The sequence below is a fragment of the Cupriavidus numazuensis genome (assembly GCF_905397435.1).
In the GTDB taxonomy this organism is placed as follows: Bacteria; Pseudomonadota; Gammaproteobacteria; order Burkholderiales; family Burkholderiaceae; genus Cupriavidus; species Cupriavidus numazuensis.
The window spans coordinates 1-113,374 of the sequence record NZ_CAJPVI010000016.1; the positions used below are offsets into that span (position 1 = coordinate 1).

106 protein-coding genes, 1 tRNA gene and 1 other RNA gene (1 of these 108 cut by a window edge) are annotated in these 113,374 nt (G+C 65.8%); 55 read left to right on the forward strand and 53 right to left on the reverse strand.

The features are described 5' to 3' along the window. Window positions 1-285 precede the first annotated feature (285 nt). The 8 genes from KHO41_RS14240 to KHO41_RS14275 all read right to left on the reverse strand — a co-directional run bounded on the left by KHO41_RS14240 (window position 286) and on the right by KHO41_RS14275 (window position 8,657). Window positions 286-891 carry a nucleotidyltransferase family protein gene (locus KHO41_RS14240; protein ID WP_211953932.1) on the reverse strand — a complete coding sequence of 202 codons (606 nt, stop codon included), beginning with the start codon at window positions 889-891 and terminating at the stop codon, window positions 286-288. Window positions 892-905: 14 nt separating this feature from the next. Continuing rightward, window positions 906-1,928, reverse strand: a complete 1,023-nt coding sequence (locus KHO41_RS14245; RefSeq protein ID WP_211953933.1) for an XdhC family protein — start codon at window positions 1,926-1,928, stop codon at window positions 906-908. Continuing rightward, on the reverse strand, window positions 1,901-2,449 hold the full coding sequence (locus KHO41_RS14250) for a CoxG family protein (RefSeq protein ID WP_211953934.1): 549 nt from the start codon (window positions 2,447-2,449) through the stop codon (window positions 1,901-1,903). Before KHO41_RS14250 ends, KHO41_RS14245 begins: the two co-directional genes overlap by 28 nt. A 21-nt stretch (window positions 2,450-2,470) precedes the next feature. Continuing rightward, window positions 2,471-3,700 (reverse strand): vWA domain-containing protein, encoded by a 1,230-nt coding sequence (locus KHO41_RS14255; protein ID WP_211953935.1) that lies wholly within the window; start codon window positions 3,698-3,700, stop codon window positions 2,471-2,473. Between the two features lie 3 nt (window positions 3,701-3,703). Continuing rightward, entirely contained in the window at window positions 3,704-4,600 is an 897-nt protein-coding gene (locus KHO41_RS14260) for an AAA family ATPase (RefSeq protein ID WP_211953936.1), read from the reverse strand. A 343-nt stretch (window positions 4,601-4,943) separates the two neighbouring features. After that, window positions 4,944-5,738, reverse strand: coding sequence for an FAD binding domain-containing protein (locus tag KHO41_RS14265; RefSeq protein WP_211953937.1), 795 nt, complete (start codon window positions 5,736-5,738; stop codon window positions 4,944-4,946). A 30-nt stretch (window positions 5,739-5,768) separates the two neighbouring features. Next, a complete protein-coding gene (locus tag KHO41_RS14270) occupies window positions 5,769-8,144 on the reverse strand; it encodes a xanthine dehydrogenase family protein molybdopterin-binding subunit (protein WP_211953938.1) in 2,376 nt (791 codons plus the stop codon). A 12-nt stretch (window positions 8,145-8,156) separates the two neighbouring features. Further along, on the reverse strand, window positions 8,157-8,657 hold the full coding sequence (locus KHO41_RS14275; protein WP_211953939.1) for a (2Fe-2S)-binding protein: 501 nt from the start codon (window positions 8,655-8,657) through the stop codon (window positions 8,157-8,159). A gap of 318 nt (window positions 8,658-8,975) precedes the next feature. Between KHO41_RS14275 and KHO41_RS14280 the strand changes: the two genes are divergently transcribed. The 10 genes from KHO41_RS14280 to KHO41_RS14325 all read left to right on the forward strand — a co-directional run bounded on the left by KHO41_RS14280 (window position 8,976) and on the right by KHO41_RS14325 (window position 21,779). Beyond that, window positions 8,976-9,554: a YqaA family protein gene (locus KHO41_RS14280; protein WP_211954055.1), complete on the forward strand. Its 579-nt coding sequence runs from the start codon at window positions 8,976-8,978 to the stop codon at window positions 9,552-9,554. 159 nt (window positions 9,555-9,713) lie between these two features. Beyond that, complete coding sequence (locus KHO41_RS14285) at window positions 9,714-13,688, forward strand: DUF3683 domain-containing protein (protein ID WP_211953940.1); 3,975 nt, start codon at window positions 9,714-9,716, stop codon at window positions 13,686-13,688. Window positions 13,689-13,741: 53 nt separating this feature from the next. Further along, entirely contained in the window at window positions 13,742-14,119 is a 378-nt protein-coding gene (locus tag KHO41_RS14290) for an HIT family protein (protein ID WP_376989583.1), read from the forward strand. Between the two features lie 152 nt (window positions 14,120-14,271). Next, on the forward strand, window positions 14,272-16,137 hold the full coding sequence (locus KHO41_RS14295) for an ABC transporter ATP-binding protein/permease (RefSeq protein WP_211953942.1): 1,866 nt from the start codon (window positions 14,272-14,274) through the stop codon (window positions 16,135-16,137). 52 nt (window positions 16,138-16,189) lie between these two features. Further along, the gene (locus KHO41_RS14300) at window positions 16,190-16,606 is read left to right on the forward strand and encodes a gamma-butyrobetaine hydroxylase-like domain-containing protein (RefSeq protein ID WP_211953943.1); all 417 of its coding nucleotides are present in this window, start codon (window positions 16,190-16,192) and stop codon (window positions 16,604-16,606) included. 30 nt (window positions 16,607-16,636) lie between these two features. After that, window positions 16,637-17,368 (forward strand): bifunctional demethylmenaquinone methyltransferase/2-methoxy-6-polyprenyl-1,4-benzoquinol methylase UbiE, encoded by a 732-nt coding sequence (gene ubiE / locus KHO41_RS14305; RefSeq protein WP_211953944.1) that lies wholly within the window; start codon window positions 16,637-16,639, stop codon window positions 17,366-17,368. Between the two features lie 72 nt (window positions 17,369-17,440). Then, entirely contained in the window at window positions 17,441-18,430 is a 990-nt protein-coding gene (locus KHO41_RS14310; protein ID WP_211953945.1) for a Tim44 domain-containing protein, read from the forward strand. 372 nt (window positions 18,431-18,802) lie between these two features. Then, window positions 18,803-19,471, forward strand: a complete 669-nt coding sequence (locus KHO41_RS14315) for a ubiquinone biosynthesis accessory factor UbiJ (RefSeq protein WP_211953946.1) — start codon at window positions 18,803-18,805, stop codon at window positions 19,469-19,471. A gap of 74 nt (window positions 19,472-19,545) precedes the next feature. Further along, window positions 19,546-21,123, forward strand: a complete 1,578-nt coding sequence (gene ubiB / locus KHO41_RS14320; protein WP_211953947.1) for a ubiquinone biosynthesis regulatory protein kinase UbiB — start codon at window positions 19,546-19,548, stop codon at window positions 21,121-21,123. Between the two features lie 32 nt (window positions 21,124-21,155). Further along, complete coding sequence (locus KHO41_RS14325; RefSeq protein ID WP_211953948.1) at window positions 21,156-21,779, forward strand: methyltransferase domain-containing protein; 624 nt, start codon at window positions 21,156-21,158, stop codon at window positions 21,777-21,779. Window positions 21,780-21,787: 8 nt separating this feature from the next. Here KHO41_RS14325 and KHO41_RS14330 read toward each other — a convergent pair whose 3' ends face one another. Next, window positions 21,788-22,405, reverse strand: coding sequence for a hypothetical protein (locus tag KHO41_RS14330; RefSeq protein WP_244873845.1), 618 nt, complete (start codon window positions 22,403-22,405; stop codon window positions 21,788-21,790). 455 nt (window positions 22,406-22,860) lie between these two features. Here KHO41_RS14330 and KHO41_RS14335 point away from each other — a divergent pair, with 455 nt between their 5' ends. From KHO41_RS14335 to KHO41_RS14365, 7 genes are all read left to right on the forward strand, one after another. Then, complete coding sequence (locus tag KHO41_RS14335) at window positions 22,861-24,297, forward strand: sodium:solute symporter family protein (protein ID WP_211953949.1); 1,437 nt, start codon at window positions 22,861-22,863, stop codon at window positions 24,295-24,297. A gap of 195 nt (window positions 24,298-24,492) precedes the next feature. Next, window positions 24,493-24,828 carry an FmdB family zinc ribbon protein gene (locus KHO41_RS14340; RefSeq protein WP_211953950.1) on the forward strand — a complete coding sequence of 112 codons (336 nt, stop codon included), beginning with the start codon at window positions 24,493-24,495 and terminating at the stop codon, window positions 24,826-24,828. A 13-nt stretch (window positions 24,829-24,841) separates the two neighbouring features. Next, the gene (locus KHO41_RS14345) at window positions 24,842-25,579 is read left to right on the forward strand and encodes a DUF502 domain-containing protein (protein ID WP_211953951.1); all 738 of its coding nucleotides are present in this window, start codon (window positions 24,842-24,844) and stop codon (window positions 25,577-25,579) included. Window positions 25,580-25,625: 46 nt separating this feature from the next. Next, complete coding sequence (gene aspS, locus KHO41_RS14350; protein ID WP_211953952.1) at window positions 25,626-27,434, forward strand: aspartate--tRNA ligase; 1,809 nt, start codon at window positions 25,626-25,628, stop codon at window positions 27,432-27,434. Between the two features lie 205 nt (window positions 27,435-27,639). After that, a complete protein-coding gene (locus tag KHO41_RS14355; protein WP_211953953.1) occupies window positions 27,640-28,533 on the forward strand; it encodes a hypothetical protein in 894 nt (297 codons plus the stop codon). Window positions 28,534-28,604: 71 nt separating this feature from the next. Further along, entirely contained in the window at window positions 28,605-29,075 is a 471-nt protein-coding gene (gene nudB, locus KHO41_RS14360; protein ID WP_211953954.1) for a dihydroneopterin triphosphate diphosphatase, read from the forward strand. Then, complete coding sequence (locus KHO41_RS14365; protein ID WP_211953955.1) at window positions 29,072-29,860, forward strand: endonuclease/exonuclease/phosphatase family protein; 789 nt, start codon at window positions 29,072-29,074, stop codon at window positions 29,858-29,860. The genes nudB and KHO41_RS14365 overlap by 4 nt, the downstream gene beginning before the upstream one ends. Here the strand turns inward: KHO41_RS14365 and mobB are convergent. Next, window positions 29,857-30,378, reverse strand: a complete 522-nt coding sequence (gene mobB / locus KHO41_RS14370; protein ID WP_211954057.1) for a molybdopterin-guanine dinucleotide biosynthesis protein B — start codon at window positions 30,376-30,378, stop codon at window positions 29,857-29,859. The two genes, KHO41_RS14365 and mobB, sit on opposite strands and share 4 nt — an antisense overlap. Before the next feature lie 97 nt (window positions 30,379-30,475). On the opposite strand from mobB, the gene clsB reads away from it, so the two are divergent. The 7 genes from clsB to KHO41_RS14405 all read left to right on the forward strand — a co-directional run bounded on the left by clsB (window position 30,476) and on the right by KHO41_RS14405 (window position 40,321). Beyond that, the gene (gene clsB / locus KHO41_RS14375) at window positions 30,476-31,804 is read left to right on the forward strand and encodes a cardiolipin synthase ClsB (RefSeq protein WP_376989578.1); all 1,329 of its coding nucleotides are present in this window, start codon (window positions 30,476-30,478) and stop codon (window positions 31,802-31,804) included. Window positions 31,805-32,138: 334 nt separating this feature from the next. Then, a complete protein-coding gene (locus KHO41_RS14380) occupies window positions 32,139-32,729 on the forward strand; it encodes a TetR/AcrR family transcriptional regulator (RefSeq protein WP_211954059.1) in 591 nt (196 codons plus the stop codon). An 87-nt stretch (window positions 32,730-32,816) separates the two neighbouring features. Beyond that, the gene (locus KHO41_RS14385) at window positions 32,817-34,604 is read left to right on the forward strand and encodes an acyl-CoA dehydrogenase C-terminal domain-containing protein (RefSeq protein ID WP_211953956.1); all 1,788 of its coding nucleotides are present in this window, start codon (window positions 32,817-32,819) and stop codon (window positions 34,602-34,604) included. A gap of 136 nt (window positions 34,605-34,740) precedes the next feature. Beyond that, window positions 34,741-37,164, forward strand: a complete 2,424-nt coding sequence (locus KHO41_RS14390) for a 3-hydroxyacyl-CoA dehydrogenase/enoyl-CoA hydratase family protein (RefSeq protein WP_211953957.1) — start codon at window positions 34,741-34,743, stop codon at window positions 37,162-37,164. Window positions 37,165-37,181: 17 nt separating this feature from the next. Continuing rightward, the gene (locus tag KHO41_RS14395; protein ID WP_211954060.1) at window positions 37,182-38,381 is read left to right on the forward strand and encodes an acetyl-CoA C-acyltransferase; all 1,200 of its coding nucleotides are present in this window, start codon (window positions 37,182-37,184) and stop codon (window positions 38,379-38,381) included. Window positions 38,382-38,538: 157 nt separating this feature from the next. Beyond that, complete coding sequence (locus KHO41_RS14400) at window positions 38,539-39,495, forward strand: DegV family protein (protein WP_211953958.1); 957 nt, start codon at window positions 38,539-38,541, stop codon at window positions 39,493-39,495. 49 nt (window positions 39,496-39,544) lie between these two features. After that, a complete protein-coding gene (locus KHO41_RS14405) occupies window positions 39,545-40,321 on the forward strand; it encodes an enoyl-CoA hydratase (protein WP_211953959.1) in 777 nt (258 codons plus the stop codon). Window positions 40,322-40,521: 200 nt separating this feature from the next. Here the strand turns inward: KHO41_RS14405 and KHO41_RS14410 are convergent, their stop codons facing one another. Continuing rightward, window positions 40,522-40,923 (reverse strand): acyl-CoA thioesterase, encoded by a 402-nt coding sequence (locus KHO41_RS14410; RefSeq protein ID WP_211953960.1) that lies wholly within the window; start codon window positions 40,921-40,923, stop codon window positions 40,522-40,524. 119 nt (window positions 40,924-41,042) lie between these two features. Here KHO41_RS14410 and KHO41_RS14415 point away from each other — a divergent pair, with 119 nt between their 5' ends. Next, window positions 41,043-42,932, forward strand: coding sequence for an ABCB family ABC transporter ATP-binding protein/permease (locus KHO41_RS14415; RefSeq protein WP_211953961.1), 1,890 nt, complete (start codon window positions 41,043-41,045; stop codon window positions 42,930-42,932). 6 nt (window positions 42,933-42,938) lie between these two features. On the opposite strand, the gene KHO41_RS14420 is transcribed toward KHO41_RS14415, so the two are convergent. Both KHO41_RS14420 and KHO41_RS14425 read right to left on the reverse strand, forming a co-directional pair. Beyond that, window positions 42,939-43,397, reverse strand: coding sequence for an Lrp/AsnC family transcriptional regulator (locus KHO41_RS14420; protein WP_211953962.1), 459 nt, complete (start codon window positions 43,395-43,397; stop codon window positions 42,939-42,941). 60 nt (window positions 43,398-43,457) lie between these two features. Next, on the reverse strand, window positions 43,458-44,018 hold the full coding sequence (locus KHO41_RS14425; protein ID WP_211953963.1) for a cysteine dioxygenase family protein: 561 nt from the start codon (window positions 44,016-44,018) through the stop codon (window positions 43,458-43,460). Between the two features lie 209 nt (window positions 44,019-44,227). Here KHO41_RS14425 and KHO41_RS14430 point away from each other — a divergent pair, with 209 nt between their 5' ends. The 6 genes from KHO41_RS14430 (at window position 44,228) to KHO41_RS14455 (ending at window position 50,134) form a co-directional block, all read left to right on the forward strand. Further along, complete coding sequence (locus KHO41_RS14430; RefSeq protein WP_211953964.1) at window positions 44,228-45,175, forward strand: LysR family transcriptional regulator; 948 nt, start codon at window positions 44,228-44,230, stop codon at window positions 45,173-45,175. 286 nt (window positions 45,176-45,461) lie between these two features. Continuing rightward, complete coding sequence (locus tag KHO41_RS14435) at window positions 45,462-46,769, forward strand: Glu/Leu/Phe/Val family dehydrogenase (protein WP_211953965.1); 1,308 nt, start codon at window positions 45,462-45,464, stop codon at window positions 46,767-46,769. 249 nt (window positions 46,770-47,018) lie between these two features. Beyond that, window positions 47,019-47,918 (forward strand): glutamate/aspartate ABC transporter substrate-binding protein, encoded by a 900-nt coding sequence (locus KHO41_RS14440; RefSeq protein WP_211953966.1) that lies wholly within the window; start codon window positions 47,019-47,021, stop codon window positions 47,916-47,918. A gap of 63 nt (window positions 47,919-47,981) precedes the next feature. Next, window positions 47,982-48,710: an amino acid ABC transporter permease gene (locus KHO41_RS14445; protein ID WP_211953967.1), complete on the forward strand. Its 729-nt coding sequence runs from the start codon at window positions 47,982-47,984 to the stop codon at window positions 48,708-48,710. A 9-nt stretch (window positions 48,711-48,719) separates the two neighbouring features. Further along, a complete protein-coding gene (gene gltK / locus KHO41_RS14450) occupies window positions 48,720-49,403 on the forward strand; it encodes a glutamate/aspartate ABC transporter permease GltK (protein ID WP_211953968.1) in 684 nt (227 codons plus the stop codon). Then, on the forward strand, window positions 49,400-50,134 hold the full coding sequence (locus KHO41_RS14455; RefSeq protein WP_211953969.1) for an amino acid ABC transporter ATP-binding protein: 735 nt from the start codon (window positions 49,400-49,402) through the stop codon (window positions 50,132-50,134). Before gltK ends, KHO41_RS14455 begins: the two co-directional genes overlap by 4 nt. 899 nt (window positions 50,135-51,033) lie before the next feature. Here the strand turns inward: KHO41_RS14455 and KHO41_RS14460 are convergent. Continuing rightward, window positions 51,034-51,864 carry a class II glutamine amidotransferase gene (locus KHO41_RS14460; protein WP_011296651.1) on the reverse strand — a complete coding sequence of 277 codons (831 nt, stop codon included), beginning with the start codon at window positions 51,862-51,864 and terminating at the stop codon, window positions 51,034-51,036. A gap of 132 nt (window positions 51,865-51,996) precedes the next feature. On the opposite strand from KHO41_RS14460, the gene KHO41_RS14465 reads away from it, so the two are divergent. The 5 genes from KHO41_RS14465 (at window position 51,997) to rnpB (ending at window position 56,692) form a co-directional block, all read left to right on the forward strand. Next, window positions 51,997-53,070: a tartrate dehydrogenase gene (locus KHO41_RS14465; protein ID WP_211953970.1), complete on the forward strand. Its 1,074-nt coding sequence runs from the start codon at window positions 51,997-51,999 to the stop codon at window positions 53,068-53,070. Then, a complete protein-coding gene (locus tag KHO41_RS14470; RefSeq protein WP_211953971.1) occupies window positions 53,067-54,380 on the forward strand; it encodes a glycerate kinase type-2 family protein in 1,314 nt (437 codons plus the stop codon). The genes KHO41_RS14465 and KHO41_RS14470 overlap by 4 nt, the downstream gene beginning before the upstream one ends. Before the next feature lie 44 nt (window positions 54,381-54,424). After that, entirely contained in the window at window positions 54,425-55,459 is a 1,035-nt protein-coding gene (gene pyrC, locus KHO41_RS14475) for a dihydroorotase (protein WP_211953972.1), read from the forward strand. Window positions 55,460-55,470: 11 nt separating this feature from the next. After that, entirely contained in the window at window positions 55,471-56,313 is an 843-nt protein-coding gene (locus KHO41_RS14480) for a DUF3025 domain-containing protein (protein ID WP_376989577.1), read from the forward strand. 36 nt (window positions 56,314-56,349) lie between these two features. Continuing rightward, window positions 56,350-56,692, forward strand: an RNA gene (gene rnpB, locus KHO41_RS14485) — RNase P RNA component class A. Window positions 56,693-56,743: 51 nt separating this feature from the next. On the opposite strand, the gene KHO41_RS14490 is transcribed toward rnpB, so the two are convergent. Then, window positions 56,744-57,166, reverse strand: coding sequence for an OsmC family protein (locus tag KHO41_RS14490; RefSeq protein WP_211953973.1), 423 nt, complete (start codon window positions 57,164-57,166; stop codon window positions 56,744-56,746). 736 nt (window positions 57,167-57,902) lie between these two features. Here KHO41_RS14490 and rplM point away from each other — a divergent pair. The 4 genes from rplM (at window position 57,903) to erpA (ending at window position 59,915) form a co-directional block, all read left to right on the forward strand. Then, window positions 57,903-58,331 (forward strand): 50S ribosomal protein L13, encoded by a 429-nt coding sequence (gene rplM / locus KHO41_RS14495; protein ID WP_010813907.1) that lies wholly within the window; start codon window positions 57,903-57,905, stop codon window positions 58,329-58,331. Window positions 58,332-58,343: 12 nt separating this feature from the next. Next, complete coding sequence (gene rpsI, locus KHO41_RS14500; RefSeq protein WP_011296659.1) at window positions 58,344-58,736, forward strand: 30S ribosomal protein S9; 393 nt, start codon at window positions 58,344-58,346, stop codon at window positions 58,734-58,736. A 237-nt stretch (window positions 58,737-58,973) separates the two neighbouring features. After that, on the forward strand, window positions 58,974-59,435 hold the full coding sequence (locus KHO41_RS14505) for a bactofilin family protein (RefSeq protein WP_211953974.1): 462 nt from the start codon (window positions 58,974-58,976) through the stop codon (window positions 59,433-59,435). 111 nt (window positions 59,436-59,546) lie between these two features. Continuing rightward, the gene (gene erpA, locus KHO41_RS14510; RefSeq protein ID WP_010813904.1) at window positions 59,547-59,915 is read left to right on the forward strand and encodes an iron-sulfur cluster insertion protein ErpA; all 369 of its coding nucleotides are present in this window, start codon (window positions 59,547-59,549) and stop codon (window positions 59,913-59,915) included. A gap of 46 nt (window positions 59,916-59,961) precedes the next feature. Here erpA and KHO41_RS14515 read toward each other — a convergent pair whose 3' ends face one another. Then, window positions 59,962-60,762, reverse strand: a complete 801-nt coding sequence (locus KHO41_RS14515) for a phytanoyl-CoA dioxygenase family protein (RefSeq protein ID WP_211953975.1) — start codon at window positions 60,760-60,762, stop codon at window positions 59,962-59,964. A gap of 90 nt (window positions 60,763-60,852) precedes the next feature. Between KHO41_RS14515 and KHO41_RS14520 the strand changes: the two genes are divergently transcribed. Then, entirely contained in the window at window positions 60,853-61,758 is a 906-nt protein-coding gene (locus KHO41_RS14520) for a LysR family transcriptional regulator (protein WP_211953976.1), read from the forward strand. Between the two features lie 21 nt (window positions 61,759-61,779). On the opposite strand, the gene KHO41_RS14525 is transcribed toward KHO41_RS14520, so the two are convergent. Next, window positions 61,780-62,907 (reverse strand): anhydro-N-acetylmuramic acid kinase, encoded by a 1,128-nt coding sequence (locus tag KHO41_RS14525; RefSeq protein WP_211953977.1) that lies wholly within the window; start codon window positions 62,905-62,907, stop codon window positions 61,780-61,782. Window positions 62,908-62,930: 23 nt separating this feature from the next. After that, on the reverse strand, window positions 62,931-64,325 hold the full coding sequence (locus KHO41_RS14530; RefSeq protein ID WP_211953978.1) for a M23 family metallopeptidase: 1,395 nt from the start codon (window positions 64,323-64,325) through the stop codon (window positions 62,931-62,933). Window positions 64,326-64,555: 230 nt separating this feature from the next. Here KHO41_RS14530 and tyrS point away from each other — a divergent pair, with 230 nt between their 5' ends. From tyrS to KHO41_RS14550, 4 genes are all read left to right on the forward strand, one after another. After that, window positions 64,556-65,797, forward strand: a complete 1,242-nt coding sequence (gene tyrS / locus KHO41_RS14535; RefSeq protein ID WP_011296665.1) for a tyrosine--tRNA ligase — start codon at window positions 64,556-64,558, stop codon at window positions 65,795-65,797. A gap of 8 nt (window positions 65,798-65,805) precedes the next feature. After that, window positions 65,806-66,276: a D-aminoacyl-tRNA deacylase gene (gene dtd / locus KHO41_RS14540; protein WP_211953979.1), complete on the forward strand. Its 471-nt coding sequence runs from the start codon at window positions 65,806-65,808 to the stop codon at window positions 66,274-66,276. A 74-nt stretch (window positions 66,277-66,350) separates the two neighbouring features. Then, complete coding sequence (locus KHO41_RS14545) at window positions 66,351-66,998, forward strand: YbhB/YbcL family Raf kinase inhibitor-like protein (protein ID WP_211953980.1); 648 nt, start codon at window positions 66,351-66,353, stop codon at window positions 66,996-66,998. A 59-nt stretch (window positions 66,999-67,057) separates the two neighbouring features. Further along, on the forward strand, window positions 67,058-67,732 hold the full coding sequence (locus KHO41_RS14550; protein ID WP_041679469.1) for a histidine phosphatase family protein: 675 nt from the start codon (window positions 67,058-67,060) through the stop codon (window positions 67,730-67,732). Between the two features lie 28 nt (window positions 67,733-67,760). On the opposite strand, the gene KHO41_RS14555 is transcribed toward KHO41_RS14550, so the two are convergent. The 17 genes from KHO41_RS14555 to KHO41_RS14635 all read right to left on the reverse strand — a co-directional run bounded on the left by KHO41_RS14555 (window position 67,761) and on the right by KHO41_RS14635 (window position 83,227). After that, the gene (locus tag KHO41_RS14555; RefSeq protein WP_211953981.1) at window positions 67,761-68,489 is read right to left on the reverse strand and encodes a queuosine precursor transporter; all 729 of its coding nucleotides are present in this window, start codon (window positions 68,487-68,489) and stop codon (window positions 67,761-67,763) included. A gap of 164 nt (window positions 68,490-68,653) precedes the next feature. Beyond that, complete coding sequence (locus KHO41_RS14560; protein WP_211953982.1) at window positions 68,654-69,238, reverse strand: BPSL1445 family SYLF domain-containing lipoprotein; 585 nt, start codon at window positions 69,236-69,238, stop codon at window positions 68,654-68,656. A 44-nt stretch (window positions 69,239-69,282) separates the two neighbouring features. Then, the gene (locus KHO41_RS14565) at window positions 69,283-69,876 is read right to left on the reverse strand and encodes a hypothetical protein (RefSeq protein WP_211953983.1); all 594 of its coding nucleotides are present in this window, start codon (window positions 69,874-69,876) and stop codon (window positions 69,283-69,285) included. Between the two features lie 203 nt (window positions 69,877-70,079). Beyond that, a complete protein-coding gene (ruvB, locus tag KHO41_RS14570) occupies window positions 70,080-71,138 on the reverse strand; it encodes a Holliday junction branch migration DNA helicase RuvB (RefSeq protein ID WP_211953984.1) in 1,059 nt (352 codons plus the stop codon). Between the two features lie 34 nt (window positions 71,139-71,172). Further along, complete coding sequence (gene ruvA, locus KHO41_RS14575; protein ID WP_211953985.1) at window positions 71,173-71,754, reverse strand: Holliday junction branch migration protein RuvA; 582 nt, start codon at window positions 71,752-71,754, stop codon at window positions 71,173-71,175. A gap of 73 nt (window positions 71,755-71,827) precedes the next feature. Further along, entirely contained in the window at window positions 71,828-72,979 is a 1,152-nt protein-coding gene (locus KHO41_RS14580) for a glycerophosphodiester phosphodiesterase (RefSeq protein WP_211953986.1), read from the reverse strand. Between the two features lie 96 nt (window positions 72,980-73,075). Then, window positions 73,076-73,621: a crossover junction endodeoxyribonuclease RuvC gene (ruvC, locus tag KHO41_RS14585; protein WP_211954062.1), complete on the reverse strand. Its 546-nt coding sequence runs from the start codon at window positions 73,619-73,621 to the stop codon at window positions 73,076-73,078. A gap of 386 nt (window positions 73,622-74,007) precedes the next feature. After that, window positions 74,008-75,579 carry a bifunctional phosphoribosylaminoimidazolecarboxamide formyltransferase/IMP cyclohydrolase gene (gene purH, locus KHO41_RS14590; protein WP_211953987.1) on the reverse strand — a complete coding sequence of 524 codons (1,572 nt, stop codon included), beginning with the start codon at window positions 75,577-75,579 and terminating at the stop codon, window positions 74,008-74,010. Window positions 75,580-75,601: 22 nt separating this feature from the next. Further along, window positions 75,602-75,835 carry a Fis family transcriptional regulator gene (locus KHO41_RS14595; RefSeq protein WP_211953988.1) on the reverse strand — a complete coding sequence of 78 codons (234 nt, stop codon included), beginning with the start codon at window positions 75,833-75,835 and terminating at the stop codon, window positions 75,602-75,604. Then, complete coding sequence (dusB, locus tag KHO41_RS14600; RefSeq protein ID WP_211953989.1) at window positions 75,832-76,896, reverse strand: tRNA dihydrouridine synthase DusB; 1,065 nt, start codon at window positions 76,894-76,896, stop codon at window positions 75,832-75,834. The genes KHO41_RS14595 and dusB overlap by 4 nt, the downstream gene beginning before the upstream one ends. 284 nt (window positions 76,897-77,180) lie before the next feature. After that, entirely contained in the window at window positions 77,181-78,419 is a 1,239-nt protein-coding gene (locus tag KHO41_RS14605; protein ID WP_211953990.1) for a UbiH/UbiF/VisC/COQ6 family ubiquinone biosynthesis hydroxylase, read from the reverse strand. Continuing rightward, the gene (locus KHO41_RS14610; RefSeq protein WP_211953991.1) at window positions 78,400-78,879 is read right to left on the reverse strand and encodes a hypothetical protein; all 480 of its coding nucleotides are present in this window, start codon (window positions 78,877-78,879) and stop codon (window positions 78,400-78,402) included. The genes KHO41_RS14605 and KHO41_RS14610 overlap by 20 nt, the downstream gene beginning before the upstream one ends. Further along, window positions 78,876-80,270 carry an aminopeptidase P N-terminal domain-containing protein gene (locus KHO41_RS14615; RefSeq protein ID WP_211953992.1) on the reverse strand — a complete coding sequence of 465 codons (1,395 nt, stop codon included), beginning with the start codon at window positions 80,268-80,270 and terminating at the stop codon, window positions 78,876-78,878. The genes KHO41_RS14610 and KHO41_RS14615 overlap by 4 nt, the downstream gene beginning before the upstream one ends. Window positions 80,271-80,350: 80 nt before the next feature. After that, window positions 80,351-81,088, reverse strand: coding sequence for an N-acetylmuramate alpha-1-phosphate uridylyltransferase MurU (gene murU, locus KHO41_RS14620; RefSeq protein WP_211953993.1), 738 nt, complete (start codon window positions 81,086-81,088; stop codon window positions 80,351-80,353). Next, the gene (locus KHO41_RS14625; RefSeq protein WP_211953994.1) at window positions 81,085-81,408 is read right to left on the reverse strand and encodes an AzlD domain-containing protein; all 324 of its coding nucleotides are present in this window, start codon (window positions 81,406-81,408) and stop codon (window positions 81,085-81,087) included. The genes murU and KHO41_RS14625 overlap by 4 nt, the downstream gene beginning before the upstream one ends. Continuing rightward, window positions 81,405-82,112 (reverse strand): AzlC family ABC transporter permease, encoded by a 708-nt coding sequence (locus KHO41_RS14630; RefSeq protein WP_244873848.1) that lies wholly within the window; start codon window positions 82,110-82,112, stop codon window positions 81,405-81,407. Before KHO41_RS14630 ends, KHO41_RS14625 begins: the two co-directional genes overlap by 4 nt. A gap of 80 nt (window positions 82,113-82,192) precedes the next feature. After that, window positions 82,193-83,227 (reverse strand): aminoglycoside phosphotransferase family protein, encoded by a 1,035-nt coding sequence (locus KHO41_RS14635; protein WP_211953996.1) that lies wholly within the window; start codon window positions 83,225-83,227, stop codon window positions 82,193-82,195. A 160-nt stretch (window positions 83,228-83,387) separates the two neighbouring features. Here KHO41_RS14635 and KHO41_RS14640 point away from each other — a divergent pair, with 160 nt between their 5' ends. From KHO41_RS14640 to trpS, 5 genes are read left to right on the forward strand one after another with little or no spacing between them, the layout of a single operon-like run. Next, on the forward strand, window positions 83,388-85,820 hold the full coding sequence (locus KHO41_RS14640; protein WP_211953997.1) for an LPS-assembly protein LptD: 2,433 nt from the start codon (window positions 83,388-83,390) through the stop codon (window positions 85,818-85,820). A gap of 9 nt (window positions 85,821-85,829) precedes the next feature. Then, window positions 85,830-87,329, forward strand: a complete 1,500-nt coding sequence (locus tag KHO41_RS14645) for a peptidylprolyl isomerase (RefSeq protein WP_211953998.1) — start codon at window positions 85,830-85,832, stop codon at window positions 87,327-87,329. A 32-nt stretch (window positions 87,330-87,361) separates the two neighbouring features. Next, the gene (gene pdxA / locus KHO41_RS14650; RefSeq protein ID WP_211953999.1) at window positions 87,362-88,405 is read left to right on the forward strand and encodes a 4-hydroxythreonine-4-phosphate dehydrogenase PdxA; all 1,044 of its coding nucleotides are present in this window, start codon (window positions 87,362-87,364) and stop codon (window positions 88,403-88,405) included. Between the two features lie 14 nt (window positions 88,406-88,419). Then, window positions 88,420-89,256 (forward strand): 16S rRNA (adenine(1518)-N(6)/adenine(1519)-N(6))-dimethyltransferase RsmA, encoded by an 837-nt coding sequence (rsmA, locus tag KHO41_RS14655; RefSeq protein WP_211954000.1) that lies wholly within the window; start codon window positions 88,420-88,422, stop codon window positions 89,254-89,256. Between the two features lie 43 nt (window positions 89,257-89,299). Further along, window positions 89,300-90,331, forward strand: coding sequence for a tryptophan--tRNA ligase (trpS, locus tag KHO41_RS14660; protein ID WP_211954001.1), 1,032 nt, complete (start codon window positions 89,300-89,302; stop codon window positions 90,329-90,331). Window positions 90,332-90,566: 235 nt separating this feature from the next. Here the strand turns inward: trpS and KHO41_RS14665 are convergent, their stop codons facing one another. From KHO41_RS14665 to KHO41_RS14735, 15 genes are all read right to left on the reverse strand, one after another. Continuing rightward, a complete protein-coding gene (locus tag KHO41_RS14665; RefSeq protein WP_211954002.1) occupies window positions 90,567-91,472 on the reverse strand; it encodes a DMT family transporter in 906 nt (301 codons plus the stop codon). A gap of 11 nt (window positions 91,473-91,483) precedes the next feature. Then, complete coding sequence (gene gloA / locus KHO41_RS14670; protein ID WP_211954003.1) at window positions 91,484-91,891, reverse strand: lactoylglutathione lyase; 408 nt, start codon at window positions 91,889-91,891, stop codon at window positions 91,484-91,486. A gap of 111 nt (window positions 91,892-92,002) precedes the next feature. Next, on the reverse strand, window positions 92,003-92,863 hold the full coding sequence (locus KHO41_RS14675) for a M48 family metallopeptidase (RefSeq protein ID WP_211954004.1): 861 nt from the start codon (window positions 92,861-92,863) through the stop codon (window positions 92,003-92,005). Continuing rightward, window positions 92,860-93,609, reverse strand: coding sequence for a lysophospholipid acyltransferase family protein (locus KHO41_RS14680; protein WP_211954005.1), 750 nt, complete (start codon window positions 93,607-93,609; stop codon window positions 92,860-92,862). Before KHO41_RS14680 ends, KHO41_RS14675 begins: the two co-directional genes overlap by 4 nt. A 40-nt stretch (window positions 93,610-93,649) precedes the next feature. Beyond that, on the reverse strand, window positions 93,650-94,228 hold the full coding sequence (gene gmhB / locus KHO41_RS14685) for a D-glycero-beta-D-manno-heptose 1,7-bisphosphate 7-phosphatase (protein WP_211954006.1): 579 nt from the start codon (window positions 94,226-94,228) through the stop codon (window positions 93,650-93,652). Window positions 94,229-94,273: 45 nt separating this feature from the next. Next, complete coding sequence (gene glyS, locus KHO41_RS14690) at window positions 94,274-96,406, reverse strand: glycine--tRNA ligase subunit beta (RefSeq protein WP_211954007.1); 2,133 nt, start codon at window positions 96,404-96,406, stop codon at window positions 94,274-94,276. A gap of 35 nt (window positions 96,407-96,441) precedes the next feature. Continuing rightward, window positions 96,442-97,071, reverse strand: a complete 630-nt coding sequence (locus KHO41_RS14695) for a hypothetical protein (RefSeq protein ID WP_211954008.1) — start codon at window positions 97,069-97,071, stop codon at window positions 96,442-96,444. Then, window positions 97,068-98,006: a glycine--tRNA ligase subunit alpha gene (glyQ, locus tag KHO41_RS14700; RefSeq protein ID WP_211954009.1), complete on the reverse strand. Its 939-nt coding sequence runs from the start codon at window positions 98,004-98,006 to the stop codon at window positions 97,068-97,070. The genes KHO41_RS14695 and glyQ overlap by 4 nt, the downstream gene beginning before the upstream one ends. Window positions 98,007-98,582: 576 nt before the next feature. After that, a complete protein-coding gene (lnt, locus tag KHO41_RS14705) occupies window positions 98,583-100,157 on the reverse strand; it encodes an apolipoprotein N-acyltransferase (protein ID WP_211954010.1) in 1,575 nt (524 codons plus the stop codon). Next, window positions 100,154-101,035, reverse strand: a complete 882-nt coding sequence (locus KHO41_RS14710) for an HlyC/CorC family transporter (RefSeq protein ID WP_211954011.1) — start codon at window positions 101,033-101,035, stop codon at window positions 100,154-100,156. Before KHO41_RS14710 ends, lnt begins: the two co-directional genes overlap by 4 nt. A 129-nt stretch (window positions 101,036-101,164) precedes the next feature. Continuing rightward, window positions 101,165-101,920, reverse strand: a complete 756-nt coding sequence (ybeY, locus tag KHO41_RS14715; RefSeq protein ID WP_211954012.1) for an rRNA maturation RNase YbeY — start codon at window positions 101,918-101,920, stop codon at window positions 101,165-101,167. Continuing rightward, window positions 101,921-102,919: a PhoH family protein gene (locus KHO41_RS14720; protein WP_211954063.1), complete on the reverse strand. Its 999-nt coding sequence runs from the start codon at window positions 102,917-102,919 to the stop codon at window positions 101,921-101,923. A 23-nt stretch (window positions 102,920-102,942) separates the two neighbouring features. Further along, a complete protein-coding gene (miaB, locus tag KHO41_RS14725; RefSeq protein ID WP_211954013.1) occupies window positions 102,943-104,295 on the reverse strand; it encodes a tRNA (N6-isopentenyl adenosine(37)-C2)-methylthiotransferase MiaB in 1,353 nt (450 codons plus the stop codon). Window positions 104,296-104,379: 84 nt separating this feature from the next. Beyond that, window positions 104,380-104,766 carry a hypothetical protein gene (locus tag KHO41_RS14730; protein ID WP_211954014.1) on the reverse strand — a complete coding sequence of 129 codons (387 nt, stop codon included), beginning with the start codon at window positions 104,764-104,766 and terminating at the stop codon, window positions 104,380-104,382. A 115-nt stretch (window positions 104,767-104,881) separates the two neighbouring features. Next, on the reverse strand, window positions 104,882-106,573 hold the full coding sequence (locus tag KHO41_RS14735) for a ClcB-like voltage-gated chloride channel protein (RefSeq protein WP_211954015.1): 1,692 nt from the start codon (window positions 106,571-106,573) through the stop codon (window positions 104,882-104,884). Between the two features lie 297 nt (window positions 106,574-106,870). On the opposite strand from KHO41_RS14735, the gene KHO41_RS14740 reads away from it, so the two are divergent. Both KHO41_RS14740 and KHO41_RS14745 read left to right on the forward strand, forming a co-directional pair. Further along, window positions 106,871-108,397, forward strand: coding sequence for a DEAD/DEAH box helicase (locus tag KHO41_RS14740; RefSeq protein WP_211954016.1), 1,527 nt, complete (start codon window positions 106,871-106,873; stop codon window positions 108,395-108,397). A gap of 19 nt (window positions 108,398-108,416) precedes the next feature. Beyond that, a complete protein-coding gene (locus KHO41_RS14745) occupies window positions 108,417-109,457 on the forward strand; it encodes a serine/threonine protein kinase (protein ID WP_211954017.1) in 1,041 nt (346 codons plus the stop codon). Between the two features lie 46 nt (window positions 109,458-109,503). On the opposite strand, the gene KHO41_RS14750 is transcribed toward KHO41_RS14745, so the two are convergent. Continuing rightward, a complete protein-coding gene (locus KHO41_RS14750; RefSeq protein WP_211954018.1) occupies window positions 109,504-109,941 on the reverse strand; it encodes a universal stress protein in 438 nt (145 codons plus the stop codon). 357 nt (window positions 109,942-110,298) lie between these two features. On the opposite strand from KHO41_RS14750, the gene KHO41_RS14755 reads away from it, so the two are divergent. The 3 genes from KHO41_RS14755 to KHO41_RS14765 all read left to right on the forward strand — a co-directional run bounded on the left by KHO41_RS14755 (window position 110,299) and on the right by KHO41_RS14765 (window position 112,637). Next, window positions 110,299-111,360 carry a CaiB/BaiF CoA transferase family protein gene (locus tag KHO41_RS14755; RefSeq protein ID WP_211954019.1) on the forward strand — a complete coding sequence of 354 codons (1,062 nt, stop codon included), beginning with the start codon at window positions 110,299-110,301 and terminating at the stop codon, window positions 111,358-111,360. Between the two features lie 77 nt (window positions 111,361-111,437). Then, window positions 111,438-111,848: a carboxymuconolactone decarboxylase family protein gene (locus tag KHO41_RS14760; RefSeq protein ID WP_211954020.1), complete on the forward strand. Its 411-nt coding sequence runs from the start codon at window positions 111,438-111,440 to the stop codon at window positions 111,846-111,848. A gap of 150 nt (window positions 111,849-111,998) precedes the next feature. Next, window positions 111,999-112,637 carry a response regulator transcription factor gene (locus tag KHO41_RS14765; protein WP_211954021.1) on the forward strand — a complete coding sequence of 213 codons (639 nt, stop codon included), beginning with the start codon at window positions 111,999-112,001 and terminating at the stop codon, window positions 112,635-112,637. Between the two features lie 97 nt (window positions 112,638-112,734). On the opposite strand, the gene KHO41_RS14770 is transcribed toward KHO41_RS14765, so the two are convergent. Then, window positions 112,735-112,811 (reverse strand) — tRNA-Met (locus KHO41_RS14770). Window positions 112,812-112,961: 150 nt separating this feature from the next. Further along, window positions 112,962-113,374 carry the end of an MFS transporter gene (locus tag KHO41_RS14775; RefSeq protein WP_211954022.1) on the reverse strand. It continues 1,285 nt past the right edge of the window, so only the last 413 of its 1,698 coding nucleotides appear in the window; the start codon falls outside the window, past its right edge; its stop codon occupies window positions 112,962-112,964.

The window sequence follows — 113,374 nt, forward strand, 5'->3', positions numbered from 1 at the left end:
AGATCTACAACTGAATTGCCGGTGCCTTCTGCTTAGTGGGCCGGGGCGCGTTCATTCCATCTTTTTGTCGCTCGGACAAAAAGTGACTCGCCGGCTACGCCGGCGAAACCGTGGCGCCAGCCAAGAACGACACATCAACCCCAACCACCGAACCCCCGCCGGCTACGCCGGCGAAACAGCGGCGCATGCCAAGCACGACAACTCAATCCCACGAGAAGCCCTGCCGGCTACGCCGGCGAAACAGCCGCGCACGCCAAGTACGAAAACCCAACCAACCCAAAAAACCTACTTAATATCCCCCGGCAAATCCACATCCCGAAACGCCCCCTCATCCTCCGTCAGAATCCGCGTCACAGGTTGCGTCTTCAAAAGCGCCCGCGCCCCCTCATCCCCATCAAGCTTCAGCAACTCTTCCCGCCAGGCCGCGCCAAAACCAACCGGATGTCCGCGCTGCCCATCGCGCCACGGCGCAGCAATCGTATCGGGAGCGGTGATGGTCAACGCCACAGCCCGAACCAACTCCAACGGCAGCCAAGGCATGTCGGCCAGCGCCACTACCCAGCCATGCGCATCGGGCGTGGCCGCGACCGCCGCGCGCAGCGCAGCGCCCATGCCGGCCTCGGCCTCGGCAGCCTCGATCACACGACAGCCCCCACGCCGCAGTTCTTCCGCCAACGCAGGATTGCCGGGCCGGATCACGGCAATCGATTCGGGCAGCGCAGCCGCCAGCGTGCGCGCGCTGCGCCATGCGATGGTGCGGCCATCAGGCAGCTTTTCCAGCAGCTTGTTGCGCTGGCCATTGGCGTCGAAGCGCCGGCCGAATCCGGCCGCCAGGAGAATCCCCGTCGGCAGGTCGGTCTTGATCAGCGGAGCATTGCGGGCAGCATTCATGGCGAAACTCACACTCAGGTGTCGCAGCTGCTGCCGGTTCCCGCGGCCAGTTCCCGTGCCGCCTTGGCGCCTTCCACCTGCAGGATGTCGGGCAGCGAGACGTGGTTCTTGGCGGCCACGACTTCGGCGAGGATGGAGATGGCGATCTCGGGCGGCGTGCGGCTGCCGATGAAGATGCCGACCGGACCGTGCAGTCGCGCGAGCTGTACATCGTTCAGGTCGAATTCCTTGAGACGTTCGCGCCGGGCCTGGTTGTTGCGGCGCGAGCCCAGCGCGCCGACGTAGAACGCGCGCGTGCGCAGCGCTTCCATCAGGGCCAGGTCGTCGAGCTTGGGGTCGTGCGTGAGCGCAATCACCGCGCAGCGCTCGTCGAGCTTCATGTCCGTCACGGTGTCGTCGGGCATGGTGCGGACCATCGTCACGCCGGGGATGTCCCAGGTTTCCGTGTATTCCTCGCGCGGATCGCACACGGTGACCTGGAAGCCCAGGCCCACGGCAATCTGGCACAGGTATTTCGACAACTGCCCGGCGCCGATCACCAGCATGCGGTAGCGCGGGCCATGGACGGTCAGCAGCGAATTGCCGTCAAAGACGAGGCCGTCGGTAGCCTCGGCCGGGCCCAGTGTGGCCTTGCCGGTGGCCATGTCGAGCGTGCGTGTCACCAGCCGGCCGTTTTCGACCGCGTCGAGCAATTCCGCGATACCGCTCGCCGGCTTGAGCGGCTCGGTCACCAGTTCGATGGTGCCGCCGCACGGCAGGCCGAAGCGGTGGGCTTCTTCGGCGCTGATGCCGTACTTGACCGATTCGGGATGGTCCGCGGTGATGCCAAGCCGGCGCACGCGGTCGATGAGATCGTCTTCGATGCAGCCGCCGGAGACCGAGCCGACGACAAGCCCGTCGTCGCGCACGGCCAGCATGGCGCCTTCGGGGCGGGGCGACGAGCCCCAGGTTCTGACTACCGTGACCAGAAGCACGCGGTGGCCTTCCTGCTGCCACCGTACGCTGCTTCTCAGGACTTCGAGATCCACGCTGTCCATGATCGCTTCCGCTTGGGTTCCTCTGTTTGTTGCGTATCGCCGCCTTCGGGGGCGGCGTCTTGTTGTTGTGCGGCTTCATCCGGTGCAGACAGCGCCTCGGTGAAACGCGTGAAGAAGGCGTCCGCCATCTTGCGCGCCGCGGCGTCTACCAGCCGCGAGCCGATCTGGGCGATCTTGCCGCCCACCTGCGCATTGACCACGTACGTGAGAACCGTTTCGTCGCCGTCAGGTTCCAGGTTCACGCGTGCGGACCCCTTGCCGAAGCCCGCAGCGCCGCCCTGTCCGTCGAACTGGATCGTGTAGCTGTCGGGCGCCTGGATGTCCTGCAGCGCCATGCGGCCCTTGAACCGGGCCTTGACCGGACCGACCGCCGCGGTCAATGCGAGCTGGTAGGCATTTTCGCCGTCAGGCTCGATGCTCTCACATCCGGGAATGCACTGCTTGAGCAGCGCCGTGTCGTTGAGGGCCTCCCATGCCACTTGCTGGGGCACCGGCAGGCGCTGGCTCTGGTTCATTTCCATGGGGCGGGTTCCTTGTTTATTTCATAGGTGAAACGAAGCCACTGGCGCCGGGCTCGTGCGAGGCTCGGACAGCAAGCCCTGCAACGCGAGCAGGCTGTCGAGATTGTGGGCCGGGCGCAGGGCGTCCACATGCGGCAGGATAGCCTGTACGCCGCGCGCCTGCGGTGCGAAACCAGGGTAGCGCAGCAGCGGATTGAGCCAGATGATGCGGTGCGCAAAGCGCCGCAGCCGCGCCATCTCGTTGCCGAGCAAATCGATGTGTTCGTGATCGAGCCCGTCGGTGACGAGCAGCACCGTGGCGCGTCCCGATAGCGTGCGGCGCGCCCACTGGCGGTTGAAGGTGGCCAGCGCCTCGCCGATGCGCGTGCCGCCGGCCCAGTCGCGCACCTGGCCGGTGATGACGGCCACGGCCTCGTCGGGATCGCGTTCGCGCAAGGCGCGCGTGATGTTGGTCAGCCGCGTGCCGAACAGGAACACCGACAGCCGTTCGCGTGACAGCGTCAGCGCATGGCAGAAGTACAGCACCGCGCGCGAGTACTGGCTCATCGAGCCGGAGATGTCGAGCAGCAGGACGACCGGCGGCTTGCGTTCGGCGTGGCGGCGGTATTTCCAGCGCAGCCATTCGCCATGCTGGCGTACTGCCAGGCGCGCACTGGCGCGCAGGTCGGCGTGAGCTCCGCTGCTGGCCGGACGCAGCCGACGTGTGCGTTCCATCGCAAGGTGCGCGCGGCGCTTGCGTATCAGGTGCTGAAGCGCGCGCCATTCCTGCGCGGTCAGCGTTTCGAAATCGCGTTGGGCCAGGCGCTCCTGATCGGAGAAGGTCAGCGGTACCGCCATGCGTTCCGCTTCGGTCTGTTGCGGACGCGCGGGTAGTTCGGGCTGGCGTGCGGCGAGTGCATCGGCAAGCCGGTTGCTGCGGCGCGGCGGCGGCGCGCCAGCATCGACGCGCGGCAGCAGCATCGCGCGCAGCTTGCCTTCCCAGTCGGGGTCACGCCAGAACAGGTCGAATGCGGCATCGAACAGCGGGCGCTGGTCCGGGCCTGTGAGCACCAGTGAGGCCAGCGCGGCGCGCACGTCGTCGCGCTGGCCGATGTCCACGTATTGCAGCGCTTCCAGGGCGTCGATCGAATGCGCAGGGGACAGCGCGAAGCCGCCGTCGTGCAGCAGGCGCATGAAATGCGTGACGTTGCGGGCCAGCACCGGCAGGGCGGGGCCGGGCTTGCTGGTGCGAGCTGGGTGCAGCGTGGCCATCGGTCAGGTCGCGGCTGATGTGCCTGCGAGCAGTTCGGCGACGGTGGGGCCGTCGGCGCGGGCCAGGTCGTCCTGGTACTTGAGCAGTACGCCGAGCGTGTCACGCACGGACTGCGGGTCGAGTTCGGTGACGCCGAGCGCGGACAGCGCGCGGCACCAGTCGATGGCCTCGGCGATGCCAGGGGCCTTGAACAGGTCGATGCCGCGCAGGCGGTGGATGAAATCGACAGCCTGCGCTTGCAGTTTCGCGGCGGCTTCGGGGGCTCTTGCGGCGACGATCTGGAGTTCGCGGTCGCGTTGCGGGTAGCCCATCCATTGGTACAGGCAGCGGCGCTTCAGGGCGTCATGGACTTCGCGTGTGCGGTTGGAGGTGACGACGATCAGTGGTGGCCGCTCGGCGCGGATCACGCCGATTTCTGGGATCGACACCTGGTATTCGGAGAGGACTTCCAGCAGGAAGGCTTCGAAGGGTTCGTCGGCGCGGTCGATTTCGTCGATCAGCAGGACGCGGGGGGAGTTCGGTGCTGCGGGGTCCGGGAGCAGGGCTTCGAGCAGCGGACGCTTGAGCAGGTAGTCGTCGTGGTAGAGCGATTGCGCTTCGGGGCGCTCGCCGCGGGCTTCGGCTACGCGGAGGGCCATGATTTGGCGGGGGTAGTCCCATTCATATAGGGCGCTGGCGGCGTCCAGGCCTTCGTAGCACTGCAGGCGTAGCAGCCGGGTGCCCATTACCTCGGCCATGGCTTGCGCCAGGGCTGTCTTGCCTACGCCGGGTTCGCCTTCGAGGAATAGCGGGCGCTGCATGCGCAGGGCCAGGTACAGGACGGTCGCGGTTTCGCGGTCGGCGAAGTATTGGTGGGATTGGAGGAGGGAGAGGGTGTGGTCGATGGAGGTGGGTTGCATGGCGCGTTTCGTTGCTGCGTGCGTTGTTGCTTGGCTTTGGCGCCGGGGCTATAGCCTCCTTCGGAGGCTACTTCTTCTTTGTCTCGCCAAAGAAGAAGCAAGAAAGGCGACCCCGTGATCGGCGACACCCCCTCGCGCTCAGCCAGCTCCGCGGCGCTCGCGCAAAACTCGCGGCCTGAACGGCCGCTCAGACACTGCGCGAGCTGTCCGGGGCGCAGCCCCGGACGACCGCGGAGCCGGCCGAGCGCGAGGCGCCGATCAAGGGGAAGGAACGGCCAAACCATCGCTGTTTCGATGGCGTTGGCTGCGGCTTCTCCTTTCGCGGCGCTCCGCTTCCTCTCGTCTAGCCTGCTGCCTCCACGGCTCTCGCTGCCAGCACCGGAATCAAGTGAGCGCGGTACTCGGGGGATGCGTGCAGGTCGGCGTTGAGTTTTGATGGATCGACCTTGACCGCTTTGGCTGCCGCTGGCGTGAAGCTTGCCGCTAGTGCTTGTTCCAGCGGCTGGCAGCGGAACACGCTGTCGGCTGCGCCGGTGACGGCGACTCGCACATTGCCGCCGGTGCGCGCGACCATCACGCCGACCAGTGCGAAGCGCGAAGCCGGGTTGCGGAACTTGATGTAGGCCGCTTTCTCGGGGATCGGGAAGCGCACGGCGGTGATCAACTCGTCTGGCTCTAGCGCGGTTTCATACAGGCCCTTGAAGAAATCATCGGCGGCGATGGTGCGGCGGTCGGTGACTACCGTTGCGTTCAGCCCCAGTACGGCGGCCGGGTAGCACGCGGCGGGGTCGTCGTTGGCGAGCGAGCCGCCAATGGTGCCCATCGCGCGGACCTGGCGGTCGCCGATGCCTTCGGCCAATGCGGCCAGCGCGGGGATGCGCTGGCGTACGTCGGCGTTGGCGGCAACGTCGGCGTGGCGTGCGGCGGCGCCGATCACGACTTCGTTGCCTTCGACGCGAATGTCGGCCATGCCGGGAATGCGCGCCACGTCGATGAGCGTGGATGGCGAGGCGAGGCGCAGCTTCATCGCGGCCAGCAGGCTCTGGCCGCCGGCCAGGAACTTGGCGTCGGGGTCGGCCTTGAGTTTTGCGACGGCCGCCTTGGCATCCGCTGCACGTTCAAACTGGAATGCGTACATGTCGGTTTCCTTTGTGGTTCGTCGGCGGACTCAGGGCTTGGCGGCCTGCATGGCCTGCCACACGCGATGCGGCGTGGCGGGCATCTGCAGGTCCTTCACACCGAGTGGCGACAGCGCATCGACCAGCGCGTTGATGAAGGCCGGCGGCGAGCCGATGGCGCCCGCTTCGCCGCAACCCTTCACGCCGAGCGGGTTGTGCGTGCATGGCGTGCCCTTGGCGGTTTCGACGGTGAAGTCGGGCAGGTCGCCCGCGCGCGCCATCGCGTAGTCCATGTACGAGCCGGTCAGCAACTGGCCGCTGTCGCTGTCGTAGATGCACTGTTCCAGCATGGCCTGGCCGAGGCCCTGGCCAATGCCGCCGTGCACCTGGCCTTCGACGATCATCGGGTTGATGATGTTGCCGAAGTCGTCGACTGCAGTGAACTTCACCACCTGCGACTCGCCGGTCTCCGGATCGACTTCGACCTCGCACACGTAGGCGCCCGATGGGTACGTGAAATTAGTCGGGTCGTAGAACGCGTTTTCGTTCAGGCCCGGCTCCAGCTTGTCGAGCGGATAGTTGTGCGGCACGTACGCGGTCAGCGCGACTTCGCCGAAGGTCTTGGTGCGGTCGGTGCCGGCCACGCGGAATACGCCGTTGCTGAACTCGATGTCGGCATCCGATGCTTCCAGCAGGTGCGCGGCGATCTTCTTGGCTTTGGCTTCGATCTTGTCGAGTGCCTTCATGATCGCCGAGCCACCCACCGCGAGCGAGCGCGAGCCGTAGGTGCCCATGCCGAACGGCACGCGGCCGGTGTCGCCATGGACGATCTCGACCGATTCCAGCGCGATGCCGAGCCGGTCCGCCACGATCTGGGCGAAGGTGGTTTCGTGGCCTTGCCCGTGGCTGTGCGAACCCGTGAATACCGTCACGGTGCCGGTCGGGTGCACGCGGATCTCGCCGACTTCGAACAGGCCTGCGCGCGCGCCCAGTGCGCCGGCGATGTTCGACGGCGCGAGCCCGCACGCTTCGATGTAGCAGGAGTAGCCGAGGCCACGCAGCTTGCCGCGCTGCTTCGCCTCGTCGCGGCGAGCCGGGAAGCCCTTTACGTCGGCGAGCTCCTGCGCGCGGGCCAGGCAGGGCTCGTAGTCGCCGGTGTCATAGGTCAGGCCGACCGGCGTGGCGTACGGGAACTGGCGGATAAAGTTCTTGCGGCGCAGTTCGGCCGGGTCCGTCTTCAGTTCGTGCGCGGCGGTTTCCACGAGACGTTCGACCACGTATGTCGCTTCCGGGCGGCCCGCACCGCGGTAGGCGTCCACCGGCGCGGTGTTGGTGAACACGGCCTTCACTTCGGCGTAGATGGCCGGCGTGGCGTACTGGCCGGCCAGCAGCGTCGCGTACAGGATGGTCGGCACGCTGCTCGCGAATGTCGACAGGTACGCGCCCATGTTGGCCGTGGTGTGCACGCGCATGGCCAGGAACTTGCCATCGCTGTCGAGCGCGAGTTCGGCCTTGGTCACGTGGTCGCGGCCATGGGCATCGGTCAGGAATGATTCCGAACGCTCCGCGGTCCACTTGATCGGCCGGCCGACTTTCTTCGACGCCCAGGTCAGTGCCACATCCTCCGGGTACAGGAAGATCTTGGAGCCGAAGCCCCCGCCGACATCGGGCGCGATGATGCGCAGCCGCGATTCCGGCAGGCCCAGCACGAAGGCGCCCATCAGCAGGCGCTCGACGTGCGGGTTCTGGTTGGCGACGTACACCGTGTAGCTGTCGTCCTGGCGCGTGTAGCTCGCGTTGACCGCGCGCGGTTCGATCGCGTTGGGGATCAGCCGGTTGTTGACGATTTCCAGCGTGGTCACGTGCGCGGCTTTGGCGAAGGCGGCGTCGGTCGCGGCCTTGTCGCCGTGGCCCCACGTGTAGCAGGTGTTGGCGGGCACGTCGTCATGCACGAGTGTCGTGGCGGCTGCGGCATCGGCGGCGTTGACGACGGCGGGCAGCTCTTCGTATTCGACGTCGATCTTCTCGGCGGCGTCCTTCGCCTGCATCAGCGTCTCGGCTACCACCAGCGCCACCTGGTCGCCGACATGGCGCACCTTGCCCTGCGCGATGACGGGGTGGGGCGGCTCCTTCATCGGCGTGCCGTCGATGCTGTGGATCAGCCAGCCGCACGGCAGGCCGCCGACCTTGTCGGCGGCCATGTCGTCGCCGGTCAGCACGGCGATCACGCCGGGCGAGTCCAGCGCCGCGCTCTTGTCGATCGACTTGATGCGCGCATGCGCGTGCGGCGAGCGCACGAAGTAGCCGTAGCTTTGCTGCGGCAGCACGATGTCATCGGTGTATTGGCCGTTGCCGGTCAGGAAGCGGAAGTCTTCCTTGCGCTTGACCGCCGTGCCAACGAATTTCTGCGATTCGGGTGCGTTCATGGCTGGCCTCCCTTACTCGGCGCTCGCGGCGGTGCCCGCGTGCATGGCGGCCTGGCCCTGCTGCACGGCCTTGACAATGTTGTGATACCCCGTGCAGCGGCACAGGTTGCCTTCGAGCTGCTGGCGGATCGTGGTGGCGTCCGCATCCGGTCGGGCGTTCACGAGCGCGGTGGCTGCCATGACCATGCCGGGCGTGCAGAAGCCGCATTGCAGGCCGTGGCATTCGCGGAAGGCTTCCTGCATCGGGTGCAGGCCGTCGCCGACTTCGTGGCCGGCCAGACCTTCGATGGTCGTGACGCTGGCACCATCGGCCTGCACGGCGAGGATATTGCAGGACTTGATCGCGCGTCCGTCCAGGTGGATCGTGCAGGCGCCGCACTGCGCGGTATCGCAGCCGACATGCGTGCCGGTCAGCCGAAGCTGTTCGCGCAGGAACTGGACGAGTAGGGTGTTGGGTTCTACCTGCGCGTCAACGGCCTTGCCATTGACCGTCAGGCGGATCGGAATCGGCATGCTTGTCTCCATGAGGGGTGGACGCGCATGACCAATTCCCAGGAACCCGAAAGAACAGCGCGGGACTGGCCACGACGCGGTACTGCCGTTTGCTACGGCTATTTCGTGATATTGGTGCTGCCGGTGCTGCCCACGGCTTTGGCCGTGCGGGAGTAAAACTCCCGGCGGCCGGCGAACGTTTGGCCGCGACGGGCTCTAACAGTTAATCACAAATCGCCGGGCGGTGCCATGCGGGTTCCCGTGCCCCCGAGCGCCAGGAGGGTGGCGGCTAGAATGCTGAGGCCGCCCATGGCACTACCGATACCCCGGCACCACGACATGGAAGCCTTCTTCGACTGGCTGTTCGAGACCGTCGCCCTCCCCAAGGTGGGCCTGCCCGCGATCTTCGTCGTGAGCCTGGTGTCGGCCACGCTGCTGCCGCTGGGCTCGGAGCCGGCCGTCTTCGGCTATATCAAGCTCAACCCGGACATGTTCTGGCCCGCCGTGCTGGTCGCCACGCTGGGCAACACCGCGGGCGGGGCCATCGACTGGTGGCTCGGCTACGCCGCCAAGCTCGCGCTGGTGCGTTACCGCAAGCGGCGCCAGATGCGCGAGCACGAGCGGGAGCACCTTGAGCATCGCCGTCATGTGCGCAAGCCCACCAAGCCAAAGCTCGACGCACGCTACTTCCACTGGATGAAGCGGCTCGGCCCGCCCACGCTTCTGCTGTCATGGTTGCCTGCTATTGGTGATCCATTGTGCACATTGGCAGGGTGGCTACGATTGTCGTTCTGGCCGAGCCTGGTCTACATGGCGATCGGCAAATTCCTGCGATATCTGGCCATGACTGCCAGTCTGCTGTGGATTCCGGACAGTTTTTGGCACAACATTGCCCAGATATTGCGGTCGTGGTTCTGAATCCTTGCGTGTCGAGTGATGCACAAAGCGCCGCTAAACCCTTGTTCCGGCACGGGTTGTGCCATGTTGCGGCGCGGCGAAACCGTGCCATGCAGTACAATCGCCCTTTAATGAACGATCGGCGCACCCCTTCAGTGCGCAGCAGGAAGCGGTCCCCCCATGAACGCCCCACTCGTGCTCGACGCCAAGCTCGCCGCGCAGGACGCCCCTCCGCGCCTGCGTGAAATCCCCTATAACTACACGTCCTTCTCGGACCGCGAGATTGTCATCCGCCTGCTCGGCGAAGAGGCCTGGCGCATCCTGGACGAACTGCGCAGCGAACGCCGGACCGGCCGTTCGGCACGCATGCTGTACGAGGTGCTCGGCGATATCTGGGTCGTGCGCCGCAACCCGTACCTGCAGGACGACCTGCTCGAGAACCCCAAGCGCCGCCAGATGCTGGTGAGCGCGCTGCACCATCGCCTGGGCGAGATCGAGAAGCGCCGCGCGGCCGACCGTGCCGAGCACGCCGAGCCGGCCGCCGAAGACCGCTCGCACCGCGTGGAGCAGCTGGTCGTGTTCGCCAAGCAGGCGGTCGAGGACTTCAAGAACGAATTCGCCGCCGCCTACGACCTGCGCAAGCGCGCGCAGCGCGTGCTGGGCCGCGTCACGCAGAAGGACAACATCAAGTTCGACGGGCTGTCGCGTGTGTCGCACGTGACCGACGCGACCGACTGGCGCGTCGAGTATCCGTTCGTCGTGCTGACGCCCGATACCGAGGAAGAGATCGCCGGCCTGGTCAAGGGCTGCTTCGAACTCGGCCTGACCATCATCCCGCGTGGAGGCGGCACCGGCTACACCGGCGGCGCTGTGCCACTGACGCCGATGAGCGCGGTCATCAACACCGAGAAGCTCGAACAGCTCGGCCCGGTCGAGGAAACCGACCTGCCGGGCGTGTCGCGCAAGGTCGCGACGATCTTCTCGGGTGCCGGCGTGGTGACGCGCCGCGTCGCCGACGCCGCCGACAAGGCCGGCCTGGTGTTTGCGGTGGACCCGACGTCGATCGACGCTTCGTGCATCGGCGGCAACGTAGCCATGAACGCGGGCGGCAAGAAGGCCGTGCTGTGGGGCACGGCGCTGGACAACCTCGCCTGGTGGCGCATGGTCGATCCGGAAGGCAACTGGCTGGAAGTCACGCGCCTGGACCACAACCTCGGCAAGATCCACGACGTGGCGGTCGCCACGTTCGAACTGAAGTGGTCGGACGGCAATCGCGCGCCGGGCGAAAAGGTGCTGCGCTCCGAGACGCTCGCGATCCAGGGCCGCGTGTTCCGCAAGGAAGGCCTGGGCAAGGACGTCACCGACAAGTTCCTGGCGGGCCTGCCGGGCGTGCAGAAGGAAGGCTGCGACGGCATCATCACGAGCGCGCGCTGGATCCTGCACCGCATGCCGAAGCACATCCGCACCGTGTGCCTGGAGTTCTTCGGCCAGGCCCGCGATGCGATTCCGAGCATCGTCGAGATCAAGGACTACCTCGACGGCGAGTCGAAGAAGCCGGGCGGCGCCATCCTGGCCGGCCTGGAGCACCTGGACGAGCGCTACCTGCGCGCGGTTGGCTATGCCACCAAGAGCAAGCGCAACGCGTTCCCGAAGATGGTGCTGATCGGCGATATCGTCGGCGATGATGAAGACGCCGTGGCGCGCGCCACTTCGGAAGTGATCCGCATGGCCAACGGCAAGAGCGGCGAGGGTTTTATCGCCGTGAGCCCGGAGGCCCGCAAGAAATTCTGGCTCGACCGTTCGCGTACCGCGGCCATCGCGAAGCACACCAACGCCTTCAAGATCAATGAAGACGTGGTGATCCCGCTGCCGCGCATGGGCGAGTACACCGACGGCATCGAGCGCATCAATATCGAGCTGTCGATCAAGAACAAGCTCGCGCTGGTCGATGCGCTGGAGGCCTTTTTCGCGCGCGGCAACCTGCCGCTGGGCCGCAGCGACGACGCCAACGAGATCCCGAGCGCCGAACTGCTCGAAGACCGCGTCCAGCATGCGCTCACGCTGCTGCGCGAGATCCGCTCGCGCTGGCGCTATCTGCAGGATCATCTCGACACGCCGCTGGCCACCGCCAAGGCTGCGCTGATCGGCCACGGCCTGGGCCTGCTCGGCCAGGCGTTCGACGCGCGCCTGCAGCAACAGCCGGACGCCAATGTGTTCCATCTGCTGCAGGACCGCACGATCCGCGTGTCCTGGAAGGGCGAAGTGCGCGCCGAGCTGCGCAAGATCTTCAATGGCGGCGAGTTCAAGCCGATCCTCGACGAAGCGCAGGCGATCCACAAGCAGGTGCTGCGCGGCCGTGTCTTCGTGGCGCTGCACATGCACGCCGGCGACGGCAACGTGCACACCAACATTCCGGTCAACTCGGACAACTACGACATGCTGCAGGACGCCCACCGCGCGGTGGCCCGCATCATGGACCTGGCACGTTCGCTCGACGGCGTGATTTCGGGCGAGCACGGCATCGGCATCACCAAGCTCGAATTCCTGACCGAAGAAGAGATCGGCGACTTCCGCACCTACAAGCAGAAGGTCGATCCGCAAGGCCGCTTCAACAAGGGCAAGCTGCTGCCGGGCGCCGACCTGCGCAACGCGTACACGCCGTCGTTCGGCCTGATGGGGCATGAGTCCCTGATCATGCAGCAGAGCGATATCGGCGCGATTGCCGACAGCGTCAAGGACTGCCTGCGCTGCGGCAAGTGCAAGCCGGTGTGCGCCACGCACGTGCCGCGCGCGAACCTGCTGTACAGCCCGCGCAACAAGATCCTGGCGACCTCGCTGCTGGTCGAGGCCTTCCTGTACGAAGAGCAGACGCGCCGCGGCGTGTCGATCAAGCACTGGGACGAGTTCTCGGATGTGGCCGACCACTGCACGGTGTGCCACAAGTGCGCGACGCCGTGCCCGGTGAAGATCGACTTCGGCGACGTGTCGATGAATATGCGCAACCTGCTGCGCAAGATGGGGCAGAAGAAATTCAACCCCGGCACGGCAGCGTCGATGTTCTTCCTGAACGCCACCAACCCCGAGACCATCAACCTGACCCGCAAGGTCATGATCGACTGGGGCTACAAGGCGCAGCGCCTCGGCAACGACGTGCTGAAGAAGTTCGCGAAGAAGCAGACCGCGCATCCGCCCGCCACGGTGGGCAAGCCGCCCGTGCGCGAGCAGGTGATCCACTTCATCAACAAGAAGATGCCGGGCAATCTGCCCAAGAAGACGGCACGCGCGCTGCTCGACATCGAGGACAACGAGATCGTGCCGATCATCCGCGATCCGAAGTTGACCACGCCGGAAACGGAAGCGGTGTTCTACTTCCCGGGCTGCGGCTCGGAGCGGCTGTTCTCGCAGGTGGGGCTGGCCACGCAGGCGATGCTGTGGCACGTCGGCGTGCAGACCGTGCTGCCGCCGGGCTACCTGTGCTGCGGCTATCCGCAGCGCGGCAGCGGCCAGTATGACAAGGCCGAGAAGATCGTGACCGACAACCGCGTGCTGTTCCACCGCGTGGCCAATACGCTGAACTACCTCGACATCAAGACGGTGGTGGTCAGCTGCGGCACATGCTACGACCAGCTCGCCGGGTATGAATTCGAGAAGATCTTCCCCGGCTGCCGCATCATCGACATCCACGAATATCTGCTCGAGAAGGGCGTGAAGCTGGAAGGCATCACCGGTACGCGCTACATGTACCACGATCCGTGCCACACGCCGATCAAGACCATGGATCCGACCAAGCTTGTCAACGAGCTCGTGGGCGGCAATGGTGCGGCCGGCAAGATCGAGAAGAACGACCGCTGCTGCGGCGAATCGGGCACGCTGGCCGTGACCCGTCCGGATGTCTCGACGCAGATCCGCTTCCGCAAGGAAGAGGAGATGACCAAGGGCGCGGACAAGCTGCGCGCCGATGGCTTCACCGGCGACGTCAAGATCCTGACGAGCTGCCCGTCGTGCCTGCAGGGCTTGTCGCGCTACAACGAAGATGCGTCGGTGCAGGCCGATTACATCGTCGTGGAGATGGCGAAGCACCTGCTGGGCGAGAACTGGATGCCCGAGTATGTAGCCAAGGCCAACGCCGGCGGCATCGAGCGGGTGCTGGTGTGACGCGCGTGCAGGGCTGCCCCCTGTGCGAAGCCGACGGCGGCGAACTCGTCTGGATGGGTGACCGCGCGCGCGTGATCCTGGTCGAGCACGACCGCTTCCCCGGCTTCTGCCGCATCGTCTGGAACGACCATGCGGCGGAACTGACCGATCTCGACGAGGCCGACCAGGCCTGGCTGATGCGGCTGGTCGCGCGGGTGGAGCGCCTGGTGCGCGAAGTCATGACGCCGGACAAGGTCAACCTGGCCGCGTTCGGCAATATGGTGCCGCACCTGCACTGGCACATCATCCCGCGCTATCGCTGGGACACGCATTTCCCCGAAGCCATCTGGGCCGCGCCGCAGCGCGCCGCGGACCCGGCACGCGTGGCGGAGCTGGCGAGCCGGCTGCCGGCGCTGCGCACGGCACTTTCCGCACTGGCGGCCAACAGCTAAGCTACGCGGCGTCAACTGCCTTCCGGCGGTGCGGTGGAACCGCGCCGCGCGGGACGCGTCTGAATCCTGTTGTCGTCGCAAGGGCCATCGCGGCCGTTGCTGTTTCCAGAAGAACAAGCCCGCCGTAGCGCCGCGGGCGTACCGCAGCCGCTATGTCCACCACACCGACTTCCGTCACCGTACCGGGCCCGGCCGTTCCCGCCAAGGCCCTCAAGATCCAGAGCCGGCTGCGCATGGCCGCGACCTGGGCGCTGATCAAGCCCTACTGGAAGTCCGAAGACCGCAAGGCGGGGCTGGGCCTGCTGACCCTGGTGGTCGCGCTCAACCTGGGCATCGTCTACATCAACGTGCTGCTCAACGAGTGGAACCGCGTGTTCTACAACGCGCTGGAGCAGCGCGACTACGCTTCGTTCAAGGTGTTGCTGCTGCGCTTCTCGTGGATCGCGGCGTTCTTCATCGTGGCCGCGATCTCGCGGCAGTACTACACGATGATGCTGCAGATGCGCTGGCGCACCTGGATGACGGGCCAGTTCATGGGCCACTGGATGGGGCACCAGGCGTACTACCGCATCGAGCAGACGCACACCACCGACAACCCCGACCAGCGGATTGCCGATGATTTGCGCCAGTTCACCGACGGCGCGCTGTCGTTGTCGCTGGGGCTGCTCAATTCCGTGGTGACGCTGCTGTCCTTCGTCGGCATCCTGTGGACGGTGTCGGGCCCGATCAGCATTGCGCTGGGCGGCAACGAGTTCGTGATCCCCGGCTATATGGTGTGGTTTGCCGCCGGCTATGCGGTGATCGGCTCGCTGATCGCGCACCTCGTTGGGCGGCCGCTGATCGGCTTGAACTTCCAGCAGGAACAGTACGAGGCCGATTTCCGTTTCACGCTGGTGCGCCTGCGCGAGAACAGCGAGCCCGTGGCGCTGTACCGCGGCGAGCCGACCGAGCAGGCCGGGCTGCGCGCGCGCTTCGACCGCATCCGTGCGAACTGGAACCAGCTCATGCGCTACACGCGGCGGCTGACGTTCGTGAGTTCGGGCTACGCGCAGTTCGCGATCATCTTCCCGATCCTGGTCGCGGCGCCGCGCTACTTCGCCGGCAAGATGACGCTGGGCGGTCTGATGCAGACCAGTTCGGCATTCGGGCAGGTGCAGGGCGCGCTGTCGTGGTTCGTCGACAGCTACGCAACGCTGGTCGGCTGGAAGGCCGCGGCCAACCGTCTGATCGATTTCCAGGAAGCGATCCGCGTGGCGGAGCGGCAGGACGTCACGCACACCGGCACGCGCGACATCGAGGTCGAGCATACCGGGAAGCCGCAGGCGGGCATCGACCTCGACGGTCTGGGACTCGCCCTGCCAGTGCGGGCGCAACGCGGCGCGAACGTCGGCCAGCGTCCGCTGGTGGCGCCGTTCTCGCTCGCTATCGCGCCGGGCGAGCGCTGGCTCGTGAGCGGGCCGTCCGGTTGCGGCAAGAGCGTGCTGTTCCGGGCGCTGGCCGGGATCTGGCCGTACGGCACCGGCACCGTCACCATGCCGGCCGGCGCCAGCATGCTGTTCCTGCCGCAACGCAGCTACCTGCCGATCGGTACGCTGGCCGACGCGCTCGCCTATCCGGACGCGGGCACGGCCCATGATGGCGAGGCGCTGCAGGCTGTACTGCGCCAGGCACGGCTGCCGCAACTCGTCGACCAGCTCGATGTGTTCGACAACTGGTCGCTGCGGCTGTCGCCGGGCGAGCAGCAACGGCTGGCGTTTGCCCGTGCGCTGCTGCAGAAGCCCCAGTACCTGTTCCTCGACGAAGCCACCAGCGCGCTCGACGAAGAAACCGAGGGCGCCATGTACCGCCTGATGGTGGAGGCGCTGCCCGACGCGGCGATCATCAGCATTGCCCACCGCAGCACTGTGGCGGCCTTCCACGGCCGCCGGCTGCGCTATGTCCTCGAAGACGGTGCCGGCACGCCAGATGGGCAAGGTGGGGTGCCTGCGGTAAGCTATCGGGTCGTATGCGAGGCGTGACCGCGGACCGCGGCACGCCAACCCACCAGGCGCCCAAGCCGGCGTACCCAATATGGCAGGCCTCGAAAAAGATACTCCCCATCCCACCGCGCTGACCGTGCACACGCAGTCGCGCGTGCTCGAAATCGGCTTCGACAACGGGCGCAGCTTCCGGCTGCCGTTCGAGTTGCTGCGCGTGTATTCGCCGTCGGCCGAAGTGCAGGGCCACGGCCCCGGCCAGGAAGTGCTGCAGACCGGCAAGCGCGAAGTCGGCATTGCCGCCGTGGAGCCCGTGGGCAACTACGCGATCCAGATCAGCTTCTCGGACGGCCACGATACCGGCATCTATTCGTGGGAGCTGCTGTACCGCCTTGGCGACCAGCAGGATGCGCTCTGGGCTGACTACCTGAAGCGCCTGGAAGCTGCCGGCGCCGACCGCGACACGCCCATGGCGGCGGCGGGCGGTCATGGCTGCGGCCATCACCACTGATCTGTACCCTCTGTACCTGGAGTCCGAGATATGAGCGAAACCCACTTCGGGTTCGAGAAGGTCGACGAATCGGATAAGGCCGGCAAGGTTGCCGGCGTGTTCCATTCGGTCGCCAGCAAGTATGACGTGATGAACGACCTGATGTCGGGCGGCATGCACCGGCTGTGGAAAATGTTCACCATCGCCCAGGCCAACGTGCGGCCCGGCCACAAGGTGCTGGACATCGCCGGCGGCACGGGCGACCTGGCCAAGGCGTTCGCGAAGCAGGCCGGCCCGACCGGGCAGGTCTGGCTGACCGACATCAACGAGTCGATGCTGCGCGTGGGCCGCGACCGCCTGCTCGACAAGGGCATCGTTACGCCGGTGGCCCTGTGCGACGCCGAGCACATTCCGTTCCCGGACAACTACTTCGATCTGGTCACGGTGGCGTTCGGGCTGCGCAACATGACCCACAAGGACGCCGCGCTGGCCGAGATGCGCCGCGTGGTGAAGCCGGGCGGCAAGGTCATGGTGCTGGAGTTCTCCAAGGTGTGGAAGCCGCTGGAAAAGGCCTACGATGTGTATTCCTTCCAGGTGCTACCGTGGCTGGGGCAAAAGGTGGCGGGGGATGCCGCGAGCTATCGTTATCTGGCAGAATCGATCAGAATGCATCCGGATCAGACTTCACTTGTACGCTTGATGGAACAAGTTGGGCTGGAGAAGGTCGAATACTTCAATCTGACGGCCGGAGTAGTGGCGCTCCACGTCGGGCGCAAATATTAAATCGCCATTCCTGGCTTGAATTCTGGCGGCTCAGCCTGAATTTAAGCGGAAACTGACAGGGGATCACTGAATATGTCATCACTTCGCGGAAAATTCCTGGTGGGGTCGCTAATTGCCGCGATCGCGTTGGGCGTGGCGCTGGACGCCAATGCCAAGCGCATGGGCAGTTCGCGCAGCATCGGGAAGCAATCGTCCAATGTGACGCAGCAGCGCCAGCAGGCGCCTGCACAGCAGACGCCGTCGCAGCAGCCGGCTCAGCAACCTGCGCAGCAGGCCGCACCGGCTACCGCCGGCGCAGCAGGCGCGGCGGCCGCCGCAGCGACGCCCAAGCGCAATTGGGCCGGCATCCTGGGCGGCATTGCCGCTGGCGTGGGTATTGCTGCGCTGCTGTCGCACTTTGGCCTGGCCGGCGCAGCGGCCAGCTTCCTGTCCAACCTGATCCTGATCGCGCTGGTCGCGTTCGTGGCAATCTGGCTGATCCGCAAGTTCCGTGGCGGCAGCCAGCGCACCCAGCAGCCGGCTTACGCCGGTGCCGGCAATGCGGGCGGCATGGGTGGCCTCGGCAAGAGCGCCGAGCCGATGCTGCGCGAACAGACGCCTTCGCCGGCGCCGGCCAGCAATCCGGTGATGCCGGCCGCCGGCGCGGCCGCGGTCGCTGCCGATGCGGTGGCCCAGCAGCCCTGGGGCGTGCCTGCCGACTTCGACACCGAAGCATTCCTGCGCAACGCCAAGGTGCACTTCGTGCGCCTGCAGGCGGCCTGGGACGCCGGCAATCTTGACGATATCCGCGAGTTCACCACGCCGGAAATGTTCGCCGAGATCAAGATGGACCTGGCCGAGCGCGGTGCGGAAGTCAACAAGACCGACGTGGTCACGCTTGAAGGGCAGATGCTCGGCATCGAGTCCTCGCCGACCCAGCACCTGGCCAGCGTGCGCTTCTCGGGCATGATCCGCGAGCGCGCCGGCGAAGCGGCGCAGCCGTTTGCCGAGGTCTGGAACCTGGCCAAGCCGGTTTCCGGCACGGGTGGCTGGCTGCTGGCGGGTATCCAGCAAGAATCCTGAGTGTCGTCTGTGCCCCATGGCGGTGACGCTGCCGGGGAGTAGCTTAGAATGGAGGCCCGCGCGAAGGCGCGGGCCTCAGATTGCTGACAAAGCTGGTGTACCAGATTGTTCGCTCCCCTCTCCCGCTTGCGGGAGAGGGGTTGGGGGAGAGGGCAGGCGCGTGGCAAGCACCGTGACGCCTCACTTCGTGGCAACTCCTGCCCTCTCCCCCGCCCCTCTCCCATAAATGGGAGAGGGGAGACAACATTCGCAGCTTTTGACTTTGTCAGCAGCCTCGGGCCCGCGCGAAAGCGCGGGCCTTTTCCGTTTGGAGGCGGCGCGTGGCCCTGTGCGACGCCTGCCTGTCCAGCCGTGCGCCGCACGCCCATTGCCATGAACCCTCTGCCTTCCGCCCTGGCCGCTCCCGCCGTTGCCGCGCTGAACCACCTGCTCGAACAGGAGCCCTGGGCCCGCAGCCAACTCGTGCCGTTTGCCGGCCGCGTGATCCGCTTCGACGCCGCCGCGTTCGCGCTGTCGCTGCGGGTGACCGAAGACGGCACGACGGAGCTGGCACCGGCCGCCGAGGCACCGGCGGTGTCGCTGCTGGTGCCGTTGCAGCAATGGCCGCTCGTGGCCGCCGATGTGGCGGACGGCGGCCAGCCTGCGGCGATGCGCCATGTGCGCCTGGAGGGCGATGCCGAGCTGGCCAACACTGTGTCCATGCTCGCGCGTAACCTGCGCTGGGACGCGGCCGAGGACCTGTCGCGCGCGTTCCGCGGCATCCTCGGCGGGCCGGTCAGCGACAGCCTGGCCCAGCGCATGGTCGATGGCGCGCGCCAGGTCCATGAGCAGGCCACGCGTGTGGGCCGCACGCTTGTGGAGAACGTGACCGAATACCTGCTGGACGAAAATCCGACGCTGGTGCGCCACGTGGCATTGGAGGATTTCAGTTCGGACGTGGGCCGCGTGCGTGATGACCTGGCCCGCCTCGAGAAACGCCTGGAGCGGCTCGAACGCACCCGTTCCGCCGGGCCGGTGGCCTTGCCGTCCGCCCATCGCTGATTGCGCCGCCGCATGACACCCTCTTTCGCAGCTGCCCGCGCCGCGCAGCACCACCGTTCCCTGAATACCGCCGCATGACCCGCCTTCTGCGCCTCGGCAAGATCCTTTTCGTCATCCTGTACTACGGGCTCGATGAGCTCGTGCTGTCCGGCTTCCAGAACCGCAAGATCCGCTTGCTGGTCCGCGTCATGACCATCGGCCGCAAGCTCGACATGCCACGCGGCGAGCGGCTGCGGCTCGCGCTGACCAAGCTCGGGCCGATCTTCGTCAAGTTCGGCCAGGTGCTGTCGACCCGGCGCGACCTGATGCCGCCGGACATTGCCGACGAGCTGGCCATGCTGCAAGACCAGGTGCCGCCATTCGACTCGGCAGTCGCCGTGAAGATCGTCGAACGTTCGCTTGGCCGGCGGCTCGAGGATCTGTTCGAAACCTTCGAGCACCAGCCGGTGGCGAGCGCGTCGATCGCGCAGGTGCACTTTGCCACGCTGAAGGGCGGGCCCAACCACGGCCGCGAAGTCGCAGTGAAGGTGCTGCGCCCCGGCATGCTGCCGGTGATCGACAGCGACCTGGCGCTGATGCGCGACCTGGCGACCTGGCTCGAGCGCTTCTGGGCCGATGGCAAGCGCCTCAAGCCGCGCGAGGTCGTGGCCGAGTTCGACAAATACCTGCACGACGAGCTCGATTTGATGATCGAGGCGGCCAACGCCAGCCAGCTCCGCCGCAATTTCGCCGATACCAACCTGCTGCTCGTGCCCGAGGTGTTCTGGGACTGGTGCAGCAGCACGGTGTTCGTGATGGAGCGCATGCATGGCATCCCGATCTCGCGCACCGAATCGCTGAAGGCGGCCGGCGTCGACATGCACCAGCTGGCGGAAGAGGGCGTCGAGATCTTCTTCACGCAGGTGTTCCGCGACGGCTTCTTCCACGCCGACATGCACCCAGGCAACATCCTGGTGTCGGTCCAGCCGGAGACCTTCGGCCGCTATATCGCGCTGGATTTCGGCATCGTCGGCGCGCTGTCGGAGTTCGACAAGAATTACCTCGCGCAGAATTTCATCGCCTTTTTCCGGCGCGACTACCACCGCGTGGCCTTGCTGCACGTGGAATCAGGCTGGGTGCCGCCCGACACGCGCGTGGAGGAACTCGAGAGCGCGGTGCGAGCCTGCTGCGAGCCGTACTTCGATAAACCGCTCAAGGAAATCTCGCTGGGCATGGTGCTGATGCGCCTGTTCCAGACCTCGCGCCGCTTCAATGTCGAGATTCAGCCGCAGCTGGTGCTGCTGCAGAAGACGCTGCTCAATATCGAAGGCCTGGGCCGCCAGCTCGACCCGGACCTGGACCTGTGGAAAACCGCGAAGCCGTTCCTCGAGCGCTGGATGCACGAGCAGGTCGGCTGGAAGGGCGCGTGGGAACGGATCAAGGTCGAGGCGCCGCTGTGGGCCAAGATGCTGCCCGATTTCCCGCGTCTCGCGCACCAGTTCCTGGAGCGCCGTGCGCTCAATACCAACGGCGAGCAGGAACGGCTGCTCGCGCAACTGGTCACGGAACAGCGGCGTACCAACCGGCTGGTCGGCACGGCGCTGCTGCTGGTGGGCGGTTTCATTGCCGGCATCGTGCTCACGCACGTGATCGGCTGGATCGGCTACTGGTAAGCGGTAGTCAGCGTTCTCGAAGGAGGCAAGACATGTCCGCCGACAAGGCCCCGGCGCCGCCCTCATTCAACACCCGCGATGCGGCGGATCCGGCATTCTGGGACGAGCGCTTCGAGCAGAACTTCACGCCATGGGACATGCAAGGCGTGCCGGAGGAGTTCCAGCAGTTCATCTCGGGCCGGTCGCCATGCCCGACGCTGGTGCCGGGCTGCGGCAACGGATGGGAGGCGGGCTGGCTGTTCGAGCGCGGCTGGCCGGTCATTGCCATCGACTTCTCGCCGCAGGCGGTCGCATCGGCCCGGCGCGCATTGGGCCCGGCCGGCGCCATCGTGCGCGAGGCGGATTTCTTTGCCTTCACACCCGAGCCGGCCTGCGAACTGATCTACGAGCGCGCCTTCCTGTGCGCGCTGCCGCCGCCCCTGCGCGAATCCTATGCGGAGCGTGTGGCGGCGCTGCTGCCACCGGGCGGCCTGCTGGCCGGCTATTTCTTCCTGGGCGACAAACGCGGCGGGCCCCCGTTCGCCATGCCGGCGTCTGAACTGGATGCCCTGCTGGGACCCGCCTTCGAGCGGATCGAGGACCGTCCTTCCGCCGCGCCGCTGCCCGTCTTCGAGGGGCAGGAGCGCTGGCAGGTATGGCGCCGCCGGGCGGACTGAGCGGGGCTTCAGCCGCGGCGGTGACCGTTGTGCTTCTCGCGGTAGACATTCCCGCTTGCCCGGTCTTCCGCGCCCATGATGCGGCCCTGTTCGCCGGCGCCGACATGTCCGTTGCGTCCGGCCCGGGCCTCGCGGTTGTCCACGTGAGCCTGGCCACGCGCCAGGCCAGCGGCTTCGCGATTGGTCAGTGAACCGTTCTGCACGCCGTTGCGGATGCGCTCCTGCTGGTTGATATTGCGCTGGACATCGGCCTGCATGCGCTGTGAAGAAGCGCTGGCCGGGTTCCCGACCTGGCCGTTATGTGTGTCGCGGGAGATATCCTGGCTCACGCGGTTCTCGGCACGCTGGATCGACGCCTGCTCGCGCGGCGAGACGGATCCGTTCTTCATGGCATTGGATTCCATGCGATCGATCTTCGCTTCGCGTTTTTCCAGGCCCGAAGCTTCGCGGGTGGTCAGGGTGCCGGATTTCAGGCCGCTCTCGATGCGCTGCTGCTGGTTGACGTCGCGCTGGACGTCGTTGGTGACAGCCGCCGTCTGCGCCATGGCAGCAGTGGACGCGGCGGCGGCAAGGCCGGCGCCGATCAGCAGGGCGGTGCGCAGGACACGGGTGCGAGCTTGGAACATCGGTTTCTCCTCATTGGCTGGTTGTCCGGGCCAATCCTGATGTGGCAGGACTGGCCCTGCCTGCATCAATGCCCCGGCTACGTGCGGCGATGACGGGCTCTGTGTAATCCGTGTAACGGCATCTTTCGGGCCGCTAACCGGGGTCTGGCGGTTTTCGTTTGCGCCGGAACAACAGCCGCCGGCCCGGGCAGTGCCCGTCGCGCTGCACGGCCTGGTGAATTGGCACGAGTCGGGAATTTTTTTCGCCCGCCAATGTCTGCGTCGCTATAATCCGCGTTTTGATTCGGCTACGACCGCAGGCCAAGTGCGTCATCCCTCTCTGGGACCGGCGCCACAATGCCCCTCAAGCGGCCCCGACCGATGAATTGGACTCCGGGCAGGCAGGTGCCAGACATAGCGGCCAGCCCGGCATTCGGTTTTTCGCCACAAGGGCAATTTCTGCATAGGGCAGCGGCATGCTGATCTGGTTCGTCATCATCTACTGGGTAATCTCGGTCGGCATCGGCCTGTGGGCGGCGCTGCGCGTGCGCAACACCACCGATTTCGCCGTCGCCGGGCGCAGCCTGCCGTTCTACGTCGTTACGGCCACCGTCTTTGCCACCTGGTTCGGTTCCGAAACCGTGCTGGGCATTCCCGCGGTATTCCTCAAAGAAGGCCTGTCGGGGGTCGTTTCGGACCCGTTCGGCTCGTCGCTGTGCCTGATCCTGGTGGGCCTGTTCTTCGCGCGGCCGCTGTACCGGATGAACCTGCTCACCATCGGCGACTACTACCACAACCGCTACGGGCGGCTGGCCGAGGTGCTGACCACGCTGTGCATCGTGGTGTCCTACCTGGGCTGGGTGGCGGCGCAGATCAAGGCGCTCGGGCTGGTGTTCTATACGGTTTCCGACGGCGCGCTGTCGCAGGATGCCGGCATGATGATCGGTGCGGCCAGCGTGCTGGTGTATACGTTGTTCGGCGGCATGTGGTCGGTCGCGGTGACGGACTTTATCCAGATGATCATCATCGTGGTCGGTATGCTCTATATCGGCTACGAGGTCAGCGGCCAGGCCGGCGGCGTGGCGGCGGTGGTATCGCACGCGGCGGCGGCCGGCAAGTTCGAGTTCCTGCCGTCGCTGGATCTCGTACAGATCATCGGGTTTGCCGCGGCGCTGTTCACGATGATGCTCGGCTCGATCCCGCAGCAGGACGTATTCCAGCGCGTCACGTCTTCGCGTACCGAGCAGATCGCAGGGCGCGCGTCGGTGCTCGGCGGCGTGCTGTACTTCTTCTTCGCCTTCATCCCGATGTTCCTGGCCTATTCGGCAACGCTGATCGATCCGGGCATGGTGGAAAAGTACATCAACGCGGATTCCCAGCTCATCCTGCCGCAGCTGATCCTGCAACACGCACCGATGTTCGCGCAGGTGATGTTCTTCGGCGCGTTGCTGTCGGCCATCAAGAGCTGCGCGTCGGCGACGCTGCTGGCGCCGTCCGTGACCTTTGCCGAGAACATCCTGCGGCCGTATTTCCGCCATCTCGACGACAAGCAGTTCCTGCGCGTGATGCAGACGGTGGTGCTGGTCTTCACCGCCACCGTGACACTGTTCGCGCTGAACTCGCATCTTTCGATCTTCCATATGGTCGAAAATGCCTACAAGGTCACGCTGGTGTCGTCGTTCGTGCCGCTTGCCTTCGGCATGTTCTGGAAGCCGGCGACGCGGCAGGGCGGTTTGGCCGCCATCCTGCTGGGCCTGGCCTCGTGGCTGACCTGCGAGATCGCGTTTGCCGACGCCACCGTGCCGCCGCAGATGGTCGGGCTGATGTTCTCGCTCAGCGGCATGGTGGTCGGTTCGCTGCTGCCGCAGTGGATTGCGGATCACGCGCCGGTCAAGGAAGTGCATATCGCCTGACCGCCTTCCGGGCGGGACGATGCCCCGACTGCCCGATCCTGGCCCCTGGCGGCCAGGTGTGCCGCTTTGTGCCCGCATTTCCTCCCGTCAGGCATTCCCGTAAGGGTTTATAATTCAAGGCTTTGCATCGTCGTGCGCGGTCGCGCGGACGGTGCCCGCACCGTTCCGATCCAAGTTTTTCGCGAAATAAATACCATGCCGATCTATGCCTACCGTTGCGACGCCTGCGGCCACGGGCGCGATGTGCTGCAGAAGATGAGCGATGCCCCGCTCACCGATTGCCCGTCGTGCGGCACCGCCGGAACCTTCAAGAAGCAGCTCACCGCAGCTGGCTTCCAGCTCAAGGGTTCGGGCTGGTACGTGACCGATTTCCGCGGCGGCAGTGGCGGCGCCAGCGCCCCGGCAACGTCGGGCGCGGCCGCTGACACGGCAGCCGCTCCTGCGGCAGCCTCGACCGAATCGTCGGCCAGCACTACGGCTTCCGCGGCGCCCGCCGCCGGCGGCTGCGGCAGCGCCTGCGCCTGCCACTGATCGCAGGCTGGCCGTGGTCGCAAAGAAAACCTCCGCGCTGAAGACCTGGTTCCTGACCGGTCTGCTGGTGCTCGTGCCGCTGGGCATCACGCTATGGGTGCTCAGCCTGATCATCGGCACCATGGACCAGAGCCTGGCGTTGCTGCCCGAGGCCTGGCGTCCGGACCAGCTGCTGTTCGGCAAGCGCGTGACGGGCCTCGGCGCGATCCTGACGCTGCTGTGCATCCTGCTGGTCGGGCTGCTCGCGCACAACTTCATCGGCCAGCGCCTGGTGCGCTGGTGGGAAGCGCTGCTGGGCCACATCCCGGTCGTGGGCCCGATCTACACGAGCGTCAAGCAAGTCTCCGACACGCTGCTGTCGTCGTCGGGCAATGCGTTCCGCAAGGCGCTGCTGGTGCAGTACCCGCGTGAGGGCTCGTGGACCATCGCGTTCCTGACCGGCCGCCCGGGCGGCGACGTGCAGAACCACCTGCAGGGCGAATACGTCAGCGTGTACGTGCCGACCACGCCCAATCCGACCTCGGGCTTCTTCCTGATGATGCCCAAGGCCGACACCATCGAACTCGACATGACCGTCGATGCCGCGCTCAAGTACATCGTTTCGATGGGCGTCGTGGCACCGGCGGACCTGCCCCGCAAAAACGGCGGCCCGAGCCGCCCGGCGGATCCCGTCAACCCTGCCAGGACAACCGGCGCCAGCGCCGGCCGCGAGGCAGAGGTCGAGACGGCCGATCCTTCGCATACCAATTGATCACGGGCCGCCCGGCGGGCGGTCACGTATTACCGGGAAATATCCTATGTCCTCCATGCGTACTCACTACTGCGGTCTGGTGACCGAACAACTCTCGGGCCAGGAAGTGGCCCTGACCGGCTGGGTCCAGCGCCGCCGCGACCATGGCGGCGTGATCTTCATCGACCTGCGCGACCGTGAAGGCCTCGTGCAGGTGGTGTGCGATCCGGACCGCCCGGAGATGTTCAAGGCTGCCGAAGAGATCCGCAACGAGTACTGCATCCGCATTACCGGCAAGGTGCGTCCGCGCCCGGCCGGCACGGAGAACGCAGGCCTGACCTCGGGCAAGATCGAAGTGCTGTGCCATGAACTGACGGTGCTGAACCCGTCGGTCACGCCTCCGTTCCAGCTCGACGATGACAACCTGTCGGAAACCACGCGCCTCACGCACCGCGTGCTGGATCTGCGCCGCCCGCAGATGCAGTACAACCTGCGCCTGCGCTACAAGGTCGCGATGGAAGTGCGCAAGTTCCTGGATGCTCAGGGCTTCATCGACATCGAAACCCCGATGCTCGGCAAGAGCACGCCGGAAGGTGCCCGCGACTACCTGGTGCCGTCGCGCGTGAACCCGGGCCACTTCTTCGCGCTGCCGCAATCGCCGCAGATCTTCAAGCAGATGCTGATGGTGTCGGGCTTCGACCGCTACTACCAGATCACCAAGTGCTTCCGCGACGAAGACCTGCGCGCTGACCGCCAGCCCGAATTCACGCAGATCGACTGCGAAACCTCGTTCCTGACCGAGCAGGAAATCCGTGACCTGTTCGAAGACATGATGCGCACGGTGTTCAAGAACGCCATCGATGTCGACCTGGACGCCAAGTTCCCGGTGATGGAGTTCCGCGAAGCCATGGCCCGCTTTGGCTCGGACAAGCCGGACCTGCGCGTGAAGCTGGAATTCACCGAACTGACCGACGTGATGAAGGACGTCGACTTCAAGGTGTTCTCGGGTCCTGCCAACAGCGACAACGGTCGCGTGGTCGGCCTGCGCGTGCCGGGCGGCGGCGCGATCTCGCGCGGCGAGATCGATGCCTACACCCAGTTCGTCGGCATCTACGGCGCCAAGGGCCTGGCCTGGGTCAAGGTCAACGAAGTGGCCAAGGGTCGTGACGGCCTGCAGTCGCCGATCGTCAAGAACCTGCACGACGCCGCGATTACCGAGATCCTGAAGCGCACCGGCGCCCAGGACGGCGACATCATCTTCTTCGGCGCCGACAAGGCCAAGGTGGTCAACGACGCTATCGGCGCGCTGCGCCTGAAGATCGGCCACTCGGAATTCGGCAAGGCCAGCGGCCTGTTCGAAGACGTGTGGAAGCCGCTGTGGGTGGTCGACTTCCCGATGTTCGAATACGACGAGGAAGACGCCCGCTGGGTGGCCATGCACCACCCGTTCACGAGTCCGAAGGACGAGCACATGCAGTACCTGGAAACCGATCCGGGCAAGTGCATCGCCAAGGCCTACGACATGGTGCTGAACGGCTGGGAAATGGGCGGTGGTTCGGTCCGTATCTACCGCTCGGATATCCAGAGCAAGGTGTTCCGCGCGCTGAAGATCAACGACGAAGAAGCGCGTGCCAAGTTCGGTTACCTGCTCGACGCGCTGCAATACGGCGCGCCGCCGCACGGTGGCCTGGCCTTCGGCCTGGACCGCATCGTCACCATGATGGCCGGTGCCGATTCGATCCGCGACGTGATCGCTTTCCCGAAGACCCAGCGTGCCCAGGATCTGCTGACGCAGGCGCCCAGCGCGGTCGACGAGAAGCAACTGCGCGAGCTGCATATCCGCCTGCGCGCTGCCGAGCCGAAGACCACGGTCTGAGCCTGACGGCCCTGGCCGAGGAAAAAACCGCGCCGCGTGCGCGGTTTTTTCGTTTACGGACGCAAGTGATCCGGGGTTGGCCTGCGCGCCGACGTTTCCATTTGTTACTGGCCGGAACATGGCCGTGGCTGGCAATGTCTCTTTCTAATTGAGCGTTGTCCGAGCCCCCGCGATGAAGGTGGCCGGCGCGCGGGAGGAAAACGCCGTGAACCTGGACACCGACCTGATCCGCCAGTTTTTGCTGGTCCATGCCGAAACGATCCTGACCTGGCTGGTAGCCGGGCTGGTGATGATGCTGCTGGCGCGCTTCGAACTGCGCCGTGCGGTGCGCAAGTCCGCGCAGGCCATGTCGGAGTCGGTGGCTACGACGGTAGCGGCCTGTGTGCCAGACGTGGCCCACGCTGCCGCGCAGGCGACCAGTGGTGTGCCGCCAGCTGAGCCTGTCGCCTCGCAGCGCGCCGAAGCCTTGCGGCGCGTGGCGTTGGACACCGTAGCGGCGGTGATGGCGCGTGGGCGCTGGCTCGATGAACTCGGTAACCTGCGGCTGCCCGACGATGCCCTGCTGACCGGCCAGCGCGCCGCCGGCGCCGATCCGCTGCTGGTGGTGGCGCCGCAGCCTGTGGTGCAGGCCTACCTGTTCGCACAGCGTACCTTCGAAGACGAGGCCGCGCGCGTCCAGGACAGCCGGCGCGACGCCCAGCGCCGGCAGGACGCCCTCCAGGCACTGGAAGCCGAAGCCGCCCACGTCGAGCAGGAAACGGCCAGCATCGTGCTGCGCTTCGAACAGGCGAACGCCCCGTCGGCGCAGCGTGTCGAGGCAGGCGACTACCAGCGTTTCCTGATCCAGAAGTACAACGCGCTGGGCCAGCGCGAGAAGGAAATCGCCCAGCAGCGTGGCCTGCTGCGCGAGCAGGCACAGGCCAGCGCCGAAGACCTGGCCTTCCAGGCGCGCGAAGCCGCGCAGCGCTACCGGGAATCGCTGGCGCCGCTGATGCAGCAGCTGCGCGAGGCCTGGGGACACGGCGACGCTCCGGATGTCTTCGACACGTGGCTGCGCGTCGACCCGATGGACACCGAGGCACATCGAAACGCCGCCTGAAGCGGCGGCTATTCGCGTGGCAAGCGGGCGCGGCTGCGCTATCCTTGGGGATGTCCATCGGACTCCGTTCCATGCCTTACAAAATTCCTGAATCCGTGCTGGTCGTGATCTACACGCCAGATCTCCAAGTGCTGTTGCTGGAACGCGCCGACCGGCCGGGCTTCTGGCAATCCGTGACCGGCAGCCTCGATACCGTCGACGAACCCATCGCGCTCACCGCTGCGCGCGAGGTGTTCGAGGAAACCGGCATCATCGCCGGCGAGCACCAGCTTGCCGACTGGCAGCACACCATCGAGTACGAAATCTATCCGCAGTGGCGCCACCGCTATGAGGCTGGCGTCACGCGCAATACCGAACACTGGTTCGGGCTGTGCGTATCGGGACCGCTGCCTGTGACGCTGGCACCGCGCGAGCATCTGCAGTCGAAATGGCTGCCATGGGAAGCCGCGGCGCAGCAGTGCTTCTCGAGCAGCAACGCCGAGGCGGTGCGCCAGCTCGCGTGGCGCGTCGCGGGCCGGCCGGCCGTTTGCGGAGCCGAATGATGAAGCTGCGCGTGGTCACCTACAACATCCATAAAGGCGTGACCGGCATCGCGCGCCGCCCGCGCATCCAGAACGTGCGCGCGGGGCTGCACGCCATGGATGCGGATATCGTGTTCCTGCAGGAAGTGCAGGACCGCAACGACCGCCTGGTCGCCGCGGCGCTGTTCGACCCGGACCACACGCAGCTGAACTACCTGGCCACGGACTCCTATCCGCATTCGGTGTATGGACGCAATGCCGTCTACGAGCACGGCCATCACGGCAATGCGATCCTGTCGCGCCATCCGATCCTGATGTCGGAGAACCTCGATATCTCCGACCATCGCTTCGAGCAGCGCGGGCTGCTGCATGCGGTGGCCGACGTGAACGGCGTGGAAGCGCATTTGATCTGCGTGCACTTCGGCCTGTTCGCGCGCAGCCGCGCCAGGCAGGCGGAAGCGCTGGTCGAGCGCGTGCGCAACGTGGTGCCGTCTTCCGCACCGCTGGTGATTGCCGGCGATTTCAACGACTGGAACCACCGGCTCGACTCGCAGATCTGCAACACGCTCGGCGCGGTGGAGGCCTCGCACGCACGCGGCGCGCGGCTGCATACGTTCCCGAGCCATATGCCGTGGTGGCAGCTGGACCGCATCTATGTGCGAGGCTTCGAGATCCAACGCGCGCACGCACTGACCGGGCGTGACTGGGCGCAACGCTCGGACCATGTGCCGCTGGTGGCGGAACTGGCGCGGGCGGCGGCTCATCATGACGATGGCGACAGCCCCGCGCCCGGCAAGGCTGCCTAGGCCGTCTCTGAAGCTTCCAGGTGGGCCTGGATGAAGGCGAAGATGGCGTCCGGATCGGCGAGATCCAGCACGGGCAGCGAGGTGAGCTGCGCGACGGCCTCCGGCGCATCGGTGGCGACGGCGACTACGCCGGGCACCTCGTCCCACAGCGGTGCGCGGCCCAACGACGGGCGGAACACTTCCAGCTTGGGGAAATCGCTGCGCTTGTAGCCCTCGACGAGCACGAGGTCGGTATCCGCAGGCAGCACGGCCAGCGCTTCGTCCAACTCGGGCGAGGGCACATCCTCGGGGTAGTGGCGCATCAGCGTCATATGGCGCGCGCCGACCAGCACCACGTTGCGGCAGCCGCCCTCGCGCATGCGCCAGGAGTCCTTGCCCGGCGTATCGGGATCGAAGCCGTGGTGCGTATGCTTGATGCCATTGACGCGCATGCCGGTGGCGACAAAACGCGGGATCAGCGCGTCCAGGAGCGTGGTCTTGCCGCTGCCGGACGAGCCGGTGATGCCGAATACCTTCACAGTGCTATCCCTCAGTCCTTGGTGCATGAGTGCATCGACGATAGCAGAGATGCACCGCACCATGTGCAGATGGCGCCGTGTGTCCCATAATCGCGTCATGTCACGGATATCCGACACCGACAAATCGAATGCTGCGCGGGCTAGTGGCGTAGCGCATGTTGCGGCGCGGGATGACAGCGGCGGCACCGGCACGCGCGGGGGGCGGCGACGCCTGCTGCGCTGGACCGGACGGCATGGCAAGCCGGTGGGCGGCAATCAGGTGCGCCTGCTGTGCGGAGGGCGCGATTTTTTTCCGGCGCTGATCGAGGCGATCGACGCGGCGGTCCTCCAGATCATCATCGAAACCTACATCTACGCCGACGACGACGTCGGGCGGGCGGTGAGCGATGCGCTGATCCGTGCGGCGGCGCGCGGCGTATCCGTGCGGCTGACCGTGGACGGTTTCGGTGCTGGCGACATGTCCGCCGAACTCATGCAGCGCCTGCGCGACGGGGGCGTGCAGCTGCGCATTTACCGCGTGCTGCGCGGTTTCCGGCTGGCGCGCCGGCACCTGCGCCGCCTGCACCGCAAGCTTGCCGTGATCGATCGGCGTGTCGCGTTCGTGGGCGGCATCAACATCATCGACGACTACAATCACGGGCCGTTCGAGCAGGAGGGGCTCGGGGCACGCTATGACTTCGCCGTGGAAGTGCGCGGTCCGCTGGTCGACCGCATCGCGCTGACGGCGGAGCGCCTCTGGTGGCGGCTGTCGCTGCGCGCCGAACTGCATGATGTCGGCCTGGCGGGCGCGGCAGCGGGATACCCGCTCGTGACCGACCTGCCGCCGCGGCGCGATATGGAAGGCGGTATGCGCGCGGCGCTTCTGCTGCGCGACAACTTGCGCAACCGCCGCACCATCGAGCGCGAATACCTGCGCGCGCTGGGCGCGGCGCGCGACGATGTCATCCTCGCCAACGCTTATTTCCTGCCGGGCCACAAGATGCGGCGCGCGTTGCTCGCCTGCCGCAAGCGCGGCGTGCGGGTGCGATTGCTGCTGCAGGGGCGCGTCGAATACCGGCTGCAGCATTTCGCCACGCACGCGCTTTATGCGAGCCTGCTCGATGCCGGTATCGAGATTTACGAGTACGCACAAAGCTTCCTGCACGCCAAGGTCGGTGTGGTGGACGAGGCGTGGGCCACGGTCGGGTCAAGCAATATGGACCCATTCAGCCTGCTGCTCGCACGCGAGGCCAACGTCTGCGTCTATGATGCAGCCTTCGCCGCCGTGCTGCGCACGCAGCTCGAGCGCGCCATTGCCGAGCGCAGTGTGCGCGTCATGCCGGAGGCGCATGCCCGGCGCTCGGCGCTGCACCGTGTGGCGAACTGGGCCGCGTACATGGTGTTGCGTCTTGGCGTCGTAATTGCGGGCGTGACGGGACGCTACTGAAACGGCACGCCGATATTGCCCCGCAGCATGACAGGGGCTGTGTGGCTGATGGCAGCAGGCTGCATGTGGATGTTGCAACGCAGCCGGTTTAGAAACGTGGGTCTAATTAAAAGCTTGATGGCAACGGGTCGCGCCAGAATAATCTGAACGACCGTTCTTTTTTGGCTTAGACTGCGTGCATACGCGGCGATTTCCGGCATTTTGCTGCCGCCGCGGGCAATTAAGCAACGTCAGGGTCATATGTGGCGCCCAGTGAAGGCGTCACAAGAACGGAGAATTAAATATGCGACACCAGTCAGCCCGTCTCGAATCCGCCACCGCTTCCCCCGCGCCGATGCGCAAGGGGGAAATGACGCGCGTGGCGATTCTGGATGCCGCACTGGAGCTGTCGTCCCGCGACGGGCTCGAGGGTTTGACCATCGGCCTGTTGGCGGAGCGCATGCAGATGAGCAAGAGCGGTGTCTTCGCGCATTTCGGTTCGCGCGAAGACCTGCAGGTGGAAGTTGTGCGGGAGTATCACCGGCGGTTCGAGCAGGAGGTGTTCTACCCCTCGCTGCACGAGCCGCGCGGGCTGCCCCGGCTGTGGTCGATGGTGCGCCGGTGGATGGAGAAACGCATCCAGGAAGTGACGACGGGATGCATCTACATCAGCGGTGCGGTCGAGTACGACGACCGTGCGGAAAGCCTGGTGCGTGACGAGCTGGTCAAGAGCGTCACCATCTGGCGTACCGCGCTGACGCGTGCCATCAGCCAGGCCAAGGAAGAGGGGCACCTGCGTGCGGATTGCGATCCGCGCCTGATGCTGTTCGAGATGTACAGCCTTGAACTAGGCTTGCATCATGACGCCCGTTTCCTGCGCCTGCCGGACAGCGCCGAACTTGCCATGGTCGCGCTCAACAAACTGATTCAGTCTTACCGTACCTGAAGCTGCTGCGTACGGACCGTGGCACCCGCTCTCTGCGGGCATTGCGCGGGCGGCGTGGCGGCATCGTGAAACTCCAAGGAGCTTTTGATGGGCCAGTACACCGCACCGTTGCGCGACATGCAGTTCGTCCTTCACGAACTGCTCGGCGCTGAAGCCGAACTCAAGGCGATGCCGCCGCACGCGGACATCGACGCGGACACCATCAACCAGGTCATCGAAGAAGCGGGCAAGTTCTGCGCGGACGTGGTGTTCCCGCTCAACCAGGTGGGCGACCGCGAGGGCTGCACCTACGTCGGCGACGGCGTGGTGAAGGCGCCGACGGGCTTCAAGGAGGCCTACCAGCAGTATGTGGAAGCAGGCTGGCCCGCACTGGCCTGCGACCCGGCCTTCGGCGGCCAGGGCCTGCCGATCGTGATCAACAACGTCGTGTACGAGATGCTGAACTCGGCCAGCCAGGCGTGGACCATGTACCCGGGCCTGTCGCACGGCGCCTACGAGGCTCTGCACGCGCACGGCACGCCGGAACTGCAGCAGGCTTACCTGCCCAAGCTGGTGTCGGGCGTGTGGACCGGCACCATGTGCCTGACTGAGCCGCACTGCGGCACCGACCTCGGCATCCTGCGCACCAAGGCCGAACCGCAGGCCGATGGCTCGTACCTGCTGACCGGTACCAAGATATTCATCTCGGCCGGCGAGCACGACATGGCCGAGAACATCATCCACTTGGTGCTGGCGCGCCTGCCGGATGCGCCGCAGGGCACCAAGGGCATCTCGCTGTTCGTCGTGCCGAAGTTCATCCCGGACGCCAGCGGCAACCCGGGCGAGCGCAACGGCATCCAGTGCGGCTCGATCGAGCACAAGATGGGCATCCACGGCAACGCCACCTGCGTGATGAACCTGGACGGCGCGCGCGGCTGGCTCGTGGGCGAGGCCAACAAGGGCCTGAACGCGATGTTCGTGATGATGAACGCCGCGCGCCTTGGCGTCGGTGCGCAAGGCCTGGGCCTGACCGAGATCGCGTACCAGAACTCCGTGGCCTACGCCAAGGACCGCCTGCAGATGCGCGCGCTGACCGGCCCGAAGGCGCCGGACAAGCCGGCCGACCCGATCATCGTGCATCCGGACGTGCGCCGCATGCTGCTGACGCAGAAGGCCTACGCCGAAGGCGGCCGCGCGTTCAGCTACTGGACCGCGCTGCAGATCGACCGCGAGCTGTCGCATCCGGACGAAGCCGTGCGCAAGCAGGCGGGCGACCTGGTCGCGCTGCTGACACCGGTCATCAAGGCGTTCCTGACCGACAACGCTTTCACCAGCACCAACGAAGGCATGCAGGTGTTCGGCGGCCACGGCTACATCTCCGAATGGGGCATGGAGCAATACGTGCGCGACGCCCGCATCAACATGATCTACGAAGGCACCAACACGATCCAGGCGCTGGACCTGCTGGGCCGCAAGATCCTTGGCGACATGGGCGCCAAGATGAAGGCCTTCGGCAAGATCGTGCAGGCATTCGTCGAGGAAGAGGGCACCAACGAAGCGATGCAGGAGTTCGTCAACCCGCTGGCGGACCTTGGCGACAAGGTGCAGAAGCTGACCATGGAAATCGGCATGAAGGCCATGGGCAATGCCGACGAAGTCGGCGCCGCCGCCGTGCCGTACCTGCGCGTGGTGGGCCACCTGGTGTTCTCGTACTTCTGGGCCCGCATGGCCAAGATCGCGCTGGAGAAGGAAGCCAGCGGCGACAAGTTCTACACGACCAAGCTGGCGACGGCACGCTTCTACTTTGCCAAGCTGCTGCCGGAAACCGCCGCCGAGATCCGCAAGGCGCGCGCCGGTTCGGCCACGCTGATGGCGCTGGACGCAGACCTGTTCTGATTTGCCGGGAGCGTTTCCGCTCCCGCTGGTTTGCTCCCCTCTCCCATAAATGGGAGAGGGGAGCAGGCCGCCGGCAAAGGAAGCGTTCCCACGCACACATACCTTCACTTCAACGCTCACTGACCTAGGAGCGCTCATGTCCAATTTCATCGTCAAGAAAGTCGCCGTGCTCGGCGCCGGCGTCATGGGGGCGCAGATCGCCGCCCATCTCGTCAATGCGCGCGTGCCCGTGGTGCTGTTCGACCTGCCGGCCAAGGAAGGCCCCAAGAGCGGCATTGCGCTGCGTGCGATCGAAAACCTCAAGAAGCTGTCGCCCGCGCCGCTGGGCATCAAGGACGAGGCCGGCCTGATCCAGGCCGCCAACTACGAAGACGATATCGCGCTGCTCAAGGAATGCGACGTGGTGATCGAAGCGATCGCCGAGCGTATGGACTGGAAGCACGACCTGTACAAGAAGGTCGCGCCGCACCTGGGCGCGAACACCATCTTCGCGACCAATACGTCGGGTTTGTCGATCACCGAGTTGTCGGATGGCTTCGACGCCGAACTGAAGTCGCGCTTCTGTGGCGTGCATTTCTTCAATCCGCCGCGGTACATGCACCTGGTCGAATTGATCCCGACCGCGACCACGCAGCCGGAAATCCTCGACAAGCTCGAAGCGTTCCTGACCACCACGCTCGGCAAGGGCGTCGTGCGCGCGAAGGACACGCCGAACTTTATCGCCAACCGTGTCGGCATCTTCTCGATCCTGGCCGTGTTCGCCGAGGCCGAGAAGTTTGGCATCCCGTTCGATGTAGTCGACGACCTGACTGGTTCGAAGCTCGGCCGCGCGAAGTCGGCCACGTTCCGCACGGCCGACGTCGTGGGCCTGGACACCATGGCACACGTGATCAAGACCATGCAGGACAACCTGCATGAAGACCCGTTCGCGCCGGTGTACAAGACCCCGGCCGTGTTGAAGGGCCTTGTCGATGCAGGCGCGCTGGGCCAGAAGACCGGCGCGGGCTTCTACAAGAAGGAAGGCAAGGCCATCAAGGTGCTCGACGCCAAGACCGGCCAGTATGTCGAGTCGGGCAAGAAGGCCGACGAGATCGTCGCGCGCATGCTCAAGAAGGCGCCGGCGGAACGCATCAAGCTGCTGCGCGAATCGACCAATCCGCAGGCGCAGTTCCTGTGGGCGATCTTCCGCGACGTGTTCCACTACATCGCCGTGTACCTCGAGCAGATCGCCGGTTCGGCGGCCGATGTCGACCTGGCGATCCGCTGGGGCTTCGGCTGGAACTCGGGTCCGTTCGAAGACTGGCAGGCTGCCGGCTGGAAGCAGGTCGCCGAGTGGGTGAAGGAAGATATCGACGCCGGCAAGGCACTGTCCAAGGCGGCGCTGCCCGCGTGGGTGTTCGAAGGCCCGGTGGCCGAGAACCAGGGCGTGCATGCCGCGCAGGGTTCGTGGTCGCCCGCGACGCAGCAGTTCGTCGCGCGCAGCACGCTGCCGGTGTACCAGCGCCAGGTTTTCCGCGCCGCGCTGCAGGGCACGGCCGAGGTCGATCCGCGCAAGGCCGGCCGCACCGTCGAAGAGAACGAGGCCGTGCGCATCTGGGTGGCAGAGGGCCAGGACGATGTGCTGGTGGTCTCGTTCAAGAGCAAGATGAACACCATCGGGCCGGACGTGATCGACGGCCTGACGCGTGCGATCGACCTTGCCGAAGCCGAATACAAGGGCCTGGTCGTGTGGCAGCCGACGTCGCTGCAACTCGGCGCGCCGGGCGGTCCGTTCTCGGCGGGTGCCAACCTGGAAGCCGCAATGCCGGCGTTCATGATGGGCGGCGCCAAGGGCATCGAACCGTTCGTCAAGAAGTTCCAGGACGGCATGATGCGCGTGAAGTATTCCGCGGTGCCCGTGGTGTCGGCTGCATCCGGCATCGCGCTGGGCGGCGGCTGTGAACTGATGCTGCACTCGGCGGCACGCGTGGCGGCACTGGAAACTTACGTCGGCCTCGTTGAAGTCGGCGTGGGTTTGGTGCCGGCCGGCGGTGGCCTGAAGGAAGCCGCGCTGGCGGCAGCGCGCGCGGCGCAGGCAGCAGGCAGCACCAACTACCTGCAGTTCCTGACCAACCGCTTCCAAAGCGCTGCCATGGCAAAGGTGTCGGCTTCCGCGCTGGAAGCGCGCCAGATGGGCTACCTGCAAGCGTCCGATCGGATCGTCTTCAACGTGCACGAACTGCTCCACGTGGCGCAGAACGAAGTGCGCGCGCTGGCCGATGCCGGTTATCGCGCGCCGCTGCCGGCACTGGTGCCGGTGGCCGGCCGCTCGGGCATCGCGACCATCAAGGCATCGCTGGTCAATATGCGCGACGGCGGCTTTATCTCCGCGCATGACTTCCTGATCGCTGCGCGCATTGCCGAAGTGGTGTGCGGCGGCGACGTCGAGGCCGGTTCGCTGGTGAGCGAGGAATGGCTGCTCGCGCTCGAGCGCAAGGCCTTCGTCGACCTGCTCGGCACCAGCAAGACGCAGGAACGCATCATGGGCATGCTGCAGACCGGCAAGCCCGTCCGCAACTAAGGCAGCGAGGAACCGACATCATGAAACAACTGCAAGACGCCTATATCGTTGCCGCGACCCGCACGCCGATCGGCAAGGCGCCGAAGGGCGCGTTCAAGAACACGCGTCCCGACGACCTGCTCGCGACAATCCTGAAGGCCGCCGTGGCGCAGGTGCCGAACCTCGATCCGAAGCTGATCGAAGACGCCATCGTCGGCTGCGCGATTCCTGAAGCGCAGCAGGGCCTGAATGTGGCCCGCATCGGCGCGCTGCTGTCGGGTCTGCCGAACACGGTCGGGGGCATCACCGTCAACCGTTTCTGCGCCTCCGGCTTGAGCGCCGTGGCCATGGCCGCCGACCGCATCCGCGTGGGCGAGTCCGACGTGATGATCGCCGCCGGCGTGGAATCGATGAGCATGGTGCCGATGATGGGCAACTCGCCGTCGATGTCGCCTGACATCTTCACGCGCGATGAGAACGTCGGCATTGCCTACGGCATGGGCCTGACCGCCGAGAAAGTCGCGCAGCACTGGAAGGTCAGCCGCGAAGACCAGGATGCGTTCTCGCTGGCCTCGCACCAGAAGGCCATCGCTGCCCAGCAGGCCGGCGAGTTCAAGGACGAGATCACGCCGATCGAGATCGTCGAGAAGTTCCCGAACCTGGCCAGCGGCGAGGTGAGCGTCAAGACGCGCACGATCTCGCTGGACGAAGGTCCGCGCCCGGAGACCTCGCTCGAAGGCCTTGGCAAGCTGCGCCCGGTGTTCGCGAACAAGGGCAGCGTGACCGCCGGCAACAGTTCGCAGACGTCCGACGGCGCCGGCGCGCTGATCCTGGTGTCCGAGAAGATCCTGAAGCAGTTCAACCTCGTGCCGCTCGCGCGCTTCGTGTCGTTTGCGGTGCGCGGTGTGCCGCCGGAGATCATGGGTATCGGCCCGAAGGAAGCGATTCCTGCGGCGCTGAAGGCAGCAGGGCTGACACAGGACCAGATCGACTGGATCGAACTGAACGAAGCGTTTGCCGCGCAATCGCTGGCCGTGATGCGTGACCTCGAACTCGACCCGTCCAAGGTCAACCGCATGGGCGGCGCCATTGCGCTCGGCCACCCGCTCGGCGCGACGGGCGCGATCCGTTCGGCCACCGTGGTGCATGCGCTGCGTCGCCACAACCTGAAGTACGGCATGGTGACCATGTGCGTCGGTACGGGCATGGGCGCAGCCGGCATCTTCGAGCGCGTCTGAAGAAACGCGCCAGCGGAGCGGCGCCATGATGCGCCGCTCCGATCCTTCTGTCAGGTGAAGAAAAGCAGTGCCAACGTTGGCGCGCAACGGGGCCAACCCGAGGCGCACCCCGAGAATGCTGCCGCGCAACGATGCGGCTCACCAGCAGGGAGGCACCATGCAGGAGACAACCATCCTGGCCGACGCGGCATGCGATATGCCGCGCGCGGTCATGACGGAACTTGGCGTACGCACGATTCCATTCCGCGTCCGCGCGGGGGACCAGTTCATCGCCGACACGCGCGATGAGGCATCGCTGCCGTTGCTGTACGAGCAGTACCTTGTCGGCAAGCAGGACCACTATGCGGAATCGATCCCGCTGGTCGAGCGGGAGCTGGAAGACCACTTGCTGCGGCACGTGGTAGCCACGTGCGACCGCGCCATGCTGTTCACCATCGCAAGCACGCGCAGCAAGCTCTATTCCCATGCAACGGGTGCCGTGATCGGCACCGCCGCACGCAGCGTCCGCCTGCGCAAGGAAGCGGGGCGCACCGGCCTGTTCGATCTCGTCGTCGTCGACACCGGTGCTATCGGCCCCGGCCAGGCGCTGATCGTGCGCGAGGCCGCGCGTATGGCAGCGGCGGGCGCCAGTGCGCGCGATGTGGTCGAAGCCGTCGAAACACGCCTGCGCGATGCCGCACACATGTACCTCGTTCCCGACGAACTGCTCTACATGTACACGCGCGCCAAGCTCAAGGGCGAGGACAGCATCACGTGGAGCCGCTACATGATGGGCAGCGCGTTCAATATCCGGCCGATTATCCACATGCATCGCGGCCGCACCGAGGCTGTGGCCAAGGTCCGTGGTTCGGACGAAGGGCGCCGCCGCGTACTGGCGCATGCCGAGCAATGCGTGCGCAACGGCAGCATGCTGACGCCCGCGATCTCGGTGTGCTTCGCCGGTCCGCTCGACGCGGTGCGCGCCATGCCGGCCTTCCAGTCGCTCGAGCGGACTGCGCGCGCATGTGGCGTCGAGCTGATGCTGGCGCCGATGAGCCTGACCGTCGCGCTCAACGTTGGCGCCCGCGCGTTCGGCCTGAGCTATCTTTCCGAGGAACCGCTGCCGCTCGCCTAGCGACGGCAACGCAGTCTTTGCAGCAACGCATCATCACGAGAGGCATTCCATGAGCATCAGCACCAGTATTGAGCAGGGCATCCTGACGATCGAATTCGATCGTGCCGAGAAGAAGAACGCCATTACAGCGGCGATGTACCAGACCATGGCAGACGCGCTGCGCGCGGCCGAATCGGACAGCGCGGTCCGCGTGATCCTTCTCCGCGGCAAGGACGAGATATTCACCGCGGGCAACGACCTCGAAGACTTCATGCAGCGTCCGCCGACCAGCGGTGAAGGCAAGGAACAGCCGCCGGTGTTCCAGTTCCTGTACCAGATCAGCCATGCGAGCAAGCCGATCGTCGCGGCGGTCAGCGGCGCGGCCGTGGGCGTGGGCACCACGATGCTGCTGCACTGCGATTTCGTCTATGCCTCGGAAACGGCGAAGCTGTCGCTGCCGTTCACGCAGCTCGGCCTGTGCCCGGAGGCTGCATCGAGCCTGCTGCTGCCGCGCCTGGTCGGCTACCAGCGTGCTGCTGAAAAACTGATGCTTGGCGAGCCCTTCGGCGCGAAGGAAGCATACGAAATCGGTCTCGTCACGCGCGTGCTGCCGGTGGCGGAGCTGCATACGTTTGCGCTGCAGCAAGCGCGCAAGCTGGCCGCGCTGCCGGCCTCGTCGCTGCGCGAAACCAAGCGGCTGATGAAGGGCAATGACGCGGAAGCCGTGGAGAAGAAGATGGCCGAGGAGGGCGCGGTGTTCCGACGCATGCTGGTCGCGCCGGAAGCGAAGGAAGCGTTTTCGGCGTTCTTCGAGAAGCGGAAGCCGGATTTTACGAAGTTCGCGTAAGCGGCTGGAGCTATCTTCATTACCGCTTGTCTGCTCCCCTCTCCCGCTTGCGGGAGAGGGGTTGGGGGAGAGGGCGGGCGCATGGCAAGCACCATAGCGCTTCACTGCGTTGAAGCTCCTGCCCTCTCCCCCGCCCCTCTCCCATAAATGGGAGAGGGGAGACCACAACCCTCGGTAAGTTGCCCCTGCCGATCTTCACATCAAGCCGGCAACACCCTCGGCTGCCGGCTCTCATCCGTCGCCACATACGTCAGCGTGGCTTCCGTCACCTTGACGATTTCGTTGGCGTGCCGCATGCGCTGCGCATAGACCTCGACCGACACCGTAATCGAGGTGCGGCCGGTCTTTTCGATGTCGGCATAGAAGCTCACCAGATCGCCGACGAACACCGGGTTCTTGAACAGGAAGGAATTGACCGCCACGGTGGCCACGCGGCCCTGGGCGCGTTCCACCGCGGGAATCGATCCGGCGATATCCACCTGCGACATGATCCAGCCGCCGAACACATCGCCATGCACGTTGGCATCGGCGGGCATCGGGACGACACGCAGCGCAGGGCTCTTGCCAGCGGGCAGGGCGGGGACGGTATGGGGCGAATTCATTGCGGGAAACCGGAAAGGAAAGGGAGGAGGGCAGCGTTGCCCGGCGGCCGAGGCCGGGAGGCTTCCTGCCGGACGGCGCGATCTCTGCGACAATCGGCCATTGGCTTGAATTCTATCGTATGCGCCGCTATTCCACGACCGCGGAACCGCCCCCCGCAAAGCCCGCCACCCTGTTCCCCGGCCAACGCGCGCCGCGCAGTGACTGGCAGACCGTCCGCAACCTGCTGCCCTATGTCTGGCACTACAAGTGGCGCGTAATGCTTGCGCTGGCCTGCCTGGTGTCGGCCAAGGTCGCCAACCTCGGCGTGCCGGTGCTGATGAAGCGGCTGATCGACAGCATGAACATTACCGCCGGCGACCCGCGCGCGCTGCTGGTGGTGCCCGTGGGGCTGATCGTCGCCTATGGCGTGTTGCGGCTGTCGGCGACGCTGTTCACCGAGTTGCGGGAAATCCTCTTTTCCAAGGTCACGCAGAGCGCGGTGCGGGAGATCGCGCTGCAGGTGTTCCGGCATCTGCATGCGTTGTCGCTGCGCTTTCACCTGGACCGGCAGACCGGCGGCATGAGCCGCGACATCGAGCGCGGCACGCGCGGCATCCAGTCGCTGATTTCGTATTCGCTGTACAGCATCCTGCCGACGCTCGTGGAAATGGCACTAGTGCTCGGCTTCTTCATGCTGCACTACGACATCTGGTTTGCGGCCATCACCGGTTGCGCACTGGTGGGCTATATCGTGTTCACCATCGTCGTGACCGAATGGCGTACGCATTTCCGCCGCCGCATGAACGAACTCGATTCGCGCGCCAACCAGAAGGCCATCGATTCGCTGCTCAACTTCGAGACGGTCAAGTACTTCGGCAACGAGGAATACGAGGCGCGGCGCTATGACGAGAACCTGCTGAAGTACCGCTCCGCGGCGATCCGCTCGCAGAATTCGTTGTCCTTCCTCAACTTCGGGCAGCAGACCATCATCGCGGTCGGGCTGATCCTGATCCTGTGGCGCGCTACCGTGGGCGTGGTCGCGGGCAAGCTGACGCTGGGCGACCTGGTGCTGGTCAACACGCTGATGATCCAGCTCTATATCCCGCTGAACTTCCTTGGCGTGATCTACCGCGAGATCAAGCAGGCGACCACCGACATGGACCGCATGTTCGTGCTGCTCGGCACGCACCAGGAAGTCGCCGATAATGCCGGCGCGCAGCCGCTGGCAGTGCAGGGCGCGCAAGTGCGCTTCCGCCATGTGCGCTTCGGTTACGAGTCGAACCGTGTGATCCTCGACGATGTCGATTTCACCATTGCGGCGGGCACGACCACGGCCGTGGTCGGCCACAGCGGCTCGGGCAAGTCGACGCTCGCTCGACTGCTGTTCCGCTTCTACGACGTCAGCGACGGCGCCATCCAGATCGACGGGCAGGACATCCGCAGCATCACGCAGGAGAGCCTGCGCCGATCCATAGGCATCGTGCCGCAGGACACGGTGCTGTTCAACGACAGCATCTTCTACAACATCGCGTATGGCCGGCCCGATGCGACGCACGATGAAGTCATCGCGGCGGCGCGCGCGGCGCAGATCGATAGCTTTATCAGCGAGTTGCCGCAAGGCTATGACACGCCCGTGGGCGAGCGGGGCCTCAAGCTTTCGGGCGGCGAGAAGCAGCGCGTGGCGATTGCGCGAACGCTGCTGAAGAATCCGCCGATCCTGGTGTTCGACGAAGCAACCTCCGCGCTCGACTCAAGAACCGAGCAGGCGATCCAGGCCGAGTTGATGCGGCTCGCGCAGAACCGCACCACGCTGCTGATTGCGCACCGGCTGTCCACCGTGGTCCATGCCGACCAGATCCTGGTGATGGACCGCGGGAGCATCGTGGAACGCGGCACCCACGCCGAGCTGATGCGCGCGGGCGGGCGCTATGCGGAAATGTGGGAAATCCAGGCGCGCAGCGCGGCGCAACGCGGGACGGTGGCGGACGAGCTGGCCATCGACGTCGGCGACGCGACGCAGGACGCCTGAGCGCCGCTACGCGTAGTCGAGCGGCAGCGCCGTCGTGTACTTGATCTGCTCCATCGCAAAGCTCGAACTGACGTCGGCCAGTTCCGCACCCTGGATCAGCTTCTTGTACACGCGGTCGTACGCGGCGATATCGGGCACGACCACGCGCAGCAGGTAGTCGGTATCCCCCGCCATGCGGTAGAACTCGGTTACTTCTGGAATCGACGCAACCAGCGCGTGGAACTGCTTCAGCCACTTGACGTTGTGCTGCGCCGTGCGGACCGAGACAAACACCGTCACGCCCGCGTTCAGCTTGTCGGCGTCGAGCAGCGCCACGCGCTTTCGGATCAGCCCGGCTTCTTCGAGCTTCTGGATGCGGCGCCAGCACGGCGTCGAAGTCAGTCCGATGCGTTCGCCGATCTCGGCCACCGGCACGGTGGCGTCTTCCTGCAGGATGGCAAGGATCTGTTTGTCGTAGCGGTCCATGGATGTCTGCGTCCTTTCACGGGGATGCGGCAGCGTTCGCGCCGTCCCCATGCCGGCGCGTCAGGCGTCGTCGGTATCAACCAGCAGGTTGACGCCGGTGGAGATGTGGTCCCGGTCGACGCCGTACAGGTGCAGCGATACGGCGATGGCGTCGCTGGCATTGCCCAGCGAATGAATATGCTGCAGCCCGGCCGGCACGCTGAAGGTTGCGCCTGCCTGGCGTTCGACATTGCCGGTCAGCGTCGCGAGTCGGCTGGCCGGATCCCATTGATAGTGGCGCTCGCTCAGCGTGCCGCGCAGCACGCGGTAGGCGCACCACGTGCGGTGCCCGTGCACGGGGCTTGCCTGCCCGGGCCGCCAGACCAATAGCATCGCGGAGAAGCGCGCAAGCGGATCGGCATAGACCAGATGGCGTGTGTAGGTGTCCGGACTGCCGAGCAGCGCGCCCGGCGGCAGGCAGGCCAGCAGGGTGTCGGCGTCGGGCAGACAGCTGTCGATATTGCCGGCTACCAGGCGCGCGCTGTGCGCGAAGGTGGCCTCCATGCTTTGCGCGAGCTGGCCCAGCGGGCTGGCGTGGATGGTGGTCATGCCGCCAGAAGCGGTGGCGGGGCGGGATTGCATGGCTGGCTCCGTGACGTTCTTGGTATGAGGCAATCATAGGTTCGGATCCGGAGCAAAGGCATGCATTCTGTCGTCCTGAATGGCAGGATTGTGACATCACATGCTACGTATATGCACGTGTGTAGAATAGGATTCTACATCCAGCGCATCTCCCGGAACCGCGTGCGCGCCAGTGACGACAGCGTCCGAGCCGGTGGATAATCCGCGTCATGGAAATCAAATGGCTTGAAGACTTCGTCAGCCTGGCCGAGACGCACAGCTTCTCGCGCTCGGCCGAACTGCGGCATGTCACGCAGCCGGCGTTCTCGCGCCGGATCCAGTCGCTTGAGGCGTGGGTCGGCACGGAGCTGATCGACCGCTCCAGCTACCCGACCAGCCTGACCGCCGCCGGCAAGGTGTTCTACGAGCAGGCACTGGCCATGCTGGCGCAGGTCAGCGAGACGCGCGCGCTGATGCGCGGGCAGCGCTCGTCCAACGCGCAGGTGCTGGAATTCGCGGTCCCGCACACGCTGTCGCTGACGTTCTTTCCGGAATGGCTCAAGACGCTCGAGCGCAAGGTCGGCACGCTGCCGTGCCGGTTGCGCGCGCTTAACGTGCATGACGCGGTGCTGCTGCTGGTCGAGGGCGGCTGCGACCTGGTCATGGTGTACCACCATGCACGCCAGGCGATCCAGCTCGATCCCGCGCGCTACGACATGCTCGTGCTGGGCATCGAGCGGCTGTCGCCGTACAGCGTGCCCGACAGCACAGGCAAGCCGCTGTACCGGCTTCCCGGTACGGACAAGAAGCCGGTGCCGTTCCTGAGCTACACGCCCAATGCCTTCCTCGGCCGCATGGTGGACATGCTGCTCGCCGATACTTCGGAAGAGCTCAAGCTGGACAAATGCTACGAGACCGATATGGCCGAGGCGCTCAAGGTCATGGCGCTCTCGGGGCATGGCATGGCCTTTCTGCCCGAGAGCGCGGTGCGCGACGACGTGGCGCAGGGCCGGCTGGTGCGGGCCGAGTCGGCGCGCGGGCTGCCGCTGTCGATCGACATGGAGATCCGCCTGTACCGCGAGCGGCCCGGCGATAACGGCAACGACCGGCGGGCGACGGCGGCACGCAGGAAGCGGCAGTTGGTGGATCGGGTGTGGTCGACGTTGGTGTCAGATTAACGAAGGTTTGCTCCCCTCTCCTGCTTGCGGGAGAGGGGCCGGGGGAGAGGGCAGGCGCGTGACAAGCACCGTCGCGCATGGCTTCGTGGAGACGCCGGCCCTCTCCCCAACCCTCTCCCGCAAGCGGGAGAGGGAGCATGCCCGGGGTCTGCAAGAGGCTTTCCTAAGTTGACCAGTCATCTCAAACGTTATGCACCTTTTGCATGACCGGATGAGCAAACGGCATTGGATTCCGGATATGCCCCACCCCTAAGCTTGCGGGCATTCTCCACCCCGGAACCCACTGATGTCCTCCGCAGCACCGACCCATACTGCTGGCCAAAAGCACGCACTGCCGTCCTACCTCAACGCCGACAACCTCGGCCCCTGGGGCATCTACCTGCAACAAGTCGACCGTGTCACGCCTTACCTGGGCTCGCTGGCACGCTGGGTTGAAACCCTCAAGCGTCCCAAGCGCGCGATGATCGTCGACGTACCCATCGAGTTGGACAACGGCACCATCGCCCACTACGAGGGCTACCGCGTGCAGCACAACCTGTCGCGCGGCCCGGGCAAGGGCGGCGTGCGCTTCCACCAGGACGTGACGTTGTCGGAAGTCATGGCGCTGTCGGCGTGGATGTCGGTGAAGAACGCCGCAGTGAACGTGCCCTACGGCGGCGCCAAGGGCGGTATCCGCGTGGATCCGCGCACGCTGTCGCACGCCGAGCTGGAACGCCTGACGCGCCGCTACACCAGCGAAATCAACATCATCATCGGACCGAGCAAGGACATCCCGGCGCCGGACGTCAACACCAATGCCCAGGTGATGGCGTGGATGATGGACACGTACTCGATGAACTCCGGCAGCACCGCGACCGGTGTCGTGACCGGGAAGCCGATCTCGCTGGGTGGCTCGCTGGGCCGCCATGAGGCGACCGGCCGCGGCGTGTTCGTGGTCGGTTCCGAGGCCGCGCGCAATATCGGCCTGGAGATCAAGGGCGCCCGCGTGGCGGTGCAGGGCTTCGGCAACGTTGGCGCCGTGGCCGCGAAGCTGTTCCAGGAGGCCGGCGCCAAGGTGGTGGCCGTGCAGGATCACCGCACCACGCTGTACAACCCGGCTGGCCTGGACGTGCCGGCGATGATGGAATACGCGTCGCACAGCGGTACCGTCGACGGCTTCCAGGCGGAAACCATCTCGTCGGAGCAGTTCTGGCAGGTGGACTGCGACATCCTGATCCCGGCGGCGCTGGAAGGCCAGATTACGGCGAAGAACGCGCCCCAGATCAAGGCACGCCTGGTCATTGAAGGTGCAAACGGCCCGACGACGCCCGAAGCCGATGACATCCTGCGCGAGCGCAATATCCTCGTGGCACCGGACGTGATCGCCAACGCCGGCGGCGTAACGGTGTCGTATTTCGAGTGGGTGCAGGATTTCTCCAGCTTCTTCTGGACCGAGCAAGAAATCAACGAACGCCTGGTACGGATCATGCAAGAGGCGTTCCGCGCCATCTGGCAGGTCGCGCAGGACAACAAGGTAACGCTGCGCACCGCCGCGTTTATCGTGGCCTGTACGCGCATCCTGCAGGCGCGCGAAATGCGCGGCCTGTACCCCTGATGCAGATGTCGTTGCGCGCTCAACCGACCTGTTGCGGCGCAGCAACGTCAGACTGACCATCGGACGCGGCCCGGGGAAAGCTTCCCCGGGCCGCGTTGTCATATCTGCGTTGCTGCGCAGGTATGCCTTGAATCGGGACTCTAGGAGTAAAACCCAGTTGTCTTGATGGGGAGCGTGCGCAATACTGTTTCATCTGTGGGACATTCGTCAGTAGAATCCCGCCTTTCTCTTCATGGTCAAGGAGATGTTATGAAAATTGCCAAGTTGGCTTCCCTGATGATGGCCGCTGGCCTGGTGTGCGGTTCCGCACAGGCAGCCGAGCCGCTGACGGGCACGCTGAAGAAGATCAAAGACACCGGTGTGATTACGCTTGGCGTGCGTGATTCGTCGATCCCGTTCAACTACAACCTTGGCGGCGTCCGTCAGGTCGGCTATTCCTACGACATCAACATGAAGATCGTGGAAGCCATCAAGGACCAGTTGAAGCTGCCGAACCTGCAGGTGAAGGAAATCCCGATCACCTCGCAGAACCGCATCACGCTGCTGCAGAACGGCACCATCGACATCGAGTGCGGCTCGACCACCAATAACCTGGAACGCCAGAAGCAGGTTTCGTTCACCGACAGCATCTTCATCATCGGCACTCGCATCATGGTGAAGAAGGATGGCGGCATCAAGGACTGGGCCGACCTGAAGGGCAAGAACGTCGTGACCACCGCTGGCACCACGTCCGAGCGCCTGCTGCGCAAGATGAATGATGATCAGAAGCTGGGCATGAACATCATCAGCACCAAGGACCATGGCCAGTCGTTCCTGACGCTGGAATCGGGCCGCGCGGTGGCGTTCATGATGGACGACGCGCTGCTGTACGGTGAGCGCGCCAAGGCCAAGAACCCGGCCGACTGGATCGTCGTGGGCAAGCCGCAATCGCGCGAGGCCTATGGCTGCATGATCCGCAAGGACGATCCGCAGTTCAAGAAGGTTTCCGACACCGTGATCGCCGGCATGATGAAGGATGGCTCGGTCAATACCCTGTACACCAAGTGGTTCATGCAGCCGGTGCCGCCGAAGGGTCTGAATCTTGATTTCCCGCTTTCGGAAGACATGAAGGCGCTCATCAAGACTCCGAACGACAAGGCGCTCGACTGACCTGCTGAAATCAGGCGTGCGAAACGGAAGGCGAGTCCTTCCGTTTCTTTTTGAGGACGCAACATGAACTACAACTGGCATTGGGGAGTATTCCTCGAGCAGGCCGCCCAGAACGAGACCTACCTCGACTGGATGATTTCGGGCCTGAAGGTTACGATCGCGCTCGGGCTGTCGTCCTGGGTTATCGCGCTCGCTATCGGCTCGGTGCTCGGCGTGCTGCGCACGGTGCCGAACAAGTGGCTGTCTGGCTTCGCCGCGGCCTACGTCGAGCTTTTCCGCAACATCCCGCTGCTGGTGCAGCTGTTCATCTGGTATTTCGTCGGCCCGGAGCTGCTGCCCGGCGGCGAGGCGATCAAGCAGATGAACCCGTTCACCCAGCAGTTTCTGGCGGCCATGCTGTGCCTGGGCACCTTTACCGCGGCGCGTGTCTGCGAACAGGTGCGTTCGGGCATCAATTCGCTGCCGCGTGGTCAGAAGAACGCCGGCCTGGCGATGGGTTTCACGCTGCCGCAGACCTACCGCTTCGTGCTGCTGCCGATGGCCTTCCGCGTTATCGTGCCGCCGCTGACTTCCGAGTTCCTGAACATCTTCAAGAACTCGGCGGTGGCATCGACGATCGGCCTGCTGGAACTGGCGGCCCAGGGACGCCAGCTCGTGGATTACACCGCGCGCCCGTATGAGTCGTTCATCGCGGTGACGGTGATGTACGCGCTCATCAACATCGTCGTCATGCTGGTCATGCGCTGGGTCGAAGCCCGCAGCCGCGTACCTGGCTTTATCGGCAGCAAGTAAGGGGGCGCCATGGCATACGAATTCGACTTCAGTTCCATCACCCCGGCCACGCTGGACGTGCTGGGCGAGGGCATGCTGGTCTCGCTCAAGATCACGGTCACGGCCATCATCGTCGGCATTGTCTGGGGCACCATCCTGGCGATGATGCGGCTGTCGTCCGTCAAGCCGCTGAACTGGTTCGCGCAGGGGTATGTGACCATCTTCCGCTCCATCCCGCTGGTGATGGTGCTGCTGTGGTTCTTCCTGATCATCCCGCAGGTGCTGCAGAACATCTTCAACCTGTCGCCGGCATCCGACCTGCGCATGACCTCGGCCCTGATCGCCTTTTCGCTGTTCGAGGCGGCCTACTATTCCGAGATCATCCGGGCCGGTATCCAGAGCGTGTCGCGCGGGCAGATGTTCGCGGCGCAGGCGCTGGGCATGACCTACGGCCAGACCATGAGGCTGGTGATCTTGCCGCAGGCGTTCCGCAACATGGTGCCGCTGCTGCTGACACAGGGCATCATCCTGTTTCAGGATACGTCGCTGGTCTATGTGAGCGCGCTGGCGGATTTCTTCGGCCAGGCCTATGGCGTGGGCGAGCGTGACGGCCGCATCGTCGAAATGCTGCTGTTCGCCGGCCTCGTGTATTTTGTTATCTGCTACTCCGTTTCGCTGATGGTCAAGCGTTACCAGAAAAAGGTGGCCCTATGATTGAAATCAACAATGTTTCCAAGTGGTATGGCGCCTTCCAGGTGCTGACCGACTGCACCACCAGGGTTGCCAAGGGCGAAGTCGTGGTGGTCTGCGGGCCGTCGGGCTCGGGCAAGTCGACGCTGATCAAGACCGTCAATGCGCTGGAGCCGTTCCAGAAGGGCGACATCCTGGTGGATGGCACCTCGGTCGGCGATCCGAAGACCAACCTGCCCAAGCTGCGTTCGCGCGTGGGCATGGTGTTCCAGAACTTCGAGCTGTTCCCGCACCTGTCGATTACCGAGAACCTGACCATCGCCCAGATGAAGGTGCTCGGCCGTTCGAAGGACGAGGCCACGGCCAAGGGCCTGAAGTACCTGGAGCGCGTGGGCCTGAAGAGCCAGGCGGCCAAGTACCCGGGCCAGCTGTCGGGCGGCCAGCAGCAGCGTGTGGCGATCGCCCGCGCGCTGTCGATGGATCCGATCTGCATGCTGTTCGATGAACCGACTTCGGCGCTGGACCCCGAAATGGTCAATGAAGTGCTGGACGTGATGGTGCAGCTCGCGCAGGAAGGCATGACCATGATGTGCGTGACCCATGAAATGGGCTTCGCGCGCAAGGTGGCCAACCGCGTGATCTTCATGGACGCCGGCAAGATCGTCGAGGACTGCGAGAAGGAAGAGTTCTTCGGCAATATCGACCATCGCTCGGAACGGGCGAAGCAGTTCCTGTCGAAGATTCTGCAGCACTGAGGTCTTGCGGCTTGTTGCGAGAAAAAAATGTTCTTCGACGAATTGTGGGGTTGTCGTTCTTGGCGGGCGCCGCTGTTTCGCCGGCGTAGCCGGCGACCTACTCTTTTGTCCGAGCGACAAAAGAGTAGGCAGAAAAGCGCGTCGTTGCCGCTGGCCATCAATTCCACGGCGACAGTGGTTCAAACGGCTTTGGACGCCTGCGATGGTGGTCGGCCGTTCCAACCTGCTAACGCTATGTGAGTCAGAACCTGTGCCTGACGCGGCACGGCTTTTGGACGATCCCCAAGACGGACTCGGGTACAGCGTTCCAACCAGGTCAGTGGTGGGACGCCTTCGGCTGCGCTGCGCGCACGTCGTCGTCTGGACGCAAGCTCATCAACGTCGCTGGCGCCCGAGTCCCCGTTCCAGTTTCAGTTCCTGATTTCCTGTCTCTACGCGCATGCAATGCGCCCAAGGCATCGTCACTGAAGCGCCGTTCGGGTCAGACCTTCGCGGCCTTACTCCGAGCCGCGCGTAGCGCAGCCGTAGGCGTCCCTGTGAGGGCGTTGTTAGAAGGGACCACTCCGTAATCCGGGTTCGCTCGTACGCGCTGTCCCATCCTAATCATCTACGCGGCAGGCAGTCCAGCGGTCCTCTGATGCCCCAATGGCATTGAGCTCGTGGTTGACCACGTAAACGCGCTTTTGCCTCCTTTTGTCGCTCGGACAAAAGGAGGTCGCCGGCTACGCCGGCGAAACCGCAGCGCCTGCCAAGCACGATAACCCAGCCCGAACGACAAGCCCCCGCCGGCTACGCCGGCGAAACAGCCGCGCATGCCAAGAGCGATACCCCCGCAATTCGGCGATGACCCAAAAAAAAAGACGCCGAGGCGTCCCTTTTCTTTCCGGCCCCTCCTCGATTCACGTACAAGCCGTATTGGCCGCGTTCTTCGCCTGCACTTCCGGCGGAATTGGCACTGACAACGTCATCTCCGGCCGTCCGTCGATGAACATGATCAACTCGCCCGGCTCGAAGGGCGTCCAGGTCTCGTTGTCGGTAAGCGGCTGCGTGGCGATCACCGCGACCCGGTCATCCGGCGTGGTGACCTGGGCGAAGTCGATCGACAGGTCGGCGTCGATCAGGTGCGCGGTCGAGAACGGCCATTGCCGCACGATGTAGTACAGCCGCGTCGAGCAGTGCGCGAACAGGGCCTGTCCGTTGCACAGCAGGAAGTTGAACACACCGTGCGTCGTGATTTCACGCGTGATGTCCGCGAGCGCATGGCACAGCTCGTTCAGCGGCGGCTGCGAACCGGGGAAGCGCTTGCGCAGCCCCTGCATCAACGTGCAGAACGCGAGTTCGCTGTCGGTATCGCCCACCGGCTGGTAGACGCCGGACAGGAATGGCGTGAAGTTCAGCAGGTCGCCGTTGTGGGCGAAGATCCAGTGCCGCCCCCACAGTTCGCGCATGAACGGGTGGCAGTTCTCGAGCAGGACCGTGCCTTGCGTGGCCTTGCGGATATGCGAAATGACGTTCTTCGACTTGATCGGATAGCGCTTGATCAGGTCTGCCACGGGCGACGTGCCCGCCGACTGGTTGTCGATGAACAACCGGCAGGCCTTGTCTTCGAAGAAAGCCACGCCAAAGCCGTCGGCGTGGTGGTCGGTCAGCCCGCCGCGGGCGGCGAAGCCGGTGAAGGAAAACGTCACGTCGGTTGGCGTGGCGCAATTCATGCCTAGCAGCTGGCACATGGCGGGGCACCGGATCGGCAGGGGGCTGCCGCTTTGCAATAGAATGCAGACATTATCCCGCGCGCCCGGGCCGCTGCCAAGCGCACGCCTTCCGGCGCCTCAGGCCATCCCGCACCACCCTTCCCGACAGCTATGAGCCAATACAGGATTGCCGTGATTCCCGGAGACGGAATCGGCACGGAAGTGATGCCCGAGGGCATTCGCGTCATGGATGCCGCCGCACGCAAGTTCGGCATCGATTTCCGGTGGGACCACTTCGATTTCTCCAGCTGCGACTACTACGCGCGCCACGGCAAGATGCTGCCGGACGACTGGTTCGACACGCTGGTGAAGTACGACGCGATCTATTTTGGCGCCGTGGGCTGGCCCGATGCCGTGCCCGATCACGTGTCGCTTTGGGGGTCGCTGCTGCAGTTCCGCCGCTCGTTCGACCAGTACGTGAACCTGCGGCCGGTACGCCTGATGCCCGGCATCAAGAGTCCGCTGGCGGACCGCAAGCCCGGCGACATCGACTTCTATGTCGTGCGCGAGAACACCGAGGGCGAGTACTCGAGCATCGGCGGCCGCATGTTCCCGAACACCGAGCGCGAGATCGTGATGCAGGAAACGGTGATGAGCCGGGTCGGCGTCGACCGCATCCTGAAATTCGCGTTCGAACTGGCGAAGAAGCGCCCGAAGCAGCACCTGACGTCGGCGACGAAGTCCAACGGCATTTCGATCACCATGCCGTACTGGGACGAGCGCGTGGAGGCGATGGCCGCCAGCTATCCCGGCATCAAGGTCGACAAGTACCACATCGACATCCTGACCGCGCACTTCGTCCAGCATCCGGACTGGTTCGACGTGGTGGTGGCGAGCAACCTGTTTGGCGACATCCTGTCCGACCTGGGGCCGGCGTGTACCGGCACGATCGGCGTTGCGCCGTCGGGCAATATCAATCCGGACCGCACGTATCCGAGCCTGTTCGAGCCGGTGCATGGCTCGGCGCCGGACATTGCCGGCCGTGGCGTGGCCAACCCGATTGGCCAGATCTGGTGCGGCGCCATGATGCTGGAGCATCTCGGCCACGACGCGGCCGGTGCCGCCGTGCTCGGCGCCATCGAGAAGGTGTTGTCCGCGGGTCCCGACCATGCGCCGCTGACGCGCGATATCGGCGGCAAGGCGGGCACCGAAGACCTGGGCCGCGCGATCGCGGAGGCACTGTGAGCGCGCCGGGGAGTTTCACGGGCGATCCGCGCGCGCTGCTGCTGGAGACGTTCCAGGCCGCGGTGGCGGCGGCGGATCCACTGAAGATCGTGGCCGAACACTTGCCGCCGCCACAGGCAGGCGGAAGAACGCTGGTTGTGGGGGCGGGCAAGGCCGCCGCGTCGATGGCGCTGGCGGTGGAGGAGGCCTATGCCGGCAAGGCGCAGATCGACGGGCTCGTAGTCACGCGCTACGCGCATGGCCTGCCCACGCAGCATGTGCGCGTGATCGAGGCCGGGCATCCTGTGCCGGACGAGGCCGGGGAACAGGCTGCGGCCGAGATCCTGGCGCAGGTGACAGCACTGACGCCCCAGGACCGCCTGCTGGTGCTGGTGTCCGGCGGCGGTTCGAGTTTGTTGTCCCTGCCTGCCGAAGGCATTCCGATGGCCGATCTCAAGGCCACGACGAAGGAACTGTTGCGCTGCGGAGCGCCGATCACCGAGATGAATATCGTGCGCAAGCACATCTCGCGCATCCAGGGCGGGCGTCTCGCGCAGGCCAGCCAGGCGCCGGTGACGACGTTGATTGTCTCGGACGTGGCCGGCGACGATCCGAGTGCGATCGCCTCGGGGCCAACCGTGGCGGATCCCAGCACGTTCACCGACGCGCTGGATATCCTGCGCCGCTACGGCGCGACGGTGCCGGCTAGTGTCCAGTCGCACCTCGAGCGCGGCGCGCGCGGCGAGGTGGCCGAGACGCCCAAGCCCGGCGATCCGCTGTTCGGGCGTGTCGACAACCGTATGATTGCGACCGCACACGGCAGCCTGCAGGCGGCCGCGGCGCTGTTCCGCGAGCGCGGCATCACCCCGGTGATCCTCGGTGATACGGTAACGGGCGAAGCGCAGGAGGTCGCGCGCGTCTATGCTGCGCTGGTGCGCGAAATTCGCGCGTACAATGCGCCGTTTGCCGCGCCGGTTGCGCTGATTTCGGGCGGTGAATGCACGGTCACATTGCCGGCCGGCGGTGGCAGCAGCAAGGCCCGGGGAGGGCGTTGCTCGGAATTCCTGCTGTCGCTGGCGATCGAACTGGCTGGCATGGAAGGCGTGTACGCCATTGCCGCCGACACCGACGGCATCGACGGCTCCGAGGACAACGCGGGCGCGCTGGCCGATCCGACGACCTTGGCGCGTGCGGAAGCGGCAGGCGTGCCGGCCAGGCGCCAGCTTGACGCGCACGATGCCTGGGGTCTGTTCGATGCGGTCGGCGACCTGGTCGTGACCGGCCCGACGCGCACCAATGTGAACGATTACCGCGCCATCCTGATTCTCTAACTTCCAGTACGCCTGCCGCGCATGCGGCGGCAGGCCCAGCAACCATGACCCAGAAGCTCACCATCACCCGCCCGGACGACTGGCACCTGCACCTGCGCGACGGCGCGGCGCTCGCGGCCGTGCTGCCCGATACCGCGCGCCAGTTCGGCCGCGCGATCATCATGCCGAACCTGAAGCCGCCCGTGACCACGGTCGAGCAGGCGCAGGCCTATCGCGCGCGCATCCTGGCCGCGCTGCCGGCCGGCATGAGCTTCGAGCCGCTGATGACGCTGTACCTGACCGACAACACCCCGGCCGAGGAGATCGTCGCGGCCAAGGCGAGCGGTTTCGTGCATGGCGTCAAGCTGTACCCGGCCGGCGCCACCACCAACAGCGATGCCGGCGTGACCGACATCCGCCGCTGCGCGGGCGCGCTCGAGGCGATGCAGCGTGTCGGCCTGCCGCTGCTGGTGCACGGCGAAGTGACCGATGGTGACATCGACATCTTCGATCGCGAGGCGGTCTTCATCGACCGCGTCATGACGCCGCTGCGCCGCGACTTCCCGGAGCTGAAGGTGGTGTTCGAGCACATCACGACCAAGGATGCGGCCCAGTACGTGCGCGACGCGAGCGGCCCGGTGGGTGCGACCATCACGGCGCACCACCTGCTGTACAACCGCAACGCGATCTTTACCGGCGGCATCCGCCCGCATTACTACTGCCTGCCGGTGCTCAAGCGCGAAACCCATCGCGAGGCGCTGGTCGCCGCCGCAACGTCCGGCAGCGACCGTTTCTTCCTGGGCACCGACAGCGCCCCGCACGCGCGCGGCCTGAAGGAACATGCCTGCGGCTGCGCCGGCTGCTACACCGCGCTGCACGCGATGGAGCTCTATGCCGAGGCCTTCGACGCCGCCGGCGCGCTCGACAAGCTCGAAGCGTTCGCGAGCTTCAACGGTCCGGCCTTCTACGGCCTGCCGCGCAATACCGGCACGTTGACGCTGGAGCGCGAAGACTGGGAACTGCCGGCTGAACTGCCGTACGGCGACGCCACCCTGGTGCCGCTGCGCGCGGGCGAGACGCTGCGCTGGAAGGCGCGCTGAGCCGCACGGCTTTGAGCGTAATCCAATCGGCGGCGAACCACGGGTTCGCCGCTTTGCTTTCGGCGATCGACTGGACGCGCCCGTGGTTCCGGCCCTTTGCGGCCATCGGAGCCGGACTTGGCACGGCCGTGGCGGACGGCGCATCGCTGCATGCCTGCCTCAACGAGCTGGCCAGCGGCATGGTATTGCGCAACGTCCGGAGCCTGCCGCTGACGTTCGTCGCACAAGACGAACTGCCCGTCGGCATCGCCTATGAGGCGCACATCCACGCCACGGGTACGGTGCCGACGCGCGAGAACCTCCACGATTTCTTCAACGCGTTGATCTGGCTGCATTTTCCGCAGGCGAAGGCACGGCTCAATGCGATCCAGGCGCGGGAGATCGCTCACGCCGGCGTACAGGCTGGCCGCGGCGGGGTGCGCGACGCGGCGACACTATTCGACGAGAACGCCTTGCTGTTCCTGAGCAGCGACGCCAGCCTGGAGACAGCGCTGCGCGGGTTTGGCTGGGACGAACTGTTTATCCGGCGCAGGCAGGACTGGGGCCACCAATGCGTGGTGGTGCCCTTCGGTCACGCGTTGCTCGAGAAATTGGTGAATCCGTACAAATCCGTCACGGCGCATGCGTGGCCGCTGGCGCTGCCTGCTGAACCAGCAAGCCCGTTCGCCATCGATCCGTTGGTGGCTGTGTCATTGCAGAAGGCGGCTGATGCAGGGTCGTTGCGTGGCGGCCGCAGCTTCGCGCCATTGCCCGTCATGGGCATTCCGGGCTGGTGCGAAGCGAATGCCGATGCGGCGTTCTATACGGACACGACGGTATTCCGGCCGGGCCGGCGTCACAGCCCTTCAGCCTGACCGGCGGGCCCGCATTGATGTTAGACTTCGGGCCGCAAAGCAGGCCAGACAATCGCTGCTTGCATCGCAAGGTGCAAGGGGAGGAAAGTCCGGACTCCACAGGGCAGGGTGTTGGCTAACAGCCATCCACGGTAACGTGCGGAATAGGGCCACAGAGACGAGTCTTGCCGCCAGGTTCGCCTGGCGGGAAGGGTGAAACGCGGTAACCTCCACCTGGAGCAATCCCAAATAGGCAGGCATCGAGGCGGCCCGCTGAGCCTGCGGGTAGGGAGCTGGAGCCGGCTGGCAACAGTCGGCCTAGAGGAATGGTTGTCACGCGCCGCCGCGCCGCAAGGTGCGGTGGCGTGCACAGAATCCGGCTTATCGGCCTGCTTTGCGCTTGTCTTCCGAGATGCCCGGCCAGTCAATCTGCCCGGGCATTCACATTTCGTCAGCCTTCGACGATTTCCAGCGTGTGCGTGATTTCCGCGGTCTTGGCCAGCATGATCGACGCCGAGCAGTATTTCTCGTGCGACAGCTTGATGGCGCGCTCGACCGTGGCCGGGTTCAGGTTCTTGCCGGTCACCACGAAGTGGAAGTTGATGCGCGTGAAGACCTTCGGATCTTCGCCGGCGCGTTCGGCTTCGAGCTTGACGTCGCAGCCGGTCACTTCCTGGCGCCCGCGCTTGAGGATCAGAACCACGTCATAGGCGGTGCAGCCGCCGGTGCCCAGCAGCACCATTTCCATCGGCCGCGGTGCCAGGTTATGGCCGCCACCTTCCGGGGCGCCGTCCATGGCGACGATGTGGCCGCTGCCGGTCTGGGCCACGAAGCTCATGCCCTCGGCGCCCATCCATGTCACTTTGCATTCCATTTTGTTCGTTCCTGTCGTCTGAGTTGTGTGTATTTGGGCGCAAGCGCGGGATCTCGCATCTTGCTTTTTCCGGGATACGACATCGTAAAGCCTCGGGCGCGGATGCCGATAACCCTGAAGAAACTGAGGGTTTCTTCTAATGTGTCAGTTGCGTGACATCGTGCTTTGCAAATCAACTTGTTGATTTTAAAGGGGAATGATGTCTTTCTTGTTCGGTGTGTGTCTTCCCATGATGTGAAATCACATTTCGCACTGCAAATTTCGCTTGCATCAGGGATTACCCCATGTATAATTCCAATCATTGAACGACGGCGCAGACAGCGCGCCAGAGTGCGAAAGCGAAGCCCCCGGCCAAGCCCTCCGCACCGCCCGCAAGAACACCGTCGATCTCCAAGTGTCTCCTCCACCCTCCTCCTTTGGTGGATTCAAACCCAGGCCAAACCGCCTGGGTTTTTTTTCGCCCATGTCTGGCGAGTGCGGTGGGAGCCATGTTTCCGCTCGTCGGCGTCAGAGTCGTGGCGAACTTGACGAAATCCCTTGACTTTGCTTGTGTCCAGATCGCGTCGCACAGTATAATCTACGGCTTTTCCGCCATGCCCGCGGAAGAGATGCAGGGAGAGCCTGCGAAGACAAGCAGGAAGGCCAGGTCCACAGGATCGGCCGACGAGATTTGCAGGGGCGAGTACAAGCCTTCGCGAGTCAGTATCGGGCAGTTCTCTAATAGTCAGGAAAAATCATGAAGACCTTTTCCGCCAAGCCTCATGAGGTAAAGCGCGACTGGTACGTGATTGACGCGACGGACAAAGTCCTCGGCCGTGTTGCCAGCGAAGTGGCACGCCGTCTGCGCGGCAAGCACAAGCCGGAATTTACTCCGCACGTCGACACGGGTGATTACATCATCATCGTCAATGCAGCCAAGCTGCGTGTCACGGGTACCAAGGAAACGGATAAGAAGTACTATCGCCATTCGGGTTACCCGGGCGGTATCTACGAAACGACGTTCGGCAAGATGCAACAGCGTTTCCCGGGCCGTGCCCTGGAAAAGGCTGTCAAGGGCATGCTGCCGAAGGGTCCGCTGGGCTACGCGATGATCAAGAAGCTGAAGGTTTACGCCGAAGCCGAGCATCCGCACGAAGCGCAGCAGCCCAAGGCGCTGGAAATCTAAGGAGGCCAATCCATGATCGGTAACTGGAATTACGGTACTGGCCGCCGCAAGAGCGCCGTGGCACGTGTCTTCATCAAGTCGGGCAAGGGCGACATCGTCGTCAATGGCAAGCCCATCAAGGAATACTTCGCTCGCGAAACTTCCCTGATGATCGTGCGCCAGCCGCTGGAACTGACCGAGCACGCTGAAACGTTTGACATCAAGGTCAACGTTACCGGCGGCGGCGAAACCGGCCAAGCCGGTGCGGTCCGTCACGGCATCACCCGCGCCCTGATCGACTACGATGCAACGCTGAAGTCGGCCCTGTCGAAGGCTGGCTACGTGACGCGTGACGCACGTGAGGTCGAGCGTAAGAAGGTTGGTTTCCACAAGGCACGTCGCCGCAAGCAGTTCTCGAAGCGCTGATGTGTGTGTTCGCCAGTCCGGCTTGCCGGATTGCGCGACGCCAGAAAAACCGCACGGATTACCGTGCGGTTTTTTTTTTGCCTTTGTTACCCTGCCTGCGGAAAAAGTCACAAATTGCCTCATTGATTGCGCGGGGTTCCTTGCCTGGCTGCGGATACAATCGCGGCGAGTCGTCAGACGGACACTTGGCTGCTGCGCCGATGCAACGGCGGCCACGCGATGAGATACGGAGGAAGGATGTTGTTTTCCAAAAAGAAGGGACTGACGATCGACACGCTGATCGGCGAGGGCACCGCCATCGACGGCGATCTCGTGTTCTCGGGTGGCCTGCGGCTGGACGGCAAGGTGCGCGGCAATATCCGTGCTGCCGGCGACAAGCCCAGCATGCTCGTGATCAGCGAAAAGGGCATGGTGGAAGGCGAGATCGCCGTCGGGCACCTGATCCTGAACGGCACGGTGAAGGGGCCGGTCCACGCAAGCGAACTGCTTGAACTCCAGCCGCACGCGCGCGTGCTCGGGGAGGTGCGGTATGCCGCGCTCGAGATGCATCAGGGCGCGCTCGTCGAAGGTCGACTGATTCCGCTCGGACAGGAAGAGATCAAGGCGTTGCCCAACCTGTCATCCATGCAAGACCCGAGCGAGGCGGCCGACGATATGCCCCTGCCGGGCGAAGGCGCGGAAGCCGGCAAAGCGGCGTAAATACCACGCTACCACGCGCGAAACTTTGCCAGAAGCCCTTGAAAACCAAGGGATTCGGCACGATTTTCCAGTAGCGCTTAAAATACAGGCGTACCTAAACAGGAGAACCCCATGAACGCAGTCGCAGAGGCCCCCGTTACCGAGGACGTGCCGGCACCGTTCGTCTTTACCGACAGCGCAGCCGACAAGGTCAAGCAGCTGATCGAGGAAGAGGGCAATGCCGAGCTGAAGCTGCGCGTGTTCGTGCAGGGCGGCGGCTGCTCTGGCTTCCAGTATGGCTTCACGTTCGACGAGGAAGTCAACGAAGACGACACCACGATGGTCAAGAACGGCGTGACCTTGCTGATCGACTCGATGAGCTACCAGTACCTGGTCGGCGCCGAGATCGACTACAAGGAAGACATCAACGGCGCGCAGTTCGTGATCAAGAACCCGAACGCAAGCACCACCTGTGGTTGCGGCTCGTCGTTCTCGGTCTGAGGCAAGACGTCCCGGAAAAAAAGCGCACCTTCGGGTGCGCTTTTTTTTATGCCGGCGTCGCCCGCCACACGACCGGAAACCAGTCCTCGCGCATCCGCTCGCCGGTCTGCTGATTGATGCCGGGGAACGGCGGCGAGGTACGGCCGGGCCGTTCCAAGAACCGCACGTCATCGCCGAGAAAGCGCGCCGAAAATGCGCGGCGCCGGCCAGTGCCGGTATTGCCGGCAGCGCCGTGAACCGTGCGGAAGTCGAATACCACTGCGTCGCCGGGCTCGAGTTCGGGCTGCAGGATGGTGTGGCTGCCATCTTCGATGTCCGGCATTTCCATAAAGGCATCGTCGCCTCCATAGAAATTCTCGTTGCTGGCCCAGCGTTTGGGGCGGACGAGCCGCGGCCAGCGGTGCGAGCCCGCTACCACGCGCAGCGTATTGGCCTGCGTCACGGGATCCAGCGGAATCCAGTAGCTCGCGGTCTGCAGGCCATCCATGCAGTAATAGGGCAGGTCCTGGTGCCATGGTGTCGGCTTCGCCGTGCCGGGTTCCTTGACGAGGATATGTTCGTGGAACACCTGCACGGCCTGCGATTGCATGATCTGGCCGGCGATGGCCGCGGCCGGTGACTGGCGGATAAAAGCATCGAACGGTTCGATGCGTTGCCAGTTGCAGTAGTCCTCGAAGAAGCGGCCGCGCTCGCCTTCGCGCACGTTCTCGATGGCAAAGGGCCCGGGTTGCGCCAGATTCTGTTCAAAGCCGTCGCGCAGCCGCTCGACCCAGTCGGTGAAGGCGCCACGCAATACCAGCACGCCGTCGCGCTGATAGCTGCTGATCTGTTCTGTGGTGATTTCCATGGCAAGGCTCCGGTGCGGGGACGTGCCCAGTATCGGTAACCTCGATCAATAGGAAAAGCATATATTTCCTATGTTGTAGTATAGGAAAAAATGATCCCTTTCTCGTTCCGGCAACTGGAATACTTCGTCGCGGCTGCCGAGCATGGCAGCATCAGCGCTGCGGCGCGGGCGCGCCATGTGTCCCAGCCGTCGGTGTCGACGGCCATCGCGCAGCTCGAAGACACGCTGGGCGAGGCGCTGTTTCGCCGGCAGGTCAGCCGCGGCCTCGAACTCACGCCGGCCGGGCAGCGCTTGCTCGCACGGGCACGCGATATCCTGGCCCTGGCTGCGGGAATCACCGTCGATGAAGCAGGACAGCAGGGGCTCAGCGGCCGGCTGTCGCTGACTTGCTTTCAGGACCTGGGTCCATACTTCGTCCCTCGATTGTTGGCAGGCTTCCGGGAGCGACACCCGGCGGTTTCCATCACGCTGTTCGAGGCGGATCTGGCCACGGTCCACCGCACGCTGCAGGCCGGCAAGGCCGAGCTTGCGCTGACGTACGACCTCGGCTTCGACCAGCGCGTCGACCGATGGATGTTGGCGAGCCTGCCGCCCTACGCGTTGTTGCCGGCGAGCCATCCACGCGCGGGCCAGCGCGATATCAGCCTTGCCGAACTGGCCGGCGAGCGCCTGATCCTCGAGGACATCGCGCAGACACGTGAGTACTTCCTGTCGCTGTTCTGGGCGCACGGACTGCATCCGACGCTGCACCAGTACACGCAGACGTTCGAGATGCAGCGCGGTCTCGTGGCGCATGGCTACGGCGTGGCGCTGTCGTGCACGCGCCCGGCCGGTGACCACAGCTATGACGGACAGCCCATCGCGTGCCTGCCGTTACGCGAGCCGGTGACCGCGCAGCGGGTCGTGCTGGCACGCGCGCAGTCCGTGCGCGCGTCGCCGCTCGCACAGGCATTTATCGAATGGATGGTGGAAAGCGGGCATGCGGCGCCGGCCTGAGCCTGGTCGCCGCAGCGCCAATCAGCGCGGATAGATCGCGCCGAGCACGCGCGGACCGGCGGCGCCGGTGACCGTGGCGACATTGCCCGGCAGGCGGAGCAGGCACTGCCGCGCGAGCCAGGCGAAGGCGATCGCTTCGACCTGCGAAACCGGCACCCCGAAATCTTCGGTAGTCTGCACGGCGACGCCCGGCAAGGCTTGCGCGAGGCGCCGCATGATGTAGCCGTTGCGCGCGCCGCCGCCACAGACGATCAGGCGTCTTGATGGGGCCGCATGGGCACGGACATCGCGTGCAATGGCTTCGGCCGTCAGCGCGGCCAGTGTCGCCTGCACATCGGCCGGCGACGGGGCAGGGCCGCCCCGCGTCGCAAGGCGTGCTTCGAGCCACGCGGGATGAAACAGGTCGCGGCCCGTACTCTTGGGCGGCGCTGCATTGAAGTAGGGGTCGGCCAGGCATTCGGCCAGCAGCGCTTCATCGACGCGGCCGCTCGCGGCCCAGGCGCCGTCATCGTCGTACGGCATGCCGAGTTGTTCGCCGATCCAGTAGTCGAGCAGCGCATTGCCGGGCCCGCAGTCGAAGCCGATCACGGCTCCGCCATCGCCGGGCAGCACGCTGATGTTGGAGATGCCGCCGATATTGCAGACCACGCGTGCCTCGGCGCCGTCGCCAAACAGGGCCTGGTGCAAAGCAGGCACCAGCGGCGCGCCCTGGCCACCCGCCGCCACGTCGCGGCTGCGGAAATCGGCGACCACGTCGATGCCGGCCAGCTCGGCCAGCAGTGCGGGGTGCTGGCTCTGGCGCGTGTAGCCGATTTCGTCGTAGAGGCCGGGTCGATGGCGGATGGTTTGCCCATGCGCGCCGATCGCCGCGACATCGCCCGCTTGCAGTCCGGCCTGTCCGAGCAGCGTGGTCACGCAGCCGGCATAGACGCGCGCCAGTGCATTGGCGGCCAGCGCTTCGCGATGGATCTCGTTGTCGCCCGGCTGTTGCAGCTGGCCGAAGTCCGCGCGCAGCGCGTCGGGGAAGGGCTCGTGCGCGGCGGCCAGCACGGCCGGGCGCTCACCGCTGAAGTCCACCAGCACGGCGTCCGCGCCGTCCATGCTGGTGCCAGACATGATGCCGATATAGCGGTCGCCTTGCGCGCGCATGGAGTCTCCGGGCGGAGCGGCTGTCAGTTGGCCGCGGTAAGAACGTTATAGGTGCGCAGCGCGTTGATGCGGCCGAGCATTTCGCTGGTATAGCCGAGAAATTCCTGGCGCGCCTTGCCGGTCAGCACCGGCGCTTCCATCAGCGCGATGCTCAGCGGGTTCTGCGGCACGTCGTTGAAGCGGAACTCGTAATGCAGGTGCGGCCCGGTGGCCCAGCCGGTCTGGCCGACATAGCCGATGACCTGGCCCTGCGAGACGCGCTGGCCCTGCTGCACGCCCGCAAAGCCGGAGAGGTGGGCGTAGTAGGTCGAGTAGCCGTTCGCGTGCTTCACGATGATGATGTTGCCGTAGCCGTTCTGCTGCCCGACAAAGTCGATCGTGCCTTCGCCGGTCGAAAGCACCTTGGTGCCGGTCGGCGCGGCGAAGTCTACGCCCTTGTGCTGGGCCCACGCATGGTGCAGCGGATGCTCGCGGCCGCCAAAGCCCGACGACACGCGCGAGAATTCCACTGGCGAACGCAGGAACGGACGCTTCATGCTGCGGCCGTCGAACGTGTAGTACGCGCCGTTGTTTTCCCCTTCCGGTGCGAACCACAGGGCCTGGTGGAGCTGGTTGCGATTGATCAGTTCGATCGCAATCACGCGGCCGTTGCGGATGAACGCGCCGTCCTGGAAGCCCGCTTCGTAGATGATGCGGAAGCGGTCGCCGCTGGCGATGTCATGCTGGAAGTCGATCACGCCCGAGAAGATCGACAGCATCTGCTGCACGATGTCGTCGGGCACATTGGCTGTGTCCATGGCCTTGAAGAAGCCGGCCGAGGAAATCGAGCCGGACGCCATTTCATAGCGCAGGTCGTTGTCGACGTTCTGCACGCGCGCCTTGTACGTGGTCGTTCCACCGGCCTTTGCCGGCTCGACCCGCTCGATCACGAGTTCGCGCGAAGTCGCGGCATTGCCGCCCAGGTTGGCCTGCAGCGAGACCAGCATATTGCTGTCGTCGATCTCCGCCTGTACGGCCTGACCGGGATTGACGTTGAACAGGCCGCGCGCGGTCGGGTTCTTCAGGATGAAGGCCTGCGCATCGGGATCGTCCACGCCAAGGCGGCGCAGCAGCGAGCCGATGGTGTCGCCGCGCTGCATGCGCTCCTGGCGCACGTAGACGGCATCGGTATCGATATCGGAAATCTGTTCGAGCTGTTCGCGCACATCGGGCATGCGCAGCGGCTCGTTCACGCGCGGCGCAAGCGGGTCATTGAAGGCGCTGCGCGGCGCGACGCCCATGGCGGCGGCCATGCCGAGCGTGAACATCGCACCCACCGAAGCGGTGAGTTGTTTGCGCCGTCGCGCATGCTGGGGGCTGGTCGGGTCGACGAGAACCACCAGCTCGCGCGCGAAAACTTCGCGGAGTCTGGACCACATCACGTAAAATTCAACCTTGGTCTGGGCACCGCTGCCGCAACGATGTGTGTCGTCTGCCTTCCTCCCCCGAGGTGCGGCGCGGGCTGTTCATCTTTATTTGCCGCCTAGAATGGCGGGTGGCGCACGGGCTTAGTGCCACGTTGTGCCGCAAAGCGCGGATTATACCAAGAACCGGCCCGGGGCCGAGTGGCGCATCCGCCAAATTTTCATGTATTTCAAAGACTTACGTCATGACTGAAGCTTCCTCCGGCCCCGCGGCCAAATATCCCCTCACGCCGTCGGTGATGCACGCGCTGGAGGTGTCCAAGCGCGGCTGCGACGAACTGCTGATCGAAGCCGAATGGCTGCAGAAGCTGGCCCGCAGCGAGGCGACCGGCGTTCCGCTGCGCATCAAGCTCGGCCTCGACCCCACCGCGCCCGACATCCACATCGGCCACACGGTGGTGCTGAACAAGCTGCGTCAGCTGCAAGACCTGGGCCATCAGGTGATTTTCCTGATCGGCGATTTCACCTCGACCATCGGCGATCCGTCCGGCCGCAACAGCACCCGGCCGCCGCTGACGCGCGAGCAGATCGAGGCCAACGCCCAGACTTACTACCGCCAGGCCAGCCTGGTGCTCGATCCGGCCCGCACCGAGATCCGCTACAACAGCGAGTGGTGTGATCCGCTCGGCGCACGCGGCATGATCCAGCTCGCTGCCAAGTACACCGTGGCCCGGATGATGGAGCGTGACGACTTCACCAAACGGTTCCGGTCTGGGATTCCCATTTCGGTGCATGAGTTCCTTTATCCGCTCATGCAGGGCTACGATTCGGTCGCGCTGAAGTCCGATCTGGAGCTTGGCGGCACCGATCAGAAGTTCAACCTGCTGGTCGGGCGCGAGTTGCAGAAGGAATACGGCCAGGAGCCGCAGTGCATCCTGACCATGCCGCTGCTGGTCGGCCTGGACGGCGTCGAGAAGATGTCGAAGTCCAAGGGCAACTACGTCGGCGTGACCGAGGCGCCCAACGAGATGTTCGGCAAGCTGATGAGCATTTCGGACGACCTGATGTGGCAGTACTTCACGCTGCTGTCGTTCCGTCCGCTCGCCGAGATCGACCTGATGAAGCAGGAAATCGCGGCCGGCCGCAATCCGCGCGACTGCAAGGTGCTGCTGGCGCAGGAGATCGTGGCCCGCTTCCACAGCCAGGCCGATGCCGAAAAGGCACTTGAGGACTTCAACCACCGCGCGCGCGGCGGCGTGCCGGACGATATCCCGGCAGTCAGCCTGTCGGGCGCCCCGCTAGGCATTGCGCAGCTGCTCAAGCAGGCCAACCTGGTGCCGTCCACGTCCGAGGCCAACCGCAATATCGAGCAGGGCGGCGTGAAGATCGATGGCGCGACCGTCAGCGACAAGGCCGTCAAGGTAGCCGCGGGCACTTACGTGGTGCAGGTCGGCAAGCGCCGCTTTGCCCGCGTGACGCTGGCCTGAGGCGGGCGATGATCGCACTGATCCAGCGCGTCTCGCAGGCCCGCGTGACGGTCGAGGGCCGCACCACCGGAGAGATTGGCGCCGGGCTGCTGGCGCTGGTCTGCGCCGAGCGCGGCGACACCGAGGCGCAAGCCGACCGCCTGCTCGCCAAGATGCTGTCCTACCGCGTGTTTTCGGACGCCGACGGCAAGATGAACCTGCCGGTCCAGAACATGGACGGCAACGGCGGGGCGGGCGGACTGCTGGTGGTGTCGCAGTTCACACTGGCGGCCGATACCAACAGCGGCACCCGGCCCAGCTTCACGCCGGCGGCATCGCCCGAGGACGGGCGCCGCCTCTACGAGTATTTCGTCGAGCGTGCGCGTGCATCGCACCCGCATGTGCAGACCGGCGAGTTCGGCGCGATGATGCAGGTGAGCCTGACCAACGACGGACCGGTGACGTTCTGGCTGCGCGTGCCGCCGCCCGGCAACGCCTGACCCAAGAGGCCGTACAGGCAACAGGAAACAACGATGGCCGCGCCGGCGCGGCCATCCACAGACAGGAGAGACAAATGAAACTCTGGAGCAAGTCCTTCGCCGACAACGCGCCGATTCCGGGCGAGTTCGCTTTCTGCGTGCCTGATGCCGCCGCGCACGTCGCGCTGTCGAGCAACCGCAATCCGGACCTGCACTGGGAAGATGCACCGGCCCAGACGCGGTCCTTCGTCCTGATCTGCCATGACCGCGACGTCCCGAGCCAGGGCGACGACGTCAACCAGGAAGGCCGCGAAGTGCCGGCATCGCTGCCGCGCGTGGACTTCTACCACTGGGTGCTGGTCGACATGCCGCCGGGCCTGACCTCGATCGCCGCGGCCTCGCACAGCGACGGCGTGATCGCGCGCGGCAAGCCCGGCCCGGAAGCGGCCGGCGGCACCGCGACCGCGGGTGGCCTGCGTCACGGCATCAACGACTACACCGGCTGGTTCGCCAACGACGCCGACATGAAGGGCGACTACTACGGCTACGACGGCCCGTGCCCGCCGTGGAACGACACGTTGCTGCACCACTACGTGTTCACGGTCTACGCGCTTGATGTCGACCGCGTGCCGCTGGACGGCAAGTTCACGGGCGCGCAGGTACTGGAAGCCATTCGCGGCCATGTGCTGGCACAGGCCAGCCTGACCGGCACCTACACGCTCAATCCCAAGGTAGCTGGCTGAGGCCGGGCGGCCGGCAGGCGCCGGTCGGTGGCAAGCGCAAGGAAATGCAAGGAAAGGGCATGTTGCAAAGCTCCGGGCCGCATTCGCTGGCCTACACGCACCTGATCGTGATCCGTCATGGCGAGACGGCCTGGAACCGCGAGCGCCGGCTGCAAGGCCAGCTCGACATCCCGCTCAACGAGACCGGCGAGGCCCAGGCCCGCGCGCTGGCCGCGGCACTGGCCGGCGAGCCGATCGATGCGGTCTATTCGAGCGACCTCGGCCGCGCGATGCAGACCGCCGCGCCCCTGGCCGAGACCCTTGGCCTGAAGGTCCGCTCCGAGCCGCGCCTGCGCGAGCGCAGCTACGGCACGCTGCAGGGCATGACCTACGCCGAGGTCGCCGAGAAGCTGCCCGAGGACTTCGCGCGCTGGCAGGCGCGCGTGCCCGACTACACGCCGCCGCAGGGGGAATCGCTCGCGCAGTTCCATGAGCGGGCCGTCGAGATCGCGCTGTCGCTGTCGCGCCGGCATCCGGGCGAGCGTATCGCGCTGGTCGCACACGGCGGCGTGCTCGACTGCCTCTACCGGGAAGCCACCGGCATGACGCTGGAGGCGCCGCGCCAGCACGAGCTGCTCAACGCCAGCATCAACCGGCTGCGCAGCGACAGCCATCATCTGACGCTCGCGCAGTGGGGCGACGTCACGCACCTCGAAACGCTGGCGCTGGACGAAGTGGACCGGCGCGTCCCCTGACGCTCCGCGCGCTGCCGCGCCGCAGACCTCAGACGCGGATGCGGAACGGCGTGAAGTCGGTATTGCGGTCGTACCAGTCCTCGTTCTCGGCGCGCTTGAGGAAATTCACGACCTTGTAGGTGACCGGCGTCATCACGACTTCCCAGCCGGTCTTCAGCACGTACTGCGCCACCGCGACCTGGATCACCTTCTCGAGCGGCCAGATGCCGTAGAACGCGATTACGTAGAACAACGACGAATCGACGAGTTCGCCGGCCAGGGTCGAGCCGATGGTACGCGTCCACAGCCACCGTCCGCCCGTCCATAGCTTCATCCTGGCCAGTACATAGCTGTTGGCGAAGCTGCCGCAGCAAAAGGCGATCAGCGACCCGAACGCGATGCGCCAGGTATTGCCGAACACATCCTCCAGGCTCTTCTGGTAATCGGCCATGAACGGCGCCACCGGCATGTGCAGTACCACCAGGCTCATGAACGTGGCGAACGCCAGCGCCGCGAAGCCGGCCCACACGACGCGGCGATCCCGGCCATAGCCATAGACTTCGGTCAGCACGTCGCCAAAGATGTACGAGATCGGGAAGAACAGTACGCCGGCGCCGAAGGTCACTGGTCCCAGCACCGGCAGCGTGACCTGCGCGGCTTTGGCGGCCCCAATCAGGTTCGAGCACAGCAGCACGGTGACGAAGGCCACCATGACCAGGTCGTAGTAGCGGTAGACGCGCCCGGTGGTATGGGTGGGGGCGGTGGGCAGGGCGGACATGGATGTTCCCGGTTTGGCAGGCGCGCATAGGTGCCTGTTGCTTTTTCGCGGGATTATGCCAGCCGGAGCGCTGTCTTGCCGTGCCGCAAGAAAAATCCCGGCCAGGGCCGGGATGGTGCGCGCAGAGCGGCCGGGCGGCTGGGCCGCCGGCCTTCACGCCGGTTTCAGATGTCCAGCTTGGAGATCTTGGCGCCGTTGATCGACGCATCGAACATCAGGCCCGCGTTGGTCTGCACGAAGCCCACGACCGGCTGCTGGCTGGTCAGGGTATCGAGCTGGCCATTGGCGCCGATCTTGGCCAATGCCACGTTCGCGTCGGCGCCGGCGGTCCAGCCCTTGCTCGACACGAACTTGTTGTACGCCTCCGGCGTCATGAACATGATGATGATGGCCTTGGACTGGCCACCGGCGGTCAGGCCGACCGAGGCCTGCGCGGTGCTGTAGTAGCCGACGGTCGAGCCCTTGGAGCGCAGCGCGCCCTCGCCGTACTCGCCGCCGACCACGAGGCCGGCCGCAATGACGCGCGGGAACACCAGGATACCTTGCGCGCGGTTTGCCAGTTCGCGCGAACCGTTGGTCGAGGAATACAGGCGGTTCAACGCGCCATCAACACCCGCATCGATTTCCTGTCTTTTCGCTGCCGGATCGGACGAGGCCTTGGTGCCTGTCGTCGTACAGCCAACCGTGAACGCAGTGGCGACGAGCAGCCCCGATCCGGCAACCCGGGTAACAAAATGGCGTCGATTCATAGGTAACCTCCTGGTGGGGTAAAGTAACCGCGTCGGGTACGAAGTCAGTTGGCTGCGGATGCAGCCGGGGCCCTGACCGTAATGGCTACGACTTCACGATAGACGATCTTTGCCATCTGACCACGCTGGATCTTGGTCAGATCGATGGCAGGATCTTCCACCTTGACCGTGCGCAAGGTTTCGCGCGGGCCGCGGAACGTGACCAGGTGCTTGGCCGGGTCGACCTTCGTGATCTCCGCCGTCACCGTCGTGGTGATCTCGCGCATGACGCCGGGCTTGCTGCCTTCCGCGGCGCGCGAGGTACGCTCCACCGATTCCGCGAGTGCGGTCGCCTTGCTGTCGACGGGCTCGAGCGATGCCACGAGCGCCGCGCCGCGCGCGATGGTGAGGATATCCCCCTTGCGAATCTGCCCGAAGTTCTTGGCTTCGTCTCCGGCGACGAGTTCGACGACATTGCCGCGCGGGCCTTGTACCAGCACGGCCTTGGTGTTCGGGTCGATATCAATGATCTTGCCGCTGACCACGGCCTCCTCGGCAACGCCGACCGGAGCCTGCGGACGCTGGGCGTAGGCACTGGTGGCGAAGAGCATGGCCGCAGCGAGTACCGCGGCGGGCAGGGAGGACGGACGACGGATCATGGCTTTCCTTGGAGAAGGTGACGCGCCGTGCCGGCCGGCACGACTGCCAGGCACCCGGGCGAGGGTACCGTTGAAGCCATTGTGGACAATCGGGCAGGGGCCAGCAATCCACTTCGAAAAAATTTGGGGTGCGAGACAAAAATGTTTAATTGACGTCCCGACCAGCCGCCGAGGGGGCTTGCCGCAGTGCAGCAGGCCCTCGGTTATTCGCCGTCGATCAGGTCGCCACTGTCGCCGGCTTGCGGCGATGCCAGGCCAAAATGGCGGTAGGCGGCGGCCGTCGCGACGCGCCCGCGGGGCGTACGCTGCAGATAGCCTTGCTGGATCAGGTAGGGCTCGAGCACGTCTTCGATGGTGTCGCGTTCCTCGCCAATTGCCGCAGCGAGGTTGTCGACGCCGACCGGGCCGCCGCCGAACTTATGCAGCACGGCTTCGAGCAGCTTGCGGTCCATCAGGTCGAACCCGACGCGATCCACGTCCAGCATGGCCAGCGCGGCGTCCGCGATCTCGCGGGTGATGGTGCCATCGCCCTTGACTTCGGCGTAATCGCGCACGCGGCGCAGCAGGCGGTTGGCGATCCGCGGCGTGCCACGCGCACGGCGTGCAATCTCCAGAGACCCCTGCGGGTCGATGTGCGCGCCGAGCAGTTGTGCGGAACGCGTGACAATGCGCGCGAGTTCCTCGGCCGTATAGAACTCCAGCCGCGCCACGATGCCGAAGCGGTCGCGCAGCGGGTTGGTCAGCATACCGGCGCGCGTGGTGGCGCCGACCAGCGTGAACGGCTGCAGGTCGAGCTTGACCGAACGGGCCGCGGGGCCTTCGCCGATCATGATGTCGATCTGGTAGTCCTCGAGCGCCGGGTACAGGATTTCCTCGACGACCGGCGACAGCCGGTGGATCTCGTCGATGAACAGCACGTCGTTGGCTTCGAGGTTGGTCAGCAGTGCGGCCAGATCGCCGGGGCGTTCGAGCACGGGGCCCGAGGTCTGGCGCAGGTTCACGCCCATTTCGCGCGCGATGATGTGGGCCAGCGTGGTCTTGCCCAGGCCCGGCGGCCCGAACAGCAGCACATGGTCCAGCGCCTCGCGGCGATTGCGCGCCGCGTGCATGAAGATGTCGAGCTGCCCGCGCACCTTCTCTTGGCCCACATACTCGTCGAGCAGCTTGGGCCGCAGCGCGCGCTCGAACGCCTCTTCGCGCGAGGAAGCGGGCGTGGCCGAGATCACGCGGTCGGGGGCGGAAAACTTGTCGGTTTCAATCATGGCTGCGGCGTCTGGTATCGCGCTATTTTACGCCTCACGCCTTGGACAAGGCCTTCAGCGCCAGCTTGATACCGTCCGAGACACCCGTGCCGGCGGGCACCTGCTTGATGGCCGTGGCCGCTTCCTTTTCCGAATAGCCGAGTGCCAGCAGTGCGTTGAGGATATCGACCGCGCTGTCGTGCACGGGCGCCGCGCCCGGCGCGTGGCCGAGTTCGGCACCAAGCTTGCCCTTGAGCTCGAGCATCAGCCGCTCGGCGGTCTTCTTGCCGATGCCGGGCACGCGCGTGAGACGACCGGCTTCCTGCAGCGTGATGGCCTGGGCCAGTTCCGCCACCGACATGCCCGACAGCACAGCCAGTGCCATGCGCGCGCCGATGCCGGTGATCTTGATCAGCTCGCGGAATGTATTGCGCTCGGCCGCAGTGCCGAAGCCATAGAGCAGGTGCGCGTCCTCGCGCACGATCAACTGCGTGAGCAGCGTCACCGGCTGGCCGGTCGCGGGCAGGTTGTAGAACGTGCTCATCGGCACATCGATCTCGTAGCCGACGCCGTGGCAGTCCACCAGCAGGTGCGGAGGGTTTTTCTCGATAAGCGTGCCGGCGATGCGTCCGATCATGGTGTTTGCAGTAAAGGTCGGTTCAACGTTCTTGCGGAAGGCCGCAAGTGTAGCCCAGCGGCGTGTCGCGGATTCACGGAGTTCCAGCGTCAATCGCGCGCCGGCCCAGCGCCGGGTCGTCGGTAAAGACGCCGTCCACGCCGGCTGCGACAAAGGCTTGCACCTCTCGCACCATGCCCGAGGGGCTGCGCGTGGCATCGTCGCCACCGGTCTGGAAGGCCTTGGGCAGGAAGGCGTTCTCGGGCCGGAATGTGTAGGGGTGCACCAGCAGCCCGACCGCGTGCGCATTGCGCACGACCGCAGTGGGCGTGCCAAGGCCGCCCTGCGCATCGCGCGGCACCACGCTGTTCTTTTCCGGACCGATGCCATCGGCGTAGGTGGCCACCTCGCGCAGGCCGGTCGTGGTCAGCATGTCGCCATAGGTGCGTGTGTCGCCAGCCAGCCGCCAGTCGGGCGGGGTTTGCTTCGGGTTGCCGATGAGCTGCGTGAGCCTGACATTCGGCATGCCATGGCCGATCGCTTTGCGCACGTGCCGCAGGCTGCCAGCCTCGAACGACTGGATGAAGACGGGCGCTTCGCGCAGGTACGGCTGCCGGCGCAGCGCATCGACGAGCTTGTCTTCGAGCGGCAAGCCGATGCCGCGGAAATAGCTCGGATGCTTCAGCTCCGGATACAGGCCGATCTGCCGGCCGGTGCGCAGCGACGCCTGCTGCGCGAGCCGCACGATCTCATCGAAGGTCGGGATCTCGAACTGGTCGTTCAGGCGGGCGTTGGCGGGGCGCAGCTTCGGAATGCGCTCGCGGGCCCGCAGCGTCTTGAGTTCGGCAAGCGTGAAGTCTTCGGTGAACCAGCCGGTCAGGCGGGCGCCATCGATCACCTTGGTGCGCTTGCGGCTGGCGAACTCCGGTAGCTCGGCGACGTTGGAGGTGCCGCTGATGTCGTTCTCATGGCGTGCCACAAGGACGCCGTCGCGCGTGCTCACGAGATCCGGCTCGATGACATCGGCGCCATCCTCGATGGCCTTGGCGTAGGCGGCCAGCGTGTGTTCGGGGCGCAGCGCGCTGGCGCCGCGATGGGCGATGACCAGCGGCTTCGCGGCGGGTGCTGGCGCCTCCGTGGGTGCCACTGCTGCCTTGGTAACCGGCGGCGGAGTTGGCGTCGTGGCGCAGCCGGCCAAAAACGCCGCAGCAAGGGTCACGCGAAGACTGGATCGAAGGCGGAGCATGGTGGAAGTCCGTGACCGCCGCGCGCGGGGACATGCCGGGCGCGGCAAATGCCCTCGATTGTAAGAGACCGGGCGCTGCTTCTCGTGGAACTGGTGTCAGCCGATCAGGCGCCCTCGCCGGACGCGCATGCCCTTGCGGACCAGTTCAGGGGCCAGGCCCGACAACGTGCCGAGCGTGTCGCCGCCATTGGCGTGGCAGATCGCGACGCCCAGGGCATCGGCGGCGTCAGTGCTTGGCCGTCCAGGCAGGCTTAGCAGACGCATGACCATTTCCTGCACTTGTTCCTTGTTGGCGCGGCCATAGCCGACTACTGCTACCTTCAGTTGCAGGGCGGTGTATTCGAACACCGGCAGGCCTTGGCCGACCAGGCCGCAGATTGCCGCGCCGCGTGCTTGACCTAGTAGCAGCGTGGATTGCGGGTTGACGTTGACGAAGACCTTTTCGATCGCTGCGCAATCCGGGGCGTACGTGCGGGCTACCTCGCTGATGCCGTCGAACAGCGTCTTCAGGCGCGCAGGCAGGTCCGTTTCACCATTGCTTTTGATGGTGCCCGAGGCGATGTAGGAAAGCTTGTTGCCGTGCTTTTCCAGGACGCCGAAGCCGGTGGTGCGGAGGCCGGGGTCGATGCCGAGAATACGCATTGATGTTTTTTGGGGTTGCTTTGTCAGGCTTTGATCGGGTGTTGTTCTTGGCTTGCGCGGCTGTTTCGCCGGCGTAGCCGGCGAGTCACTTTTTGTCCGAGCGACAAAAAGTAACCAAAAAGCGCGTTTGCTTGCCCTAACGGGCGAATATTGATCGTAGTGTGCCAGTGTTTTTGTACGGGTAATTGCTTCAGGGGTCAGTTCGGCTGCCTGTCGCTCGCTGATCGGAGCGCGCACCTTCGTTGACGGGCCGTCTTTGTAACCCGGGAGGCGGGAGTGGTGCCTTGTTTGGGTGCCGTGGCTGCGGGTTGCGCTGAGAAAATGAAAAAAAGCTCCGGGGTGCGGGTTGGGCCCGCGCCCCGGAGCTCTTTTTTTTCTCGCCTTGATTAGTGGCGGAAATGGCGGGTGCCGGTCAGGACCATGGCGATGCCGCGCTCGTCTGCGGCGGCGATCACTTCGTCATCGCGCATCGAACCGCCCGGCTGGATGACGCAGGTTGCGCCGGCGTCTACCACGACGTCCAGGCCATCGCGGAACGGGAAGAAGGCGTCCGATGCCACGGCCGAACCTGCCAGCGTCAGGCCGGCGTTCTGCGCCTTGATGCTGGCGATACGTGCCGAATCCACACGGCTCATCTGGCCTGCGCCGACGCCGAGCGTCATGCCGCCGCCGCAGAACACGATGGCGTTGGACTTGACGAACTTGGCGACGCGCCAGGCGAACATCAGGTCGTCCATTTCCTTCGGCGTCGGATGACGGCGCGTGACCACGCGCAGTTCGGACGGCTGCACGTTTTTGGCGTCCGGGCTCTGCACCAGCAGGCCGCCGCCGACGCGCTTGAGGTCATACTGGTTGATGCCCTTGGCCAGCGGGATTTCCAGCAGGCGCACGTTCTGCTTGGATGCGAACACGGCGCGCGCGCCGGCGCTGAACGACGGGGCGATCAGCACTTCGACGAACTGCTTCGCCACGGCCTGGGCCGCGGTTTCGTCGAGTTCGACGTTGAAGGCGATGATGCCGCCGAAGGCCGAGGTCGAGTCGGTCTTGAAGGCCTTGTCGTAGGCTTCGAGCGCGTTGGCGCCGACAGCCACGCCGCACGGGTTGGCGTGCTTGATGATCACGCAGGCCGGCGTGGTGACGTCGAACGACTTCACGCATTCCCAGGCCGCATCGGCGTCGGCGATGTTGTTGTACGACAGTTCCTTGCCCTGCAGCTGCACGTAGTTGGCCAGTGCGCCATCCACGGCCTTCAGGTCGCGGTAGAACGCAGCCGACTGGTGCGGGTTCTCGCCGTAGCGCATTTCCTGGACCTTCTCGAAGGCCAGGTTCAGCGTCTGCGGGTAGGCGCTGCGGGCCTGGTGCGACTTGTCGGCGCCGAGGCTGGTCAGGTAGTTGGTGATCGCACCATCGTACTGCGCGGTGTGCGCGAACACCTTGGTCGCCAGGCGGAAGTTGGTGTCGTAGCCAACCTTGTTGCCATTGGCGCGCATTTCGTCGAGCACCACGGCGTAGTCGACCGGATCGACGATCACGGTCACGTCGCGGTGGTTCTTGGCGGCCGAGCGCAGCATGGTCGGGCCACCAATGTCGATGTTCTCGATCGCGTCGGGCAGCGTGCAGTCATCCTTGGCCACGGTCTGCTGGAACGGGTACAGGTTCACCACCAGCAGGTCGATCGTCGGGATGTCGTGCTCGGCCAGCGCGGCCATGTGCTCGGGCAGGTCGCGGCGCGCGAGGATGCCGCCGTGGACCTTCGGGTGCAGCGTCTTCACGCGGCCGTCGAGCATCTCGGGGAAGCCGGTGTAGTCGGCCACTTCCGTGACGGGCAGGCCGCTGTCGGCCAGCAGCTTGGCGGTGCCGCCGGTGGAAAGCAGCGTGACGCCGAGCGCGTTCAGTTCGCGCGCGAATTCGACGATGCCGGTCTTGTCGGAAACAGAGAGGAGAGCTTGCTTGATCATGGCTGTACGAAACGCTTCAAATTCAAAGTAAACCGTGCAGCTGCAACTTCTTGCGCAGCGTATTGCGATTGATGCCGAGGTAGGCGGCGGCCAGCGACTGGTTGCGCTCGGCGCGCACCATCACGGCTTCGAGCAACGGGCGCTCGACTGCCTCCAGCACCATGTTGTACATATTGGAAGGCACTTCGCCGTCCAGATCCCGAAAGTAGCTATCCAGGCTGTCCCGGATGCACTGGTCGATAGCGTTGCGGCTCATGCGGCAAGCAACTCCCCTTTGTCGTTGTTGTTGTTCGTTTCTTCTCCACCGGCATCTGCCTCATCGACATAGACGAGCCGGTCTGACCATTGCGCCTGCTCATCGAAGAAGGCGTTGACCGCGGCCAGTTGTTCGCCGGTGCTTTCCAGCGTGTTCATGCGGTGGCGGAACAGGTTCGCGCCACGCAGCCCGCGCGTGTACCACGCGATATGCTTGCGCGCCGTGCGCACGCCGGTGAACTCGCCGTAGAACGCATAGTGGTCTTCGAGGTGCGCGTTCATGATCGCGCGGATCTCGGCCACTTCGGGCGACGGCAGCAGCTCCCCGGTTTTCAGGAAATGCTCGATTTCACGGAACAGCCACGGCCGGCCCTGCGCCGCGCGGCCGATCATGATGGCGTCGGCGCCCGTCAACGCGAGCACCTGCTTGGCTTTCTGCGGCGTGGTGATGTCGCCGTTGGCCACCACCGGAATGCGGAGGGCGGCCTTGACCGCGGCGATGGTCTCGTACTCGGCATCGCCGTGGTACAGGTCCGCGCGCGTGCGGCCGTGGATGGTCAGCATGCTGATGCCCGCGTCTTCCACCATGCGCGCGATGCGCAGCGCATTGCGGTTCTCGCGGTTCCAGCCCGTTCGGATCTTGAGCGTGACCGGCACGCGGTCGCCGACGGCGGCGACCACGGCCTCGACAATGCGTACCACCAGCGGCTCGTTCTGCAGCAGCGCGGAGCCCGCGGCCACATTGCAGACCTTCTTGGCCGGGCAGCCCATATTGATGTCGATGATCTGCGCGCCGCGATCGACGTTGTAGCGCGCGGCCTCGGCCATCATGCCCGGCTCGGCGCCGGCGATCTGTACCGAGATCGGTTCGACCTCGCCGGCATGGTTCGCGCGGCGCATGGTCTTCTCGCTTTTCCACAGCTGTGCGTTCGACGCCACCATCTCCGACACCGCATAGCCCGCGCCGAGCTGCTTGCACAGCTGGCGGAAGGGCCGGTCCGTCACGCCCGCCATGGGGGCGACAAACAGGTTGTTGCGGAGTTGGTGTGGTCCGATCTGCACGTTGGATGAGCGATTCCGGCCAGCGCTGTTCCCTGCGGCACGCGTGCTGCGCAACGCAAAACAGGACCGCCTGGCGGCGTAACTGGAGTGAAACGAAAAAACACACCCGTGCCGAAACGGCTGTCGGCAATGTTCACGGGCATGAGCGAGGGCTGGATTCTACCGCCAAACGACTGCTGCTGCCCAAGAATTGAGCATCAAAGCAAGTGGCGAAGTCCGAAAATGCCTCGAATAGATTACCTGGCGCATGGCGGGAGCCGCTCTCGCGGTCCCGTCATGGCGGATCATCGGCGCATGCCGTACATCATGTGCCGCGCCAACGCATGCTTGAGCGGCGGCATGCAAGCCAGCGCCGCCAAGGACGCGCCACGCGCATGCGCGGCCAGCGGGGAAGGGATGCCGAACACGCGCGGCAGCAGGTCGGTGACGCCAATCGTCACAGCTCGGTCCAGCCTGTGGCGGGATGCGAAGGCCTGCAGTGAGCGCGGCGAGCAGCCGGCACGCAGGGAATCGGCGAGCGCAAAAGCATCGCGAAGGCCCAGGTTCAGGCCCTGGCCCGCCACCGGGTGTAGCGTCTGAGCCGCATTGCCGACTGCCGCGATGCGGCCTTCGACCGTCACGGGCGCGGCATTGAGCCCGAGCGGGAACGCGTGGCGCTTGCCCGCCAGCGTGAAGCGGCCCAGGCGGTCGCCAAACACCGCATTCAGCTCCGCCACGAACTCCGCATCGCTCAGCGCGATGCGCCGCGCTGCCTGATCGGGCGGGCAGCACCAGACCAGCGCGTAGCCGTCGATGCCGTGCTCGTCATAGGGCAGCAGCGCCAGCGGCCCTTCCTCGGTGAACCGCTCCCAGGCCCAACCCGGCCGTGGCCGCGAGCACGCAACGTGGCCGATCACCGCAGTCTGGCGGTAGTCGCGATGCCTTGCGCCGTGGCCCGCATGCGCGACCTGCTGGTGAAACAGGCCGCCTTCGGCCTGGATCGCGATGCGCGCGGTAAAGCGCGCCACCTGACCGTCGGTCGCCGTGCCGGTGAGATGGACCGCGCCGCTCATCGCATCGATGCCGTCGAAGTCGCCGCCGATCAGCGGGTCCTGCTGCAGGTCATCGATGCGGGTTTCGAATATACGGAGCAGGCGCGACTCGCCTGCCTGTTGCGCGGCCCGGCCGAGCGCGCGCTCGAGCACGTTGCACAGCTCGCCATAGCGCACCACGTAGCCCAGCGCCGGCACCCCATAGTCCTCGTGGTGCAGCTTCACATGGCCCAGGCGCCCGCGCTGCGAGACATGGATATGCTCGATCGCCGTACCGGCGACAGGCCACGCGCCGATCTGCTCCAGCAACTGGCGGCTGCCGTGGGACAGCGCGATGGCGCGCGGGTCGCGCGCCGCGCGCGCCGGCGTGGCGGCGTCGATCAGCGTGATGCGCCAGTCGGTGGCCAGCAGCAGCTGGCAAGCCAGCGCCAGCCCTACCGGTCCGCCACCGACGATGGCGATGTCGCGGACTTCAGGTTCGGCCTGCGTCATTGCCGGCACTCCCGTCCGTATTGAGGTCCGAGGTGGGTTCCGCCGGCGCGCCGCGCTTCCAGCAGACCGCGTCGGAGCGCGACTTGCCGGCCGAGGCATCGCGCAGCGCGTTGTCGAGCTTCTGCTGGTTGAAGCCGGGCAGTGCCTGCAGCCGTTCCAGCAGGGCGGTGGCGTTGGCGGCGTCCATCGGCGTCACGCAGCCCTGGCCGCTGTCTGCGGCGCCGATGAGGATCAGCCAGACCTTGCCCGCCCACGGCGATGCGTTGGACACGCGCACCACGACACGTTCGAGCGTGTCCCACATGACTTCCTCGCGCTGGCCGTCGGGGCGGTGCACCACGATGCGGTCATCGTAGAGGTTGATCACGAACGGTTCGCTCGGATCGATGTGGCGCTTCACAGGCGGGTTATGCGGCGTTCCGGTATTGCCGGGGAACAGTCGGCGCAGCCATCCGATCATGCCTTGCCTCCGTTCAGGGTGTTGCGGTCGCGCATCAGGGCTTCGATCTCGTCGGCCTTGACCGGCACGCCGCGCGTGATGATCTCGCAGTCGCCGTTCGTGACCACGGCATCATCCTCGATGCGGATGCCGATATGCCAGTAGCGTTCGGGCACGTCGTCGGCCGGGCGCACGTAGATGCCGGGTTCGACCGTTACCACCATGCCCGGCTCGAGCGGCCGCCACGGGCGTTCGCCGTCTGCCGCGGGCGCGGCCGAGCGGTACTCGCCTACGTCATGCACGTCCATGCCGAGCCAGTGGCCGGTGCGGTGCATGTAGAAGCGGCGATAGCTGCCGCTGGCCAGCACGTCGTCGAGCGTGCCGTCCTTGTTGCGGTCGAGCAGGCCGGTGTCGAGCATGCCCTGCGCGAGCACGCGTACCGCGGCATCGTGCGGCACGTTGTAGGGCACGCCCACGCGAGTCTCCGCAATGGCGGCCTCCTGCGCGGCTACCACCAAGTCATAGAGTTCGCGCTGGGCCGGCGAGAAGCGGCCCGATACGGGGAACGTGCGCGTGATATCGGAGGCGTAGCCATCGAACTCGCAGCCCGCATCGATCAGGCACAGATCGCCGTCGCGCAGCTCGGCAGGACCCGCGCGGTAGTGCAGCACGCAGGCATTGGGACCGGCCGCGACGATCGAGTTGTAGGCCACGCTCTGCGCGCCGTGGCGGCGGAATTCGTACAGCAACTCGGCTTCCAGGTGGTATTCGCGCAGGCCGTGACGCGTCGCCTGCATGGCGCGCACGTGGGCGCCTGCGGAGATTTCGCCGGCGCGGCGCATGGTGGCCAGCTCGCCGGCATCCTTGATCAGCCGCATTTCGTCGAGCAGCGTGCGGATGTCGGTCGCCACCGACGGCGCCGCGACACCCGCGCGGCCCTGCATGCGCACCGCGTCGAGCCAGCGGCGCACCTGCATGTCGGTGCGCGTCGAGGCCGCGAGCGGATAGGCGAGCTGAGCGCGGTTGGCAAGCAGGCCGGGCAGGATCGCGTCGATCTCTTCGACCGAATGCGCTTCATCGAAGCCGAAGGTCGCGCGTGCGCCTTCGGGGCCGTAGCGGAAGCCGTCCCAGATCTCGCGCTCTTCATGCTTGGGGCGGCAGAACAGGATGCTGCGGTCGGCCTCGGTACCCTGGCCGGCGACCAGCACCAGTACGGACTCGGGCTCGGTGAAGCCGGTCAGGTAATAGAAATAGCTGTCGTGCCGGTACGGATAGTCGCTGTCGCGGTTGCGCATGGCTTCCGGCGCCGTGGGCAGGATGGCCACGCCACCGCCGCCACTGCGCAGGTGCTGCAGCACGCGCGCGCGGCGATCGCGGCAGGCGGACAAGAGGGCTGAATCGGGTGCGGACATAGGATCGCCAACTGTGTAGGGGGAATGCATCAGATTCTAACGCCGCCGGCGCACATGGCCCGGCGGGGCCGGCAAGCGGCTCAGGCGCCGCTTGCGATGGCGGTGGTGCGCGCAGCGACAGCGTCGTTCAGCGCGGCGAGCTGCGCAGGGGTGCCGACGTTTTCCCAGCGGCCGTCGAAGCGCTCGCCGGTGGCTGTGCCTGCCGCAATGGCTGCGCGGTAGCTCGGCGTCATGGCGACCTTGGTGCCTGGGGCAATGTCGGTGAACAGCCGAGTGTCATAGAGGCCAATATTGCCGAACGTCAGACGCTCGGCGTCCGGCGCTGCATCGAGTGCAAGCAGGCCGTCGGGCCTGAGCGCGAAGTCGCCTGCGGGGTGGAACGGCGGGTTCGGCACCATCACCAGATGCATGCGCGGCGACGGCGCGCCGGCCATTTCGCTAGCACGTGGCAACAACGTGCGGAAGTCATACTCACAGAAGATATCGCCGGAAACAGCCAGGAAGATCTCGCCGCGTTCCGGTGCCTGCGACAACAGCGGCAGCGCCTTGGCGATGCCGCCGGCGGTTTCGAGCGCGCTGCCTTCTGCCGAGTACGCGATGCGCGCGCCGAATCGGCTGCCATCGCCGAGCGCCGCTTCGATCTGCTCGCCGAGCCACGCATGGTTGATGACGATGTCGCGCAGGCCCGCGCGCACGAGCGCCTCGATCTTCCAGACGATCAGTGGTTTGCCGCCGATCGCCAGCAGCGGCTTGGGGCAGGCGTCGGTCAGCGGGCGCATGCGGTCGCCGCGGCCCGCGGCAAAGATCATGGCTTTCAAATCAGGGTCTCCATGGCGAGCAGGGTGGCCATGCCGCCAATGATGGTCCAGCCGATGCTGCGCGTGCGCGCGGCGATCACGATGGCGACCAGGCCGGCCACCAGCCTCGCGTTGAACGGGCTCACGTACAGTTCACCGCTTCGCATCAGCAGGTCGGGCGCGATCAGCGCGGACAGCATGGCCGCCGGCACGAACTGCAGCGCGGTACGGAACCATGCCGGCAGCCGCACGCGGCCCTCCACGGCGATGAACGACAGGCGGATCAGGAACGTGGCCAGCCCCGCGCCAAGGAACACCCAGAGCAAGGTCAGCGAACTCATGCTGCCTCCTTGCCGACGGCGGCCTTGCCTGCCGGGCGCTTGCCGGAGATCTTGCCGCGGCCGAGCAGCAGCATGCCGGCGGCAATGCCGCCCAGCGCCGCGACCATCAGGCCGAGCTTGTGCGGCATGCCGAAGCAGGCCACGGCAAGGGCAGTGGCCACCAGCGCCGCTGCCACCTGTGCACGGTGCTTGAGGCCCGGCACGATGATGCCGATGAACGTCAGCGGCAAGAAAAAGTCGAGCGGCCAGTCGCGCGGCACTTGCGCGCCGACCAGTACGCCGGCCAGCGTCGAGACCTGCCAGCTTGCCCACAGCGCGAAGCCGCCGCCGAAGTAGTACCAATGGCGATAGCGCTGGCGCGGCCCGGTGTCGGCCAGCCGGTGCGTCATCGCGGCGAACGCCTCATCGGTCAGCAGATAGGCAATCAGTGCCTTCCAGCGGCGCGGCAGGTGCGCGAGCGTCGGCGCGATCGTGGCCGAGTAGAGCGCATGGCGCAGGTTCACCATCGCCACCGTGACCGCGATGACCAGTGCCGGCGTGCCGGCCGACCACAATTGCGTGAGGATCATCTGCGACGCGCCGCCGAACACGATGGCGCTCATCGCGCAGGCGAGCCACGCGGGCATGCCGGCGCCGACTGCCAGCACGCCATAGATCAGGCCGAACGGCACTACGCCCAGCAGCATGGGCGCGAGCGCGCGCATGCCGGCCCACCACTCGCCGGAGCGGGTGATGGTCTCGGAGCTTTCAGGAAGGCCGGTAGGGGGCACTGCTCGGCCCCCGTTCAGAACGTGTAGCCGGCCGGGCTTGCGGCGCCTTCGAGCGCGTCGAGCAGGCGGATCAGTTTGCGCAGTTCGGTGTAGCGGCCGGCGACCTGGCGCGTGTACTTGAGCACCAGCGGCAGGTTGGCGAGATAGCCGTCCTTGCCGTCGCGGTGGTACAGGCGCGCGAAGATGCCGAGCACCTTCAGGTGGCGCTGCAGGCCCATCCACTCGTAATCGCGGTAGAACTCGCCGAAGTCGGCGTTCACCGGTAGCCCGGCCTTGCGCGCGCGCTCCCAGTAGCGGATCAGCCAGTCGAGCTGCTGTTCCTCGTCCCATTCGATGTAGGCATCGCGCCACAGCGACACCGCGTCGTAGGTGATCGGGCCGATCACGGCGTCCTGAAAGTCGAGCACGCCGGGGTTGGTGCCACTGGGCAGCACCATCAGGTTGCGCGAGTGGTAGTCGCGGTGCACGTAGACCTGCGGCTGCGCGAGGTTGTTAGCGAGCAGCGTATCCATCACTTCGCGCAAGTCGGCCTGCTGGGCGTCGGTCAGCGTCGCGCCAAGATGCTTGGCGATGTACCACTGCGGAAACAGGTCCAGCTCACGCTGGAGCAGGGCGCGGTCGTAGGCGGGCAGCTCGCCGGCACGGGTCGCGGCCTGGATACGGACGAGGGCGACCGCCGCGTCGGCGTACATGCCGCTGGCGGAGGAGTCGTCGAGCCGCGACAGATAAGTCTGGCTGCCCAGGTCGGCCAGCAGCAGGAAGCCTTGGTCGAGATCCTGTTCGAGCACCGTCGGCACCGTGACGCCAGCGGCGCCGAACAGTGCGGCGACATGGACGAACGGCCGGCAATCTTCATGCGAAGGCGGCGCATCCATCACGATGGCGGTCGGATGCGCGGCGTTGCCTGTGCTCACGCGGAAGTAGCGCCGGAAGCTCGCGTCGGACGAAGCGGGGGTGCAGGAATCGGGGTCGATGGACCAGTCCGGACCGAGTCCGGACACCCAGGATTTGAGCTGGTCCAGGCGTGGGTCGTGAAGAAGTGCTGCCATGCCGGAAATGGAGAATTGGTTGCCCCGTATAATACCCGACCAGACCCGGGCGCCGGGCGGCCCCCGGGAGGGGCCCACCGTTGCCCCGCAGCCTGTTCCGTGGGGGGCTGGCGGCTAGCAGGCAAGCCGTCGCCGCCGACGTGACTGACAACCCGCTCGCATGACCGAACAACGACGATCACCGAACAAACGAGCCAACAAGCCGCCTGCGCTTTCCGGCCTATCCAGCCGCACCGGCCGGCTGCCTGCCAGCGCCCTGCGGCCGCTGGTGCTGGCCATGGCCGGCCTGTCGGTGGGCGCGCACGCCCAGATGTCCAGTTCGGCGGTGCCAGACATCGACCAGACCGAGTCCGTGGTGGAAACCGCCCCGGAAGTGCCGTTGGCGCCGCCTGTGTCCGGCGAGCTCGTGCCGCGCCTGGCCGAGCCCGCGAAAACCACCCAGCCTGGGGAAAATCCACCGGCATTCGTGTCGGGCGACCGGCTCACCGGCTACAACGAGCGTGGCGTAGTGCTCGAAGGCAATGCCGAATTGCGCCGCGGCGGCGCCGTGGTCAAGGGCGACAAGCTGACCTACGACCAGGACACTGACGAAGCCTTCGCGCACGGCAATGCCCGCGTGTCGCGCGGCGGCGCGCTGGCCGTGGGCCCCGAGGCTCGTATGAAGGTCGAGGCGAACGAGGGGTACATGCTCTCGCCCGACTACTACTTCCAGCAGACCGGCGGTACGGGCAAGGCCGAACGCATCGACTTCGTGGACAAGGACCGCAGCGTGATCAAGCGGGCCACGTACACCACCTGCTCGCCGGACAACGCCGACTGGTACTTCAGCGCACGCCAGCTCGACCTGGACAGCGATCGGCAAGTAGGCGTGGCATACGGCGGCGTGCTGCATTTCTTCGACGTGCCGATCGCGGGCGCGCCGGTGTTCAGCTTCCCGCTCAACGACGAGCGCCGCAGCGGTTTCCTGTCGCCGCTGTTCGGCTACGGGTCGAAATCGGGCCTCGACGTCACGCTCCCGTACTACTTCAACATTGCGCCGAACCGTGACCTGACGCTGTATCCGCGCATCATGACGTCGCGCGGTTTCATGCTCGGCGGCGACTACCGGTACATCGGGCAAGGTTATTCGGGGCGGCTGCGCGCTGAAATCCTGCCGGACGACCGCCAGACCAACACCAACCGCTGGTCCTATTCGTTCCAGCATAACCAGAACCTGGCGAAAGGGCTCAACGCCTACCTGAACCTGAACCGGGTATCGGACGACAGGTATCCGGACGACCTGACGCGTACCGTGGCGCAATCGACGCAGCGGCAGTACATCCAGGAAGGTGGTGTCACGTATAACTGGCAGGACTTCACAGTCCTTGCGCGTGTGCAGAAGTTCCAGACGCTGTTGCCGAGCGGACCGTCCTACGAGCGCGAGCCGCAGCTCAACGGCAAGTACCTCCGCTATGACCTCGGCGGCTTCGACGTGCAGGTGGAGGCCGACTACACGCGTTTCCGCATCCCGCTGACCTCGACGGGCTTCCAGCAGCCGCAGGGCGAGCGCATGTTCGTGCAGCCGACCATCAGCTACCCGATCGTGCGGCCGGGCTGGTATGCGACGCCGAAGGTCATCTTCAATGCGACGCAGTACCAGATGGAGGCGCAAAGCAATACGCCGACAGCGCAGAACAACCTGTCGCGCACGGTCCCGACCTTCAGCTTCGACTCCGGCATGACCTTCGAGCGCGACGCGCCGACCATGAGCCGATTGTTCGGGGTCAACTATCTGCAGACGCTCGAGCCGCGGCTGTTCTACGTCTACACGCCGTTCCGCGACCAGAGCCAGTTCCCGCTGTTCGATACCGTGCAGTCGGACTTCGGCTACGGCCAGATCTTTTCCGAGAACCCGTTCACCGGCTATGACCGCGTAGCCGACAACAACAAGCTTACGGCAGGCCTGACCACTCGCCTGATCGAAGCCGATACTGGTGTCGAGCGCTTCCGCGGCACCATTGCGCAGCGCTACGACTTCACGGGGCAGCGCGTGCAGATCAACGGCACGCTGCCCGATCCGAAGGCCGGTAGCTCCGACCTGCTGGCGGCCACGACCATCCAGCTGTTCCGTGGCTACTACGTGGATGCAGGCATCCAATACAATCCGGATTCGGAACACATCAACTACTCGAACCTGGCGTTCGCGTGGCGTCCGGAGCCGCGCAAGCTGCTCAATATGGGCTACCGCTACCGCCGCGCCACGTCGGTGACGGATAACACCGCCATCGACCAGTTCGAAATTTCCGGCCAGTGGCCCATTACCCAGCGCGCCTATGGCATAGGCCGTTTCGCGTTCGACCGCAATGCAAACCAGATGGTCGATGCGCTGGCCGGCCTGGAATACGCGGCCGACTGCTGGGTGGGGCGCGTGGTCTACCAGCGTTACCGCAATACCACGCAGGGCTATACCGGCCGGATCTTCCTGCAGGTGGAGTTCCGCGGACTGTCGAAGATCGGCTCGAATCCGCTCGATATCCTGCGCCTGAATGTTCCTGGGTACGAACCCGTCACCGCCAAGCCGGTGCCGACGACCCAGTTTGATCACTATGAATGACGGATTACGATGAAACGTCAAGAATTCGCCTTGTTTTCCCTGACCCTGATGTTGTCGCCGTGGCGCCGCGTTCTACTGCCGGCCGTGCTCGCTGCCATGGCCGGCCCGGCCCTGGCCCAGCTCAAGGCGCCTTCGCAAGCGCCGCGCGCCACAGGCATCTTCGTGCCGCAATCGTCGGATGTGGCGGTGCCGTCGAGCCAGCCGCAACTCGGCGTGCCGCAGCCGAGCAGCGGCGGGAAGCGTTCGCAACTCGTCGATGAAGTGGTCGCGGTGGTCAACAACAGCGTGATCACGCGCCGCGAACTGCTCGACCGTGCCGACGAGATCGAAGCGCAACTGCGCACCGCCAACCGGCCGGCGCCGCCGCGCGCGGACCTGCTCGGCGAAGTGCTCGAGCGCCTGATCATGGAGCGCGTGCAGACCCAGGCCGCGCAGGATGCCGGCATCAAGGTGACTGACCAGGAACTGGACCGCGCGATCGAATCCGTCGCACAGCAGAACCGCCTGAGCGCGACGGAACTGCGTCGCCGTGTCGAGGCCAGCGGCATGACGTGGACCAAGTATCGCGACGAACTGCGCAAGCAGGTGCAGGTGATCCGCCTGCGCGAACGCGAAGTGGACTCGAAGGTACAGGTCTACGACGGCGAGATCGACAACTACCTCGCCGCGCGTGGCGGCCAGGGCGCGGCGGCCACCGGGCCGACCGAGTTCAATGTGTCCCAGATCCTGTTGCGCGTGCCGGAGAATGCCTCCGATGCGCAGAAGCAGGAACTCAAGACCAAGGCCGAGCAACTGCTCAAGCAGGCGCAGGGCGGTGCCGACTTCGCCCAGCTCGCGCAAGCGAATTCCCAAGGGCCGGAAGCGGCGCAGGGCGGTGCGATGGGCTTCCGCGAAATTGGCCGCCTGCCGGCGCTGTTCGCCAATGCCGTGGTCGACCTGCAGCCGGGCGCCGTGGCGCCCGAGGTGGTGGAAAGCGCCAACGGTTTCCACATCCTGAAGCTGACCGCCAAGCGCGCGGCGCCCGCGTCGGCCTCGGCCTCCAGCCCGGCCGCCGCATCGCGCATCACGCAGACCCAGGTCCGCCACATCCTGATCCGTACGGGCCCGAACATGCCCGAAGCCGAGGCGCGCCGCCAGCTCGGCACGCTGCGTGACCGCATCACGCACGGCGGCGACTTTGCCGACGCCGCCAAGCGCTTCTCGCAGGACGGCTCGGCGCAGGCCGGCGGCGATCTGGGCTGGGTCTCGCCTGGCGAACTGGTTCCCGAATTCGAGCAGGCCATGAACCGGCTGCGTCCCGGCGAGATCTCGGAGCCGGTGGTTACGCAGTTTGGCGTACACCTGATCCAGGTACAGAACCGCCGCGAAACCGAAATGGCCCCCGAGAAGCAGCGCGACTTCGCGCGCGCCGAAATCCGCGAGCAGAAGCTGCGCGCGGCCTATGATGACTGGGTGCGCCAGCTGCGTTCGGCGGCGTACGTCGAGTACCGCGTCAACCGACAGCGCTGACGTACCCTCGCACCCGCCTCACGACCCGCGACATGCCCGACCCGCTTGCGCTAGCCATTTCTACCGGTGAACCCGCCGGTATCGGCCCCGACATCACCATCGGGGCGTTGTTGCAGCTCGCGGGTCAGAACGGGCACGCCCGTTACCATGTGCTTGGTGATGCGCACCTGCTGGCTTCCCGGGCCGCGGCGCTAGGCGTGGTGCATGCGTGGGAGCGCCGCATCGCCGAGGGCGAAGTGGTCATCCATCATGTGCCGCTGGCCGTCGCGTGCGACCCGGGCCGGCTCGATGCGCGCAACGGCCCGTATGTGCTGGCGATGCTTGATGCTGCGATTGCGGGCTGCCGCACGCATGCCGGCGCCCCCGCGCGCTACGCGGCCATGGTCACGGCGCCCGTGCAGAAGAGCACGATCAACGATGCCGGCGTGCCGTTCACCGGCCATACCGAATACCTCGCCGAGGCCGCGGGCGTGCCGCGCGTGGTGATGATGCTGGCCGGCCCCCAGCCGGCGCATGCCAACGCCATGCTGCGCGTGGCGCTGGCCACGACGCACCTGCCGCTGCGCGCGGTGGCCGACGCCGTAACGGTGCCGCTGCTGATCGAGACGCTGTCGATCATCGACGCCGACCTGCGCCGCTGGTTCGGCATTGCACGCCCCCGCATCCTGGTGACCGGACTCAATCCCCACGCGGGCGAGAGCGGCCACATGGGGCGCGAGGAGATCAACGTCATCGAACCAGCGCTGGCGCAGGCGCGCGATGCCGGTATCGACGCGCGCGGCCCGTATCCGGCCGACACGCTGTTCCAGCCGCGCCACCTGCGCGACGCCGACTGCGTGCTGGCGATGTACCATGACCAGGGGCTCGCGCCCCTGAAGTACGGCACGTTCGGGCACGGCGTGAACATCACGCTGGGCCTGCCCTTTATCCGCACCTCGGTCGACCACGGCACCGCGCTCGACCTGGCCGGCAGCGGCCAGGCCGAGCACGGCAGCATGATCGAGGCTATCCGCAGTGCGGTGACCATGGCCGGGCATGCCAACGGCAGGCATGCTTCAGCCAGGCCGCCACACTAGTGGTGTATTCCTCCATGCGTTCAAACATGCACCAGGGCCACGTGGCCCGCAAGCGATTCGGCCAGAACTTCCTGGTCGACGATTCCATCATCCACGGCATCGTCAATGCCATCAATCCGCTGGCCGACGATGTGCTCGTGGAGATCGGCCCGGGCCTCGGCGCGCTGACCGATCCGTTGCTCGAGCGCGTGCCGCAGATGCAAGTGGTCGAGCTGGACCGCGACCTGGTCGAGCGCCTGCGGCGCCGCTATGGCGACCGCCTGCAGGTCCATGCCGGCGACGCGCTGGCCTTCGACTTCGGCAGGCTCGCGGTGCCGGGGCGGCCGTTGCGCATTGTCGGCAACCTGCCGTACAACATTTCGAGCCCGCTGCTGTTCCACCTGATGGACTACGCCGACCACGTGCACGACCAGCACTTCATGCTGCAGAAGGAAGTGGTCGACCGCATGGTGGCGGAACCGGGCAGCAAGGCCTTCGGCCGCCTGTCGATCATGCTGCAGGTGCGCTACCACATGGAGCATGTGCTCGATGTGCCGCCGGGTTCGTTCAATCCGCCGCCGAAGGTGGATTCCGCCGTGGTGCGCATGATCCCGTGGCCGCGCACGGAAAGCGGCCGGCTGCGTTCGCCGCATGCCGATTGCGACATCACCGTGCTCGGCGACCTGGTGACGGCCGCGTTCTCGCAGCGGCGCAAGGTGCTGCGCAATACGCTTTCGTTCCTGCGCGACCAGGTCGATTTCGAGGCGATCGGCTTCGACCTTGGCCGCCGCGCCGAAGAGGTGCCGGTCGGCGAGTACGTCGAACTGGCGCGCCGCCTGGGCGGCGATGCATCCGACAGATCGGCCGCCTGATGGCCGGACCGCTTACATCTCCAAATTTCCGCGAATTTCCGCAATGACAGCCAACACGCAAACCACCAAGCGACCCGTCATCCTGACCGGCGATCGTCCCACCGGCCCGCTGCATCTCGGCCACTACGTCGGCTCGCTGAAGACTCGCGTGCAGCTGCAGGATACGCATGAGCAGTATCTGTTGTTGGCCGATACGCAGGCCATGACCGACAACGCGCACGATCCCGACAAGGTCCGTCGCAACGTGCTGGAAGTGGCGCTGGACTACCTGGCCGTCGGCATCGACCCGACCAAGACCACCATCACGGTGCAGTCGTACCTGCCGGCACTTGCCGAACTGACGCTGATGTACCTGAACTTCGTCACGGTCTCGCGCCTGGAGCGCAACCCGACGATCAAGGAAGAGATCCAGGCGCGCGGATTCGGCCGCGACATCCCGGCAGGCTTCATGTGCTATCCGGCTGCGCAGGCCGCGGACATCACCGCGTTCAAGGCCGACATCGTGCCGGTCGGTGAAGACCAGGCTCCGCTGATCGAGCAGACCAACGAGATCGTTCGCCGCATCAACCATCAGGTTGGTCGTGACGTGCTCAAGGAATGCCAGGCCCTGATTCCAAAGTTCGGCCGCCTGCCGGGCGTCGACGGCAAGGCCAAGATGAGCAAGTCGCAGGGCAATGCGATTGCGCTGGGCGCCAGCCCCGAGCAGGTCAAGGCGGCGGTGCACAGCATGTACACCGATCCGGACCACCTGAAGGTATCCGATCCGGGCAAGGTCGAAGGCAATATGGTGTTCACTTACCTCGATGCCTTTGATCCGAATACCGAAGAAGTCGAAGAGCTCAAGGCGCACTATCGCCGAGGCGGCCTGGGCGACATGGTGCTCAAGCGCCGTGTCGAAGGCGTGCTGAACGAACTGCTGGGCCCGATTCGCGAGCGCCGTGAGCAACTCGCCAAGGATCCGGACTATGTGTTTGATCTGCTGCGCGAAGGGACTAACCGGGCCAAGGCCATTACCCAGCAGACGCTGGATGAGGTGCGGGAGGCGTTGGGGATGTTCTCGTTTGGTAGTCGCTGACAGAGTCAAAGCTGCGAGTGTTGTCTCCCCTCTCCCATTTATGGGAGAGGGGCGGGGGAGAGGGCAGGAGTCCCCACGAAGTGAGGCGCTACTGTGCTTGCCATGCGCCTGCCCTCTCCCCCAACCCCTCTCCCGCAAGCGGGAGAGGGGAGCAAACAAGCTGGCATGCCAGGTTTGTCAGCAATCTGAACGCGCGGGTTCTCCGCGCTTTTTTTTCATGCCTGGATCCTGTGTCTCAGGTACGGCGGTTCACCAGCACGATCCCGCATAGCACCAGCAACGCCGCCACAGCAAACCGCGGCCCCACCGCGTCGTGCATCAGCACCACACCGAACGCCACGCCAAACAGCGGCGTCAGGAACGAGAACACCGACAACCGCGACGCCAGATACCGGCGCAGCAGCCAGAACCAGGCGAGATAGCTCGCAAACGCTATCAGCACCGACTGGTAGAACAGGCTGGCCAGCACCATGCCGTTGACCTGCACGCTCTCGGCCTGTCCAGCCATCAACGCCATAGCCAACAGCAGCACGCCGGATACCGCGAGCTGATAGAGCAACGTCTTGCTGGCCGGCGCACTCGCCAGCGGCGTCGCACGCACGACGACGGTGGTCGCCGCCCACAGCAAGCCCGCCACCACCCCCAGCGCATCGCCAGCCAGCGTGTTGCCGTGCGCGGATGTAGCCGTCATGCCATCGGCAAACGCGAGCACAATGCCGCAGAAGGCCAGCACGACGCCGAGCCACTGGCCACGGTGCAGCCGCTCGCCGGCCACGGCGAAATGCAGCCCGATCGCTGTGAAGATCGGCGCGGTGTACAGGAACACCGCCATGCGCGATGCCGTGGTGTGGCCGAGCCCGACGAAGATACAGAAGAACTCGGCACCGAACAGCAGCCCTGCGAGCAGGCCTGCGCCGAGCGTGCCATCACGCCGCCAGATCGGCGTGCCGCGCCACGCGGCAAAACCGAACACCAGCAGCGCTGCAACGGCGGACCGCACGCCCGCCTGAAGTACCGCGCCCATCAGCGGCGCGGTCAGCTTGATGACGACCTGCTGCAGTCCCCAGGCGGCGCACAGCACCACCATCAGACCGATGGCGGCGCCATCGAGCGGGCGCCGGCTCAGGGTTTGCGCGTCCATGCCGGGCGCGCTCAGGGACGGCCGGCGTCGCGCGTGGAATGGCGCTCGATCAGTTCGATCTTGTAGCCGTCCGGGTCTTCGACGAAGGCGATCACGGTGGTACCGCCCTTGACCGGACCGGCTTCACGCGTGACCTTGCCGCCCGCTACGCGGATGCGGTCGCAGGCCGCGGCGGCGTTGTCGGTTTCCAGCGCGATATGGCCGTAGGCGGTGCCGAGGTCATACTGATCGACGCCGTAGTTGTAGGTCAGTTCCAGTACCGCGGTCTCGCTTTCCGGGCCATAGCCGACGAAGGCCAGGCGGTACTTGTATTCCGGGTTGTCGCTCTGGCGCAGCAGCTGCATGCCGAGCACGCGGGTGTAGAAATCGATGGAGCGCTGCAGGTCGCCGACGCGCAGCATGGTGTGGAGGAGTCGCATTTGAGATGCCCTATGGGTCGGGTCGTTCTTGGAGGGAGTGCGTCATTTTAGTGCGTTTGCGCGAAACGCACCGGCGGACGAGCAGGGCGGCTGCGCGCGCGAAACAACGGCTCAGAACGTCGGAAGCAGCTCGGGCGGATGCGCGCGCAGCTGCGCACGCGCGTCGCGGAATTCCGGGAAGATCGATTCCACGGTTTCCCAGAAGCGCGGGCCGTGATTCATCTCCTTGAGGTGCGCCAGTTCGTGCGCCGCGACATAGTCGATCATCGACATCGGGAAGTGCATGAGCCGCCAGTTCAGGCGGATCTTGCCGTCCGCGGTGCAGCTGCCCCAGCGCGTGGCCGCAGAGGTCAGCGCGAATCCCGTGTGGCGCACGCCCAGGCGCTCGGCGTAGACGTCGAGCCGCTGGGGCAGCAGGCGGCGTGCCTGCTGCTGCAGCCAGCTCTGGACGCGGTCCTTGATCTGTTGCTCGTCGGCGTGCGCGGGGAGCGACAGGTGCAGGATCCGGGTCTCGCCATTGAACAGCACCGCGCCGATTGGCGACTCGAGCGACAGCGTGATGGTTTGCCCGAGGAAGGGCAGGTTGGCACCATCGCGCCATTGCACGGTCGGCAGCACGCGCTTCGATTCACGCTGGCGCCACTCGGCTAGCTTGGTGAAGATCCAGCGCTGTTTCTCGAAGATCGCGGATTCGACGTCGGCGATCGTGACCCAGCGCGGCGCCGTAATCGACAGGCCGCGGTCATCGACGGTGAAGCCGATCGTGCGGCGTGACGAGCGCTTGAGCCCGTAGTGCAGCGTGTGTTCGCCGACCTGGAGCCTGCGCGCATCGGGCTGCCGCGCAGGCCATGCGGCAGCAGTCGGCTCGGGAGCCTGCGGTGCCAGCCCGGCGACGATCCCCTGGCCGCTGTCGGTCAGCGGCAGTTCCAGCTGTGCGCCGGGGGGGTCGTGGGGCGGGCGCAGCAAGCTCATGCAGCGGCTTTCCGGTAACTCTGCGAGTCGATGCGGCGCATGTCGTGCTCGATCCAGTTGCGCACTTCCTGGTTGAGCTGGTCGGCGGTCTTGTTGGCCGACGGGATCGACGGTCCGATGGAGATCGTGATCGTGCCCGGGTACTTGAGGAAGGAGTTGCGCGGCCACACACGGCCCGAGTTCACGGCCATCGGGATCACCCATGCGCCGGTTTCCACGGCGAGCCGGGCGCCGCCGCTCTTGTAGCGCGGATTTTCCAGGCCGGACGGCGTACGCGTGCCCTCGGGGAACATGATGATCCAGGCGCCTTCGGCGAGGCGCTCACGACCCTGCCGTGCGGCGGAGGAGAACGCCTTGGTGCCTTCCTTGCGGTTGATGTGCACCATCTTCAGCATGCCGAGCGCCCAGCCGAAGAACGGCACCAGCAGCAACTCGCGCTTGAAGACGTAGCACAGCGGCTTGGGCATCAGCGCGACATAGGCCACGGTTTCCCACGCGGACTGGTGCTTGGAGAGCAGCACCACGGGCTTGTCGAGCATCTCGTCGAGATGCTGGCGGCCTTCCATCTGGTAGCGGATGCCGCATAGCACGCGCGCGGCACCGATCACCAGGCGGGTCCAGCCGCGCACGAAGTCGAAGCGCCGCGCCGCGTTCAGGAACGGAAACACGATAAAGCAGGTGCACGCGTAGGGAGGCGTCAGTACCAGCAGGTACAGCGCGAACAGAAAGGAACGCAAAAAAATCATCGAGGGGGCGCTTGATAGGGGGCTGGCGAAGCAGCGGGAATCAGGACGAGGTTGCGCGGGGTTGGCCATCGCCGCCGGACAGCCAGCGGGCGAACGCGCGCAGGTCGTCATGGACGCGTGTGCCGGGCGGCAGGCCGCCCTTGTCCAGCGTCTTCTGGCCTTTGCCGGTGAGGACCAGGTGCGGCGTGCAGCCGACCGCCACGCCGGCCTCCAGATCGCGCAGCGAGTCGCCGACGATCGGCACGCCCTTGAGTTCGATGCCGAACCGTTCGCTGATCTGGTCGAGCAGGCCAGGCTTGGGCTTGCGGCAATCGCAACCGTCGGCCGCGGTATGCGGGCAGAAGAACACCGCGTCCACACGCCCGCCGAGGTGCGCCAGCGCCTTGTACATCTTTTCGTGCATGCCGTTGAGCGCGCTCATCTCGAACAGGCCGCGGCCGATGCCCGACTGATTGCTGGCGACAACCACGCGGTAGCCCGCCTGGTTCATCGCGGCGATGGCTTCGAGGCTGCCTTCGATCGGCACCCATTCGTCGGGCGATTTGACGAACTGGTCGCTGTCGAGGTTGATGACCCCGTCGCGATCCAGGACGACGAATTTGGGCGGTGTCTGCGGCATGTCTGGCGTCCGGTTGGCGGTGGCGTGATGGCGTGGGCAGGGCGATCAGGCCGCCAGCTTGGAGATGTCGGCCACGCGGTTGGCCAGCGCGTGCAGCGAGGCCAGCAGTGCGAGGCGGTTGGCGCGCAGCTGCACGTCCTCGGCCATCACCATCACGTTGTCGAAGAAGCCGTCGACGGCTTCACGCAGCTGGGCCAGGTCGCGCAGCGCGCTGGTGAAGTCGCCACGCGCGAACGCGGCTTCCGCTTCCGGACGCACGCGTTCGATGGCGCCGTGCAGCGCGCGTTCGGCATCTTCCTGGAACAGGGCCGGGTTGACCGCGGCGATGTCCTGCGCGGCTTCGGCGTTCTTCTTCAGGATGTTCGTGATGCGCTTGTTGGCGGCGGCCAGTGCCTCGGCTTCCGGCAGCGCGGCGAACGTGCGCACGGCTTCCAGGCGGCCGAGCACATCGTGCAGCTGCTGCGGGCGCAGGCTCACCACGGCCTCGACTTCATTCGTGGTGTAGCCCTTGTCCTTCAGGTAACCGCGCACACGGTCATAAAGGAAGTCGGCAATCTCGTCGGGTGCCGGCTTGACGGCCGGCACGCCGGCAAAGGCTTGCTGGGTCAGCGCGAGCAGCGCGTCGACGGACAGGGCCAGCGGCTTCTCGATCAGCATGCGCAGGATGCCCAGCGCGTGGCGGCGCAGCGCGAACGGATCCTTTTCGCCGGTGGGCTGCAGGCCGATGCCCCAGATGCCGACCAGCGTCTCGAGCTTGTCCGCGAGCGCCACGGCGGTGCTGACGGCGCCTTCAGGCAGCGCGTCGCCGGCAAAGCGCGGGCGGTAGTGCTCGGAGCAGGCCAGCGCCACATCCTCGGCTTCATCGTCGTGGCGCGCGTAGTACGTGCCCATGGTGCCTTGCAGCTCGGGGAACTCGCCGACCATATCGGTCAGCAGGTCCGCCTTGGCCAGTTCGGCGCCGCGCATGGCGGCGGCCTTGTCGACGGCGACGCCCGAGGCATTCATTGCATCGGCGATATGGCCGGCGATCTGCTGCAGGCGCTGCACGCGGTCAAGCTGCGTGCCGATCTTGTTGTGGTAGACCACGCTCGCAAGCTGCGGCACGCGCGAGGCCAGCGTCTTCTTGCGGTCCTGGTCGAAGAAGAACTTGGCATCGGCCAAGCGCGGACGCACCACGCGCTCGTTGCCGGTGATGATCGACTGCGGCGTTTCGGTAGCGAGGTTGGAAACGATCAGGAAGCGGTTACGCAGATGGCCTTCGGCATCGGTCAGCGCGAAGTACTTCTGGTTCGTCTGCATGGTCAGGATCAGGCATTCCTGCGGCACGGCCAGGAAGGCTTCCTCGAAATGGCACGCGTAGACCACCGGCCATTCCACCAGCGAGTTCACTTCGTCGAGCAGCGCTTCGGGCATCACGACCTGGTCGGCCCCTGCGGCCTTCAGCAGTTGCTCGCGGATCGATTCGCGGCGCTGCGCGTAGCTCGCGATCACCTTGCCCTGCTCGAGCAGCGTGTCGGCGTACTGCGTCGCGTGCGCGATCTCGAACGCGCCGTGCGACAGGAAGCGGTGGCCCTGCGTCAGGTTGCTGGCCGGCAGGCCGAGCACGGTAACGGGCACGATTTCGCTGCCGAACAGCGCGATCAGCCGGTGCGCGGGGCGCACGAAGTGCACCGTTTCGCCGCCCGGGCGCTGGTAGCTCATCACCTTCGGGATCGGCAGCTTGCCGATGGTGTCGTCCAGCGCGGCCTGCAGGCCGGCCGCGAGTTCGGCACCCTTGGCGGTGTAGCGGTAGAAGAAGGCCTCGGCCTTGCCGTCGGAGGCACGCTCCAGCGTCTGCCAGTCGATGTCGGCCACGCCGACGGATTTGGCCAGCGCGGCAAGCTTCTTGGCCAGCGGCGCGGTGGGTTCGCCGTTGGCGCCCAGCGCCACGGTCAGCGGCAGGACCTTCTCGCGCTGCTCGCGGTCGGGCGCGCTGCGGCGCACGCCGGTCACCAGCGCGGCCAGGCGGCGCGGCGAAGCATAGGGCGTGACAGCGGCATCGGTTTCAAGCAGGTCGCGCTCGCGCAGGCCGGCGAACAGGCCCTGCGCGAAGGCGTCGCCCAGGCGCGCCAGGGCCTTCGGGGGCAGCTCTTCGGTGAACAGTTCGATCAGCAGCGAGTCGGTCATGGGTTGCGACATGAATCGTTTCCAACAAGTTGTGGCACGCGCTGCAATCAGCAGCGCGGCTCAAGATTAGGTTCGACTCCGGAGAGCAGCCAGAGGCCGTTCTGTTGCCGGAATTGCAGCGTGGTGGACGCGCACTGCGCCACGGCTACGGCACTGGCCGCGCCGTTGCTGGCGGCGCCGCGGGTGCCCGCGGCCGGAAAGCGCGCTTCGATGCGGCGCAGCCGCTTGTCGTAGCGGATTTCGTCGATGCGTCCGCCCACCCAGAAATCTATCTTCGGCGGTAGTTGCGCGGCCGAGTAGTAGGTGCGCACGACGCGGCGTGGCCGTCCATTGCGGTCTTCCGTCTCGACCCAGGTCAGCGGATAGCGGATCGCGCTCTCGTACGCGCGCAGCGGCACCCGGTGCCAGCCAAGATCGCGCGAGCCGGACAGGTCGCAGGCAAACGACCGCACCAGCTGCGTCCACTGGTCGAGCGCGTTCAGCGACGGCCGCCAGTGGCGTGCCATGGCAAGCTGCAGCGCCTGCGGGTCGGCTTCGCAAACGTTGGACAGCTCGGCCGGCAACAGCAGCGCCTGCGGGCTGGGCGCGGCTTGTGCGCGCGCGGCGGCACCAGCCGGCGCCGTCACCACGGCCATTGCCAGGGCGCAGCACAGTGCGCTGCGCGCGAGCACCGTCATGCCTTGGCCCCGCCGCACATCGGGAAGCCCAGCGCTTCACGCGAGTCGTAGTAGGCCTGCGCCACCTGGCGTGAAAGATTGCGGATGCGGCCGATATAGGCGGCGCGCTCGGTCACGGAAATCGCGCCGCGTGCGTCCAGCAGGTTGAACGTGTGAGCGGCCTTGAGCACCTGTTCGTAGGCGGGCAGGGCCAGGCGAGCGCCGGTGACGGCCTGTTCTTCCGTGCCGGTATCCCCCATCAGGCGCTTCGCCTCGCCCTCATGCTCGGCAAAATGGCGGAACAGGATTTCGGTGTTGCTGTGCTCGAAGTTGTACGTCGACTGCTCGACCTCGTTCTGGTGGTAGACGTCGCCGTAGGTCAGGCGGCGCGTTTCGCCGTTCTCTTCCCACTCGGTCCACACCAGGTCATAGACGTTCTCGACCTTCTGCAGGTACATCGCCAGACGCTCGATGCCGTAGGTGATCTCGCCCGTGATCGGCTTGCAGTCGATGCCGCCGACCTGCTGGAAGTAGGTGAACTGCGTCACTTCCATGCCGTTGAGCCAGACTTCCCAGCCCAGGCCCCATGCGCCCAGGGTCGGGTTCTCCCAGTCGTCCTCGACGAAGCGGATGTCGTTCTGCTTGAGATCCAGACCGAGCGCCTCGAGCGAGCCGAGGTACAGCTCAAGGATGTTCTCCGGCGCCGGCTTGAGCACGACCTGGTACTGGTAGTAGTGCTGCAGACGGTTGGGGTTCTCGCCGTAGCGGCCATCCTTGGGACGGCGCGACGGCTGCACGTAGGCCGCACGCCACGGCTCGGGCCCGATCGCGCGCAGGAAGGTGTGCACGTGCGAAGTTCCCGCGCCGACCTCCAGATCGATAGGTTGCAGGAGTGCGCAGCCCTGCCGGTCCCAGTAGGCCTGCAGGGTCAGAATCATTTGTTGGAAGGTCAGCATAGGGGAGGCTAGATCGGGATCCCGCCGCAATGCCGCGCCCTTACAGGCGCGGGCTGCAAATAAAGTGCAGCGGGCGACGCATTCGGTTGGTGCTAAACCCTGAATTCTATCGGTTTTTTAGCCACTGGCCTGCGTTTGCGGGGACACACGCCATGTCGGGCTTTCGCAACGCATGGGGAAAACACCGACGGGGATTTCAGGGGGGGCTTACCCTTGCCGATAATGTTTTTGTATACAGTATTAACAAGCAACCTGCATACAGAGTTGCGAAGGACAGTGGACACCGATGCCGCGCAAGCTGCACGAAATGTCCGTTTGGGGGATTCCGCTGTCAGCTATCAATGGGGACATGGGTCATGGCACTTCTTTCTCGCAAACCTTACCTGCTCGCCATCGCGGTCATGATCGCCGCGGCAGCCGTTTCGGCTGTGACGAGCCTGCTTGGCTGATTCGCCAGGCCGCTGCGATACGGCATTGCCGGGCAACACCATGGCAATGCCCGAGGCTGGCCGCGCCTCGCACTACCCGTGACGGACGCGTCCTGCTACACCTGCCGCCTGTGATCGCACAGGTGCCTCAGCCTGCGCGCCGCACGCGCCAGGCCATGACAGCCAGCACGGCCACGAACCAGGCCAGCACCGGCACATTTCCCCAGCGAATATAGGGCGTCAGCCCCTGCATGCCCTGCACCGATGCCGTCAGCGTATCAACGGTGAACGTCGGCAGGCGCGCTTGCACCGTGCCGTCCGGCGCTACGACCGCCGTCATGCCGGTATTGGTCGCGCGCAGCATCGGGCGGCGCATTTCCAGCGCACGCATGCGCGAAATCTGCAGATGCTGGTCCAGGGCAATGGTGTCGCCGAACCACGCCAGGTTGGTCAGGTTGGCCATCATGTTTGCCGGCTCGGCCTGGTGCCGCAGGGTCTGGGCGATATCCTCGCCGAACAGATCCTCGTAGCAGATATTCGGCGCCACGCGGATGCCGCGCACGGGCATCGGCGGCTGGTCCAGCCCGCCGCGCCGGAAGTCGCCGAGCGGCATCTTCATCATGTCGACGAACCAGTGGAAGCCCATCGGGATGAACTCGCCGAACGGCACCAGATGATGCTTGTTGTAGCGGTAGAGTTGGCGCGCTTGCGGACCGATCCCAAACACGCTGTTGGTGAAATCGACCGCAGAATCGGCGCCCGCCGCACCGAACAGCACGGTGGTGCCCGATTTCTCCATGAAGTCGCGCATGACGATCGCGACCTCGACCGGCAGGTCCTGCAGGATGACCGGGAAAGCGGTTTCCGGCGTCACGATAAGATCGGCCGGCGTTGCCGTGATCATGTCGCGGTAGAGTTCGATCGAACGCTGCACACCGGCCTGCTCGAACTTGATGTCCTGCGGCACATTGCCTTGCAGCAGCCTGACTGTGATCGGCTTGCCGGCGGGTGTAGTCCAGGCCAGCGGTGCCAGGGCAGCCCCCGCTGCAGGCACGGCCACGGCGAGCATGGCGGCAACGATCCCGCGGCCGTGGGTACGCTGCGCAAACGCGCGCACCGCCAGCACCAGCAGTGCCGCCACCGTCGCCGCCAGCGTGCCGATGCCGTACACGCCGAAGAGCGGCGCAAAGCCGGCCAGCGGACCGTCGACATGCGCATAGCCGCCCGATAGCCAGGGGAATCCCGTGAAGACAACGCCGCGCAGCCATTCCGACAATCCCCAGGCCGCGCCGAAGGCAAGCGGGGACCAGATCGACAGGCGCGGCAGCCGCGTGGCAACGCGATGCCACGCGGCACCGGCCAGCGCGGGGTAGAGCGACAGGAACGCACTGAACAGCACTACGGCAAGCGCGGCCATCCAGGCCGGCATCTCGCCGTAGACGTGCATGCTGATGTAGAGCCACCAGATACCGGACAGGAACCAGCCCAGGCCGAACGCATAACCCGTGGCGGCGGCTACCCGCGCGCGCGGCGCGTCGGCGACCAGCGCGGCCAGGCCGGCCAGCGACAGAATCTGCAGCCACCACCAGTCATGCGGGGCAAAGGCTTGCGTATGGGCGATGCCGAGCATGCCGGCCAGCAGCAGGCGCGCCATGGTCGCGCCGGAGACGCGAGCGCGTTCTGCGCCGGGGGCGCTGGCCAGGACTGGAGCCTGGCGCTTCATGCGTCGGTCAGGTGGTTCGTGGACGACTCGCGGTGCACGAGCAGCAGGTGCACCTGGCGCGCATCGGCGCGCAGCACTTCGAAGCTGACGGGCGGAAGCGTGATGATCTCGCCGCGATGCGGCACGTGGCCTAGATGGTTGGTCAGCAACCCGCCCACGGTGTCGACGTCGTGGTCCGAGAACGCCGTGCCAAAGGCCTCATTGAACTGCGAGATCTCGGTCAGGCCATGCACGCGCCAGCCGCCGTCGGGCAGCGGCAGGATGTTGTCCTGGTCTTCGTCGAGGTCGAACTCGTCCTCGATGTCGCCGACGATCTGTTCGAGCACGTCTTCGATCGTGACCAGTCCGGCCACGCCGCCGTACTCATCGACGACGATGGCAATGTGGTTGCGGTTGTTGCGGAACTCGCGCAGCAGGATGTTCAGGCGCTTCGATTCCGGGATGAACACGGCGGGGCGCAGCGTTTCGCGCAGGTCGAACTGCTCGTCCGTGTAGTAGCGCAGCAGGTCCTTGGCCAGCAGGATGCCGATGATGTTGTCGCGGCTGCCTTCGTACACCGGAAAGCGCGAGTGCGCCGTCAGCTGCATGAAGGGGATGAAGGCCTGCGGCGCGTCCGCGATGTTGACCATATCCATCTGTGCGCGCGGGATCATGATGTCGCGCGCGGTCAGTTCGGAGACCTGGAATACGCCTTCGATCATGGAGAGCGAATCGGCGTCGATCAGGTTGCGCTCGTGCGCATCCTGCAGCACGGCAAGCAGCTCCGCGCGGGATTCGGGCTCAGGGGAAATCAGGTCGGTGAGGCGTTCGAGAAGCGATCTTGGGCGATCGGACTGCTTGAAATGGGCAGGCTTCGAACTGGGATAGGGGTCGTTCATTTCGCGGCAAGCGCGTGGTGGAGATCGTCTGAAGGATACACTAAAAGACCGATTACTCTCGTGACACAGCCGGCCGCTGGGGCCGGCTGTGTGCGGGTTGACTCACTTCAGCAGTGGTCGAACCGGTTTTCAGTGCGCGACCGGTGTATGGTCGTCGCGGTACGGATCGTCAAAGCCAAGGGCCTGCAGCGTCTCGGTCTCGATCGCTTCCATTTCTTCGGCCTCGGTGTCGTCCTCGTGCTCGTAGCCCTGCGCATGCAGTACGCCGTGCACGATCAGGTGCGCATAGTGCGCTTCGAGCGGCTTGCGCTGTTCGCGGGCTTCGGTTTCGACCACCGGGCAGCACAGCACGATGTCGCCGGTCACCGGGTCGTCCTCGCTCTCCGCATAGGCAAAGGTCAGCACATTGGTCGCATAGTCCTTGCCGCGATAGCTGCGGTTCAGCGTGCGGCCTTCTTCCTCGTCGACGAAGCGCACGGTCAGGGCCGCGTCGGCATACAGCGCCGACGTCACCCACGCTTCGATCTGCTTGCGCGATGGCAGGCCTGCGCGCTTGCCGATGCCGTCGCCTTGCTGCACGTCCAGTTCGAGCGCGGGCGGCGTGGCGGGCGTACCCGTCGTGGTGACCACCGGTGTCGCGGTAACGGCCACCGAGAGCGCATCATGGTTGTCGGGCCGTACCAGCAGGCCAGCTTGCTGGCGCGTGTCGGTGTGTTCGGCCAGCAGCGCCACCACGCCGTCGGCGGCCTGCGACAGGTCCAGCGTCAGGCTGCGCCCGTCGGGCAACTGCACGCGCACGGCGTGCGCGGCGCTCTTGCGCGCGCGGCCGTCGCCATCGAACAGGGTGAGGCTGACGGAGGAAGACTTCGATTTGCTGTTTTTCAATTACGCGTCCTTGTGCTGGGCGTGGTATTCGTCGTAGGCATCAACAATGCGGGCCACCAGCGGGTGGCGCACGACGTCGATGCTGGAAAAGCGTGTGAACGCGACGCCGCGCACATCGCGCAGCACGTGCTGCGCCTCGACCAGCCCGCTCTTCTGTCCGCGCGGCAGGTCGATCTGCGTGGTGTCGCCGGTGATCACCGCCTTGGAGCCGAAGCCGATGCGCGTGAGGAACATCTTCATCTGCTCGGGCGTGGTGTTCTGCGCCTCGTCCAGGATGATGAACGCATGGTTCAGCGTGCGTCCGCGCATGTACGCAAGCGGCGCGATCTCGATCATCTGGCGCTCGAACATCTTCTGCGTGCGGTCGAAGCCGAGCAGGTCATACAGCGCGTCATAGAGCGGACGCAGGTACGGGTCGACCTTCTGCGCGAGGTCGCCGGGCAGGAAGCCCAGGCGCTCGCCCGCTTCCACGGCCGGGCGCGTCAGCACGATGCGCTTGACGGAGTCGCGCTCGAGCGCGTCCACCGCGCAGGCGACGGCCAGATAGGTCTTGCCGGTACCCGCCGGGCCGACACCGAGCGTCAGGTCGTGCGCCAGGATATGGCGCAGGTACTCGCGCTGCATGGCGGTGCGGCCCTGCAGGCCCGCGCGCCGCGTGTGCAGCACCGGGGACTCGTCCTCGAACTCGGGCGCGCCGCTCTCGTCATCGGCCTGCGGCAGGTAGCTGCCGTGCGCGGAGATCTGGCGCGTCTCGACCAGGCCAAGCTGCACGTCGTCGACCGTCAGCGCGGCGCGCGACTGGTTATAGAAACGCTCCAGCGCAATCGCGGCGTCCTGCGCGTTGGCGCCGCGGATCGTCATGCGGTGGCCGCGGCGCTGGATGGTCACATCGAGCGCCTGCTCGATCTGGCGCAGGTTTTCGTCGAGCGGGCCGCACAGGTTCTGCAGCCTGGCGTTGTCGTCGCGCGGGGCAACGAATTCGGCGGTAGCAATCTTCATCTTGGCGCGTGGGGTGCCTTCGCTCATTGCCGCACCACGATCTCGCCGCGCAGCGAGTGCGGGAACGCCTGCGTGATCGACACATCGACCATCTGGCCGATCATGCGGTCGCGCTGGGACTGCGGTACGCCGGGCAGCGCGAAGTTGACCACGCGGTTGTTCTCGGTGCGGCCGTGCAGTTCGGTCGGGTCCTTGCGCGCCGGGCCTTCGACGAGGATGCGCTGCACCGAGCCGACCATATTGCGGCTGATGCGCTGCACGTTTTCCTCGATGGTGGCCTGCAGATGCTGCAGCCGGCGCAGCTTCACCTCGTGCGGCGTGTCGTCGTGCAGGTTGGCTGCCGGTGTGCCCGGTCGCGGGCTGAAGATGAACGAGAACGAGGTGTCGTAGCCGACTTCCTCGATCAGCCCCATCAGCTTGTCGAAGTCCGCATCGGTCTCGCCGGGGAAGCCGACGATGAAGTCCGACGACATCGACATGTCGGGACGCAGCGTGCGCAGCCGGCGGATGATGCTCTTGTATTCGAGTACGCTGTAGCCGCGCTTCATCGCCATCAGCACACGATCGGACGCGTGCTGCACCGGCAGGTGCAGGTGGTTGACGAGCTTGTCGCAGCGGCCATACAGCTCGACCAGTCGGCTCGTGAATTCCTTCGGGTGGCTCGTGGTGTAGCGGATACGTTCGATGCCGGGGATCTCGGCCACGTACTCGATCAGCAGCGCGAAGTCGGCGATCTCGGTGGTGTCGCCCATCTTGCCGCGGTACGCGTTAACGTTCTGGCCGAGCAGCGTGACTTCGCGCACGCCCTGGTCGGCAAGACCGGCCACTTCGGCCAGGACGTCTTCGAACGGACGCGAGACTTCTTCGCCGCGCGTATAGGGCACCACGCAATAGCTGCAGTACTTCGAGCAGCCTTCCATGATCGACACAAAAGCGCTCGGGCCGTCCACGCGTGCGGGCGGCAGGTGGTCGAACTTCTCGATCTCGGGGAAGGAGATATCGACCTGCGACTGGCCGGTGCGCTGGCGGCGCGCGATCAGGTCGGGCAGGCGGTGCAGCGTCTGCGGCCCGAACACGACGTCGACATACGGTGCGCGCGAAACGATGCTCGCGCCTTCCTGGCTGGCCACGCAGCCGCCCACGCCGATCACGAGATCGGGCTTGACGGCCTTGAGCGCCTTCATGCGGCCCAGTTCCGAGAACACCTTCTCCTGCGCCTTTTCGCGCACGGAGCAGGTGTTGAACAGGATCACGTCGGCGTCTTCGACGTTGTCGGTGGGTTCCAGCCCCTGGCTGGCGTTCAGGACGTCGACCATCTTGTCCGAGTCATACTCGTTCATCTGACAGCCGTACGTCTTCACAAATACTTTCTTCATGGTGCCGGTCTCAGTGGTTCACCTGGGGGCATCAGGGTGTTGCAACAACACGGATGGCACATGCGCCTCCGTACTTCCTGGGGATCAGGACTTGGCCTTCAGCGCCTTCTGTTCCTGCTCGCTGAGCACCCATGCGGTCAGCAACTGGCCGTACAGGTCGAGCTTGTACTGCACCGGCAGCTTCTGGCCAGCGATGGCGGCCATGTTCTGCAACTGGTTGTCGGTGCCGAACACGCGCAGGCCCGGCGCCACGCCGATGGTCTTGCCGTCGAGCGTGACCGTCTGCGGCGATCCGGCGGACGGTGCGGCGATAACCAGCTTCGCTTGCGGTGCATCGACCGGGATCACGCGTACCGGCTGTGCCATGGCGCCGGTGGCTCCAAGCCACAGCGCCGCGCCGAGCGACAGGGTCAGCAGCGGCTTGATGAATCGCGATGAAGCACTCTGACGCGGGGAACGGCCGGCGGGCATATGGGCTCCGGAAAAGGCGCAGCTCAGGTTGGGAAGGGGGCTGAGGGTAACCGCGTATTTTACCCGTTCGATGGCACCGTGTCCGGCATCGCGCAGGACACGGGCAAGGCGTCGTCTAGAACAGACAGGATGCTTCCTGCAGCACACGCTGCTTGGAAACCGTGCCCATCAGTTCGCGGCTGGCGCTATCGCGCACCAGCGGGATGCGGTTGATGCCATGGGCGGCGAAGACCTCCAGGGCGTCGCGCAGCCGCGACTCAGGCGTCAGCGCCGGGAAGTCGCGTTCGGCCAGCGCTAGCACGCCGGCGGCCGAATCTTCGCGCTGCGCGCGTTGCAGCGCGTGGATCGACAGCGCCCCGAGCAGGCGCCCGTCGGGCTCGACCAGGTACAGGTAGCGTGTGCCGGTCTCCGCAAACTTGTCGGCGGCTGCGGCGAGTGAGGCATCCGGCGCGAGCGTGGTATCGGTCGGGTCGCACAGGCCGGCCAGCGTCATTGCCCGCGCATGTTCTTCTGCGGCCGACGCTTGCGCGCGGTCGGCGATCACGCTGTAGAGCGAGAGCGTCTGGCAGCGCGACGCCGTGTAATACGCCGCCACCGCGCCGATCATGGTGGGCAACAGCAGAGCCGGCGCGAGCGTCATTTCGAACACCATCAGCACCGACATCAGCGGCGCCTGGCTGGTTGCTGCCAGAAACGCGCTCATGCCGACCAGCGGCAGGACCGGCGAGGCCGGCGCGCCGGGCACGAACGCCTGCATGGCGAGCGCCAGCAACTGGCCCAGCGCGGCGCCGACGAACAGCGAAGGCGTGAACACGCCACCGACCGCGCCCGAGCCCATGCTGATGACCGTCGCCGCGAGCTTGGCCAGCAGTACCAGGCCGACCGACACCGTCAGCGGCTGTTCCTGCAGGATGGTCTGGATCGTAGAGAAGCCGTTGCCGACCACTTCGGGCACGGCCATGGCCAGCGCGCCGACCAGTGCACCGCCCAGCGCGAGCCGAGCCACGGGGCCGCCAGGAACCTGAGCAAAGCGACCGCGCGCGATGCCGGCGGCGCGCAGGAACACCGCCCCAACGATGCCGGCGGCCACGCCCAGCCCCGCCGCGGCCAGCATCAATTGCGGGCGCACGTCGGCTGCGATGTGGAGTCCGGGATACAGCGGCTGCAGGCCGCCATGCCACTGGCTGACCATTGCACCCGCTACCGAGGCCAGGAACAACGGCATCAGGCGCTGCACGGCCAGTGCACCGAACACCACTTCGGCGACAAATACGGCCGCCGACAGCGGGGTGTGGTAGACGGTGGCGAGACCGGCGGCAGCGCCGCACGCGGTCAGCATGCGCCGCATATTCGAGGCGCCATGGGGCTGTCCGATGCGCGTAGTGGGAAACAGCGCGCCGCACAATGCTGCCAGCTGGATCATCGCCCCTTCCTTGCCGACCGAAGCCCCGCTGACGATGGAGCAAAACGACGACAGCGACCGCAGCAGCGTGACACGCACGGGCAGGCGGCCCGTGCCGTTGGCTACGGCCTCCATGTAATCGGTCGCGCCGCCACTGCCAGCCAGCCGGTTGGCGGCTTGTAGCAGCAGCCCGGCCACCGCGCCTCCGACCGCCGGCACCACGATGCGCCACACCAGTGCCAGCGCGGCAAAGATCGCGACGATATCCGCGTGGCTGGAAAAGATGACGATGCCGGCCCCCTCCAGGGCTTCCTTGAAGAGGGTGGTCGCAATCGCGGCAAGAATGCCGACCGGGATCGCCGCAAACAGCGTGACTTCCTGGTCTTCGAGAAATCGGAACCGCATGGGTGCTGGCGCCGGCCGCGCGGTGGCGCGCGGCTTTCAGCGTTCGGGGGCAGATGGTGGCCGCATGATAGCGCAGCGCCACACCCACGCAATGTTGCGTGTGTAGCAGCCGGCATGCATCACCATGTGATCAATAGGTTTGCGCTTGGCTGTTACACTACCGACCTTTGTTTCGTCAGCGGACGCCTCGCGCCGCTATGCCGGTCCCCCGACTGGTTTTGTGTCAGATTACCCAGGCTGCCTGCAGGCTGGCGCGCCCAGCGCCCAGCGCGCAACGGACGGCCGAAGCATTCATTCATGTCTTTCTCCGAACTCGGCTTGTCCGACAAGCTTGTGCGGGCCGTGGCCGAACAGGGCTACACCACCCCCACCCCCATTCAGGCCCAGGCAATTCCCGCCATCCTCAAAGGCGGCGACCTGCTTGCCGGCGCGCAGACCGGTACCGGCAAGACGGCAGGCTTCACGCTGCCGATGCTGCAGCTGCTGTCCGAATCGGCGCCGCAGCGCCAGGGCAAGCCGGCGGTGCGCGCACTGGTGCTGACGCCGACGCGTGAACTGGCCGCGCAGGTGGAAGAGAGCGTGCGCAACTACGGCAAGTACCTGCGGTTGCGCTCCATGGTCATGTTCGGCGGCGTGGGCATCAACCCGCAGATCGAACAGCTGCGCCGTGGCGTGGAAATCGTCGTGGCAACGCCGGGCCGCCTGCTGGATCACGTGTCCCAGCGCACGATCGACCTTGCGAGCGTGGAACTGCTGGTGCTCGATGAAGCCGACCGCATGCTCGACATGGGCTTCATCCACGACATCCGCAAGATTCTCAACGTCCTGCCGCCGAAGCGCCAGAACCTGCTGTTCTCGGCAACGTTCTCGGACGATATCCGCGCGCTGGCGGACCGCCTGCTGAACAACCCGGCATCGATCGAGGTCGCGCGCCGCAACACCACGGCCGAAACCGTGGCGCAGCGCGTCTACCCGGTCGACCGCGAGCGCAAGCGCGAACTGCTGGCGCATCTGGTGCGCGAGCATGACTGGCACCAGGTGCTGGTCTTCACGCGGACCAAGCACGGCGCCAACCGGCTCGCCGAGCAGTTGACCAAGGACGGCCTGTCCGCACTGGCGATCCACGGCAACAAGAGCCAGTCGGCGCGCACGCGCGCGCTGTCCGAGTTCAAGGCCGGCACGCTGCGGCTGCTGGTCGCCACCGATATCGCCGCGCGCGGCATCGACATCGACCAGTTGCCTCACGTGGTCAACTTCGACCTGCCCAACGTGCCGGAAGACTACGTGCACCGCATCGGCCGTACCGGCCGCGCCGGCGCAGAGGGCGAGGCGATCTCGCTGGTCTGCGTGGACGAGCATGGCCTGCTGCGCGACATCGAACGGCTGATCAAGCGCAAGCTCGAGCAGACGGTGCTGACCGGCTTCGAGGTGGACCCGACCATCGCCGCGGAGCCGATCCAGAAGGGTCGCCAGCAGCGAGGCGGGCAAGGTGGTGGACAAGGCAGTGGCGGTGGCCGCGGCCGTGCCCAGGCAAAGCCCGCTGCGCCCGCAGCGGCCAAGCCGTCGCAAGGTCAGGGTCAGCCGCGTCAGCGCCCGGCGCAGAACGCACCGCGTGGCGGCGCCACGCAAGCCGGGGGCGAAGCCGCCCGTGGCCAGGGTGGGGCAAATCGCAATGGCGGCCAGCCTCGCAACCCGCAACGCAGCGGCGGCGGCCAGGCGCGGCCTGCGCAGGACGCCGCTGGTGCACCGGCGCGCAACAACAACCGCCGCCCGGCACCGCAGGCCGCACTGCTTGGCGGCGCGCGGGCCAAGCCGGCACGCTGATCCGACAGGCTAAGCAACCATGAGCGCGCATCAGGCATCCGGCGACAGCGACATCCCGTTCGCGGGGCTGACGCCAGAACTGATCCTTGACGCGCTGGATTCGTCGGGCATGCGCACCGACGGCCGGCTGCTGGCGCTCAACAGCTACGAGAACCGCGTCTGGCAGGTCGGCATCGAGGACGCCGCACCCGTGGTCGCCAAGTTCTACCGGCCCGGCCGATGGACCGACGCCGCCATCCTCGAAGAGCACGCCTTCGTGCAACAGCTTGCCGACGCCGAGATCCCGGCGGTGCCCGCGCTGGCTGGCCCGGACGGCAGTGCGCTGCAATACCATGCCGGCTTCCGCTTCGCGGTCTTCGCGCGCTGCGGTGGCCGTGAGCCCGAGCTGGACCGTGCGGATACGCTGACCTGGCTCGGCCGCTTTATCGGCCGCATTCATGCCGTGGGCGCGACGAACGCCTATCAGGCACGTCCGGCGCTCGATCCGGATACGTACGGTGTGGCATCGCGCGACTGGCTGCTCGCGCACGACTGCATTCCCGCCGATCTGCTCGCGCCATGGCAGACCGTCGTCGATCTCGCGCTGGATGGCGTGCGCCGTTGCTATGACCGCGCCGGTGACGTCCGCCTGCTGCGCGCGCATGGCGACTGCCATCGCGGCAATGTGCTGTGGATCGATGGCGATGACGTCCGGGCGACGGGCCTCACCGCAGCCGGCCCGCATTTCGTCGACTTCGACGACAGCCGCATGGCCCCGGCCGTGCAGGACCTGTGGATGCTGCTCGAAGGCGACCGTGCCGCCATGCAGGACCAGCTCGCCGATATCGTCGCGGGTTATGAAGACTTTGCCGAGTTCGCGCCACGCGAACTCTGGCTCGTGGAAGCGCTGCGCACCTTGCGCCTGCTCCACTACAGCGCGTGGCTGGCCAGCCGCTGGCGCGATCCCGCGTTTCCGGCGGCGTTCCCTTGGTTCGGGACGGCGCGCTACTGGCAGGACCGCATCCTGGAACTGCGCGAGCAAGTCGCGCTGATGGAAGAAGCGCCCCTGTGGGGCGCCTGAAGCATCAGGGCTGCCGCATTGGCGTCAGCCCCCGGGCCTGTTCCGTTCAGGACTTCTCGGGTGCCTTGACCAGCAACACCGGGCAGTCGCTCTGCGCGAGCACGCGTCCGGCGACCGAACCGATCACCGCATCAAAGAACGAGCCGCGGCCGTGCGTGCCCATGATGATGGCCTGCGCATCCACCGAACGCGCGTAGGTCACGATGCACTCGGGCGCGAACCCGTGCAGCGCGTGGCGCTCGAACGGCACGCCGGCACCCGACAGGATGTCGCACACGCCCGCCATGGCCTTGTCGCTGGCCTCCTGGTGCCAGGCGTCGATGGTTTCCTTGCTGACGAACGCACGAACCTGGCCACTGACTTCGGGTGCGACGTGCACCACGTGCACGGTGAAGCCGGTTTGCAGCAGCTTGCCTTCGGCAATGAAGCGGGCGGCAGCGTCGCTGAAGGCCGAACCGTCGGTCGCGAGCACGATATTGGACATGGCGGGAATCTCCTGGATGGGGGCGCTGTACGGATACGCCAGGTTTTAGGATAGGCAGGATCGGCCACCGCGTGGTTCCATGTGCGGTGACGGGCTGTCTGACACCATCATCGCAGCAAGTCTTTCGTCACAATCCGACATAGATCAAGAAATTCGGAATTCCCTTATTGGCGGGAGAGTTCGGATTGGTCAAGACATCTGACACATTTGGCCATTGCTGCCCCGCTACGTGCCCGCTTAGCATGTGCCCAGCCCGGCTGGGACCGCCGCGACATGGCGCCCGGCTTTTTCATCCCAGAACACACAAGGCGATTGCGCCCGGCCCGGCCGGCGCGATGCCTGGACGGAGACAGCAACATGAGCGAGCGCGGCAACCTCCTGCCCCTGCGTGGCATCAAGGTAGTGGAATTTGAAGGTATTGGCCCGGGCCCGCTGTGTGGCGCCATGCTCGCTGGCCTCGGTGCGGAGGTCACGCTGGTGACGCGCCCGGTCGCCCCGGACGCGCGCCGCATCCTGCGCGGCCAGGACGTGCCGGCCGAGATGGAACTGGAGCACGGCAAGGCCGTGGTGCAGCTGAACCTGAAGTCCGCCGAAGGCGTCGCCGCCGCGCTGGACCTCGTGGCGGGCGCCGACGCGCTGATCGAGGGGCTGCGCCCCGGTGCGATGGAACGCCTGGGCCTGGGCCCGGCCGAATGCCATGCGCGTAACCCGCAGCTCGTGTACGGCCGCATGACCGGCTGGGGCCAAACCGGCCCGCTCGCGCAGAGCGCCGGGCATGACCTCAACTACATCGCGCTGACCGGCCTGCTGTCGATGGCTGCGCGCGACGACGCGTTGCCGATGGTGCCGCCCACCGTGGTGGGTGATGCCACCGGCGCGCTCGGTCTGGCGTTCGGCATCACGAGCGCCATCCTGAACGCGCGCTCGAGCGGGCAGGGTTGCGTGGTCGATGCCGCCATTACCGATATCGTCGCCATGCTGGGCTCGCTGGTGCAGGTGTCGCGTGCGGCCGGAACGCTCGGCGGGCCGCAGCCCAGCGCGTTCCATGACTCGCCGTTCTACGACGTCTTTGCCTGTTCCGATGGCCGCGCGATCACGCTCGGCGCGCTGGAGCCGCAGTTCTATCGCGAACTGCTCGAACGGCTCGAACTGACCGACATCGATCCGGCCGCGCAGTACGACCGTGCCCAATGGCCGGCGGTGAAGGCACGTATCACGGCGCTCATTGCGTCGAAGCCCAGCACGCACTGGGAATCGCTGCTCGGCGGCACCGATGTCTGCTTTGCCCGCGTCCTGACGCTGGACGAGGCCGCACGCCATCCGCACAACCAGGCGCGCGGCACCTATCGCCTGTACCAGCAGGGCGATCGCGAGGTGGCGCGCTCCGCGCCGGCGCCGCGCTTCACTGCGGCCAAGTAAGCCGGACTGGCGTCGCGCCGGCAGGCGCGGGCGGGACCTTCGGATACCATGCGGCATCCATCATCCGGAGATCTGCCATGACGACGCCAGTCGATACAACCGCTTATACCGACAACCCGGCCTTCGAGGCCGGCGTCAACGTGCGCACGGAAGTCCTGGGCCCCGCCCACGTGCAGCGCGCGCTGGACGCCGCCGCCCAGCAGGGCGATACGAGCCTGCAGCAACTGGTGACCGAGTTTGCATGGGGCACGGTCTGGACCCGCGAAGGACTGGACCGCAAGCAGCGCAGCCTGGCGACGGTGTCGATGCTGATCGCGCTGAACCGTCCGCAAGAACTGGCCGGCCACCTGCGCGGCGCGCTGGTCAACGGCGTCACGCCGCAGGAATTGCGCGAACTGATGGTGCACAGCGCGGTGTACTGCGGCTTTCCAGCCGCGCTTGACGCCAGCCGCAAGCTCACCGAAGTGCTGGAAGCCGCGGGCGCATAGCTAACCGGCCTTGGGCCGGAAAAAAATTCTGAAGCGGAAATTCTCGCAACGCGTCGCGACGGCTTCGCGTTCGGATGCAGCCGTTTCAGCGCTCGGGCGTGACGCGCTGAGCCTAACCTTCGCGGTATCCATTCACCAAGGAGCCGCGAGTTGGACCCCATCCCGTTTGAGGAAGCCCTGATCGTCGATGCGCGGCCGGTTCCGCCCGGCGAGGCGTCGTGGCAGCTTGCGCACGCGCTCGGCGCGCGCCGGACGCTGCTGGCCGACAATGTGCGGCAGGCCCAGCAGATGGTGCGGGAGCGCCAGCCGGAGCTGGTGGTCGTCGAGCTTGACGCGCTGGGGCAGGCCGGCATCACGCTGATCAAGCGCCTGGCGGCGCGCCATCCGGACGTGCGGCTGCTGGTGTTGTCCGACAGCGATGCGACGATGGCGCCCGTGCAGGCGCTGCGCGCCGGCGCCCACGGCTTCGTGCCGCGGCAGCGCGATCTCGCGGAAATGGTCCAGGCGGCGCGCGGCGTGATGTCCGGCTACCTGGTCTTTCCGACGCATACGCTGGAAGCCGCGCGCAAGTTGCGCCTGCCATCGGCCGGCAAGCTCGCGCGGCTGACCGCGCGCGAGCTCACGGTGCTCCAGTACCTCGCACGCGGGCACTCCAACAAGACGATCGGCGCGCGGCTGCTGATCAGCAGCAAGACCGTCAGCACCCACAAGACCAACATCATGTGCAAGCTCAACGTGGGGTCGGTGGTCGAGATGGTCGACTATGCGCGCCAGCACCGGTTGCTGTGATGCCTTGCGGCGAGAGATGTCGATCGACAGCGAAGCATCGGACGCCACCAAAGAAAAAAGCCGCGAACCCTTGCGGGATCGCGGCTTTTTAAATAGATGGTGGCGAATCAGGGACTCGAACCCCGGACCTGCGGATTATGATTCCGTCGCTCTAACCGACTGAGCTAATTCGCCAACGAAGACCGCTATTGTACCGGTATTTTCGTGACTGTCAACACCTTATCGAGAAGATGTTTGCAGGACGTCGAAAAGAAAACCGGCAGGCCTTGCGGCCTGCCGGCTGGAGCGACCGATTACCGGGTCGGTCTTGCCTTAACCTGTTGCTCAGTCGTGGGCGTAAATGTCCACGTCCTTGGTTTCGCGCACGAACAGGGCGCCAATCACGAACGTGATCGCGGCGATGATGATCGGGTACCAGAGGCCATAGTAGATGTTGCCGTTCTGGGCCACCAGCGCGAACGAGATGGTGGGCAGCAGGCCGCCGAACCAGCCGTTGCCGATATGGTAGGGCAGCGACATCGAGGTATAGCGGATGCGGGTCGGGAACAGCTCCACCAGCATGGCAGCGATCGGGCCGTACACCATCGTCACGTAGATCACCAGGATCACCAGTACGACCAGCACCATGATGGTGTTCATCTGGGCCGGATCCGCCTTGGTCGGGTAGCCCGCGGCAGCCATCGAGTCGCCGACTTCCTTCTTGAACGCGGCGATCTGCTTCTTGCTCGCGTCGTCGA

Bases quoted from the DNA above. Each gene is read 5' to 3' on its own strand.
- KHO41_RS14240 (WP_211953932.1), bottom strand. From the start codon at position 891: ATGAATGCTGCCCGCAATGCTCCGCTGATCAAGACCGACCTGCCGACG.
- KHO41_RS14245 (WP_211953933.1), bottom strand. From the start codon at position 1,928: ATGGACAGCGTGGATCTCGAAGTCCTGAGAAGCAGCGTACGGTGGCAG.
- KHO41_RS14250 (WP_211953934.1), bottom strand. From the start codon at position 2,449: ATGGAAATGAACCAGAGCCAGCGCCTGCCGGTGCCCCAGCAAGTGGCA.
- KHO41_RS14255 (WP_211953935.1), bottom strand. From the start codon at position 3,700: ATGGCCACGCTGCACCCAGCTCGCACCAGCAAGCCCGGCCCCGCCCTG.
- KHO41_RS14260 (WP_211953936.1), bottom strand. From the start codon at position 4,600: ATGCAACCCACCTCCATCGACCACACCCTCTCCCTCCTCCAATCCCAC.
- KHO41_RS14265 (WP_211953937.1), bottom strand. From the start codon at position 5,738: ATGTACGCATTCCAGTTTGAACGTGCAGCGGATGCCAAGGCGGCCGTC.
- KHO41_RS14270 (WP_211953938.1), bottom strand. From the start codon at position 8,144: ATGAACGCACCCGAATCGCAGAAATTCGTTGGCACGGCGGTCAAGCGC.
- KHO41_RS14275 (WP_211953939.1), bottom strand. From the start codon at position 8,657: ATGCCGATTCCGATCCGCCTGACGGTCAATGGCAAGGCCGTTGACGCG.
- KHO41_RS14280 (WP_211954055.1), top strand. From the start codon at position 8,976: ATGGAAGCCTTCTTCGACTGGCTGTTCGAGACCGTCGCCCTCCCCAAG.
- KHO41_RS14285 (WP_211953940.1), top strand. From the start codon at position 9,714: ATGAACGCCCCACTCGTGCTCGACGCCAAGCTCGCCGCGCAGGACGCC.
- KHO41_RS14290 (WP_376989583.1), top strand. From the start codon at position 13,742: ATGGGTGACCGCGCGCGCGTGATCCTGGTCGAGCACGACCGCTTCCCC.
- KHO41_RS14295 (WP_211953942.1), top strand. From the start codon at position 14,272: ATGTCCACCACACCGACTTCCGTCACCGTACCGGGCCCGGCCGTTCCC.
- KHO41_RS14300 (WP_211953943.1), top strand. From the start codon at position 16,190: ATGGCAGGCCTCGAAAAAGATACTCCCCATCCCACCGCGCTGACCGTG.
- ubiE (WP_211953944.1), top strand. From the start codon at position 16,637: ATGAGCGAAACCCACTTCGGGTTCGAGAAGGTCGACGAATCGGATAAG.
- KHO41_RS14310 (WP_211953945.1), top strand. From the start codon at position 17,441: ATGTCATCACTTCGCGGAAAATTCCTGGTGGGGTCGCTAATTGCCGCG.
- KHO41_RS14315 (WP_211953946.1), top strand. From the start codon at position 18,803: ATGAACCCTCTGCCTTCCGCCCTGGCCGCTCCCGCCGTTGCCGCGCTG.
- ubiB (WP_211953947.1), top strand. From the start codon at position 19,546: ATGACCCGCCTTCTGCGCCTCGGCAAGATCCTTTTCGTCATCCTGTAC.
- KHO41_RS14325 (WP_211953948.1), top strand. From the start codon at position 21,156: ATGTCCGCCGACAAGGCCCCGGCGCCGCCCTCATTCAACACCCGCGAT.
- KHO41_RS14330 (WP_244873845.1), bottom strand. From the start codon at position 22,405: ATGTTCCAAGCTCGCACCCGTGTCCTGCGCACCGCCCTGCTGATCGGC.
- KHO41_RS14335 (WP_211953949.1), top strand. From the start codon at position 22,861: ATGCTGATCTGGTTCGTCATCATCTACTGGGTAATCTCGGTCGGCATC.
- KHO41_RS14340 (WP_211953950.1), top strand. From the start codon at position 24,493: ATGCCGATCTATGCCTACCGTTGCGACGCCTGCGGCCACGGGCGCGAT.
- aspS (WP_211953952.1), top strand. From the start codon at position 25,626: ATGTCCTCCATGCGTACTCACTACTGCGGTCTGGTGACCGAACAACTC.
- nudB (WP_211953954.1), top strand. From the start codon at position 28,605: ATGCCTTACAAAATTCCTGAATCCGTGCTGGTCGTGATCTACACGCCA.
- KHO41_RS14365 (WP_211953955.1), top strand. From the start codon at position 29,072: ATGATGAAGCTGCGCGTGGTCACCTACAACATCCATAAAGGCGTGACC.
- clsB (WP_376989578.1), top strand. From the start codon at position 30,476: ATGTCACGGATATCCGACACCGACAAATCGAATGCTGCGCGGGCTAGT.
- KHO41_RS14380 (WP_211954059.1), top strand. From the start codon at position 32,139: ATGCGCAAGGGGGAAATGACGCGCGTGGCGATTCTGGATGCCGCACTG.
- KHO41_RS14385 (WP_211953956.1), top strand. From the start codon at position 32,817: ATGGGCCAGTACACCGCACCGTTGCGCGACATGCAGTTCGTCCTTCAC.
- KHO41_RS14390 (WP_211953957.1), top strand. From the start codon at position 34,741: ATGTCCAATTTCATCGTCAAGAAAGTCGCCGTGCTCGGCGCCGGCGTC.
- KHO41_RS14400 (WP_211953958.1), top strand. From the start codon at position 38,539: ATGCAGGAGACAACCATCCTGGCCGACGCGGCATGCGATATGCCGCGC.
- KHO41_RS14405 (WP_211953959.1), top strand. From the start codon at position 39,545: ATGAGCATCAGCACCAGTATTGAGCAGGGCATCCTGACGATCGAATTC.
- KHO41_RS14410 (WP_211953960.1), bottom strand. From the start codon at position 40,923: ATGAATTCGCCCCATACCGTCCCCGCCCTGCCCGCTGGCAAGAGCCCT.
- KHO41_RS14415 (WP_211953961.1), top strand. From the start codon at position 41,043: ATGCGCCGCTATTCCACGACCGCGGAACCGCCCCCCGCAAAGCCCGCC.
- KHO41_RS14420 (WP_211953962.1), bottom strand. From the start codon at position 43,397: ATGGACCGCTACGACAAACAGATCCTTGCCATCCTGCAGGAAGACGCC.
- KHO41_RS14425 (WP_211953963.1), bottom strand. From the start codon at position 44,018: ATGCAATCCCGCCCCGCCACCGCTTCTGGCGGCATGACCACCATCCAC.
- KHO41_RS14430 (WP_211953964.1), top strand. From the start codon at position 44,228: ATGGAAATCAAATGGCTTGAAGACTTCGTCAGCCTGGCCGAGACGCAC.
- KHO41_RS14435 (WP_211953965.1), top strand. From the start codon at position 45,462: ATGTCCTCCGCAGCACCGACCCATACTGCTGGCCAAAAGCACGCACTG.
- KHO41_RS14440 (WP_211953966.1), top strand. From the start codon at position 47,019: ATGAAAATTGCCAAGTTGGCTTCCCTGATGATGGCCGCTGGCCTGGTG.
- KHO41_RS14445 (WP_211953967.1), top strand. From the start codon at position 47,982: ATGAACTACAACTGGCATTGGGGAGTATTCCTCGAGCAGGCCGCCCAG.
- gltK (WP_211953968.1), top strand. From the start codon at position 48,720: ATGGCATACGAATTCGACTTCAGTTCCATCACCCCGGCCACGCTGGAC.
- KHO41_RS14455 (WP_211953969.1), top strand. From the start codon at position 49,400: ATGATTGAAATCAACAATGTTTCCAAGTGGTATGGCGCCTTCCAGGTG.
- KHO41_RS14460 (WP_011296651.1), bottom strand. From the start codon at position 51,864: ATGTGCCAGCTGCTAGGCATGAATTGCGCCACGCCAACCGACGTGACG.
- KHO41_RS14465 (WP_211953970.1), top strand. From the start codon at position 51,997: ATGAGCCAATACAGGATTGCCGTGATTCCCGGAGACGGAATCGGCACG.
- pyrC (WP_211953972.1), top strand. From the start codon at position 54,425: ATGACCCAGAAGCTCACCATCACCCGCCCGGACGACTGGCACCTGCAC.
- KHO41_RS14490 (WP_211953973.1), bottom strand. From the start codon at position 57,166: ATGGAATGCAAAGTGACATGGATGGGCGCCGAGGGCATGAGCTTCGTG.
- rplM (WP_010813907.1), top strand. From the start codon at position 57,903: ATGAAGACCTTTTCCGCCAAGCCTCATGAGGTAAAGCGCGACTGGTAC.
- rpsI (WP_011296659.1), top strand. From the start codon at position 58,344: ATGATCGGTAACTGGAATTACGGTACTGGCCGCCGCAAGAGCGCCGTG.
- KHO41_RS14505 (WP_211953974.1), top strand. From the start codon at position 58,974: ATGTTGTTTTCCAAAAAGAAGGGACTGACGATCGACACGCTGATCGGC.
- erpA (WP_010813904.1), top strand. From the start codon at position 59,547: ATGAACGCAGTCGCAGAGGCCCCCGTTACCGAGGACGTGCCGGCACCG.
- KHO41_RS14515 (WP_211953975.1), bottom strand. From the start codon at position 60,762: ATGGAAATCACCACAGAACAGATCAGCAGCTATCAGCGCGACGGCGTG.
- KHO41_RS14520 (WP_211953976.1), top strand. From the start codon at position 60,853: ATGATCCCTTTCTCGTTCCGGCAACTGGAATACTTCGTCGCGGCTGCC.
- KHO41_RS14525 (WP_211953977.1), bottom strand. From the start codon at position 62,907: ATGCGCGCGCAAGGCGACCGCTATATCGGCATCATGTCTGGCACCAGC.
- KHO41_RS14530 (WP_211953978.1), bottom strand. From the start codon at position 64,325: ATGTGGTCCAGACTCCGCGAAGTTTTCGCGCGCGAGCTGGTGGTTCTC.
- tyrS (WP_011296665.1), top strand. From the start codon at position 64,556: ATGACTGAAGCTTCCTCCGGCCCCGCGGCCAAATATCCCCTCACGCCG.
- dtd (WP_211953979.1), top strand. From the start codon at position 65,806: ATGATCGCACTGATCCAGCGCGTCTCGCAGGCCCGCGTGACGGTCGAG.
- KHO41_RS14545 (WP_211953980.1), top strand. From the start codon at position 66,351: ATGAAACTCTGGAGCAAGTCCTTCGCCGACAACGCGCCGATTCCGGGC.
- KHO41_RS14550 (WP_041679469.1), top strand. From the start codon at position 67,058: ATGTTGCAAAGCTCCGGGCCGCATTCGCTGGCCTACACGCACCTGATC.
- KHO41_RS14555 (WP_211953981.1), bottom strand. From the start codon at position 68,489: ATGTCCGCCCTGCCCACCGCCCCCACCCATACCACCGGGCGCGTCTAC.
- KHO41_RS14560 (WP_211953982.1), bottom strand. From the start codon at position 69,238: ATGAATCGACGCCATTTTGTTACCCGGGTTGCCGGATCGGGGCTGCTC.
- KHO41_RS14565 (WP_211953983.1), bottom strand. From the start codon at position 69,876: ATGATCCGTCGTCCGTCCTCCCTGCCCGCCGCGGTACTCGCTGCGGCC.
- ruvB (WP_211953984.1), bottom strand. From the start codon at position 71,138: ATGATTGAAACCGACAAGTTTTCCGCCCCCGACCGCGTGATCTCGGCC.
- ruvA (WP_211953985.1), bottom strand. From the start codon at position 71,754: ATGATCGGACGCATCGCCGGCACGCTTATCGAGAAAAACCCTCCGCAC.
- KHO41_RS14580 (WP_211953986.1), bottom strand. From the start codon at position 72,979: ATGCTCCGCCTTCGATCCAGTCTTCGCGTGACCCTTGCTGCGGCGTTT.
- ruvC (WP_211954062.1), bottom strand. From the start codon at position 73,621: ATGCGTATTCTCGGCATCGACCCCGGCCTCCGCACCACCGGCTTCGGC.
- purH (WP_211953987.1), bottom strand. From the start codon at position 75,579: ATGATCAAGCAAGCTCTCCTCTCTGTTTCCGACAAGACCGGCATCGTC.
- KHO41_RS14595 (WP_211953988.1), bottom strand. From the start codon at position 75,835: ATGAGCCGCAACGCTATCGACCAGTGCATCCGGGACAGCCTGGATAGC.
- KHO41_RS14605 (WP_211953990.1), bottom strand. From the start codon at position 78,419: ATGACGCAGGCCGAACCTGAAGTCCGCGACATCGCCATCGTCGGTGGC.
- KHO41_RS14610 (WP_211953991.1), bottom strand. From the start codon at position 78,879: ATGATCGGATGGCTGCGCCGACTGTTCCCCGGCAATACCGGAACGCCG.
- KHO41_RS14615 (WP_211953992.1), bottom strand. From the start codon at position 80,270: ATGTCCGCACCCGATTCAGCCCTCTTGTCCGCCTGCCGCGATCGCCGC.
- KHO41_RS14625 (WP_211953994.1), bottom strand. From the start codon at position 81,408: ATGAGTTCGCTGACCTTGCTCTGGGTGTTCCTTGGCGCGGGGCTGGCC.
- KHO41_RS14630 (WP_244873848.1), bottom strand. From the start codon at position 82,112: ATGCGCGCGCTCGCGCCCATGCTGCTGGGCGTAGTGCCGTTCGGCCTG.
- KHO41_RS14635 (WP_211953996.1), bottom strand. From the start codon at position 83,227: ATGGCAGCACTTCTTCACGACCCACGCCTGGACCAGCTCAAATCCTGG.
- KHO41_RS14640 (WP_211953997.1), top strand. From the start codon at position 83,388: ATGACCGAACAACGACGATCACCGAACAAACGAGCCAACAAGCCGCCT.
- KHO41_RS14645 (WP_211953998.1), top strand. From the start codon at position 85,830: ATGAAACGTCAAGAATTCGCCTTGTTTTCCCTGACCCTGATGTTGTCG.
- pdxA (WP_211953999.1), top strand. From the start codon at position 87,362: ATGCCCGACCCGCTTGCGCTAGCCATTTCTACCGGTGAACCCGCCGGT.
- rsmA (WP_211954000.1), top strand. From the start codon at position 88,420: ATGCGTTCAAACATGCACCAGGGCCACGTGGCCCGCAAGCGATTCGGC.
- trpS (WP_211954001.1), top strand. From the start codon at position 89,300: ATGACAGCCAACACGCAAACCACCAAGCGACCCGTCATCCTGACCGGC.
- KHO41_RS14665 (WP_211954002.1), bottom strand. From the start codon at position 91,472: ATGGACGCGCAAACCCTGAGCCGGCGCCCGCTCGATGGCGCCGCCATC.
- gloA (WP_211954003.1), bottom strand. From the start codon at position 91,891: ATGCGACTCCTCCACACCATGCTGCGCGTCGGCGACCTGCAGCGCTCC.
- KHO41_RS14675 (WP_211954004.1), bottom strand. From the start codon at position 92,863: ATGAGCTTGCTGCGCCCGCCCCACGACCCCCCCGGCGCACAGCTGGAA.
- KHO41_RS14680 (WP_211954005.1), bottom strand. From the start codon at position 93,609: ATGATTTTTTTGCGTTCCTTTCTGTTCGCGCTGTACCTGCTGGTACTG.
- gmhB (WP_211954006.1), bottom strand. From the start codon at position 94,228: ATGCCGCAGACACCGCCCAAATTCGTCGTCCTGGATCGCGACGGGGTC.
- glyS (WP_211954007.1), bottom strand. From the start codon at position 96,406: ATGTCGCAACCCATGACCGACTCGCTGCTGATCGAACTGTTCACCGAA.
- KHO41_RS14695 (WP_211954008.1), bottom strand. From the start codon at position 97,071: ATGACGGTGCTCGCGCGCAGCGCACTGTGCTGCGCCCTGGCAATGGCC.
- glyQ (WP_211954009.1), bottom strand. From the start codon at position 98,006: ATGCTGACCTTCCAACAAATGATTCTGACCCTGCAGGCCTACTGGGAC.
- lnt (WP_211954010.1), bottom strand. From the start codon at position 100,157: ATGAAGCGCCAGGCTCCAGTCCTGGCCAGCGCCCCCGGCGCAGAACGC.
- KHO41_RS14710 (WP_211954011.1), bottom strand. From the start codon at position 101,035: ATGAACGACCCCTATCCCAGTTCGAAGCCTGCCCATTTCAAGCAGTCC.
- KHO41_RS14720 (WP_211954063.1), bottom strand. From the start codon at position 102,919: ATGAAGATTGCTACCGCCGAATTCGTTGCCCCGCGCGACGACAACGCC.
- miaB (WP_211954013.1), bottom strand. From the start codon at position 104,295: ATGAAGAAAGTATTTGTGAAGACGTACGGCTGTCAGATGAACGAGTAT.
- KHO41_RS14730 (WP_211954014.1), bottom strand. From the start codon at position 104,766: ATGCCCGCCGGCCGTTCCCCGCGTCAGAGTGCTTCATCGCGATTCATC.
- KHO41_RS14735 (WP_211954015.1), bottom strand. From the start codon at position 106,573: ATGCGGTTCCGATTTCTCGAAGACCAGGAAGTCACGCTGTTTGCGGCG.
- KHO41_RS14740 (WP_211954016.1), top strand. From the start codon at position 106,871: ATGTCTTTCTCCGAACTCGGCTTGTCCGACAAGCTTGTGCGGGCCGTG.
- KHO41_RS14745 (WP_211954017.1), top strand. From the start codon at position 108,417: ATGAGCGCGCATCAGGCATCCGGCGACAGCGACATCCCGTTCGCGGGG.
- KHO41_RS14750 (WP_211954018.1), bottom strand. From the start codon at position 109,941: ATGTCCAATATCGTGCTCGCGACCGACGGTTCGGCCTTCAGCGACGCT.
- KHO41_RS14755 (WP_211954019.1), top strand. From the start codon at position 110,299: ATGAGCGAGCGCGGCAACCTCCTGCCCCTGCGTGGCATCAAGGTAGTG.
- KHO41_RS14760 (WP_211954020.1), top strand. From the start codon at position 111,438: ATGACGACGCCAGTCGATACAACCGCTTATACCGACAACCCGGCCTTC.